Annotated in this window: 100 protein-coding genes (1 of these 100 running past the window's edge); 67 read left to right on the top strand and 33 right to left on the bottom strand. The window is 60.4% G+C overall.

Going from position 1 to position 115343, the window contains the following annotated elements; translation table 11 throughout:
* The 3 genes from SOP85_RS10365 to SOP85_RS10355 all read left to right on the top strand — a co-directional run.
* Positions 1-749 carry the 3' portion of an NAD(P)/FAD-dependent oxidoreductase gene (locus SOP85_RS10365; protein ID WP_323626893.1) on the top strand. It extends 658 nt beyond the left edge of the window, so the window shows 749 of its 1407 coding nt (coding positions 659-1407); the start codon falls outside the window, past its left edge; it ends in the stop codon at positions 747-749.
* A gap of 30 nt (positions 750-779) precedes the next feature.
* The gene (locus SOP85_RS10360) at positions 780-1121 is read left to right on the top strand and encodes a cupin domain-containing protein (protein ID WP_323607337.1); all 342 of its coding nucleotides are present in this window, start codon (positions 780-782) and stop codon (positions 1119-1121) included.
* Positions 1122-1184: 63 nt separating this feature from the next.
* Positions 1185-2270, top strand: a complete 1086-nt coding sequence (locus SOP85_RS10355) for a polyamine ABC transporter substrate-binding protein (protein WP_323626892.1) — start codon at positions 1185-1187, stop codon at positions 2268-2270.
* A gap of 62 nt (positions 2271-2332) precedes the next feature.
* Here SOP85_RS10355 and SOP85_RS10350 read toward each other — a convergent pair whose 3' ends face one another.
* Both SOP85_RS10350 and SOP85_RS10345 read right to left on the bottom strand, forming a co-directional pair.
* A complete protein-coding gene (locus tag SOP85_RS10350; protein WP_323626891.1) occupies positions 2333-2989 on the bottom strand; it encodes an MliC family protein in 657 nt (218 codons plus the stop codon).
* A gap of 98 nt (positions 2990-3087) precedes the next feature.
* Entirely contained in the window at positions 3088-3312 is a 225-nt protein-coding gene (locus SOP85_RS10345; protein WP_323626890.1) for a YgdI/YgdR family lipoprotein, read from the bottom strand.
* Positions 3313-3507: 195 nt separating this feature from the next.
* Between SOP85_RS10345 and SOP85_RS10340 the strand changes: the two genes are divergently transcribed.
* The 3 genes from SOP85_RS10340 to SOP85_RS10330 are packed head-to-tail and all read left to right on the top strand — an operon-like array spanning position 3508 to position 9411.
* Positions 3508-5175, top strand: a complete 1668-nt coding sequence (locus tag SOP85_RS10340; protein ID WP_323626889.1) for a VRR-NUC domain-containing protein — start codon at positions 3508-3510, stop codon at positions 5173-5175.
* On the top strand, positions 5172-7484 hold the full coding sequence (locus SOP85_RS10335) for an ATP-dependent DNA helicase (RefSeq protein WP_323626888.1): 2313 nt from the start codon (positions 5172-5174) through the stop codon (positions 7482-7484). The genes SOP85_RS10340 and SOP85_RS10335 overlap by 4 nt, the downstream gene beginning before the upstream one ends.
* A gap of 7 nt (positions 7485-7491) precedes the next feature.
* Positions 7492-9411: a hybrid sensor histidine kinase/response regulator gene (locus tag SOP85_RS10330; protein ID WP_323626887.1), complete on the top strand. Its 1920-nt coding sequence runs from the start codon at positions 7492-7494 to the stop codon at positions 9409-9411.
* A 114-nt stretch (positions 9412-9525) separates the two neighbouring features.
* Here SOP85_RS10330 and SOP85_RS10325 read toward each other — a convergent pair whose 3' ends face one another.
* From SOP85_RS10325 to SOP85_RS10310, 4 genes are all read right to left on the bottom strand, one after another.
* The gene (locus tag SOP85_RS10325) at positions 9526-10002 is read right to left on the bottom strand and encodes a hemerythrin domain-containing protein (RefSeq protein WP_274075783.1); all 477 of its coding nucleotides are present in this window, start codon (positions 10000-10002) and stop codon (positions 9526-9528) included.
* A 205-nt stretch (positions 10003-10207) separates the two neighbouring features.
* Positions 10208-11557, bottom strand: coding sequence for a cation:proton antiporter (locus SOP85_RS10320; protein ID WP_323626885.1), 1350 nt, complete (start codon positions 11555-11557; stop codon positions 10208-10210).
* A gap of 10 nt (positions 11558-11567) precedes the next feature.
* Positions 11568-12182 carry a Yip1 family protein gene (locus SOP85_RS10315; RefSeq protein WP_274075781.1) on the bottom strand — a complete coding sequence of 205 codons (615 nt, stop codon included), beginning with the start codon at positions 12180-12182 and terminating at the stop codon, positions 11568-11570.
* A 97-nt stretch (positions 12183-12279) separates the two neighbouring features.
* Entirely contained in the window at positions 12280-13137 is an 858-nt protein-coding gene (locus SOP85_RS10310; RefSeq protein ID WP_323626884.1) for an SDR family oxidoreductase, read from the bottom strand.
* A gap of 257 nt (positions 13138-13394) precedes the next feature.
* Between SOP85_RS10310 and SOP85_RS10305 the strand changes: the two genes are divergently transcribed.
* The 6 genes from SOP85_RS10305 to SOP85_RS10280 all read left to right on the top strand — a co-directional run bounded on the left by SOP85_RS10305 (position 13395) and on the right by SOP85_RS10280 (position 20499).
* On the top strand, positions 13395-14411 hold the full coding sequence (locus tag SOP85_RS10305) for an AraC family transcriptional regulator (RefSeq protein ID WP_323626883.1): 1017 nt from the start codon (positions 13395-13397) through the stop codon (positions 14409-14411).
* Between the two features lie 262 nt (positions 14412-14673).
* The gene (locus SOP85_RS10300; protein ID WP_323626882.1) at positions 14674-16338 is read left to right on the top strand and encodes an AMP-binding protein; all 1665 of its coding nucleotides are present in this window, start codon (positions 14674-14676) and stop codon (positions 16336-16338) included.
* 16 nt (positions 16339-16354) lie between these two features.
* Entirely contained in the window at positions 16355-17116 is a 762-nt protein-coding gene (locus SOP85_RS10295; protein ID WP_274075777.1) for an SDR family NAD(P)-dependent oxidoreductase, read from the top strand.
* 12 nt (positions 17117-17128) lie between these two features.
* Positions 17129-18322, top strand: a complete 1194-nt coding sequence (locus tag SOP85_RS10290; RefSeq protein WP_323626881.1) for an acetyl-CoA C-acyltransferase — start codon at positions 17129-17131, stop codon at positions 18320-18322.
* 155 nt (positions 18323-18477) lie between these two features.
* Positions 18478-19605, top strand: a complete 1128-nt coding sequence (locus SOP85_RS10285) for an acyl-CoA dehydrogenase (protein WP_323626880.1) — start codon at positions 18478-18480, stop codon at positions 19603-19605.
* Positions 19606-19725: 120 nt separating this feature from the next.
* Entirely contained in the window at positions 19726-20499 is a 774-nt protein-coding gene (locus SOP85_RS10280) for an enoyl-CoA hydratase (protein WP_323626878.1), read from the top strand.
* 123 nt (positions 20500-20622) lie between these two features.
* Here SOP85_RS10280 and SOP85_RS10275 read toward each other — a convergent pair whose 3' ends face one another.
* The 5 genes from SOP85_RS10275 to SOP85_RS10255 all read right to left on the bottom strand — a co-directional run bounded on the left by SOP85_RS10275 (position 20623) and on the right by SOP85_RS10255 (position 26729).
* The gene (locus SOP85_RS10275; protein WP_323626877.1) at positions 20623-21774 is read right to left on the bottom strand and encodes an acyl-CoA dehydrogenase family protein; all 1152 of its coding nucleotides are present in this window, start codon (positions 21772-21774) and stop codon (positions 20623-20625) included.
* A 3-nt stretch (positions 21775-21777) separates the two neighbouring features.
* On the bottom strand, positions 21778-22884 hold the full coding sequence (locus SOP85_RS10270) for an enoyl-CoA hydratase/isomerase family protein (RefSeq protein WP_323626876.1): 1107 nt from the start codon (positions 22882-22884) through the stop codon (positions 21778-21780).
* Between the two features lie 241 nt (positions 22885-23125).
* The gene (locus tag SOP85_RS10265; protein WP_323607320.1) at positions 23126-23833 is read right to left on the bottom strand and encodes an HPP family protein; all 708 of its coding nucleotides are present in this window, start codon (positions 23831-23833) and stop codon (positions 23126-23128) included.
* 158 nt (positions 23834-23991) lie between these two features.
* Entirely contained in the window at positions 23992-25170 is a 1179-nt protein-coding gene (locus SOP85_RS10260) for an MFS transporter (protein WP_323626875.1), read from the bottom strand.
* Positions 25171-25349: 179 nt separating this feature from the next.
* On the bottom strand, positions 25350-26729 hold the full coding sequence (locus SOP85_RS10255; protein WP_323626874.1) for a UDP-glucose dehydrogenase family protein: 1380 nt from the start codon (positions 26727-26729) through the stop codon (positions 25350-25352).
* A 46-nt stretch (positions 26730-26775) separates the two neighbouring features.
* On the opposite strand from SOP85_RS10255, the gene SOP85_RS10250 reads away from it, so the two are divergent.
* Both SOP85_RS10250 and SOP85_RS10245 read left to right on the top strand, forming a co-directional pair.
* Entirely contained in the window at positions 26776-26922 is a 147-nt protein-coding gene (locus SOP85_RS10250; RefSeq protein WP_323626873.1) for a hypothetical protein, read from the top strand.
* Positions 26915-27853, top strand: coding sequence for a site-specific integrase (locus SOP85_RS10245; RefSeq protein WP_442967901.1), 939 nt, complete (start codon positions 26915-26917; stop codon positions 27851-27853). Before SOP85_RS10250 ends, SOP85_RS10245 begins: the two co-directional genes overlap by 8 nt.
* A 24-nt stretch (positions 27854-27877) precedes the next feature.
* On the opposite strand, the gene SOP85_RS10240 is transcribed toward SOP85_RS10245, so the two are convergent.
* From SOP85_RS10240 to SOP85_RS10195, 10 genes are all read right to left on the bottom strand, one after another.
* Complete coding sequence (locus SOP85_RS10240) at positions 27878-28948, bottom strand: ABC transporter ATP-binding protein (RefSeq protein WP_274075768.1); 1071 nt, start codon at positions 28946-28948, stop codon at positions 27878-27880.
* Positions 28945-30543, bottom strand: coding sequence for an ABC transporter permease (locus tag SOP85_RS10235; RefSeq protein ID WP_323626872.1), 1599 nt, complete (start codon positions 30541-30543; stop codon positions 28945-28947). The genes SOP85_RS10240 and SOP85_RS10235 overlap by 4 nt, the downstream gene beginning before the upstream one ends.
* A gap of 3 nt (positions 30544-30546) precedes the next feature.
* Entirely contained in the window at positions 30547-31560 is a 1014-nt protein-coding gene (locus SOP85_RS10230) for an iron ABC transporter substrate-binding protein (protein ID WP_323626870.1), read from the bottom strand.
* A gap of 196 nt (positions 31561-31756) precedes the next feature.
* The gene (locus SOP85_RS10225; RefSeq protein WP_323626869.1) at positions 31757-32323 is read right to left on the bottom strand and encodes a PqiC family protein; all 567 of its coding nucleotides are present in this window, start codon (positions 32321-32323) and stop codon (positions 31757-31759) included.
* A gap of 17 nt (positions 32324-32340) precedes the next feature.
* Complete coding sequence (locus tag SOP85_RS10220) at positions 32341-33996, bottom strand: PqiB family protein (protein ID WP_323626868.1); 1656 nt, start codon at positions 33994-33996, stop codon at positions 32341-32343.
* Positions 33977-34633 (bottom strand): paraquat-inducible protein A, encoded by a 657-nt coding sequence (locus SOP85_RS10215; RefSeq protein ID WP_274075763.1) that lies wholly within the window; start codon positions 34631-34633, stop codon positions 33977-33979. The genes SOP85_RS10220 and SOP85_RS10215 overlap by 20 nt, the downstream gene beginning before the upstream one ends.
* The gene (locus tag SOP85_RS10210; RefSeq protein WP_323626866.1) at positions 34630-35226 is read right to left on the bottom strand and encodes a paraquat-inducible protein A; all 597 of its coding nucleotides are present in this window, start codon (positions 35224-35226) and stop codon (positions 34630-34632) included. Before SOP85_RS10210 ends, SOP85_RS10215 begins: the two co-directional genes overlap by 4 nt.
* 212 nt (positions 35227-35438) lie before the next feature.
* Positions 35439-36740: an NAD(P)/FAD-dependent oxidoreductase gene (locus SOP85_RS10205; protein WP_323626865.1), complete on the bottom strand. Its 1302-nt coding sequence runs from the start codon at positions 36738-36740 to the stop codon at positions 35439-35441.
* On the bottom strand, positions 36737-37825 hold the full coding sequence (locus tag SOP85_RS10200; protein WP_323626864.1) for a polyamine ABC transporter substrate-binding protein: 1089 nt from the start codon (positions 37823-37825) through the stop codon (positions 36737-36739). Before SOP85_RS10200 ends, SOP85_RS10205 begins: the two co-directional genes overlap by 4 nt.
* A gap of 172 nt (positions 37826-37997) precedes the next feature.
* Positions 37998-39356: a glutamine synthetase family protein gene (locus tag SOP85_RS10195; RefSeq protein ID WP_274075759.1), complete on the bottom strand. Its 1359-nt coding sequence runs from the start codon at positions 39354-39356 to the stop codon at positions 37998-38000.
* A gap of 160 nt (positions 39357-39516) precedes the next feature.
* Between SOP85_RS10195 and SOP85_RS10190 the strand changes: the two genes are divergently transcribed.
* The gene (locus SOP85_RS10190; RefSeq protein ID WP_323626862.1) at positions 39517-40449 is read left to right on the top strand and encodes a helix-turn-helix domain-containing protein; all 933 of its coding nucleotides are present in this window, start codon (positions 39517-39519) and stop codon (positions 40447-40449) included.
* On the opposite strand, the gene SOP85_RS10185 is transcribed toward SOP85_RS10190, so the two are convergent.
* Positions 40446-41042, bottom strand: a complete 597-nt coding sequence (locus SOP85_RS10185) for a cupin domain-containing protein (RefSeq protein WP_274075757.1) — start codon at positions 41040-41042, stop codon at positions 40446-40448. The two genes, SOP85_RS10190 and SOP85_RS10185, sit on opposite strands and share 4 nt — an antisense overlap.
* A gap of 166 nt (positions 41043-41208) precedes the next feature.
* Positions 41209-43170, bottom strand: coding sequence for an oxidoreductase (locus SOP85_RS10180; protein ID WP_323626861.1), 1962 nt, complete (start codon positions 43168-43170; stop codon positions 41209-41211).
* Positions 43171-43481: 311 nt separating this feature from the next.
* On the opposite strand from SOP85_RS10180, the gene SOP85_RS10175 reads away from it, so the two are divergent.
* Both SOP85_RS10175 and SOP85_RS10170 read left to right on the top strand, forming a co-directional pair.
* Positions 43482-44531: an ABC transporter substrate-binding protein gene (locus tag SOP85_RS10175; RefSeq protein WP_274075755.1), complete on the top strand. Its 1050-nt coding sequence runs from the start codon at positions 43482-43484 to the stop codon at positions 44529-44531.
* A gap of 77 nt (positions 44532-44608) precedes the next feature.
* Positions 44609-45400, top strand: a complete 792-nt coding sequence (locus tag SOP85_RS10170; RefSeq protein WP_274075754.1) for a class II aldolase/adducin family protein — start codon at positions 44609-44611, stop codon at positions 45398-45400.
* Positions 45401-45538: 138 nt separating this feature from the next.
* Here SOP85_RS10170 and SOP85_RS10165 read toward each other — a convergent pair whose 3' ends face one another.
* Entirely contained in the window at positions 45539-46120 is a 582-nt protein-coding gene (locus tag SOP85_RS10165) for a hypothetical protein (RefSeq protein ID WP_323626860.1), read from the bottom strand.
* Between the two features lie 154 nt (positions 46121-46274).
* Between SOP85_RS10165 and SOP85_RS10160 the strand changes: the two genes are divergently transcribed.
* The 31 genes from SOP85_RS10160 to SOP85_RS10010 all read left to right on the top strand — a co-directional run bounded on the left by SOP85_RS10160 (position 46275) and on the right by SOP85_RS10010 (position 81331).
* Entirely contained in the window at positions 46275-46922 is a 648-nt protein-coding gene (locus SOP85_RS10160; RefSeq protein ID WP_274075752.1) for a TetR family transcriptional regulator C-terminal domain-containing protein, read from the top strand.
* A gap of 74 nt (positions 46923-46996) precedes the next feature.
* Positions 46997-47713 carry a response regulator gene (locus SOP85_RS10155; RefSeq protein ID WP_323626859.1) on the top strand — a complete coding sequence of 239 codons (717 nt, stop codon included), beginning with the start codon at positions 46997-46999 and terminating at the stop codon, positions 47711-47713.
* 5 nt (positions 47714-47718) lie between these two features.
* Positions 47719-48492, top strand: a complete 774-nt coding sequence (locus SOP85_RS10150) for a substrate-binding periplasmic protein (RefSeq protein WP_323626857.1) — start codon at positions 47719-47721, stop codon at positions 48490-48492.
* Complete coding sequence (locus SOP85_RS10145; RefSeq protein ID WP_323626856.1) at positions 48489-50735, top strand: ATP-binding protein; 2247 nt, start codon at positions 48489-48491, stop codon at positions 50733-50735. The genes SOP85_RS10150 and SOP85_RS10145 overlap by 4 nt, the downstream gene beginning before the upstream one ends.
* A 207-nt stretch (positions 50736-50942) precedes the next feature.
* Positions 50943-52355, top strand: coding sequence for an amino acid permease (locus SOP85_RS10140; protein WP_323626855.1), 1413 nt, complete (start codon positions 50943-50945; stop codon positions 52353-52355).
* Between the two features lie 252 nt (positions 52356-52607).
* A complete protein-coding gene (locus tag SOP85_RS10135) occupies positions 52608-53099 on the top strand; it encodes a hypothetical protein (RefSeq protein WP_323626854.1) in 492 nt (163 codons plus the stop codon).
* A gap of 285 nt (positions 53100-53384) precedes the next feature.
* The gene (locus tag SOP85_RS10130; RefSeq protein WP_323626853.1) at positions 53385-54176 is read left to right on the top strand and encodes an enoyl-CoA hydratase/isomerase family protein; all 792 of its coding nucleotides are present in this window, start codon (positions 53385-53387) and stop codon (positions 54174-54176) included.
* Positions 54177-54219: 43 nt separating this feature from the next.
* On the top strand, positions 54220-55380 hold the full coding sequence (locus SOP85_RS10125; protein WP_274075746.1) for an acyl-CoA dehydrogenase family protein: 1161 nt from the start codon (positions 54220-54222) through the stop codon (positions 55378-55380).
* A gap of 18 nt (positions 55381-55398) precedes the next feature.
* The gene (locus SOP85_RS10120) at positions 55399-57498 is read left to right on the top strand and encodes an acetate--CoA ligase family protein (protein WP_323626852.1); all 2100 of its coding nucleotides are present in this window, start codon (positions 55399-55401) and stop codon (positions 57496-57498) included.
* A gap of 10 nt (positions 57499-57508) precedes the next feature.
* Positions 57509-59116, top strand: a complete 1608-nt coding sequence (locus SOP85_RS10115) for a 5-guanidino-2-oxopentanoate decarboxylase (protein ID WP_323626851.1) — start codon at positions 57509-57511, stop codon at positions 59114-59116.
* A gap of 28 nt (positions 59117-59144) precedes the next feature.
* The gene (locus tag SOP85_RS10110; RefSeq protein ID WP_323626849.1) at positions 59145-60335 is read left to right on the top strand and encodes a pyridoxal phosphate-dependent aminotransferase; all 1191 of its coding nucleotides are present in this window, start codon (positions 59145-59147) and stop codon (positions 60333-60335) included.
* A complete protein-coding gene (locus SOP85_RS10105; protein ID WP_323626848.1) occupies positions 60328-61743 on the top strand; it encodes an aldehyde dehydrogenase family protein in 1416 nt (471 codons plus the stop codon). The genes SOP85_RS10110 and SOP85_RS10105 overlap by 8 nt, the downstream gene beginning before the upstream one ends.
* A gap of 98 nt (positions 61744-61841) precedes the next feature.
* Positions 61842-63443: an ABC transporter substrate-binding protein gene (locus SOP85_RS10100; protein WP_323626847.1), complete on the top strand. Its 1602-nt coding sequence runs from the start codon at positions 61842-61844 to the stop codon at positions 63441-63443.
* A 151-nt stretch (positions 63444-63594) separates the two neighbouring features.
* The gene (locus SOP85_RS10095) at positions 63595-64554 is read left to right on the top strand and encodes an ABC transporter permease (protein ID WP_274075740.1); all 960 of its coding nucleotides are present in this window, start codon (positions 63595-63597) and stop codon (positions 64552-64554) included.
* Positions 64555-64557: 3 nt separating this feature from the next.
* Entirely contained in the window at positions 64558-65385 is an 828-nt protein-coding gene (locus SOP85_RS10090) for an ABC transporter permease (RefSeq protein ID WP_323626846.1), read from the top strand.
* 2 nt (positions 65386-65387) lie between these two features.
* Complete coding sequence (locus SOP85_RS10085; RefSeq protein ID WP_323626845.1) at positions 65388-67034, top strand: ABC transporter ATP-binding protein; 1647 nt, start codon at positions 65388-65390, stop codon at positions 67032-67034.
* Positions 67035-67043: 9 nt separating this feature from the next.
* Positions 67044-67754 (top strand): NAD(P)H-dependent oxidoreductase, encoded by a 711-nt coding sequence (locus SOP85_RS10080; protein ID WP_274075737.1) that lies wholly within the window; start codon positions 67044-67046, stop codon positions 67752-67754.
* Positions 67755-68228: 474 nt separating this feature from the next.
* Entirely contained in the window at positions 68229-69575 is a 1347-nt protein-coding gene (locus tag SOP85_RS10075; protein WP_323609014.1) for an outer membrane beta-barrel protein, read from the top strand.
* Between the two features lie 87 nt (positions 69576-69662).
* Complete coding sequence (locus tag SOP85_RS10070) at positions 69663-70973, top strand: ABC transporter substrate-binding protein (RefSeq protein ID WP_323626844.1); 1311 nt, start codon at positions 69663-69665, stop codon at positions 70971-70973.
* A 25-nt stretch (positions 70974-70998) separates the two neighbouring features.
* Entirely contained in the window at positions 70999-71724 is a 726-nt protein-coding gene (locus SOP85_RS10065; protein WP_323626843.1) for an ABC transporter ATP-binding protein, read from the top strand.
* Positions 71725-71727: 3 nt separating this feature from the next.
* Complete coding sequence (locus SOP85_RS10060) at positions 71728-72420, top strand: ABC transporter ATP-binding protein (RefSeq protein WP_323609011.1); 693 nt, start codon at positions 71728-71730, stop codon at positions 72418-72420.
* Positions 72421-72422: 2 nt separating this feature from the next.
* Complete coding sequence (locus tag SOP85_RS10055) at positions 72423-73286, top strand: branched-chain amino acid ABC transporter permease (RefSeq protein WP_323609010.1); 864 nt, start codon at positions 72423-72425, stop codon at positions 73284-73286.
* Positions 73286-74320 (top strand): branched-chain amino acid ABC transporter permease, encoded by a 1035-nt coding sequence (locus SOP85_RS10050; protein ID WP_323626842.1) that lies wholly within the window; start codon positions 73286-73288, stop codon positions 74318-74320. The genes SOP85_RS10055 and SOP85_RS10050 overlap by 1 nt, the downstream gene beginning before the upstream one ends.
* A gap of 97 nt (positions 74321-74417) precedes the next feature.
* Complete coding sequence (locus SOP85_RS10045; protein WP_008065642.1) at positions 74418-75347, top strand: LysR family transcriptional regulator; 930 nt, start codon at positions 74418-74420, stop codon at positions 75345-75347.
* A 219-nt stretch (positions 75348-75566) separates the two neighbouring features.
* Positions 75567-76061, top strand: a complete 495-nt coding sequence (locus tag SOP85_RS10040; RefSeq protein ID WP_323626841.1) for a hydroxyquinol 1,2-dioxygenase — start codon at positions 75567-75569, stop codon at positions 76059-76061.
* 44 nt (positions 76062-76105) lie between these two features.
* Positions 76106-77125: a hydroxyquinol 1,2-dioxygenase gene (locus SOP85_RS10035; protein WP_323609005.1), complete on the top strand. Its 1020-nt coding sequence runs from the start codon at positions 76106-76108 to the stop codon at positions 77123-77125.
* 90 nt (positions 77126-77215) lie between these two features.
* Complete coding sequence (locus SOP85_RS10030) at positions 77216-78679, top strand: aldehyde dehydrogenase family protein (protein WP_323626840.1); 1464 nt, start codon at positions 77216-77218, stop codon at positions 78677-78679.
* A gap of 8 nt (positions 78680-78687) precedes the next feature.
* Entirely contained in the window at positions 78688-79755 is a 1068-nt protein-coding gene (locus tag SOP85_RS10025) for a maleylacetate reductase (protein WP_323626839.1), read from the top strand.
* A gap of 38 nt (positions 79756-79793) precedes the next feature.
* Positions 79794-80666 (top strand): dioxygenase family protein, encoded by an 873-nt coding sequence (locus SOP85_RS10020; protein ID WP_323626838.1) that lies wholly within the window; start codon positions 79794-79796, stop codon positions 80664-80666.
* A 3-nt stretch (positions 80667-80669) separates the two neighbouring features.
* Complete coding sequence (locus SOP85_RS10015; RefSeq protein ID WP_323609001.1) at positions 80670-80981, top strand: YciI family protein; 312 nt, start codon at positions 80670-80672, stop codon at positions 80979-80981.
* Positions 80982-80983: 2 nt separating this feature from the next.
* Positions 80984-81331 carry a Rieske (2Fe-2S) protein gene (locus tag SOP85_RS10010; protein ID WP_323626837.1) on the top strand — a complete coding sequence of 116 codons (348 nt, stop codon included), beginning with the start codon at positions 80984-80986 and terminating at the stop codon, positions 81329-81331.
* Between the two features lie 478 nt (positions 81332-81809).
* On the opposite strand, the gene SOP85_RS10000 is transcribed toward SOP85_RS10010, so the two are convergent.
* From SOP85_RS10000 to SOP85_RS09990, 3 genes are read right to left on the bottom strand one after another with little or no spacing between them, the layout of a single operon-like run.
* On the bottom strand, positions 81810-84356 hold the full coding sequence (locus tag SOP85_RS10000; protein ID WP_323626835.1) for a hypothetical protein: 2547 nt from the start codon (positions 84354-84356) through the stop codon (positions 81810-81812).
* A 55-nt stretch (positions 84357-84411) separates the two neighbouring features.
* Positions 84412-85527 (bottom strand): condensation domain-containing protein, encoded by a 1116-nt coding sequence (locus SOP85_RS09995; protein ID WP_323626834.1) that lies wholly within the window; start codon positions 85525-85527, stop codon positions 84412-84414.
* Positions 85446-87515, bottom strand: coding sequence for a non-ribosomal peptide synthetase (locus tag SOP85_RS09990; protein ID WP_323626832.1), 2070 nt, complete (start codon positions 87513-87515; stop codon positions 85446-85448). Before SOP85_RS09990 ends, SOP85_RS09995 begins: the two co-directional genes overlap by 82 nt.
* Before the next feature lie 184 nt (positions 87516-87699).
* Here SOP85_RS09990 and SOP85_RS09985 point away from each other — a divergent pair, with 184 nt between their 5' ends.
* The 8 genes from SOP85_RS09985 (at position 87700) to SOP85_RS09950 (ending at position 97040) form a co-directional block, all read left to right on the top strand.
* A complete protein-coding gene (locus tag SOP85_RS09985) occupies positions 87700-89106 on the top strand; it encodes an MATE family efflux transporter (RefSeq protein WP_323626831.1) in 1407 nt (468 codons plus the stop codon).
* Positions 89103-90284 (top strand): 3-dehydroquinate synthase family protein, encoded by a 1182-nt coding sequence (locus SOP85_RS09980; protein ID WP_323626830.1) that lies wholly within the window; start codon positions 89103-89105, stop codon positions 90282-90284. Before SOP85_RS09985 ends, SOP85_RS09980 begins: the two co-directional genes overlap by 4 nt.
* Positions 90277-91077 (top strand): sugar phosphate isomerase/epimerase family protein, encoded by an 801-nt coding sequence (locus SOP85_RS09975; RefSeq protein WP_323626829.1) that lies wholly within the window; start codon positions 90277-90279, stop codon positions 91075-91077. Before SOP85_RS09980 ends, SOP85_RS09975 begins: the two co-directional genes overlap by 8 nt.
* A 19-nt stretch (positions 91078-91096) precedes the next feature.
* A complete protein-coding gene (locus SOP85_RS09970) occupies positions 91097-92449 on the top strand; it encodes an amidase family protein (RefSeq protein WP_323626828.1) in 1353 nt (450 codons plus the stop codon).
* A gap of 82 nt (positions 92450-92531) precedes the next feature.
* Entirely contained in the window at positions 92532-93251 is a 720-nt protein-coding gene (locus tag SOP85_RS09965) for a radical SAM/SPASM domain-containing protein (RefSeq protein WP_323626897.1), read from the top strand.
* Positions 93252-93296: 45 nt separating this feature from the next.
* Positions 93297-94619, top strand: coding sequence for a DegT/DnrJ/EryC1/StrS aminotransferase family protein (locus SOP85_RS09960; protein WP_323626826.1), 1323 nt, complete (start codon positions 93297-93299; stop codon positions 94617-94619).
* A 23-nt stretch (positions 94620-94642) separates the two neighbouring features.
* Complete coding sequence (locus SOP85_RS09955; RefSeq protein ID WP_323626825.1) at positions 94643-96331, top strand: FAD/NAD(P)-binding protein; 1689 nt, start codon at positions 94643-94645, stop codon at positions 96329-96331.
* Positions 96312-97040 (top strand): SDR family NAD(P)-dependent oxidoreductase, encoded by a 729-nt coding sequence (locus SOP85_RS09950; protein ID WP_323626824.1) that lies wholly within the window; start codon positions 96312-96314, stop codon positions 97038-97040. The genes SOP85_RS09955 and SOP85_RS09950 overlap by 20 nt, the downstream gene beginning before the upstream one ends.
* A gap of 136 nt (positions 97041-97176) precedes the next feature.
* On the opposite strand, the gene SOP85_RS09945 is transcribed toward SOP85_RS09950, so the two are convergent.
* Positions 97177-97878, bottom strand: coding sequence for a helix-turn-helix transcriptional regulator (locus SOP85_RS09945; RefSeq protein ID WP_323626823.1), 702 nt, complete (start codon positions 97876-97878; stop codon positions 97177-97179).
* Positions 97879-98213: 335 nt separating this feature from the next.
* Here SOP85_RS09945 and SOP85_RS09940 point away from each other — a divergent pair, with 335 nt between their 5' ends.
* The gene (locus tag SOP85_RS09940) at positions 98214-98666 is read left to right on the top strand and encodes a hypothetical protein (RefSeq protein ID WP_323626822.1); all 453 of its coding nucleotides are present in this window, start codon (positions 98214-98216) and stop codon (positions 98664-98666) included.
* On the opposite strand, the gene SOP85_RS09935 is transcribed toward SOP85_RS09940, so the two are convergent.
* From SOP85_RS09935 to SOP85_RS09925, 3 genes are read right to left on the bottom strand one after another with little or no spacing between them, the layout of a single operon-like run.
* Positions 98667-99701, bottom strand: a complete 1035-nt coding sequence (locus SOP85_RS09935; protein WP_323626821.1) for a DUF2955 domain-containing protein — start codon at positions 99699-99701, stop codon at positions 98667-98669. It abuts the gene before it with no gap.
* Entirely contained in the window at positions 99691-100812 is a 1122-nt protein-coding gene (locus tag SOP85_RS09930; protein ID WP_323626820.1) for an HlyD family secretion protein, read from the bottom strand. The genes SOP85_RS09935 and SOP85_RS09930 overlap by 11 nt, the downstream gene beginning before the upstream one ends.
* On the bottom strand, positions 100809-102362 hold the full coding sequence (locus tag SOP85_RS09925) for a TolC family protein (protein WP_323626819.1): 1554 nt from the start codon (positions 102360-102362) through the stop codon (positions 100809-100811). Before SOP85_RS09925 ends, SOP85_RS09930 begins: the two co-directional genes overlap by 4 nt.
* A gap of 237 nt (positions 102363-102599) precedes the next feature.
* Between SOP85_RS09925 and SOP85_RS09920 the strand changes: the two genes are divergently transcribed.
* The 8 genes from SOP85_RS09920 to SOP85_RS09885 all read left to right on the top strand — a co-directional run bounded on the left by SOP85_RS09920 (position 102600) and on the right by SOP85_RS09885 (position 111836).
* Positions 102600-104156, top strand: a complete 1557-nt coding sequence (locus SOP85_RS09920) for an aminotransferase class I/II-fold pyridoxal phosphate-dependent enzyme (RefSeq protein ID WP_323626818.1) — start codon at positions 102600-102602, stop codon at positions 104154-104156.
* Positions 104157-104182: 26 nt separating this feature from the next.
* The gene (locus SOP85_RS09915; protein ID WP_274075730.1) at positions 104183-104965 is read left to right on the top strand and encodes a transporter substrate-binding domain-containing protein; all 783 of its coding nucleotides are present in this window, start codon (positions 104183-104185) and stop codon (positions 104963-104965) included.
* 167 nt (positions 104966-105132) lie between these two features.
* Positions 105133-105846, top strand: a complete 714-nt coding sequence (locus SOP85_RS09910) for an ABC transporter permease (RefSeq protein ID WP_274075729.1) — start codon at positions 105133-105135, stop codon at positions 105844-105846.
* Positions 105847-105864: 18 nt separating this feature from the next.
* Positions 105865-106563: an ABC transporter permease gene (locus tag SOP85_RS09905; RefSeq protein WP_323608995.1), complete on the top strand. Its 699-nt coding sequence runs from the start codon at positions 105865-105867 to the stop codon at positions 106561-106563.
* Entirely contained in the window at positions 106563-107534 is a 972-nt protein-coding gene (locus tag SOP85_RS09900) for a DMT family transporter (protein WP_274075727.1), read from the top strand. The genes SOP85_RS09905 and SOP85_RS09900 overlap by 1 nt, the downstream gene beginning before the upstream one ends.
* 15 nt (positions 107535-107549) lie before the next feature.
* Positions 107550-108566, top strand: a complete 1017-nt coding sequence (locus SOP85_RS09895; protein WP_323626817.1) for a succinylglutamate desuccinylase/aspartoacylase domain-containing protein — start codon at positions 107550-107552, stop codon at positions 108564-108566.
* An 87-nt stretch (positions 108567-108653) separates the two neighbouring features.
* Positions 108654-110273 (top strand): mechanosensitive ion channel family protein, encoded by a 1620-nt coding sequence (locus tag SOP85_RS09890; RefSeq protein ID WP_323626816.1) that lies wholly within the window; start codon positions 108654-108656, stop codon positions 110271-110273.
* A 66-nt stretch (positions 110274-110339) separates the two neighbouring features.
* A complete protein-coding gene (locus SOP85_RS09885; RefSeq protein WP_414919259.1) occupies positions 110340-111836 on the top strand; it encodes a diguanylate cyclase domain-containing protein in 1497 nt (498 codons plus the stop codon).
* A 169-nt stretch (positions 111837-112005) separates the two neighbouring features.
* Here SOP85_RS09885 and SOP85_RS09880 read toward each other — a convergent pair whose 3' ends face one another.
* A complete protein-coding gene (locus tag SOP85_RS09880; protein WP_274075723.1) occupies positions 112006-112305 on the bottom strand; it encodes a hypothetical protein in 300 nt (99 codons plus the stop codon).
* A 200-nt stretch (positions 112306-112505) separates the two neighbouring features.
* On the opposite strand from SOP85_RS09880, the gene SOP85_RS09875 reads away from it, so the two are divergent.
* The gene (locus SOP85_RS09875) at positions 112506-113201 is read left to right on the top strand and encodes a tRNA (adenine(22)-N(1))-methyltransferase (protein ID WP_323626815.1); all 696 of its coding nucleotides are present in this window, start codon (positions 112506-112508) and stop codon (positions 113199-113201) included.
* Positions 113202-113203: 2 nt separating this feature from the next.
* Here the strand turns inward: SOP85_RS09875 and SOP85_RS09870 are convergent, their stop codons facing one another.
* Positions 113204-114022: a helix-turn-helix transcriptional regulator gene (locus SOP85_RS09870; RefSeq protein ID WP_323626895.1), complete on the bottom strand. Its 819-nt coding sequence runs from the start codon at positions 114020-114022 to the stop codon at positions 113204-113206.
* A 96-nt stretch (positions 114023-114118) separates the two neighbouring features.
* Between SOP85_RS09870 and SOP85_RS09865 the strand changes: the two genes are divergently transcribed.
* Entirely contained in the window at positions 114119-115075 is a 957-nt protein-coding gene (locus SOP85_RS09865) for a threonine dehydratase (protein WP_323608989.1), read from the top strand.
* The last annotated feature ends 268 nt before the right edge of the window (positions 115076-115343 follow it).

Here is a 115343-nt window from a genome sequence, read left to right as displayed (position 1 = left end):
GCAGCCTGCGAACGGCCCGGGCCTCGGTGCGCAGCCGCTGGGTGGTGCCGGCGGTCGAAGGCTATTCGGTGACCTTGCCGCCGTTGGGGCGTTACCAGTTACCGGTGCAAAGCCTGATCGTGGCCACCGAGCCATTGTCGGCCGCCACCTGGGACGAAATCGGCCTGAGTCGTGGCCAGGCTTTCAGCGAAAGCAGTCGCCAGGTCACCTACGGCCAACGCACGGCAGACAACCGGTTGATCTTCGGCGCCCGTGGCGGCTACCAGTTTGCCGGCAGGCTGCGCCATGACTTCGACCTGACGCACAGCGAAATCGAATTGCGCCGGTATCTGTTCGGCGAACTCTTCCCACAGCTGCGCAATGTGCAGATCACCCATGGCTGGGGCGGCAACCTGGGCATGTCGCGGCATTTCAAGCCACACATGCTGTGCGACCAGGCCAGCGGCATCGCCGTGTCCGGCGGTTATGGCGGGGAGGGCGTCGGCGCCAGCAACCTGGGCGGCAGGACCCTGGCCGACCTGATCCTGCAACGCGACACCGAGCGGGTCCGCCAGCCTTGGGTGTTAACCCGGGGTGGACTGAACGCACTCAAGGCCTGGGAGCCCGAACCCTGCCGCTGGCTCGGCTACAACGCGATCATCCGCAGTTTCGTCCATGAAGACCAGACCCTGGCCAACCCAACCAGCGCGCCCTGGCGGCGAAAGCTCGCCAGCGGGGTTGCAGGGTTCATGGAAGGTTTCATGCACTAAACAGCGTTTTCTTCACTGACAGGTACTCCCATGCGCATCACCCAATTCAAGAACACCGCCACCCTGCAACTGCAAGAGTCGAACCCGGTCGCCGTGCCTTTGGGCACGCCGGTGGCGGTGGCTTCGACCACCAGCGTCGAACGCGACGACGGCGTCGAGACCGGCGTCTGGGAATGCACCCCGGGACGCTGGCGGCGGCAGATCGTCGCCCAGGAATTCTGTCACTTCATCCAGGGGCGTTGCACCTTCACCCCGGACGAAGGTGAAACCCTGCACATCGAAGCGGGCGACGCCCTGATGTTGCCGGCCAACAGCCTCGGCGTCTGGGATATCGAGGAAACCGTGCGCAAGACGTACGTCCTGATTTTCTGAACGCAGGTCCCTTGATTGCCTGCCGAACTCCAACAACAAAAACAGCCCCACAGGAATCGACCCATGCCCCCAAAGTCACTAGTCCTGGCGCCGCTGATGCTGTGCGCTGCCATCAGCCAGGCGGCCGAGACCGTCAAGATCTACAACTGGTCGGACTACATCGCGCCGGACACCACGAAGAACTTCCAGAAAGAGACCGGCGTTGCCTTCACCTACGACGTCTACGACAGCAATGAAACCCTCGATGGCAAGTTGATGACCGGAAGGTCAGGGTACGACGTGGTGTTCCCGTCCAACCACTTCATGGCGCGGCAAATTGAAGGCGGCGCCCTGAAAAAGCTCGACAAGGCGCAGTTGCCCAACTGGAACAACCTCAACCCGGTGTTACTCAAGGCGTTGCAGGGCAACGATCCGGGGAACGAACACGGTTTCCCTTACCTGTGGGGCAGTACCGGCATTGGCTACAACATAGCCAAGGTCAAGGCGGTCCTTGGCGAAAACGCGCCTGTGGATTCCTGGGACCTGATCTTCAAACCCGAGAACATGCAGAAGCTGCAGAAGTGCGGCGTGGCGATCCTCGACAATGGCCCGGAACTACTCCCTGCGGCACTTAACTACCTGGGTCTGCCACACCACAGCAAAAACCCGGAAGACTACAAGAAAGCCGAAGCGCTGCTGCTCAAAGTGCGGCCTTATGTCAGCTATTTCCACTCGTCCAAGTACACCAGTGACCTTGCCAACGGTGATGTCTGCGTGGCGGTCGGTTTCTCCGGCGACATCCTGCAAGCGGAAAACCGCGCCAGGGAAGCCAACAACGGCATAGAGATCGGCTACGCGATTCCCAGGGAAGGCGCCGCCATCTGGTTCGATATGGTTGCCATGCCCGTGGACTCCCCGGATGAAAAGGCCGGTTACGCCTTCATGAACTACCTGCTGCGGCCAGACGTCATGGCCAGCATCAGTAACCATGTGCACTACGCCAACGGCAACGAACAGGCCGACAGCCTGATCGACCCGGACATCAAGAATGACACCAAGGTTTATCCGAGCCCGGACATGATGGGGAAACTGTTTGCGCTTGAGGCGATGCCGTTGAACATCGACCGCATTCGCACCCGGGTCTGGAACAAGATCCGCACTGGCAGCTGAAAACTGACCCTGGCCATCGGGACAGGACGTCCCGGTTGCCTTTTATTCAAGCGCGACGCAGATCAAGCTGCCGGATCGACCGTACAAGTCATTGCTCCAGCGCCCGGCATTTGTAAAAGGGTCTCACTGCCGTTTTGCCAGAAGCTGTAGTCGCCGCGGAAGTCCTTGCCCTTGTACTGGTTGCCGGAATAGTTCGACACCTGGTCAAGGATGACTGAGGCGTTCGCCCATTTCAGGTAGACGACGCCCGGCCCTGCATTGAAGAAGGTCGCGGTGAGCACCCCGTTGAATCCGGTGCAGCGATAGGCGACCGGGCCTTCAGTGAGTCTGCTGGGATCCTTGGTCCGCGCAATCGCCGAGCCTTGACGCAGCTGGTGCGCGCGCTCGGCATAGCTGCGGACCACGCACGCCTTGGCTTGTGCCCCGGCACACTGATTACGGGCGTGGACCCAGAACTGCTGATCAAGCTCGACTTTGTCCGGGGGCGGTACCGAATGTGCATCCGTGAGCGCCAGCAGATAAAGTCGTTGCAGCTCCCTGTCCATTTGCGCCAGTTGGCTATCGCGACAAATCAGCTTTTCAATGGGCTCCCTGGCCGAGGCGCAATCGAAGCTGGTGTTGAAGGTTCGCGCGGGCGCCGCGGCATTTGCACAAAGACTCGTGGAAGCCCAGGCGCCGACCGCGAGGAGGGAAGTCAAAAGTGGCGTGACCATTTTCATTTCGACACCATCATCCGGTCGCACTGGGTCTATCGCAGTGTAAGGCAGTGCTCGAAACCTGCCACACCAGCAGAGCAGAGCAAAAATGATTCGCGGACTCAGTCTTCCTCTCGAACCGTGGCCACTTCATCAGCCCTGACCTTCACCGTCGCCCCGGAAATATCCTCGAACTCGTAGAAGCCATCCTTGCTCTTGGTTTTCGGCATGTCCTTGGTCAGGTACTGGGTGCCGTTCTGCAGGGTAACCACCGTGGGTGTCGAGCAGCCAGCCAGGGCAAAAAAGGCTGCTACCGCCAGGGGAAAACCCAGAGTCTTGATGTTCATAGTCACCTCTCATTGTTCATTGAAACCGGACGGCTGCCGCAAGCGAGTGCAGCTCCATGGCGATTGGTGCGATGGAACGGCGGAAAGTTCGCTGCCCGGGATAAAAAACCCTTACAGCGCCGCCGCTTATCCTTTTCCGTTTGCATGGGGCAGGGCGTTACTGGTATCTGTATGCATAACCAGTGCTCGCTCTACATGGCCCTTTTTCCCGTGACTGCAAATCCTCTCGACGATCCGTTCTACTATCTCAACAACTTCATGCAAGTGCTTGATTGGCTTAAGCATCGCTATGCCGACGTGTTGAGCGACGAAGAGCATCGCTTCATTCGCGACTTCAATGGCTTGCCCCGCGAGTCCCGTGCGCTGCTGGTCAGGATGGTCATGCGCAAGGGCGTTCATTTCAGGGCCAGCAAGCTGTATTACGCCGAGATCGGTGACATCCCCAGCGCCGCCCAGCCATTGCTGGCGCTGGGTTGGCTCGACGACCGCCAGCCGTTACCGGTAGAGGCGTTGTTTGAAGTGTTGCTCAAGGCGGAAATACTGCAATGCCTGGGCAACGCGATTGTTAAACCCAAGGGTAAAAAGACCGACTGGCTGCCGGATTTGTGCGCGCAGTTTCCTCAAGCGCAGCCCTTCGACGACTGGTGTCCGGCGCTGAACGACCGCTTGTTCAGCCTGACCATCATGGGCCTGTGCGATCGCCTGCGCTTGATGTTTTTCGGTAATGTCTACCAGGACTGGTCCGAATTCGTCCTCGCGGACCTGGGTATCTTTACCTATGAAAAAGTGGAGTTTAGCGACGATTCCCGGGGCTTGCGCAGTCGTGAGGACGTCGATGCCTGCCTGTTCCTCTACCAGTGCCAGCAGCTGTTCGAGGCTGGCGAGGCGGTGGCCGACATCGCCCTGCAGATCAACGACCTGGCGCTGAGCAATCCCTGGCTGCAGAGGCGCCGCGACAAGCAGTTGTTCCAGATGGGCCAGGAGTGCGAGCGCGTCGGTGATTTCCCTGCCGCGTTGAGCCTGTACCGTGACTGCGCGTATCCCGGCGCGCGGGTGCGCATGATCCGGGTGCTGGAGCGTTGCGGCGAGTACCAGTTGGCCCTGGACCTGGCTTGTATGGCCGAACAGTCACCGCAAAACGCCGCGGAGCAGCAGCACCTGTTGCGTGTCCTGCCCAGGCTGCGGCGCAAGCTGGGCGGGCCGGCGGTCAAGCGTGTGGCTCCACGGGAGATGTTGCGCCTGGACCTGCAACTGAGCAGGATCGACCCTTTGTTGTCGGTCGAGGACCATGTACAGGCGCACCTGGGCGAAGAGTCGGCACCGGTTCATTACGTCGAAAACAGCCTGATCAACTCGCTGTTCGGCCTGCTGTGCTGGCCGGCGATTTTTGCCCCGCTGCCGGGGGCGTTTTTCCATCCGTTCCAGCGCGGTCCGGTGGACCTGTTGAGCGAAGACTTCCATGACCGTCGGGCCGAGTTGTTCCAGGCCTGCCTCGGCGAACTCGACGACGGGCGCTATCGTGCAACCATTCGCGCGCGTTATGCCGAAAAATGGGGGGTACAGTCGCCCTTCGTGTTCTGGGGCGCACTCAACGAGGCGTTGCTGGAGCAGGCGCTGGACTGTTTGCCGGCCGAGCACCTCAAGCACTGGTTCAACCGCTTGTTGCTCGACATCAAGGCCAATCGCGCGGGCATGCCGGACCTGATCCAGTTCTGGCCGCAGGAAAAAACCTACCGCATGATCGAAGTCAAGGGGCCGGGGGATCGCCTGCAGGATAACCAGCTGCGCTGGCTGGCGTTCTGTCATGAGCACCGGATGCCGATTGCCGTGTGTTATGTGCAATGGGCGGAGCAGGGCGCTTGAGCTACAGCATCGCGGTACGGGCGTTGTGTGAGTTCACCGCCAAGGTCGGAGACCTCGACTTGCGTTTCACCCCGTCGCCGACCGCGCTTGAAGGTATCGTCGGGCACCGCACGGTGGCGTCACGGCGCAGTGATGGCTACCAGAGTGAAGTCGCTCTCGAAGGTTCGTTTCAGGGCCTGACGGTCAGGGGCAGGGCGGATGGCTACGACCCCGGGCAAAACTGCCTGGAAGAGGTCAAGACCTACCGCGGCGACTTGAGCAAGCAACCGGCCAACCACCGTCAACTGCACTGGGCACAGGCTAAAATCTATGGCTGGCTGATGTGCCGCAAACTCGACCTGGCGCAGATCAACCTGGCGCTGGTGTATTTCGATATCGTCAGCGAAAAGGAAACCTGTCTGGTCGAGGCCTTCGACGCCGCCGAACTCGGGCAGTTCTTCGAACACCATTGTGGCCTGTTCCTGCACTGGGCCGAACAGGAAACGGTCCATCGCCAGGGGCGTAACCAGGCGGCACAACAGCTGGCGTTTCCCCATGCCGACTTTCGCCCGGGGCAGCGCCACCTCGCCGAATCGGTGTTCAAGGCCGTCAGCACCGGCCGCTGCCTGATGGCCCAGGCCCCCACGGGGATTGGCAAGACCATCGGCACCCTGTTTCCGCTGCTCAAGGCCCTGGCGCCGCAGCAACTGGACAAGGTGTTCTTTCTCACGGCGAAAACTCCTGGACGCAAGCTGGCCCTGGACGCCGCGCAGGCGATCCTGGCGCGCGCCGATGCGCCGCCCCTGCGAGTGCTGGAGATGATCGCCCGGGACAAGGCCTGTGAACACCCGGACAAGGCCTGCCACGGTGAATCCTGCCCGTTGGCCCAGGGCTTCTATGATCGCTTGCCGGCGGCGCGCCAGGCCGCCAGCGAGCTGAGCCTGCTGGACCAGAGCGCATTGCGCCAGGTCGCCCTTGAGCATGAGGTCTGCCCGTATTACCTGAGCCAGGAAATGGCCCGCTGGGCCGACGTGGTGGTAGCCGATTACAACTATTACTTCGATTTCAGTGCGCTGTTGTTTGGCCTGGCCCAGGCCAATACCTGGAAAGTCGCGGTGCTGGTCGACGAAGCCCACAACCTGGTGGAGCGCGGTCGGCAGATGTACAGCGCCAGCCTCGATCAATCGACCCTCGATAGCGTACGAAAAACCGCCCCCGAGGCTTTGAAAAAACCGCTGCAGCGGGTCAACCGCGAATGGAATGCCCTGCATAACCAGCAACTCGGTGCCTATCAGGCCTACGACAAGCCGCCGGAAAAACTGCTCCAGGCCTTGTCGTCGTGCAGCGCCAGCATCGGTGATTACCTGAACGATCATCCCCAGGGGCTGGACAGTGCATTACAGAGCTTCTACTTCGAGGTGCTGCAGTTCTGTCGGGTGGGCGAGCTGTTCGACCAGCAGTACCTGTTCGACATCAGCAAGCGCGACCTCGAACGCAAGCGCAACCTTTCGCAACTGTGCCTGCGCAATGTGGTGCCCGCCGGCTTCATCGGGCCGCGCCTGAGCGCTGCACGCAGCACCGTGCTGTTCTCGGCGACCCTCAGCCCTCGCCACTATTACGCCGATTTGCTGGGTACCCCGGCGAATACCGTGTGCATCGACGTCGAGTCACCCTTTCATGCCGATCAGTTGCACGTGCAGATCGTCAACCAGATCTCCACGCGCTTTGTTCATCGCCAGGCCTCCCTGGGGCCGATCGTCGAGTTGATCGCCCAGCAGTTCCGGCAGCGCCCCGGCAACTACCTGGCGTTCTTCAGCAGCTTCGATTACCTGCAGCAAGTGGCGCAGTTGCTGGCCGAGCGCTATCCCGCAATCAACCTGTGGTCACAGTCCCGGGGCATGGCGGAGGCGCAGCGCCAGGAATTCCTCGACCGCTTCACCGCCGAAAGCCAGGGTGTGGGCTTCGCGGTGCTGGGCGGGGCGTTTGGCGAAGGCATCGATTTGCCAGGCGCACGCTTGATCGGCGCGTTCATCGCCACCCTGGGGCTGGCGCAGTTCAACCCGGTCAACGAGCAATTCAAGCGACGCATGGCAGCCCTGTTCGGCGCAGGCTACGACTACACCTACCTGTACCCCGGCGTGCAAAAAGTGGTGCAAGCCGCCGGCAGGGTGATTCGTACCCAGCAGGACCAGGGCGTGGTGATGTTGATCGATGACCGGTTTGGCGAGAGCAAGGTCAAGCACTTGTTGCCGCGCTGGTGGTCAATTGCACCGGCGGCTGTTCAAATGGACGGTTTATCGCATACTTCAGAAAAACAGCAGTGGATGTGAGGGATCAATGAGCGAAGTTCGAACCCAGGCCGAGATCAACGAAGACCGGCGCCTGCGCCTGCTGATCGATGCAGTGGTGGACTATGCGATCTACATGATTGATCTCGATGGCATCATTACCAGCTGGAACGCAGGGGCCCGGCGTTTCAAGGGTTATGAGGAAGCGGAGATTCTCGGCCAGCATTTCTCGCGCTTCTACACCGATGAAGATCGTCGTGCCGGCTTGCCCCAGCGGGCGCTGGACACGGCCATCCGCGAGGGGCGTTTCGAAGGCGAAGGCTGGCGCGTGCGCAAGGACGGCACGCATTTCTGGTCCCACGTGGTGATCGATCCGATCTACGACCCGACGGGCACGCTCCTGGGGTTTGCCAAGATCACCCGTGACCTGACTGACCGCAAGATGGCCGAAGAGACCCTCAAGCAGAGCGAGCAACAGTTTCGGTTGCTGGTGCAGAGCGTCACCGACTATGCCATCTACATGCTTGCCCCGGATGGCCGTGTGACCAACTGGAACCTGGGGGCCCAGCGCATCAAGGGTTATTTGCCCGAAGAAGTCATCGGCCAGCATTTTTCCATGTTCTACACCCCCGAAGACCAGGCTGCCGGCTTGCCAGCTTGGGCACTGGAGATTGCGACGCGCGAGGGACGCTTCGAGAACAAGGGTTGGCGGGTACGCAAGGATGGCACGAGGTTCCTGGCCCATGTCGTGGTCGACCCGATCCGGGGAGACACCGGTACCTTGCTCGGGTTTGCCAAGATCACCCGCGACATCACCGAAGCGACCGAGGCGCAGCAGGCGCTCGAGCAAACCCGCGAAGCGCTGTTCCAGGCGCAGAAGATGCAAGCCATCGGCCAGCTCAGCGGCGGGATTGCCCACGACTTCAATAATCTGCTGACCGTCATTCTTGGCAATCTGGAAATTGTGCGTAAACGCCTGGCCGACGACCCGAAAATAGTTCGGTTACTCGACAATGCCACCCAGGGTGCGTTGCGCGGCGTCTCCCTGACCCAGCGCATGCTGGCCTTTGCCAGGAAACAGGAGCTCAAGTCCGAGCCTGTGGATCTCGCCGATCTGGTGCAAGGGATTTCGGGGCTGCTGCGCAGCTCTCTCGGGCCTTCGGTGGCATTGGAAACCCGTTTTCCAGCGCAGCTCGAGCCGGTCATGGCCGACGTCAATCAGCTCGAACTGGCGGTGCTGAACCTGGCCACCAACGCCCGCGATGCCATGCCCAATGGCGGCAGAATCGTCATCAGTGCCCGGGTCGAAAACATCCCTGTTCAAAATAGGTCTTTCCCGAAGGCGGGACGTTATGTGTGCCTGAGTGTCACTGACACCGGCGAGGGGATGGATGAAGCGACACTGGCCTCGGCGATGGATCCGTTTTTCACCACCAAAGGGCTTGGCAAGGGCACAGGACTGGGCTTGTCGATGGTCCATGGCTTCATCGAGCAATTGGGTGGGCGATTCATTTTGAAGAGCCAGAAAAACCAGGGCACTACCGCGGAGTTGTGGTTGCCAGTGGCCTCGGCAAACGCCGTGATGGCGCCCGTTATCGAAGAGCCGGCAGAGCCGGAAGTTCCTCGGTTGTGCATACTGGTGGTGGACGACGACAGCCTGGTGCTGACCAGCACCTGCCTGTTGCTTGAAGACCTCGGCCACCGCGTGATCACCGCGACGTCCGGTGTACAGGGCCTGGAGCAATTCGAGAACAATCCGGCCATCGATCTTGTCATCACCGACATGGCCATGCCGCACATGAGCGGCGCGCAGCTGGCGGATGCGATCCGAACGCTTAAACCCGATATGCCGATTATCCTGGCCACCGGTTATGCCGATCGGCTGGAAGGCTTTGCTTCCGGGCTGCCGCGATTATCCAAGCCGTTTACCCAGCTGAACCTGGTGGAGATCATCGCGACGGCCCTGTAGGAGCCCGGCTTGCCGGCGAAGGCGTCGCTGAACATGGCGTTGGCCTTAAGGACGCCTTCGCCGGCAAGCCGGGCTCCTACAGGTATGGGCTGCCGCCGTTACAACACACCATCATCAAGCAGCCATATGCGAAGCCGCCATTTCCTTTTTCAGGCGGGCCTTCAAAGCCTCCATTTTTTCCCCAAGCTCATCCAGAGTCGCTTTCCCCAGCAACTTTTTAGCTTGGGGAAACATCTCGGTCTCTTCCTCTTCAATGTGGTGTTCGAGCAATTCCTTGACCACTTTGACGCGACCGGCGAATTCGGGTGTAGACGGGTCGGTGACTTTCAGGTCCGGCAGCACCAGGGAATCCACGGTGCGGTGTTCTTCCTTGGCTTCGTAATACATGATGTCCTGCTCCTTGCCGCCGGCTTCCTTGTAGGCCGGGTACAGGATGTCTTCTTCCAGGCGGGTATGGATGGAGATTTCCATTTCCAGCTTTTGAAGGAGATCGGTGCGCTTTTTCAGGCCGCGCTCGGTGGACTCGCTCAGTTGGCTGAGGATGCCTTTTACGCGTTCATGGTCGGCTTTCAACAGGTCTATGGCGTTCATGGTCAGGTCTCTCAAGTTGAGGGCAGCGCGAACGGTTTGTACCGCAGGTCACTCATCGTTGTAGAGCATTTGTCGTGCCGCTTTAGCTGCCTCAATAAAGTGTTTTGAAATCAATGGATTATTCGCGCTAATGGCCAATTGGGGCCATGCATGCTGCATGAGGCCGGGCTTTGACTCATGCACTTCGCCACGGCAAAAGGATCCATCAGGCCGGCGGCGGCTTGTGCCGTTCATAGTGAGCGAGGATCGGTTGGGTACTGATCCCGTGAATCAGGATGCTCAGCGCCACCACCGAGAGCGTGAGGTCGGTGCACAGGGTCGCCATCGACGGCGCAAGGTCGTGGTTCAAGGCGTAGAACAGGTAATAGAAGCTGCCGATGCCGCGAATGCCGAACCAGCCGATCAACAGCCGTTGCTTGCCGTCCAGCAGATTGCCCCAAGGCGCCAACCCTACAATCAGCGGCCGGATCACGCAGAACAGCGCTAGCGCAATCGCCAGCGCGCGCCAGTCCCAATGACCCACCAGCACCACCCCGAGCAGCGTCACCAGAAACACCTCCATGGCCCGCTCGACCAGGCTGCCAAATGACAACATGTCGCCCATCATGATCCCGGCCGCCACCTGCGCGTCCTCCAGATTCGTCACATCGCCATGCACGGCGGCATCGGGTTCGACGTTCTGATGACCGACCACCGGCTGCACCAGGTGTTCGGCCGGCACCTGTGAATGCCCCATCGACTTGACTTCGGCCCGACGCAAGCCCAGGGCCGCCGCGAACACCGACAGGAATCCGTAGCCGTGCACCGCCTCGGCGGCGACATAGGCCAGGGCGATCAGGGCAAAGGTCAGGTAGTCGTTGGGCGACAGGGTGCTGTCGGCATTCCTGATGCGCATGGACAACGTCAGGCGCCCAATGACACGGCCCATGATGTAGCCGACCAGTAAGCCGGCAGGCACCGCCCACAGCAGCCGCTTGAGCGCCCAGTCATCGAGCCAGGCGGTCGAATCACCGCCGCCTTGCTGGATAAACAGCAACCCCAGGATCACGAAGGGAAACGCTATGCCATCGTTGAGCCCGGCCTCCCCGGACAGACCGAAGCGCACGGCGTCGTCGTCCTTGGCATCGTTGACCTGCACCAGCGAGGCCAGTACCGGGTCGGTAGGGGCCAGAATCGCGCCGACCAGCAGGGACGGCCCCCACGGCAGGTCGAAGGAGTAATGCAGCAATAGACAGACACCAATGATGGTCAGGACCATCACCGGTCCCGCGAGCCCGAAGGCCACGCGCCATTTGCGGTCCCTGAGGGGCAGGCGCAGCTTGAGTCCACAGACGAACAACGAAAAGAGCACCGCGACTTCCGTCAGGTGCTCCATCCAATAAGCGGCATCCTTGATGTCCAGCCTCAGCCAGCCCAGACCCGCCGGCCCGATGGCCACCCCGAGTGCCAGGCACACGGCCGAGGTGGTCACCGGCATCCAGCGCAGGAATGACGAGGTCAGTGCCAGCGTCAGCAGCACGGCGCCCAACACCGCGACCCAGACAATGAAGCTCATGGCCCGGGGGTCATTGAGTGACGGTAGCGCGCAAGTACTCCGGCGTCAGTACGTTGAACCACAGCAGGATCATGCTCACCAGAATGGTGACCAGGACCAGCAAGCCGACGCCCCAGACGCAAACGGCATTGAGCACGCCTTGCTCCTTGCGCTCGTGCATGAAGGTCGGCAATCCGACAAACAGCAGGAATGTCGAGTAAGCCGAAGCCGCCGCCAGCACCAGGATCGCCAGCCAGCGACTCGGGTACAGGCCGGCAATGCCCGCCAGGAAAAACGGCGTGACCGTGTAGGCGGCAAAACCGATGCACTGGTTGAGCGTCGGGCGTGAGTCGAAGGTGCGCGACATCCAGCGGATGAACACCCCCATGACGGCGACTCCAGCGAGCGTGCACAGATACAGCAAGGCGCACAGGTGCAGCGCGCTACGGTGGCTGAGGCGGACTGTTTCGTTTTCCGCCAGGCTCCAGCCGACGTAGGTGGTGCCAATGAACAGGCAGACGGCGGGGATCAAGGCCAGCAGGATCAAGTGGGCGAGGTAGTGGCGAGGATGCGCTTCTTCTTCCTTGCGAATATCCGTCCACGCGAAGTTCGGCTGAGTGAACAGTTTGACGATAGGTGCGGACATGATGACCTCCAGGTATCGAAAGGCCCGCCGGGGAGGGCCCATGAAGAGTGGAGCGCTGGAGGCCTCGGCAGGTTCCATTTTTAAGGTGCGCTGTGCATCACAGGATCGGTTTGCCCCCGGTTACCCCGAAACGCTGGCCGGTGATGTAGCTGCCTTCGTCCGAGGCCAGCAGCACGTAGATCGGCGCCACTTCCACCGGCTGACCCGGACGGCCGAGCGGGGTATTGGCGCCGAAATTCTGTACCGTATCCTCGGGCATGGTCGAGACGATCAGCGGCGTCCAGATCGGTCCCGGCGCCACGCTGTTGACCCGGATACCCTTTGGCCCGAGCATCTGCGCCAGGCCAGCGGTGAAGTTGGCGATCGCGCCCTTGGTCGTGGCATAGGCCAGCAGGGTGGGGTTGGGCATGTCGGAGTTGACCGAACTGGTGTTGATGATCGAGCTGCCGGGCTGCATGTGCTTGAGCGCCGCCTGGCAGATCCGGAAAATGGCGGTGATGTTGACGTCGAAGGTCATCACCCATTCTTCGTCGGAGATGTCCTCGAGGTTTTCGTGGGTCATCTGGAATGCCGCGTTGTTGACCAGGATGTCGATGCGGCCGAACCGCTCGACCGTTTTCTCCACCAGGGCCTGGCAATGCACCTTGTGCGCCAGGTCACCCGGCAGCAGCAGGCATTGGCGGCCGGCTTGTTCAACCCAGCGTGCGGTTTCCTCTGCATCTTCCTGCTCGTCGAGATAGGCAACGGCCACGTCGGCACCTTCACGGGCGAAGGCAATGGCCACCGCGCGGCCGATGCCGCTGTCGCCCCCGGTGATCAGGGCGATCTTGCCGTTCAGGCGACCGGAACCCTTGTAGCTCTGCTCACCGCAGTCCGGATAGGGATCCATTTTGCGTTGGGAGCCCGGGACGGGTTGCTGTTGTTTGGGGAAGGGTGGTTTTGGGTAGTCGTTCATCATCGATCTCCGGGTTCAAGGATGGGGGAGTCATAGGGTTGACCCTGGCCTTTTGTGCGGAGTTCGGTTGGATAATGTCCTGATGACGGGTGAAAACCTTGTAGGAGCTGGCTTGCCAGCGAAGGCGCCCGAAAAGACCAACGCAATGTTCAAGGACACCTTCGCCGGCAAGCCGGGCTCCTACAGGTATCTGCGCCGACCGGGCGGCTGCGCTAATATGCCCACCACTCAAACAAGAACAAGGCTCGCCTCGCGTAATGTCGGAAAAAGACACCATTTCCATTCAGCTGGTGCGTGAAGCGCTGCTGCAAAGTTGCGCCCCGGGCGCGGCCACCGATGAGGTGTTGGGCAAGGTCGGCATCGATCCGGCGTTGCTCGGCAGTAGTGACGCGCGGGTTCCCGCCAGCGCTTATGCGCGCCTGTGGCGCTTGCTGGCCCGGCGAGGGGATGACGAGTTCTTTGGCATGGACCCGCGCAAGCTCAAGTCCGGCAGCCTGGAGTTCCTCTGTCGCTGTGCCATGGTCCAGCCGAGCCTGGCGGCCGGGCTCGGCAGCGGCCTGGGTTTCCTGTCTTTGATGCTCGAGCGCATGCCCGCTGAGCTTGTGCATCAGCAAAGCCTGGCGGAAATCGTGTTGCTCGAAGACGACCATGAACCGCGCCGGGCCTTCACGTACTTCACCTATTGGATGATCGTGCACGGCGTGGCCTGTTGGCTGGCCGGACGGCGAATTCCGATCCTGGCGATCGAGCTGCGCTGTGCCCAGCCGGATTTCTGCGATGATTATCAGGTGATGTTCTCCGAGAACCTGCGCTTCGACCGACCGCGCACGCGGATGATCTTTTCCGCGGACTGCCTGGGTTTGCCGATCAAGCGCAGCGTCGAAGAGCTGCGGCGCTTCCTGGCCCATGCGCCGGCCAACATCCTGGTCAAGTACCGCGATCCGCAAAGCCTGGCCAGCCGGATCAAGCAGGACTTGCGGCAACTGCCCGCCGAGCACTGGCCGGAGACCGACACCCTGGCGCAACGCCTGTGCATGTCGGCCTCGACCCTGCGCCGGCGCCTGGCCGAGGAGGGGCAGACGTACCAGGGGCTCAAGGACAGCGTGCGCAAGGAGCTGGCCATCGCCTGGCTGGCCGAACCGGCCATCAGCTTCGCCGAAATCGCCACCCGCCTGGGGTTTGCCGACGCAAGCTCGTTCTACAAGGCGTTTCGCAAATGGTCGGGGTCCAATCCCGGGCATTACCGCAGTTTGATTCTCAACGAAGCCAGTTGATCTGGATTTCTGGTCGTATGGGCGGGCCTCTTCGCCTGTAGGAGCGAGCTTGCTCGCGATGGTCGTGAACGATGACCCTGGGAGCCTGATGCCCCGCGGTGTTCTCACGCCCATCGCGAGCAAGCTCGCTCCTGCAGCCTTGGCCAAACCAGTCAGACAACTTGATAACTTTGACCATTGCCCGACACCCCGCGCAGAGCGAGTATTTCCCTGTTGGTTACGGTTCCCCCCACCTAACAAAAAATACAGAGGGATTCTGGCAATGCGCGATTACTTGTCTGCCGTTTCACAGTTCCATTATCAGCACACCGTCGATGCCGCACTCGCCGGCAATCTGACCGCCCTCAACGCCTGCATCGAATGTTGCGACCGGCATGCGCTGCCGGGGCGTATCGCGCTGTTCTGGGAAGGCCGTGACGGCACCGGCGCGACCTACACCTTCAACGAGCTGCAGGACAAGGCCGCGCGTTTTGCCAACTTCCTGCTGGCCCAGGGCGTGAAGAAAGGCGACAAGGTCGCCGGACTCCTGCCTCGTAATATCGAATTGCTGATCACCGTGTTCGCCACCTGGCGCATCGGCGCGGTCTATCAACCCTTGTTTACCGCCTTCGGTCCCAAGGCCATCGAACATCGCCTGGGCAGTTCCGGGGCGAAAGTGGTGGTCACCGACGCGGTCAATCGCTCGAAACTGGCGGAAGTCGCCGACTGCCCGACCATCGTCACAGTCGCCGGCCCCAAAGGGCAGGGCATAGTCCGTGGGGACTACAGCTTCTGGGCCGAACTGGCCAACCACTCCAATGTCTGCGAACCGGTGCTGTTGACCGGCGAAGACCCGTTCCTGCTGATGTTCACCTCGGGTACCACCGGCCCTTCGAAAGCCCTGTCGGTGCCGCTCAAGGCCATCGTCGCCTTCCAGAGCTACACCCGTGACGCGGTGGACCTGCGCCCTGAGGACGCCTTCTGGAACTTGGCCGACCCGGGCTGGGCCTACGGCATCTATTTCGGCGTCACCGGCCCCCTGTCCATGGGCCACCCGATCACCTTCTACGATGGCCCGTTTACCCTGGAAAGCACCTGCCGGGTGATCAACAAATACGGGATCACCAACCTCACCGGCTCACCAACTGCGTATCGCCTGCTGATCGCCGGTGGCGACGAATTCGCCCGGTCGATCAAGGGCAAGCTGCGCATCGTCAGCAGCGCCGGCGAGCCGCTGAACCCGGAAGTGATCCGCTGGTTCGCCGACAATCTGGACGTGGTCATCCATGACCACTACGGCCAGACCGAGCTGGGCATGGTGCTGTGCAACCACCATGGCCTGGAGCACCCGATCCACATGGGCGCCGCCGGTTTTGCTTCGCCGGGCCACCGCATCGTGGTGCTGGACGACAATCACCAGGAACTGGGCGTTGGCCAACCGGGCATCCTGGCCATCGACCGCACCCAGTCGCCGATGTGCTGGTTCGCCGGCTACGAAGGCGCACCGACCAAGGCCTTTGTCGGCAATTACTACCTGAGCGGCGACACGGTCGAATGGAACCCGGACGGCAGCATCAGCTTCGTTGGCCGCAGTGACGATGTGATCACCACCTCCGGCTACCGCGTCGGCCCGTTCGATGTGGAAAGCGCACTGATCGAGCACCCGGCGGTGGTCGAAGCCGCGGTGATCGGCAAACCCGATCCGGAGCGAACCGAACTGGTCAAGGCCTTCGTCGTGCTCAGCGCGCAATACCGTGCCGCGCCAGAGTTGGCCGAAGAGCTGCGCCAACACGTGCGCAAGCGCCTGGCGGCTCACTCCTATCCCCGGGAAATAGAATTTGTCAGCGAGTTGCCGAAAACCCCAAGCGGCAAATTGCAGCGCTTTATCTTGCGCAACCAGGAAATCGCCAAGGCTCAAGAGGCCGCCGCGAAGAACGTTTCAGCTTGAATCGAAGGACACAATGATGCAGATCGAAAACAAGGTTTTTCTCGTCACCGGCGGTGCTTCCGGCCTCGGTGCGGCCACCGCTGAAATGCTGGTCGCAGCCGGCGCCAAGGTGATGCTGGTGGACATGAACGCCGAAGCCGTCGCGGCCCAGGCCCAGCGCCTGGGCGCGCAAAGCGTTGTCGCCGACATCAGCAACGAAGCGGCGGCAGAAGCGGCGGTGCAGGCGACGGTCAAGGCCTTTGGCGGCCTCAACGGGCTGGTCAACTGTGCCGGCATCGTGCGTGGCGAGAAGATCCTCGGCAAGAACGGTCCGCACGCGTTGGCAAGCTTCAGCCAGGTAATCAACGTCAACCTGATCGGCAGCTTCAACATGCTGCGCCTGGCGTCGGCGGCGATTGCCGAAACCGAAGCGGACGCCGATGGCGAGCGCGGCGTGATTATCAACACTGCCTCGGCGGCGGCCTATGACGGCCAGATCGGCCAGGCGGCCTACGCCGCGTCGAAAGGCGCCATCGTCAGCCTGACCTTGCCGGCCGCCCGTGAACTGGCGCGCTTCGGCATCCGCGTGATGACCATCGCCCCGGGCATTTTCGAAACGCCGATGATGGCCGGCATGACCCAGGAAGTGCGCGACTCCCTGGCCGCTGGCGTACCGTTTCCGCCACGCCTGGGCAAACCTGCCGAGTATGCCCGGCTGGTAAGGCATATCATTGAAAACAGCATGCTCAATGGCGAGGTGATCCGTCTCGACGGTGCCTTGCGCATGGCCGCCAAGTAAGGAGGATTTGTCATGACCCTTTCCAACGATCCGATTGTTATCGTCAGCGCCGTGCGCACCCCGATGGGTGGTTTCCAGGGCGAACTGAAAAGCCTCACCGCACCGCAACTCGGTGCCGCTGCGATCAAGGCCGCGGTGGAACGAGCCGGTGTAGCCAGCAATGGCGTCGACGAAGTGTTGTTCGGCTGCGTACTGCCGGCCGGCCAGGGCCAGGCCCCTGCACGTCAGGCGGCGCTCGGCGCCGGGCTGGATAAATCGACCCGTTGCACCACCCTCAACAAGATGTGCGGCTCGGGCATGGAAGCGGCCATCCTGGCCCACGACATGCTGGTGGCTGGCAGCGCCGAGGTGGTGGTTGCCGGTGGCATGGAAAGCATGTCCAACGCACCATACCTGCTGGACCGCGCCCGCAGCGGCTACCGCATGGGGCACGGCCGGGTACTGGATTCGATGTTCATCGATGGCCTGGAAGACGCCTACGACAAGGGGCGCCTGATGGGCACCTTCGCCGAAGACTGTGCCGAAACCAACGGCTTCAGTCGTGAGGCCCAGGATGCGTTCGCGGTGGCTTCGACCACCCGCGCCCAGCAGGCGATCAAGGACGGCAGCTTTAGGGACGAGATCGTGCCGTTGACCGTCACCGTCGGCAAAGAGCAGGTGACGATCAGCCATGACGAGCAGCCGCCAAAAGCCCGACTGGACAAGATCGCTTCGCTGAAACCGGCGTTCCGTGATGGCGGTACCGTGACGGCGGCCAACTCCAGTTCGATCTCCGACGGTGCGGCGGCACTGGTGCTGATGCGCCGTTCCGAGGCCGACAAGCGTGGCCTCAAGCCGCTGGCGGTGATCCATGGTCACGCGGCCTTCGCCGATACCCCGAGCCTGTTCCCGGTGGCACCGGTGGGCGCGATCGAAAAACTGATGAAGAAAACCGGTTGGTCGCTGAATGAAGTCGACCTGGTGGAAGTCAACGAAGCCTTCGCCGTGGTCAGCCTGGTGACCATGACCAAGCTGGAAATCCCCCACGAAAAACTCAACGTGCACGGCGGCGCGTGCGCTCTCGGCCACCCGATCGGGGCGTCCGGCGCGCGGATCCTCGTGACCCTGCTCTCGGCCCTGCGCCAGAAAGGCTTGAAGCGTGGCGTTGCAGCGATCTGCATCGGTGGCGGCGAAGCCACGGCGATGGCCGTGGAATGCCTGTATTAATGCAATCCATTGTGGGAGCGGGCTTGCTCGCGAAGGCGGTGTGTCATTCAACATTGATGTCGACTGGCACGGCCTCTTCGCGAGCAAGCCCGCTCCCACAGGTTCAGTGTTAAAACCAGGCATTTTGTATGAAGGCTTATTTTTAAGGATTCACCATGATCCCCAATGACGAACAACAGCAGATACGCGACGCGGCCCGGGACTTTGCCCAGGAACGCTTGAAACCCTTCGCCGCCGAATGGGACCGTGAACACCGCTTCCCCAAGGAAGCCATCGCCGAAATGGGCGAACTGGGCTTCTTCGGCATGCTGGTGCCGGAGCAGTGGGGCGGTTGCGAGACCGGTTACCTGGCCTACGCCATGGCCCTGGAAGAAATCGCCGCGGGCGACGGTGCCTGCTCGACCATCATGAGCGTGCACAACTCGGTCGGTTGCGTGCCGATCCTCAATTACGGCAATGCCGACCAGAAAGAGCGCTTCCTCAAGCCCCTGGCCAGTGGCGCCATGCTCGGTGCTTTCGCGCTGACCGAACCCCAGGCCGGTTCCGATGCCAGCGGCTTGAAAACCCGTGCCCGTTTGGACGGCGATCACTACGTACTCAACGGCTGCAAACAATTCATCACCTCGGGGCAGAACGCCGGGATCGTGATCGTGTTCGCCGTGACCGACCCGACTGCCGGCAAACGCGGCATCACCGCATTCATCGTGCCCACCGATTCGCCGGGCTACAAAGTTGCCCGGGTCGAGGACAAGCTCGGCCAGCACGCCTCGGACACCTGCCAGATTCTCTTCGAAGACGTGAAAGTGCCGGTGGCCAACCGTTTGGGCGAAGAGGGTGAAGGCTACAAGATCGCCCTGGCCAACCTCGAAGGCGGGCGCGTCGGCATTGCCTCGCAATCGGTGGGCATGGCCCGCGCCGCATTCGAAGCGGCCCGCGACTACGCCCGCGAGCGCGAGAGCTTCGGCAAGCCGATCATCGAGCACCAGGCCGTGGCGTTCCGCCTGGCGGACATGGCGACCCAGATCGCCGTTGCGCGGCAGATGGTGCATTACGCGGCGGCCTTGAGAGACAGCGGCAAGCCGGCGTTGGTGGAAGCCTCGATGGCCAAGCTGTTCGCCTCGGAAATGGCCGAGAAGGTATGCTCCTCGGCGCTGCAAACCCTTGGCGGTTACGGTTACCTGAACGACTTCCCGCTGGAGCGGATCTACCGCGACGTGCGGGTCTGCCAGATCTACGAAGGCACCAGCGATATTCAACGCATGGTCATTTCACGCAACCTCTAAAATGGAACCCCTGTAGGAGCTGCCGCAGGCTGCGATCTTTTGATCTTGATCGTTAAAATCAAAAGATCGCAGCCTGCGGCAGCTCCTACAGGGATCGAGTGCTTAGCAGGAGTCATTTACATGAGTTATGAAACGATTTTGCTGGAAACCCACGGCCGTGTGGGTCTGATTACTTTGAACCGCCCACAGGCGCTGAACGCGTTGAACGCGCAGATCGTCAGCGAACTGAACCAGGCCCTCGACGGCTTCGAGGCGGACTCGAACATCGGCTGCATCGTCCTGACCGGTTCGAAAAAGGCCTTTGCCGCCGGTGCCGACATCAAGGAAATGGCCGAGCTGACCTATCCGCAGATCTATATCGACGACCTGTTCAGCGACAGCGACCGCGTGGCCAACCGCCGCAAGCCGATCATCGCCGCCGTCAACGGTTTCGCCCTGGGCGGCGGCTGTGAACTGGCGCTGATGTGCGATTTCATCCTGGCTGGCGACAACGCCAGGTTCGGCCAACCGGAAATCAACCTCGGCGTGTTGCCGGGCATGGGCGGCACCCAGCGCCTGACCCGTGCCGTGGGCAAGGCCAAGGCCATGGAAATGTGCCTGAGCGGGCGCTTGATCGATGCCGTGGAAGCGGAACGTTGCGGCATCGTGGCGCGCATCGTGCCGAGCGATGAGTTGCTGGATGAAGCGCTGAAAGTCGCGGCGCTGATCGCTAAAAAGTCCCTGCCGATCGCGATGATGGTCAAGGAAAGCGTCAACCGGGCTTTTGAAGTGAGCCTGTCGGAAGGCGTGCGCTTTGAACGTCGGGTGTTCCATGCGGCGTTCGCGACGCAGGATCAGAAGGAAGGGATGGCGGCGTTTATTGCCAAGCGTGAGGCAGAGTTCCAGGGCAAGTGATGTAGCGTTATTGCGTGCCTCTTCGCTGGCAAGCCAGCTCCTACAGGTTTCGGTGTGTACATAATATGTGTGACCGACCGAGAACCCTGTAGGAGCTGGCTTGCCAGCGAAGCTTTTAAGGCTTCAGACCAGATAGTTCTTCAGTTCACGGGCAATCACCATCCGCTGAATCTCGCTCGACCCTTCATAGATCTGCGTGATCCGCGCATCCCGGTAATACTTCTCGACCGGGTAATCCTCCAGATACCCATACCCGCCATGAATCTGAATCGCTGAGGAGCAGACTTTCTCGGCCATTTCCGAGGCAAACAGCTTGGCCTGCGAAGCCTCCGACAGACACGGCTTGCCCGCCGTGCGCAGGCGAGCGGCGTGAAGGATCATCAACCGCGCGGCGTTCAACTGCATGTGCATGTCGGCCAGCAGGTTGGCGATGCTCTGGTGTTCATTGATGGTTTTGCCAAACTGCACACGATCACGGGAGTAGGCCAGCGCCGCTTCAAACGCCGCGCGAGCAATGCCCAGCGCCTGGGCGGCGATGCCGATGCGGCCGCCTTCGAGGTTGGACAGCGCGATGGCCAGGCCTTTTCCGCGCTCACCGAGCAGATTGGCCTCGGGGATGGTGCAGTTGTTCAGGGTGACCGCACAGGTATCGGAGGCGCGGATGCCCATCTTGTGTTCGGTGCGGTCGACGATGAAGCCAGAGGTGTCGGTTGGCACCAGGAACGCCGAGATACCGCGCTTGCCCAGGTCCGGGTCGGTCACCGCAAACACGATCGCCAGCTTGGCCCGCTTGCCATTGCTGACGAACTGCTTGGCGCCATTGATCACCCACTGGCCGTCGCGCAATTCGGCGCGGGTGCGCAAGTTGTGCGCTTCGGAGCCGGCTTGGGGTTCGGTCAGGCAGAAGCAACCGATGACCTGGCCGCTGGCCAGGTCCGCCAGCCAGGTCTGTTTCTGTTCTTCGCTGCCGTAGTTGAGCACCGGCCCGCAGCCCACAGAGTTGTGGATGCTCATGAACGCGCCGGTGGCGCCGTCGCCGGCCGAGATCTCTTCCACCGCCAGGGCATAAGCGACGTAGTCGACATAAGTGCCGCCCCATTCCTCGGGCACCACCATGCCCAGCAGGCCCAATTCACCCATCTTCGCCACCAGGGCGTCGTCGATCCAGCCGGCCTTTTCCCAAGCCTGGGCGTGGGGCGCGATTTCGCCACGGGCAAAGTCCCGGGCCATGTCGCGGATCATGACCTGTTCTTCGGTCAATTCGAGATCGTGCATGGTTCAGCTCCCGCTCTCATCGAAACCGTTGAAGAAGCTCGCCACGTGTTCGGCGTCCAGCGCCTGCAGGGTAGGCGGGTTCCAGCGCGGGTTCTTGTCTTTGTCGATCAGCAAGGCGCGCACGCCTTCGATCAGGTCGCCGCGCTCGAACCACTGGCGGTCCAGGTGCAGCTCAAGGGCAAAACACTGTTCAAGGCTCAGGTGCCGACCGCGCCGGAGCATTTCCAGGGTTACGCCCATGGCCAGGGGCGAGCGGGTCTGCAGCAGGTCGGCGGTGCTCAACGCCCACTCATGGCTGTCGGCGACCGTGACCTCGCGCAGTTGCTCCACAATACTCGGCACATCGGGCAAGGCGAAGAAGTGGTCGATAGCCGGGCGCAAGGCGGCCAGCGGTGCATCGGGCAACTGTTGCACGGCGAGTTTCGCCAGCAGGCCCTGAAGATCCTTCAGGGGCGTGTCACGCCATAGCAGTTGATCGAGTTTTTCATCCAGCGTGGCGAGTTTGCCGCTGTCCAGGTACCAGTCGGCCAGCCCGCAGTACAGCGCATCGGCCGCGCGGATCTGCACGCCGCTGACGCCCAGGTAGATCCCCAGTTCACCGGGGATGCGCGGCAGGAAGTAGCTGCCGCCCACATCCGGGAAATAACCGATGCCGACTTCAGGCATCGCCAGGCGACTTTTCTCGGTGACCACCCGCAGGTCGGCGCCTTGCACCAGGCCCATGCCGCCACCCAGGACAAAACCGTCCATCAAGGCCAGCACCGGTTTGCGGTAATGATGAATCGCGAGGTCGAGGGCGTATTCCTCGACGAAGAAATCTTCGTGCAGCGTATCGCCGCCCTTGAAGCTGTCGTACAGCGAGCGAATGTCGCCACCGGCACAAAAGGCTTTTTCGCCGGCACCGCGCAGCACCACCGCATGCACCTGTTCATCCTGTGCCCAGGCGTCCAGCTGACGCTGCAGGTTGCGCACCATCTCGAGGGTGATGGCGTTAAGGCCGGCGGGGCGGTTGAGGGTCAGGTGACCGATGTGGTTGCGAACCTCGGCCAGCACTTCGTTTTGCGTGGCATCCATTGACGAAGTCGCTGGAGAAGAAACCTGAGCAGTCATCACTAACTCCCTGCTTTTATTGTTCTTTATTAAGAAGCTCGCGCGCGAGCGATGCTGGATCGTACCAGTGCAAATTTGCCTTGTACAACCGGGATATGTGCAGGTGCTGTCTGCATTTTTGCAGCGGCTTTTGTAGGAGCGAGCTTGCTCGCGATGGTCGTGAACGATAACGCGTAAACCATTGGTGCAGCGGTGCCTTGATGTTTTTCGCGAGCAAGCTCGCTCCAACAGATAAGCCGATTCAGGCGCTACGGCTCAACACCTCACCAATACTGCGACGCCTGGCCTGCAACTCAGTGGCATGGATCAGCTGTTCAAGATCTTCGGGTGTGACGTCGATGAAGGCTTCCATTTGCGCCAGGGCCAATTTCAGATCCTGGGCGGTGATTGCCTGGCTGTCGATTGGAGGGTGGTCAGCCGGGACCACGGCGACCGGCTCGCTGGCCCGCTTGGGATATCGAATGCGCGTCAGGTTGTTATAGGCCAGGGCGCTGAGCAGCATGGTCGATGCGGCCAGCATCACCGGCCCCAGGGCTTTCCAGTCCATGGCAATGGTCGCCGGGTCCGCCAGGACCATTAGCAACGCCAGCGCCCCGGCCGGTGGATGCAGGCAGCGTAGCCAGCACATCAGGATCAGCGCCATGCCCGCCGCGAGGCAGGCGCTGCCCAGGGTCCGTCCGAGCACGTGGGCCACCAGCAGCGCGACCACTGCGGCGCTCAAGTAACCGCCGAGTATCGACCAGGGTTGCGCGAGCGCACCGGAAGATACCGCAAACAGCAACACCGCCGAGGCACCCAGCGGCCCGACCAGGTGCTGCGCCACTGGCATGCCGAATACCTGGGCGCACAGCCAGACGCTGAACATCGTCCCCAGCGCCATGCCGATGGCAGCACGACTCCATTCCGAAGGGCGGGTGTTGACGGCGGCGGGCAACCAGCGAGCAAGCATGATGAACAGGGTTCCTTTGAAAACCTGAGGAAAAAAAAAGGCTTGTCTGGGAAATCCAGAAAGCCCTTGAAGTCGTTCCAACTATTGGGGGAGGAACGACGACAGTGTGCCGATCATTGCCGATGATGACAAATTCATATTAATGAAGCTTCAGTTCATTATTTCTGATGTATCGCCACACGCCGTCCACTCATGAAACACAGGGACCCGCCCATGGCCGTCAGCGCGCTCAAGGCATAGAACATGGTTGGGGCCGGGGTGTGCATCAACAGGAAACCGCAGATCACCGGGCTCAGCGCGCCACCGAGGGCGGCCAGGTTCTGCGCGCCGTAGTAGCTGCCGCGCAGTTCTTCCGGGGCCAGGGTGTCGACGAAGAGGAATTCGGCCGGGTAGATGATCATTTCTCCGAGGGTGAAGATGAACATCGCCACGCACCAACTGACCATGCTGTCGGCCACGCTGAAGCCGATCAATCCGAGGATGAACAGACCGGTGCCGCCGGCAATCCAGAAGCGCAGTTGTTCACGGTTGAGGAACCGACCGATCTGGTACTGCAACAGGATCACGCTGATGGCGTTGCAGGCCAGCAGTGCCGCCATGATCTCCAAAGTGCGCCTGGAATCCTGGGTCACCAGCAGGTATTGCGACAGGTACAGGGTGAAACGCCCGTGCACCACGGTGCTGAGCAGGCAGCCGCAGGTGAACATGATCAGGGTGCGGTCGTTCTTCAGGGTGACCAGGGTCTTGAGGAAGCTCTGCGGTTGGCCGATGGTCGGTGCCTGCGCCGAATCCCTGGGGATGCCCAGCATCAGGAAGATGCTGGCGAAGGCGATACCGCCTGCGATCAGGAAGGGTGCGATCGGATAGACCCCGGCCATCACCACACCGAACATGGGGCCGGTGGCGTAGCCGATGTTGGTCAGGGTATAACGCAGCGAAAACGCCTTGGCGCGCTGGCCCACGGGCAGGTTTTCGCTCAGGATCGCCTTGGAGCCGATGAGGAACAACGCCGAGGCTGTTTCGGAAATGACCAGCGTCAGGGTGGCCAGGTAAAGGTTTTCGGCAAAGGCCAGCAACACGAAGCCGATGGCGCTGGAGAGCATCGTGAGGATCAGCAGCCGGCGTTTTTCCAGGCGGTCGATGACGTAGCCGCCGTACAGGGCGAGCAGGGTGGCGATGAACACCGCGATGCCCAGCAGCAGGCCGACGTCCTGTTGGTTGAGGCCCAGTTTGTCGCTTAGAAACAGGGTGAGCAGCGGACTGATGATGGCGCGGCTGACAACGATGGTCAGCGAAACGATCATCAGCCGGCGAACAACGAGCGAGTAGGTGGCCACGGTGGGGTAAATGTCCTTATTCAGATGGCAGCTTCCGTGCTTGCCATCCTCAGGCAGATGCGGGCTCACTTCAAGGCGAATTCACACTATCCCTGTAGGAGCTGCCGCAGGCTGCGATCCTTTGATTTTTTGAAAGCAAGATCAAGAGATCGCAGCCTGCGGCAGCTCCTACAGGGGGATTAGGCGACCACCTGCGCCGCAGGCCATTGCTGATACGGAATCGGCAACTTGCGTGACTCGCCGCGGCCCATCGGGAAGTACATGAAACCATTGCGCGCCAGGCGCTCGGCATCGTACAGGTTGCGGCCATCGAAGATCACCGGCGCATTGAGGCGCTGGCGGATCAGATCGAAATCCGGCGCCTTGAATTGTTGCCACTCGGTGCAGATGATCAGCGCGTCCGCACCGTTGAGCACCGATTCCGGCGTGCCCATGAGCATCAACCGGGTTTCATCGGGGTACAGCTGCTGGGTTTGCTGCATGGCTTCAGGGTCGAATGCCCGCACATTGGCACCGGCGGCCCATAACGACTCGAGCAACAGGCGGCTCGGTGCATTGCGCATGTCGTCGGTGTTGGGCTTGAAGGCCAGGCCCCAGACGGCGAAGGTCTTGCCCCGCAGCTCGCCTTTGTAGAAGGCCTTGAGGCGCTCGAACAGCTTGTGTTTCTGCCGCTGGTTGATGGCTTCCACCGCTTGCAGCAGGTCGCTGGAACAATGGGCCTGTTCGGCGCTGTGAATCAGGGCGCGCACGTCCTTGGGGAAGCAGGAGCCGCCATAACCGCAGCCGGGGTAGATGAAGTGGTAGCCGATGCGCGAGTCGGCGCCGATGCCCAGGCGCACCGATTCGATGTCGGCACCCAGGTGTTCGGCCAGCTCGGCGATCTGGTTGATGAAGCTGATCTTGGTCGCCAGCATGCAATTGGCGGCGTATTTGGTCAGCTCGGCACTGCGCAAATCCATGAACATGATGCGTTCATGGTTGCGGTTGAACGGCGCGTACAGGTCACGCATCACCTCACGCACTTCTTCGCGTTCACAGCCCACGACGATACGGTCCGGGCGCCGGCAATCGGCCACGGCCGAGCCTTCCTTGAGAAACTCGGGATTGGAGACGATATCGAACTGCAACAGGCGTCCGACCTTGATCAGGCACTTGTCGATATGCGCGCGCAGGGCATCGCCGGTGCCCACCGGCACCGTGGACTTCTCCACCAGGATCAGCGGTTGTTCACGGTGCCGTGCCACCGCTTCGCCCACCGCCATCACCTGGCTCAGGTCAGCCGAGCCATCGTCCCGGGACGGTGTGCCGACCGCGATGAACAGCACCTGGCCATGTTGCACCGCGAGTTTCTCATCGCTGGTGAACTGTAACCGTCGGGCATCCAGGCCTTCGCGTACCAGGCTGGCCAGCCCGGGTTCGAAAATGCTCACATGGCCCTGTTGCAGGCATTCGACCTTTTTCTCGTCGACGTCCATGCAGACCACGTCGTGGCCGACTTCTGCCAACACCGCCGCTTGCACCAGGCCTACATAACCGCTACCGAACACACTGATTCTCATGGTTTGCTCCTGCCCCGATCGAGTCCGGTCAAGGTTTAGCAATGCCATGTTTCAATTCGTCTATCGGCGTCACACCGGCCGTTGGTCGGCAGGGCATTTGACTTTCCCGGCCGTGACCGGCAGCGTAGCGGCCATTCCTGTCGCCATGGCGTTTTCTGTTTCCTCTTTATCCAAGGCCGTTTCGTTTGACTGACTTACCCGCAACTGATCCAAGTGCCCTCAGACCCAATCCGCTAACCCTGTATCTCGCACGACTGGCGCCCTCCAGCCAACTGACCATGCGTTATGTCCTGCAGGACGCCGCCGATCGCCTGGGCTTTGAAGAAATGAATGTCGAGGAGATCGCCTGGCACAACCTGCAACCCGAAGATGTCATCGCCCTGGTCGCCGCCTTGCGCACCGACGGTTATGCGCCCAACACGTCGTCGTTGTACGTCAATGCGGTGCGCGGGGTAATGAACGAAGCGTGGCGCATGAGCCTGATCAGCCAGGAGCACTTGTTGAAAATGCGCTCGGTCAAGGGCATCGCCGGTACGCGCCTGTCCCAGGGGCGCAACCTGCGGCGCTCATTGATCCAGGAACTGATGGAGGTTTGCGCCGCTGATCCTCGGCCACAGGGCAAGCGGGACGCCGCCGTTATCGCGATCCTGTACGGTTCGGGCATGCGCAAATCGGAATCGGTGAACCTCGACCTCAATCAGCTCGACTTCAATGAGCGCAGCCTGCGCGTCACCGCCAAGGGCAACAAGCAGTTGATCAAGTACGCCCCGGCCTGGGCGTTCGCCAAGCTCGATGCCTGGCTGGAACTGCGCCGCTCGATGCTCAAGGAAGGCGAAGAGGACGACCCGTTCCTGTTCAATCGTATCCGCCGTGGCAGTCACATCACCCGCGAGCGCATCACCAAGCACGCGATCTATTACATCGCCCGGCAGCGGGGCGCGCAGGTGGGGGTGAAAATCATGCCGCATGATTTTCGCCGCTCGTTCATCACCCGGGTGATCGAGGAACACGACCTGTCCATCGCGCAAAAACTGGCCCATCACAGCAACATCCAGACCACCGCCAACTACGATGTGCGCGACGACAACGCGCGCCGTCGTGCGGTGGATCGCTTCGATCTTTGACGGCCATGCAACAGGTTCGAGGGATCAGGGCTCGCTCAGCACATGCGCGTGGCCAATGGTCGAGACCTGCACGGCGCTGCCGGCAGGCGGTGCATACAGGCCGGAGCTGCGTACCAGCAATGATCGGCCTATGGGCTGATCGGCGGTGCGCGAATGCAACTCCACGGTCAAGGTGCAGGTGTTGCCGCTGAAATCCCGGTCGACCACCTTGGCACGACAGCCCGTGACACCGGTGGCGTCGGGCAGCACGCTGGTCAGTTGCAACTGTTCGGGCCGTAGCATGATCTGCGCCGAGTGGTTGTTGCGGTGATTGTTGACCGGTATCCGGCCCAGGTCGCAATGGGCCCAGCCAGCCTCGATCCGCGCTGGCATGACCACGGCGTCGCCGAGAAACAGCGCGGTCTGTTCGTCGTCGGGGTAGCGATAGAGGTCCAGCGGATGGCCTGACTGCACCAGCCGGCCGTGGCGCATCACCGCCAGTTGATCGGCGAAGGACAAGGCTTCGCTCTGGTCATGGGTGACCAGGATGGTGGTGACCCCCGCGTCGGCCAGCAGGCGCGCGACCATCTTGCGCATGACCGCGCGCAAGCCGGTATCGAGTGCCGAAAACGGCTCGTCCAGCAACATCAGCTGCGGCTGCTGCGCCAGCGCCCGTGCCAGCGCCACACGCTGCTGCTGGCCGCCGGACAATTCATGGGGCCAGCGCATCGCCATGTTCGCATCCAGTGCCACGCTGTCCATCAATTGCGCGACACGCTCGCGCTTTTCGCGGCCCTTGATCGACAGGCCGAAGCCGATGTTGTCGGCCACCGTCATGTGCGGGAACAAGGCGCCGTCCTGTGGGACGTAGCCAATCAAACGTTGGTGCGCCGGCACTTCATGGGTGCTGTCGACCAGGGTCTGGCCATTGAGCGACAGGCGGCCGGAGTCAGGAAACTCGAAGCCGGCAATCATCCGCAGCAAGGTGGTCTTGCCTGAGCCCGAGGGGCCGACAATGACCGTACGGCTGCCGCTGGGCACCGACAGGCTGACGTTATCCAGAGCTCGCTGGGAACCGTAGGCTTTGTTCAGTGAATGCAGTTCAAGAGTGTTCATCGGCCAGCCGTTTTTTTCGATTGGTGATACAGGAGCCCGGTCAACGGCAGCGACAACAGGATCATCAGCAGGGCATAGGGCGCCGCCGCGACATAGTCGATTTCGCTGGTCATGGCCCAGAACCCGGTCGCCAGGGTCCGTGTGCCATTGGGCGCGAGCAACAGGGTGGCGGTCAGTTCATTGGTGATCGCCAGGAACACCAGCGCCGCACCGGCAGCCGCACCCGGAGCGGCCAGGCGCAGGGTGATCAGCCATAACGCGCGGGCAGGGGAGCGGCCCAGGCTGCGGGCCATGTTTTCCAGCTCCACCGGTGCCTGAGCGATGCCGGCGCGCAGGCTCACCAGCGCCCGGGGCAGGAACATCAGCAGGTACGCCAGCAGCAAGGTGACGGTGGTCTGGTAGATCGGCCGGGCAAAATGAATGGTGACGGTCACCAGTGCCAGCGCAACGACGATGCCCGGCAATGAACTGGTGATGTAGTTGCAGCTTTCCAGCAGCCGCTGCAGGCGTCCGGGATGGCGGATCGACAGCCAGGCGATCGGAATGGCGGCGCAGGTGGTCAGGGCAGCCCCCGCCACGCCCAGCATCAGGGTCTGTTGCAGCGCCGGCAGCAGCTCGCCCAGGTTCCAGGCCTGCACGCCGCCGGCGATCAGCCAGCCGCCCAGGGTGATCAAGGGCACACCCAGCGCCAGGGCGCAGGTGGTGCTCTGCAACGCCAGTGCGAGCACCCTGGCCGGGGTTTTCAGGCCCACGATCCGTTGCTCACGGGCACTCCCGGAGCCCACGCGGGCGTAGCGCGCATGGCCCCGTGCGGCGGATTCCACGGTCAGCATCACCAGGCAGCACAGGGCGAGCACGCTGGCCAGCATGTGGGCGGCAGGCCCGTTGAAGGTGGATTTGAACTGATCGAAGATCGCGGTGGTGAAGGTGTCGAAGCGGATCATCGCGTACAGGCCATATTCGGCCAGCAGGTGCAGGCCGACCAGCAACGCGCCACCGCAAATGGCCAGGCGCAACTGCGGCAGCACCACGCGAAAAAACACCGCCCACGGCTTGAGCCCCAGCGATTCGGCGACATCTTCGATAGCCGGGTCGAGGCGCCGTAAGGTCGCGGCAATCGGCAGGTACAGGAACGGGAAGTAGGCAATCACCGACACCAGCACCCCGGCGAACAAGCCGTGAATCGGCGGCACCAGGCTGACCCAGGCATAACTGTGGACGAAGGCCGGCACCGCCAGGGGCGCCGTGGCCAGCAACGACCACCAGCGACGCCCCGGCAGATCCGTGCGCTCGGTCAGCCAGGCCAGTGTCACACCCAGCGCGATACAGAGGGGAATCGTCAGCACCACCAGCAACACGGTGTTGATCAACAACTCGCCCACCCGTGGCCGGAACACCAGGGTCACCACCGTGGACCAGCCGGTCTGCAGGGACACGCCGATGACGTAGGCAATAGGCAGCAGCGCCAGCAACGAAACCAGCACCGACAAACCGACCACCCACGCGCCACCGCGGCTCGCGAACACGCCGCGCGATCGTCTACGCAAATTGGCGGGTAGCGCTTGGGCGGTACCCGCGGGCAGGATTTCAGGCATCAATTAAAGCAGTCCTGCCTGAGTCATCAGCTCCACGGCTTTTTTACTGTCGAGTTTCGAGGCGTCGACGGATGGGGCGTCGAGCTGCTGCAAAGGCACCAGTTTAGGGTTGGATTCGGCGTTCTTGCCCACGGCGTATTCAAACGATTTGCCATCCTTGAGGATGGCCTGGCCGTCCTTGCCGGTGATCCACTTGAGGAACGCCTGGGCTTGTTCCTTGTGCTTGCTGGAGGCCAGGACGCCGCCTCCGGAAATGCTGACAAACGCCCCCGGATCCTTGTGCTTGAAGTAGTGCAGGGCGGTGTTCTTGCTGTTTTCGCCGGTCTTGGCCTGATCGACGAAGCTGTAATAGTGGTAGATCACGCCGCTGTCGATCTGCCCGGCATTCACCGCCTTGAGCACCGAACTGTTGCCCCGGTAGGCCGTGAAGTTGGTCTTCATCGCCTTGAGCCAGTCCAGGGTCGCGGCTTCGCCTTTCTGTTCGAGGATGGCGGCGACGATGGCCTGGAAGTCGGCACCACCGGGCGAGGCGCCCCAGCGGCCTTTCCACTCTGGCGCGGCGAGGTCCATGATCGACTTGGGCAACTTGTCCTGGGGCAGTTTGCTCGGGTTGTAGACGAACACCGTGGAACGCGCCGCGATCCCCACCCATTTGCCGTGGGCCGGGCGGTAGGCCGGGTCGACCTGCTCCAGGGTGGCCTTGTCCACGGGGGCAAACAAGCCTGCGCCGTCGACCAGGACCATCGCCGGGGAGTTTTCGGTGAGGAACACATCCGCCGGCGAGTCGGTCCCTTCCTGTACGATCTGGTTGCCCATTTCGGTGTCGTCGCCGTTGCGCATCGTCACCGGAATGCCGGTTTCCTGGGTAAACCCTTCGACCCAGGATTTGGTCAGGCTTTCGTGCTGGGCGTTGTAGACCACGATGCCGACGGTATCGGCGGCGTATACGTGACCTGCGCTCACCAGGGCGGTGACCAGCAAGGCTTTTTTGAGGAACGAAGGGATCGTGGACTTCATGCGGCGTCAGCTCCTGTTATTGTTGGTCTTGCAGGCTGATACGAGCGAATCGACAAAAGAAGGTCGTCAATTATTCTAGATCAATACGAATCATTTGCAGCCTGTGGGAGCGAGTTTGCTCGCGATGGTGTATCAGACACATTGATGTCGCCGGACACACCATCGCGAGCAAGCTCGCTCCCACAGGGGGATGGTGTTATGGGCTGGTACTTGCGGACGGACAACCTTTTTGCGTGGAGGCCGCTGCCTGGTTGATTAGCGCCGCCAGGCGCCTGACGTTGTTCTGCTGCGCCGCCACCAGCTCATCGATGGACGGTCCCGACGGTGTCTGCAGGGTGCTGCGGCAGGTGTCCATGAGGCTTTCACTGCCATTGTTGGTACGCAGGCGCCATTTCACGTCGAGCAACCCATACTGGCCGGGAATCGAATCAAAGCGCTGCACCTCCAGCCGCACCGATACCCTGCGTTGCGGATTGTTGTTGATCATCTGGTCGGTCAGGGCACTGCGCAACTCGTCCACCAGGCTGGCCCCCCACCATTCGGTTTCGAGGATCGCCATGCCGGTATTGCCCTCGCGCACGACGATCTGCGGGCGATCGACCTGGGGCGGTACGGTGAGCATTTCAATCTGGATACCGGCGGTACTGCGTGAATTGACCACCGGCTGGGCCGGGGTCAGGGTGTGAAACTGGATCGGATCGCTGCGACAGGCAGCGAGTAACGACAACGCCGCGACCAACGTGATTTTCAGCGGAAAAGCCATGAATGTTGCTCCTGTGGTCATTTGCTCGGCGGCCCTTGCATATCCATCGGCGCGGCATTATCCGGGCGTCCACGAATCAGCGATTCCGGATGCCGGCCAAGGTAATCCGCCAGGTCACGCAGCGAGCGCGAGGTGCGTCCGAGTTCGTCCAGGGTTTGTCCGAGTTTTTCCCGCTGCGGCGAGTCTTCGGCCAGAGTCGAGTTGGCCGATTGCAGGGTCTTGCTCACATCGGTCAAGGTGGTTGACACGCCAGGCAGGGTCTTGGCATTGAATTGCACCAGGCCTTTGCGCAGTTCGACGAGGTTGCTGTCCAGATTGGCAGCAATGCGCTCGACCGGCAGCTGGTTGATCTTGTTGACCATGGCTTCGAGTTTTTCCTGCAATTGTTCGAGGCTGCCTGGAACGGTCGGAATGCTGACTGGACGGGCGCTTTGATCAAATACGACTTTTTCCGCCTTAGGGTAGAAGTCCAGGGAAATGTACAGCTGGCCGGTCAGCAGGTTGCCGGTGCGAGCCTGGGCGCGCAGGCCGTTGTCGATAAAGGTACCGATTACGCGTACGGCGGCGGCTTCATCCTTGGGATCGTGATTGAGAGTCTGGAGCATCTTCGTGTGCGCTCGGCCCAGGCGCTGCGGATAAATCATGATGCCGACGTTGACCGGGAAGGTGCGTTTTTTCGCGTCGAAATCCAGATTGACCGACACCACCTTGCCGATTTCGATGCCGAGGAATTCCACCGGGGCATCGACCTTGAGGCCGCGCAAGGCCTGGTCGAAACGCAAGGTCATGAATTGTCCCTTGCCACTGGGCGGGGCGAGGGCCGTTTGCTGGTCCTGGAACAGTTCGTAGGCATATTCCTCCGGGGCCGGTTTGTCGTCGGGGCTGTATTCCGGCGCACGGAACGCAACGCCGCCCACCAGCAAGGACGACAGGGACTCGGTCTTGACCGCAAAACCATTGGCGCCGACGCTCACGTCAACACCGCTGGCGTTCCAGAATCGGGTGTTCTCGGTGACGTACTTGTCGTTGGGTGCGTGGATGAACAGTTCGATGTTCACCCCCTTGCCATCGGGGTCCAGCGCGTAGGCCACGACCTGGCCGACCGGAATCTTGCGGTAGTAGACCGGCGAGCCGATATCCAGTGAACCGAGGTCCTGGGTATGCAAGGTGAAGCGTTTGCCCGGTTCGCCATAGGTGATGGCAGGCGGGTTTTCCAGGCCTTCGAAGTTCTTCGCGCGGGCATTGTCCTGGCCGATATCGGCGCCGATGTAATCCCCTGACAACAGGGTATCGATTCCCGAAACCCCGCCAGCGCCGATCCTCGGCCGGACCACCCAGAACTGCGAGTCCTTGCGGGTAAAGCTTTCAGCCTGTTTCACCAGCTTGATCGTCGCATCGACGCTCTTCTGGTCGTTGCTCAACGCCACGTCCGACACATGGCCGATCACTACGTTGCGGTATTTCACCTCGGTCTTGTTGGCGGTCAGGCCGCTGCCGGTCTTGAACTTGACGGTAATGGTCGGCCCTTCCTGCAAGATGCTGTGGACCACCAGCGATATCCCTACCAGCACCGCGACAATCGGCACGATCCACACCATCGAAAAGCTGAAACGGCGGGTCTTGATCGGAGCCTGCCCCGGGACCAGCGGCCCGTCAGTGGCTTGTGACTTCATCCGTGACCTCCTCATTTTGTGGTTGTTGCCGCTCTTTATCCCAGATCAGTCGCGGATCGAAACTCATCGCCGCGAGCATGGTGAACACCACCACCAGACCAAAGAACAGGATGCCCGGGCGCGGTTCGATATCGGCCAGGGCCTGGAATTTCACCAGCGAGGCCACCAGGGCGACCACGATGACGTCCAGCATCGACCAATAACCGATAAGTTCGACGAACCGATACATTTGCGAGCGCTGCCTGAGCGCCCATTGACTGTCGCGTTGAACGGTCACCAGCAGCAGCGTCAGGGCGACGAACTTGACGCCCGGTACCGCAATACTGGCGATGAAAATGATCAGGGCAATGTCCCAGGCGCCGTGCTGCCAGAACTCGATCACGCCGCTCATGATCGTGCTGTCGGCACCGTCGCCGACCATCTTGGTGTTCATCACCGGCAACAGGTTGGCCGGCACATAAAACACCAGGGCGGTGATCATGTAAGCCCAGGTTCGGGTCAGTGAGTTGGTTTTACGCCGATGCAGAGGGGCACCGCAGCGCTCGCATTCGTGGGGATCACCGGTCATGTCGCAGGCCAGGCCGCAGCTGTGGCACAGGCACAGGTTGAGGTCGCGGGCAAAGGGAGGCATGGTCATACGAGGTCCCACAGTTCACGAATATCGCGACCGGCAATGCGGATCATCATCAGGCTGAGGACGGCCAGGGCGAACAGACCGATGCCGGGCAGCACATCCAGCAACCCGGCGAGCTTGATCACCGCAACCATCGCGCCCAGCAGGCAGACCTCCAGCATGCTCCAGGGCCGCAGGGTTTCCAGCCAGCGCATGCAGAAGCTGAAACCCGGCGCGCGCTGGTGCCTGAGGGCGAAGCCCAGCACCCAGATCAGCAGCAACAACTGAAAGATCGGTGCGATGATCATGGCGATCGCCGCCACCAGGGCAATGAAGGTGATGGGCCCCAGGCTCAGCGCCACCACCGAATCCCAAAGCGTTGCACTGTTTTTCAGGCCTTTGAGGCTGATGCTCATGACCGGATAGAAGTTGGCAAAAATCCACAGCATCAACGCGGCGAAAGTCAACGCCAGGCGTTGCTCCACGGTCAGGCCGTTATAACGCTGAAGCACGCCGCCGCAGCGGGTGCACAGGGTTTTCTGGTGTTTGGCGAGCGTCACTTTTTCGTACACGCTGTCGCAGTGCTCGCAGATGATCAGCTGATCAGTAATTGCCATGGGCCAGGCTCAACAGGAGGCAGGAAATTCAGAGCACCCCCTCAATATAGAAGTGACTCGCAATTGAGCAAATCGAAAGGCTAAACAGAGAGATGGGGAAGGACGTATCGTTGATACCCTGTAGGAGCTGCCGCAGGCTGCGATCTTTTGATTTTGCTTTCAAAAAAACAAGATCAAAAGATCGCAGCCTGCGGCAGCTCCTACAGGGGCGGTTAGCCGAGGAGTTCGCGCATGCGGTACCAGAGCATGCCCAGGGCCAGCAGCGGCGAACGCAGGGCGCGGCCACCAGGAAAGGTCATGTGCGGCACGGCACTGAATACGTCGAAGCCTTTGCTGTGACCGGCATGGATCGCTTCGCCCAACAATTTCGCGCACCAGTGGGTCACGTTGACGCCATGACCGGAGTAACCCTGGGCGTAGAACACGTTCGGGTATTGGCTCAGGCGCCCGACCTGGGGGAAGCGATTGGCGGTGATGCCGATCTTGCCACCCCATTGGTAGTCGATGCGCACATTCGCCAGTTGCGGGAACACCTTGAGCATCTGCGGGCGCATGTAGGCGCTGATATCCGCCGGATCACGCCCGGAATAATGGCAGGCTCCGCCGAACAGCAGGCGCCGGTCCGCCGAGAGTCGGTAGTAATCCAGGCCGACTTTCTGGTCGCACAGCGCCAGGTTGTGCGGGATCAACTGTGCGGCAAGCTCCGCCGACAAGGGTTCGGTGGCGATGATGTAGCTGCCCGCCGGGAGCACTTTTCCGCTGAGTTTCGGTTCAAGTTCTTCCAGATGCGCATTGCAGCCCAGGACCAGACTGCTGGCGCGTACCGTGCCACCTGCACAACGAATTTGAACAGTACTGCCATGGATCAACTCCAGTACCGGGCTTTGCTCGAAAATCCGCACACCAAGGGATAACGCGAGTTTCGCTTCGCCAAGCACCAGATTCAGCGGGTGCAGGTGCCCCGAACCCATGTCGACCAGGCCGCCGGCATACACGCCGGAATTCACCACCTGCTCACGGATCTGCGCAGATTCGACCAGACGGGTTTCATGGGCGTAACCGAATTCCTTGAGCGCAGCGTGTTCAGCCTGCAAGCCGGCGAACTGCGACGGGGTGTTGGCCAGCTCGCAGAAACCCCAGCGCAAGTCGCAATCGATGCTGTGTTCACGGATTCGATTGCCCACCAGTTGCACCGATTCAGTCCCGGCATGCTCCAGGTAGCGCACACCTTCAACCCCGACATGCTTGGCGAAACCGCTGACGTCATGGCCGATGCCGCGAATCAGCTGCCCGCCGTTGCGCCCGCTGGCACCCCAGCCGATCCGCCGGCCTTCCAGCAGGATCACCGAGAGCCCGCGTTGGGCCAGTTCGATGGCCGTGTTGACGCCGGTAAACCCGCCGCCAATCACGCAGACATCGGCCACCAGGTCTTCGGTCAGCGTGGGGTAGGGCACCATGCCATTGGCCGACGCGGCGTAATAGGAATGGGCATGTTCGTGGGTGTACTGGTTCATTGGTTGGACTTCACTTTGCTCCAGGAACGCGTCATCAAGCGCATGATCGACTGCGGCGGCGTGGTCGAGATGTACAGCTTGTCGAGCACTTCCTGCGGCGGGTAAACCTCAGGGTTGTTGACCAGTTCCGGATCCATGTATTGCTTGGCGGTCGGGTTCGGGTTGGCATAACCGACCGAGGCGCTGACCTTGGCGATCACTTGCGGGTCGAGCAGGTAATTGATGAAGGCGTGGGCTTCTTTCGGGTTGCCGGCGTCCGCCGGGATGGCCAGCAGGTCGAACCACAGGTTCGCGCCTTCCTTGGGAATGGCATAGGCGATGTTCACGTTGTTCTTGGCTTCCTTGGCGCGGTTGGCGGCCTGGAACACGTCACCGGAGTAACCGAACGCCACGCAGATGTCGCCGTTGGCCAGGTCCGAGACATACTTGGAGGAGTGGAAATAGGTGATGTACGGACGGATGCTCAGCAGCTTGGCTTCGGCCTTTTTGAAGTCTTCGGGATTCTCGCTGCGCGGGTCCATGCCCATGTAATTGAGCACCGCGGGGAACACTTCATCCGCCGAGTCCATCATCGATACGCCGCAGGCGCTCAGCTTCTTGATGTTTTCCGGTTCGAACAGCACGGCCCAGGAATCGATGTGGTCAATGCCCAGCACCTGCTTGACCTTGTCGACGTTGTAGCCGATGCCATTGGTACCCCACAGGTACGGCACCGAGTGCGCGTTACCTGGGTCGTTTTTTTCCAGCAGGGCCAGCAGTTTCGGGTCCAGGTTCTTGAAGTTCGGCAGTTGCTCGCGGTCGAGCTTGAGGAACGCGCCGGCCTTCACCTGGCGGGCGAGGAAGTGGTTGGACGGCACGACCACGTCATACCCGGTACGCCCGGCAAGCAGTTTGCCTTCCAGGGTTTCGTTGGAATCGAAAACGTCGTAGATCACCTTGATCCCGGTTTTGGCCTGGAAGTCGGCGAGGGTGGTCTCGCCGATGTAGTCGGTCCAGTTGTAGACACTGACCTGTGGCTGAGCCTGGGCAACGGCGCTGAACAACGCCGCCAGTGCGACCGGGACCATGGATTTCAATAGACGCATAACGATACCTTCTTGGAATTATTGGATTTTGCAGGCGTTGGCGTTCCCCTTGTGGGAGCGGGCTTGCTCGCGAAGGCGTCAGGTCAGTCACCCTTAATGTTGAATGACACACCGCTTTCGCGAGCAAGCCCGCTCCCACAGGGGGACGTGGACTCATGCAGGGAGATGGTTGTCAGACGCTCAGCAACAGGAACTCGCGCTCCCACGAACTGATCACGCGCTTGAAGTTCTCGTGCTCGGCACGCTTGACTGCGACATAGCCACGCACGAACTTGTCGCCCAGGTAGCGGCTCACGGTGTCGCATTCTTCCATCTGCGTCAGCGCGTCTTCGATGGTGATCGGCAACCGCAGGTTGCGCCGCTCATAAGCCCGACCCTGTACCGCGGCGCTCGGTTCAATGCGCTCGACCATGCCCAGGTACCCACACAGCAGGCTGGCGGCGATGGCCAGGTAAGGGTTGGCATCGGCCCCCGGCAAGCGGTTTTCCACGCGCATGGCATCGGGGCTCGAGGTCGGCACGCGCAGGCCGACGGTACGGTTTTCTTCGCCCCATTCGACGTTCACCGGTGCCGAAGTGTCCGGCAGGAAGCGGCGGAACGAGTTGACGTTCGGTGCGAACATCGGCAGCACTTTGGGGATGTACTTCTGCAAGCCACCGATGTGGTGCAGGAACAACTCGCTCATGTTGCCGTCGGCATCGGCAAAGATCGGCTGGCCGGTGGCGATGTCCACCACGCTCTGGTGAATGTGCATGGCGCTGCCCGGCTCATCGCCGACCGGCTTGGCCATGAAGGTCGCCGCGACGTTGTGCTTGAGCGCCGCCTCGCGCATGGTGCGCTTGAACACGGTGATCTGGTCGGCCAGGTCGAGGGCATCGCCATGGCGGAAGTTGATTTCCATCTGCGCCGGGCCGTCTTCGTGGATCAGCGTGTCGAGGTCCAGGCCCTGGAGTTCGCACCAGTCATAGACGTCTTCGAACAGCGGGTCGAATTCGTTGGCGGCGTCGATGGAGAACGACTGGCGACCGCTTTCGGCGCGACCGGATCGGCCCATCGGGGCCTTGAGTGGCAAGTCCGGGTCTTCGCAGCGCTGGGTCAGGTAAAACTCCATTTCCGGCGCGACGATCGGCCGCCAGCCTTTGTCGGTGTACAGCTGCAGGACTTTCTTGAGCACGTTGCGCGGCGACAATTCGATCGGGTTGCCGAACTTGTCAAAGGTGTCGTGAATCACGATGGCGGTCGGCTCGATCGCCCATGGCACCACGTACACCGCATCGGACACCGGCTTGCAGACCATGTCGATATCGGCAGGATCGAGCAGGTCGTAGTAGATGTCGTCGTCGACAAAGTCCCCGGTTACCGTTTGCAACAGCACACTTTCCGGCAGGCGCATGCCTCGCTCATGCAGGAACTTGTTGGTGGGTGCGATTTTGCCGCGTGCAATGCCGGTCAGGTCGCTGACGACGCACTCGACTTCGGTAATCTTGTGATCTTTCAGCCAAGTGAACAGCTGATCGAAAGGGGCATTCATAAAGACCTCGTTATTGGTTTTGTTAACGCGGGAGAAAGTCGATTCATCTGTAGGACGCTTCCCCTGTAGCGCGTTGACGTCTATCTTGGGCGAGGCTTACGGTTCCATCTATCCACTTTTAGCAACACAAAACGCACCAAAAGAGTGCGTAAGGTCACCCATGACAGCTTGCAATTCGTTACAGGTCCAAGCATTCAGTACCGTCGATGTCGCCGAGCAAATCCGCGCCACACCGGGCTGGGTCCAGCATTACCAACAGATGTCGCCGGGACATTTCGCAGGATTGGTGCGCTATCTGGATCTACAGGGCGTGGAGATCTACGAGGAACAGATGAACACCCGGGTCGAGCAGAATTTCAGCGCGCCACAAGGCTCGCTGGCGTTCTGCTTCGACCGCAGCGACAACGCGCTGTACGTGTTGAACGGTGAAAGCCGCAACATCTGGATCACCCCGGAGAACTACCAGGAAATCGCCGTGGTGTTCGGCCCGGACTTCGTCAAGCGCCATGGGCTGGACGTCGCGCGGCTGGAGGGGTTGTTCCTGGCGCCGCTAAACTCGCAGCAGAATGCCTTGTTCAGTCGCTGGCTCAGCGCAACCCTGACCCAGCTGTCGCAGACCTACGACCCGCCCAGCCGCGAAGCCTTGACCCAACAGTTGTTGGAGGACTGTCTGTTCATCCTCGACAACGCCTGCTTGCGCCTCGACCAGGGCGCCCTGCAGCGTCGGGCCGGGGAGCGGGCGATCATGCAGCGGGTAGGGGAATGGGCGGCGGACAGCCCGGAGGAGCAGCTCAACCTGCTGGAGTTGTCCCGGGTCGCCGGGGTTTCGCTGCGCCAGCTGCAACACGCGTTCAAGACCTACACCGGCATGGCGCCGACCCAGTGGCTGCGCCTGCGCCGCCTCAACAGTGCCCGCCGCGAACTGCTCAGCCGCACGCCGACGCAAACCACCGTGGCCGAAGTGGCCATGCACTGGTCGTTCTGGCATTTGGGACGGTTTTCCAGCAGCTATCGCGCGCTGTTCAAGGAACTGCCGAGCGACACCCTCAAGCGTGCATGTGTCGCTCAGGCAAGCGGGCGCGGCCGGCGTTAGAAGGTCGGCGGGGTGATCACCCAGATCACCACGGCATCCACCTCGCCGGGGTTACCGTAGCGGTGCGGCTCCTGGCTGGAGAAACTGAAACTGTCGCCTTCATTGAGCTGGAAGTAGCGCTCGCCGACCCACAACTCGAAGCTGCCCGACAGCAGGTAACCGGCTTCTTCGCCGTCGTGGCTGTAGCTTTGCTGGCTGTAGGTGCCGGGCGGGAAACGCGAGTGGAGCATTTCCAGCTGGCGGTTGACTTGCGGGGTCAACAGCTGATCGACGATGCCGTCTTCGTAATGCACGTTCAGGCGGCTGTGCTTGCGCACGACAATACCGTCGTCTTCAGGATCGGTGATCGCCTCGCTGGCGAAGAACCACTGGATAGTCACGCCGAGACTGCGGGCGATGTTGAACAGCGCCGGGATCGACGGATAGGCGAGGTTGCGTTCCAGCTGGCTGATGTAGCCGGCGGTCAGTTCGCTCTGTTGCGCCAGTTCCGCCAGGGTCATGCCCCGACGTTTGCGCAGGCCGCGGATGCGCGTGCCGAGGAAATGCGGTTCGGCGCTGCCTGATGCGGCCTGGGTCTTGCTGCTGTTGCTCATGGCGAATTCCAAACCGGGTAGAACATGAACCCTTGTAGGAGCTGGCTTGCCAGCGATGGACTCGATAACACCGCGATTATCCGGTAAGCACGCGTTATCGTTCACGACCATCGCTGGCAAGCCAGCTCCTACAAGGGTGTTTCAAAGCCCCGGAGTATAAACAGGCTTAAAGCTCCCACGCGACTTTCAAGCCTTCGTAAATCGCTTCTTCGGCGGTACGCGGCGCCAGGCAGTCGCCGATGCGGCGAAATTCCACCAGGCCTTGCAACTCTGCACCCAGGGTATCCACCGGTTGATGGCCCTGACACAGCACCAGCGTGTCGATATTTTCCAGCAACATCGGCTCGCCGCTGGCGGTGTGTTGCAGGTAGACCGTGTTGTCGTCGCAGCCGTACAACCGGGCGTAGGGGATGATGGGAATGGCGAGCTTGTGCAGCTCGCCAGCCAGTTGATCGCGCACGTACAGCGGCAGGTTCTCCCCGCAATGGGTACCGTTCACCGCCAGTTGCACCTGATGCCCGGCCCGGGTCAGGCGCTCGGCAATGCCGGGGCCGATCCAGTCGCAGCGCCAGTCGACCACCACCACGGAACGGCCGATCTGCACCTCTTCACGCAGCACTTGCCAGGCATCCACCACCTGCAATCCACCGCCGCGTTCGAAGGGCGGCCAATAGGGCTCGGCACCGGTGGCGACGATCACCATGTCCGGTTTTTCCTGCTCCACCAGGGCGCGGTCGACCCGGGTATTGCGCACCACACGCACCCCGGCCAGTTCCATTTCCCGCTGCAGGTTGGTGCTGGCGCCGCCGAACTCGCTACGCCGTGGCAGCAATTGCGCGAGCAACACCTGGCCGCCCAGTTGCGAACTGGCCTCGTACAATGTCACGTCATGCCCGCGCTGGGCGGCGACGGCGGCGGCCTTCATGCCAGCCGGGCCACCGCCGGCGATCATGATGCGTTTGCGTTTTGCAGTCGTTTGGCGCTGACCAAAAATCAGTTCACGGCCGGTTTCCGGGTGCTGGATGCAGGAGATCGGCAAGCCCTTGTGGAAGTGCCCGATGCACGCTTGATTGCAGGCAATGCAGGCGCGCACATCTTCGACGTGGCCGGTGTCGGTCTTGTTGGGCATCTGCGGGTCGCAGATCAGCGCCCGGGTCATGCCGCACACATCGGCCTGGCCCCGGGCCAGAATCAACTCGGCTTCCTGGGGTTGGTTGATGCGCCCGGTGACGAACAAGGGAATGTTCAAGCCAGCCTTGAAGGTGCCGGCCTCCTTGGCCAGGTACGCCGCTTCGATCGCCATCGGCGGCACGATGTGCACCGCACCACCGAGGGATGCCGAAGTACCCGCGACGATGTGCACGTAATCCAGCTGCCCTTGCAGCGATTGTACGGCGGTCAATGATTCGTCTTCGGTCAGCCCTTCAGGATCGCGCTCATCGGCGGAGATGCGCAGCCCGATGATGAATTGCTCATCAGTCGCCGCGCGCACGGCGGCAATGACTTCGCGCAGGAAACGCAAACGCTGTTCCAGCTCACCGTTGTAGCCATCGGTACGGCGGTTGACCCGCGGGTTGATGAATTGCGCCGGCAGGTAACCGTGACTGGCGACCACTTCCACGCCATCGATGCCGGCCTGGTGCAGGCGTCGGGCAGCAGCGGCATAACCGGCGACGATCTCGTCGATCATCGCCTGGTCCAGCGCCCGTGGCATCACCCGGAAACGCTCGTTGGGCACCGCCGACGCGGAGTAGGCCACCGCCAGCAGGCCATCGCTGGACTCCATGATTTCCCGCCCCGGATGGAACACTTGCGACAGCACCACCGTGCCATGGGTATGGCAGGTTTGCGCGAGTTTGCGGTAGCCCTCGATGCATTCATCGTCGGTGGCCATCAGCACATGGGAGGTGTAGCGCGCACTGTCATGCACCCCGGCCACTTGCAGCACGATCAGCCCGGCACCGCCTTCGGCACGCGCCTTGTGATAGGCAATCAGTTGCTCGTTGACCAGGTTGTCGGTGGGCATCGAGGTGTCGTGACCGCTGGACATGATGCGGTTTTTCAGGCGCTTGCCACGGATCTGCAAGGGTTCGAACAGGTGCGCGAAGGCAGGGGACGGGCTCGGCATGGTGCGGTTACTCCGGCGGCTGACCTGTAGGAGCAAGCTTGCTCGCGATGGACGTTAACGATGACGCGTGTTGTCTGGATAAACGCATCGCCCTCAAGTCCATCGCGAGCAAGCTCGCTCCTACAGAGGCATCAGGTTTTCGTTGTTGTTGTTTGGTCTATAGAAATTTACCTTCAGTAAAAAATCAACTTGTTTTTTTACTGGGCCTTGAGTAGTTTCGTCTCGAGCCCGCTCCTGGGGCGACCCTCACCAACAATAAAAAAGGGCCATGCCGACCTGCAGTCGCCTGGCACCTGCACGAGGAACCACTGATGAAATCGAATACGCTCAAGCACGGTTTTTATCCCTTGGCGTTGACCTTGGCCATGGGCCTGGGCAGCGCACAGGCAGCATCGGAGATGGTGGTGGTCGGTTACGGCGGCGCCGGACAAAAAGCCCAGGACGTGGCGTTCTTCCAGCCTTTTGCCGCCGTGGATCAGAGCAAGGTGATCCAGAGTGAATACAACGGCGAGATGGCGAAAATCAAAGTCATGGTCGACACCGGCAACGTCGACTGGGACGTGGTGCAGATCGAAGGCCCGGACCTGATGCGCGGTTGCGAGGAAGGCATGTACGAGCGGCTGGACTGGACCCGTCTAGGCCACGCCGACCAGTTGATCCCCGAGGCGGCGCAGGAATGCGGTTCCGCCGCGCTGGTGTGGAGCGTGGCCATTGCCTACGACACCGACAAACTGGCCCAGGCCCCGACCTCCTGGGCAGACTTCTGGGACGTGAAGAAAACCCCCGGCAAGCGTGGGCTGCGTAAACGCGCGGTGTACAACCTGGAGTTCGCCTTGCTGGCGGACGGGGTCAAGGTTGATGACGTCTACAAGGTGCTTGGCACCCCGCAGGGCGTGGACCGGGCATTCGCCAAACTCACTGAGCTCAAGCCTTACATCCAGTGGTGGGAGGCGGGCGCGCAACCGCCGCAATGGCTGACCGCTGGCGATGTGGTGATGACCTCGACCTACAGCGGGCGCATAGCCGACGCCGCGCAGAAAGGTAGCCACCTGGGTCTGGTCTGGCCCGGCAGCCTGTACGGCATGGACTACTGGGCGATCATCAAGGGCTCCCGGCACGTCGACCAGGCCAAGCGCTTCATCGCCTTCGCCAACCAGCCGGATGCCCAGGTGAAATACGTCGAGCAGATCCCCTACGGCCCGACCAACATCCAGGCCGCCGCGCGGCTCGATGACAAACTGGCGCAGTGGGTGCCCACGGCGCCGCAGAACCTCAAGGGCGCGTTGTCGATGAACGTCGAATTCTGGGTCGACCATGGCGAAGAACTGGAAGAGCGCTTCAACGCCTGGGCCAGCAAATAAGTCGTGAGGATGGCTGGACGTGTCGAAGCGTCCAGTCTTACTGTCTGCCCAGCCGAACTGCCTGGAGAACCCGCCCGATGAACAACATCGCCACACCCCTGACCGCTCCTGAGCGCAGCGCTACCGAACAGCGCCTGCGCGAAGAACTGGCGGCCTGTTATCGCCTGATTGCGCATTTTCGCATGACCGACCTGATCTTCACCCACATCTCGGTGCGTATTCCGGGACCTGAGCATCACTTCCTGATCAATCCCTACGGGCTGATGTTCGACGAAATCACCGCGTCCAACCTGGTCAAGATCGACCTCGATGGCCGCGCCGTCGAGCCGTCGCCGTACCCGGTGAACCCGGCCGGGTTCGTGATCCACAGCGCCATTCACGGCGCCCGGGAAGATGCGCAGTGCGTGCTGCACACCCACACCAAGTCCGGTTGTGCGGTGGCGGCGCTCAAGTGCGGGTTGTTGCCGGTGAACCAGATTTCCATGGAGTTCTATGGCCGGGTTGCCTACCACGACTACGAAGGCGTGGCGCTGGACATGAGTGAGCAGCAACGGTTGGTGGCGGACATGGGCGACAAGCCGGTATTGATGCTGCGTAACCATGGCCTGCTGACCGTGGGCGAAACCGTCAGCCAGGCATTTTTGCGCATGTATTACCTGGAAAAGGCCTGCGAAATCCAGCTGGCGGCGCAGGCGGCTGGCGAGGTGGTGTTGCCGCCGGCAGAGGTTTGTGCGCATACCGAGCGGCAGTTCAATGATCCGGGGCGGCCGCTTGAGGAGGGGGAGTTGAGCGATCCGGATGCGATGCAATTGGCTTGGGCGGCGTTGTTGAGGTTGCTGGAGCGGGTGGCGCCGGGGTATCGGGATTGATCTGAATGCTCGGTTGTACGGGCTGGCCTCATCGCTGGCAAGCCAGCTCCTACAGGGGTAATGGGTGTACGCAGAATCCGTGACCAACGCGTAACCTGTAGGAGCTGGCTTGCCAGCGATGGCGGCGGACTGCCAACTTCACAACCCTGGCCTGGCCCCAAGGCACGCGTGTTTCAACCCTTGATTGTCTTGCGGCAACGAAAATGTAGCGGTCAGTGGTTTCCCGCCTGTTTTCGCCGGGGCCAACGCAAGTTTCAGCGGTTGACCCCGCGAAGCATCACTCAGCCAATACTCCAGCTCTGGCGCTGGCATGTCCGTACTGATCGAAAACATGTTACCCACCTGGAAAGCCCCGCCAGCGGTCCAGCTGCCGGAAACCCGATGCTCTACGCTGGGACGTGTTCCCGTGGTGATCTGCAGGGGCCCATCGGCGGTTGCATCGGGACCTTCAAAGGGATCGCTGTCAAAACCCAGGGATGCCGGTGCGATCTGCAGGGTCAAGCGGGCTGTTTGGGAACAACTGATCTGCAACGTGGCATTGACGCGATAATCCCCATAGGCACCGTCCCCGAAGGTCCGTGCGGTGAGCAGGGCATTCTCGGCGAAGGGTTGTTCCAGCAACCACACCGGATGCGCCGGTTGGATCACCTCGATCCCGGCCGCGGCGAAGGGTGACAGGCACAGGGCAGCCAATGCGGTATTGCGAAGTGAGCAAATCATGAAGGTGTATTAAATGGCGAGGCGGACGGTGAGGGTAATACGCAATCTGATGTAGGAGCCAGGCTTGCCTGCGAAGAACGATTACACGATGTGGCAGCCAAACCGCCTCTTGCTGTACAGTCGTTCAACGATGGACAAACCAGGAGCGTCGCCCATGAACCAGGAAGCCCGTTTTTCTCGCATGGAACCGGAGTTGCGCAAAGCCAACCTGATCGAGGCGACGCTGGTGTGCCTCAAGCGCCATGGCTTCCAGGGCGCGTCGATCCGCAAGATTTCCGCCGAGGCGGGTGTGTCGGTGGGGCTGATCAGCCATCACTATTCGGGCAAGGACGAACTGGTGGCCGAGGCCTACATGGCGATCACCGGGCGCGTCATGACCCTGCTGCGCGATGCCATGGAGCAAGCGGCCCCCAATGCCCGCGAGCGCCTGTCGGCGTTTTTCCGCGGTTCGTTCTCCGCCGAATTGCTCGACCCGCAGCTGATTGACGCCTGGCTCGCCTTCTGGGGCGCGGTGAAAACCGCCGAGGCGATCAATCAGGCCCACGATCATTCCTATGGCGAGTACCGCGCGATCCTGGGCAAGGTGCTCAGGGAATTGGCGCAGGAGGAGGGCTGGGAGAATTTCGATGCCGATCTGGCCGCGATCAGCCTCAGCGCACTGCTCGATGGCCTGTGGCTGGAGTCCGGGCTCAACCCCGGGACCTTTACCCCCGAGCAGGGCATGCAGATTTGCGAGGCCTGGGTCGATGGTTTGCAGGCCGGCGGCCGCCAGCGTTTTTGCGTGCAGACGAGCAGCTGTTGATCACCCGTTCAGCAGTGGCTACTCTCTGCCGCTGATGCAGTCCCCCTAATAAGAAACAAGCAGGACACCCAGCAATGACTCCTCGGGTACTGATCGTCGATGACGATCCGCTGATTCGCGAACTGTTGCACGCCTACCTGTCCCAGGAAGGCTACGACGTGCATTGCGCCGCCACGGCGGAACTGGCCGAAACCTTCCTGGCCAGCCAGGCCGTCGACCTGGTCATGCTCGATATCCGCCTGCCGGGCAAGGACGGCCTGACCCTGACCCGCGAACTGCGGGTGCGCTCGGAAGTCGGGATCATCCTGATCACCGGTCGCAACGACGAAATTGACCGCATCGTCGGCCTCGAATGCGGCGCTGACGACTACGTGATCAAGCCCCTCAACCCGCGGGAACTGGTGTCCCGGGCAAAAAACCTGATTCGCCGGGTCCGCCATGCGCAAACGCCACAGCCGGTCGCCGCCGTCGCCAAACCGGTCAAGCAGTTCGCCGGCTGGGCACTGGACACCGACCGCCGACGCCTGATCGACCCGGCCGGCTGCGAGACCTTGCTGACCCACGGCGAATACCAGTTGCTCAGCGTGTTCTTGCGCAACAGCGGCCACACCCTCAGCCGCGACCAGTTGATGGACCAGATCCGCAACCGAGAATGGGTGCCCAACGACCGCTCGATCGACGTGCTGGTCGGGCGCCTGCGCCGCAAGTTGCACGACGATCCCGCCGAACCGCAGCTGATCATCACCATCCACGGCGCCGGGTACCTGTTCACTGCCAGCCTGGCGGCGTGACGGCAGTGAGGCGCTGGCTCTGGGTAGTGCTGGTGTTGTCGGCGGGCACGGTGCAGGCCGCGGAAAAAATCCGCTACTGCGATTACCCGGTGTATCCGCCGATTTCCTGGAGCGACGGCAAGCAGGTCCGCGGCCTGGCGCCGAGCGTGGTCAAGCAGTTGTTCGGCCAACTCGGCTACGAGGTCGAGGTCGTGGTGTTGGGCAACTGGAAGCGCTGCCTGCTGGACGCCGCCGAAGGCCGGGTCGATGTGGTGCTGGCCTACAGCACCGCGCAACGGGAACAGAGCATGCTGTTTTCCAGCGTACCGGTGCTGCGCGAAGAAGTGGCGTTGTTCATCAATCGCCAGCATCCGGTGAAGTTCGAACACCTGCAGGACCTGGCCCATTACCGTGGCGGCCTGCTGTTCGGTGAAAGCTACGGCTTGGCGTTCGATCGCATGGTCGCGCAGCACAACAACATCGAATGGGTCGCCAGCAGCCGGCAGAACTTCGGCAAGCTGATTCGCGGGCGCATCGATTTCATCACCCAGGAGCGCCGCACCGGCGAGCTGTACGTGGAAAACCTGCCCGGCGCCGAGGATATCGTCGCCTTGCCCAAGGCCCTGAGCGTGGACTACCTGCGGGTCGCCGTTTCCCGCCGCTCGCCACTGGCCGCACAGATGCCGCAGATCGATGCGCAGTTGCAGCGCATGGTCGATGCCGGTGATGTCGAGCGCCTGCTCAATGAAAGCGAAGTCACCTACCGCGACATGATCAATCTGCCGGCAGACGCGCAATGATTCGCGCGCGTCCGGGCGGACTGTTGCGGCGCCTGCTGCTGTTCATTCTGCTGTTCAGCCTGTGTTTTACCGTGCTGGCCAGCAGCGTGCAGCTGTACATCGAGTATCGCCGGGAAATGCGCGAGATCGACTCGCGCATGGAGCTGATCCGCGCCGGTTACCTGGCCAGCCTGGAGCGCAGCCTCTGGGATCTGGACGAGGAGCAGTTGAAGGTGCAGTTGCGCGGTCTGGTGGATTTCTCCGACGTCGCCAGGGTGCATTTGACCGGTGCCGATTTCGACCTGGTGCAAGGCAACCCCGCGCCTGCAGGGCCGTTGCGTATCGAGCGTTTTGCCCTGGATTACCAACCGCCTTCCGGCCCGTTGCGTCATCTCGGCGAACTGCAGGTCAGCACCGATTTGGGGGCGGTGTATCAACGCCTGTACGCCACCGGCCTGACCAACCTGTTGTGGATGGCGGTGTTTTTCTGCGGCCTGTCGGTGGCGCTGTCGGGCCTGTTCTATCGGCTGGTGACCCGCCACCTGAAAGTCATGGCCGAATTTGCCCGGCGCATTGCCGCCGGGCAATGGCACGAGCCGTTGCGCCTGGACAAGCGGCGCAGCGCGCAGAACGACGAGATCGACACCGTGGCCCATGCCCTCGACGACATGCGCAGGGCTATCCTCAGTGACATCGACCGCCGGGAAACCGACCGCCTGGCCCTGCAGGACAACCGCGATGAATTGCTACGAATGGTCGAGCGCCGCACCGCCAGCCTGATGCGCGCCAAGGACGAAGCCGAAGCGGCCAACCTCGCCAAGTCGCGGTTCCTGGCGACCATGAGCCACGAACTGCGCACGCCGCTCAACGGCATCCTGGGCATGGCCGAATTATTGCGTGGTGCCCGTCTCGAACCGCAGGACGGCAAGCGCCTGGATGCGCTGCACAAGGCTGGCGAGGGGCTGCTGACCATCCTCAACGAAGTGCTGTATTTCGCCAAGCTGGAGGAGGGGACCAGCCTGCCTGAACCGGTGAATTTCTCCATTCGCCAATTGCTCGACGAAGTCCTCACGCTGCTCGAACCCAAGGCGCTGGACAACGACACGGTCCTCAATTGCCGGGTCGATCAACGGGTCGCCGAACATCACCACGGCGCCGAGCAATACTTGCGGCAAGTGTTGAGCAACCTGTTGGCCAACGCGATCAAGTTCACTGAAGGCGGCGACGTCAGTGTCGAAGTGGCGTTGCTTGCGCCCGGACAACGCCTGCGGGTGAGTGTCACGGACAACGGCATTGGCATTGCCCCGGCGATGCAGGCGAAGATCTTCGAACGCTTCACCCAGGCCAGCGAAGAAGTCGCCCAGCGTTATGGGGGTACTGGATTGGGCCTGGCCATCTGTAAACATCTGGTTGAAAAGATCGGCGGCAACATCGGCGTCAGCAGCGAAGTCGGGCGCGGCAGTTGTTTCTGGTTCGAAGTGACGCTGCAGCCGGCGATCGCTGCTGTGAGTCCGGCGCCGACTCAGTTGGCGGGCCCGGCGCTGGACATCCTGGTGGTCGAGGACGTGGCGCTCAACCGCGAAGTCGCCGAGGGCCTGCTGCGACGGGACGGGCATCGAGTCTGGCTGGCTATCGATGCTGAACAGGCTTTGGTGCAATGCGCGGCGCGGACGTTCGACCTGATTTTGCTGGATGTGCACCTGCCGGGGATGAGTGGCGTCCAGTTGTGCCAACAGATCCGTAGCGACGACGGACCGAACCGGCAAACACGTATCTTTGCCCTGACCGCCAGCGTGCAACCGGCGCTGGTGCGCGGTTACCTGGATGCCGGCATGGATGGCATCCTGGCCAAACCCTTGAAGCTGGAAAACCTGCGACAGGTGCTGGCGGGGCAGGCCACTCCCGCCCCGTCGCCGGTAGACGATGAAGCGATGGACTGGCCCTTGCTGCAAACCCATCGCACCTTGCTCGGCGAACAGAAAGTACAGGGCCTGCTGGCCGTGCTGCGCGATTCGATCCTGCAACACCGTGAGGCACTGGGCGAAGCCATCGAAGCCGACGATTGCACCGAAGTTGCACAGCTTGCCCACCGTTTGGCCGGCAGCAGCGATTCCCTGGGGTTTCGGGCATTTGCCTCGGTATTACGCACATTGGAAGAGGCGGCGCTGGGCAATGATGAACCGACGATTCGAGCGCTGGTGCCCGCCGTCGAAGTACAACTGCAACGTTCACTGCATACCCTCAAAGGCCTGTTGCAGAGTTGACGTACATTTTTGTTACGACTTTCTACAACTTCGATCTTTACGTACAACGCGACCTTACATGGCTTTCCAATAATCGACGCAACCGCCGCAGCGCGGTCTTCGAAGCTTATTGGAGATAATAATAATGAATTGCCGTAAAGCTCCTTCCTCCCTGCGCCGTGACGAGCTGTCATGCGCTGTCCGTACCACCGACTCGAGGTGCCGGGCATGAGCGAATCCACTGATCGTAAAGGCATCCAACTGACCCGTGCCCTGAAAAGCCGGCACATTTTCATGCTGTCCCTGGGCGGCGTGATCGGCACCGGGCTGTTCATGGGTTCCGGGGTGACCATCAACCAGGGCGGGCCGGTGGGAGCGATCCTGGCGTACCTGGTTGCCGGTTTCCTGATGTACCTGGTGATGGTCTGCCTGGGCGAACTGTCGGTGCAGATGCCGGTGTCCGGTTCGTTCCAGACCCACGCCACCAAATTCATCGGCCCGGCCACCGGCTTCATGATTGGCTGGGTGTACTGGATGAGCTGGGCCACCACCGTTGGCCTGGAGTTCACCGCTGCCGGGATGCTGATGACCCGCTGGTTCCCGGCGGTGCCGATCTGGTACTGGTCGGCGCTGTTCGTGGTGGTGCTGTTCGGTATCAATGCCCTGGCGACCCGTGCCTTCGGTGAAGCGGAATACTGGTTCTCCGGGATCAAGGTCGCGGCGATTCTCGGGTTCATCGTGGTCGGCGTGCTGGTGATCTTCGGTGTGATGCCGCTGAGCAGTGGCGCACCGGCGCCGATGGCAACCAATCTGATCGGCGATTCGCTGTTCCCCAACGGCCTGTCTGCGGTGTTCGCGGTGATGATGACCGTGGTCTACGCCTTCCAGGGCTGCGAGATCATGGGTGTGGCGGCGGGTGAAACCGATCAGCCGGAAAAAAGCATTCCCCGTGCAGTGCGCAACGTGGTGTTCCGTGTACTGATCTTTTACGTGCTGGCTATTATCGTCTTGTCGGCGATCGTGCCGTGGCAGCAGGCGGGGCTGATGGAAAGCCCATTCGTGCAGGTGTTCGACATGGTCGGCATTCCCTACGCCGCCGACCTGATGAACTTCGTGATCCTCACGGCGATCCTGTCGGTGGGCAACTCCGGCCTGTATGCCTCGACGCGCATCCTGTGGGCCATGTCGAAAACCGGCATGGCGCCGAAAAGTCTTTCGCCACTAAGCAAGCGCGGCGTGCCGTTGCGCGCCTTGAGCATCACCCTGTGCTTTGCGCTGGTGTCGCTGATGACCAGTTTCGTCGCCGCCGACACCTTGTTCATGGTGCTGATGGCGGTGAGCGGGATGTCGGGCACCGTGACCTGGATTGTCATCGCACTGGCGCAGTACAAGTTCCGCAAGGCCTACCTGCGTGACGGCGGCCAACTCAGCGACCTGAAGTACCGCGCACCGTGGTTCCCGGTATTGCCGCTGATGTGCATCACGCTGTGCTGCTCGCTGTTCGTGTTCCTGGCACTGGATGAAACCCAGCGACCGTCGCTGTATTGGGGCTTTGGATTCATTGCGCTGTGTTATGGCGCGTACTTCCTGATCCATCGCAAGCGCGGGGCGGTGCTGGCGCCGAGCCTGCCGAGCGTTTAACCCGTTAACCCTGTGGGAGCGAGCTTGCTCGCGATGGCGGCATCAAGTTCAACATCATTGTTGACTGATCCACCGCTATCGCGCCCAAGCTCGCTCCCACCGTTGTCTTGAATCGATCGGCCATTGATCGGAACTGTCAGATCTGACAGTAGCCAGCCCGAGACCTCCGTTCCCTAATGAGGCGCAACTCGCAACTCGCAACTCGCAGCTCTGCGATTTGCGTTTCCCATCAGCCAGGAAGGAGCTTCTCCCATGTCCAGCAATTTGATCCTTAATGGAGACTTTGAAACCGGAGACTTTCAGCATTGGACTGTGACCGAGTCCGATGGAAAAGCAAGGGTGGTGCACTACAACGGTAGTCAAAAAGCCGAAATCAGGTTGGGCTTGAGGCAGACAGTCATGCTCGACACCGGCCGTTTCCCAACCGGTCCAGTGGCATTCAAGCTGTTGTTTCAGGCATCTGTGCCACAACTGCAACCTCAGAAGGCGCCACGGAATCAGCAAGCTGGCCCCTCCATTTTTTGCACGCTATTTGGATGGGGCCCCTCTTCACCGTTTCCTTACATAGTCCCCGTCCCCTTTTTTTTGGACAGCCCGCAAACAATATATGAGTACAAGCACACCATGAAGCCAGGTGTAGAGGAGGTGCAGTTGATCATTGCATTTCCATCTTCAACAGGTCCCGCAGCAGTGGGACCGATTTACCTCGACAAAGTGACATACACAGAGTCTGCGGCGAATTAACCCGCGGGCGAATCATTTTTGTGGGAGCAGGTTTTGCTCCCACAGTTGTTTAGGGGTGGTCGGAAAATCGGCGGTTTACCGCCTGTCACCAGTTGTTCGAAGTTGTAACAACCACTTCGATCAATCCTCTCGTTTTTTAAAAAAATCTAATTAAATCAACTAGCTAGCGCGATTATTCGTTTGTTACAGCCCATTTCCCTGCCGATTGCCGCCTTACTGAACACTCGTTTAGTATGGCCTCAAGTCGCATCACCTCAGACCAATCACAATAATTCGAGGACTCGCATGACTACTCATGATTCGCTGCTCAGTCAGGTCGAAGCCGGCGTCGCCTGGATCACCCTCAATCGCACCGCCCAGCGCAATGCGCTGGACATTCCGACCTTGAAAAACCTGCACGCCTTGCTCGACACCTTCAACGCCGATCCGGCGGTGCGCGTGGTGGTCTTGACCGGCAGCGGTCGCAGCTTCTGCGCCGGCGCCGACCTGGCGGAATGGGCCGAAGCCGAAGCCCGTGGCGCCCTGGAAACCTACGGCTGGACCGAAACCGCCCACGCCCTGATGACCCGCCTGCACAGCCTGGAAAAACCGACCATCGCCGCCATCAACGGCACCGCCGTCGGCGCGGGGATGGACCTGACCCTGTGCTGCGACCTGCGCATTGCCGGGCAATCGGCACGCTTCAAGGCCGGCTACACCAGCATGGCGTACTCGCCCGACGCCGGCGCCAGTTGGCACCTGCCACGGCTGATCGGCACCGAACAAGCCAAGCGACTGCTGTTCCTCGACGAGTTGTGGGGTGCCGACCGCGCCCTGGCCGCCGGGCTGGTCGGTGAAGTCTGCGCCGACGAGCAGCTGAAGAGCGTCGCCGGCGAACTCGCCGCACGCCTGGCCGCCGGGCCGACCTTTGCTTTCGCCCAGACCAAACTGCTCATGCGCGAAGGCGCCGAGCGCAGCTTGCCCGCGCAACTGCAAGCGGAACTGGCCGCCGGCCTGCTTTGTGGGCGCAGTGAAGACGGCAACGAAGCCCTGCGCGCCGCCACGGAAAAACGCCCGGCACGTTTTATCGGTCGCTAAATCTCGGCAAACCTCTCATTGCACACGAACAACAGGTAGCAGCATGAATTTCCAACTGACCCAAGAACAAGAAATGTTGGTGGACTCGGTACGCAGCTTCGTCGAGAAGGAACTGCTGCCCTATGAAACCGAGGTCGACCGCGCCGACGAAGTCTCCCCGCAGCTGGCGGCGCAGATCCGCGGCAAGGCGATCGCTGCCGGTTTCTATGCCTTCAACATGCCGGAGGAGGTGGGCGGTGGTGGCCTGGACTACCTGTCCCAGGCACTGATCGAACGTGAGCTTTCCAAGGTTTCCTGGGCGCTGCACGTTTTCGTTGCGCGGCCGTCGAAAATCCTCATGGCCTGCACCGGCGAGCAGATCAACGACTACCTGTTGCCGTGTATCCAGGGCGAGAAAATCGACTGCTTCGCGCTGACCGAACCGGGCGCCGGCTCCGACGCCAACGCGATCAAGACCCGCGCTGTGCGTGAGGGCGACGACTTCGTGCTCAACGGCAGCAAGCACTTCATCAGCCACGCCGGCCACGCCGATTTCGCCATTGTCTTCGCCGTCACCGACACCTACGAACACAACGGCCGCAAGCGCAACGCCGTGACCTCGTTCCTGGTCGACCGCAACACCCCGGGCATGACCATCCGCCGGGGTCCCAAGTGCGTGAGCAACCGCGGTTACCACACCTTCGAGATGTTCTTCGACGACTGCCGCGTGCCGGCCAATAAAGTGCTGGGCGAAGTCGGCAAGGGTTGGGACGTGGCCAACGCCTGGCTCACCGCCGGCCGGGTCATGGTCGCCGCCAACTGCGTGGGCCAGGCGCAACGGGCGCTGGACGTGTCGCTGCAATGGGCGGCGGATCGCAAACAGTTCGGCCAGGCCATCGGCAACTTCCAGGGCGTGTCGTTCAAGCTGGCCGACATGGCCACGCAGATTCGTGCTGCCGAGCTGCTGACCCTGCACACCGCCTGGAAAATGGACCAGGGCACCATGACCGACGGCGAGGCCGGCATGGCCAAGCTGTTCGCCAGCGAAGTGCTCGGTCGCGCGGCCGACGAGGCGGTGCAGATTTTTGGCGGCATGGGCCTGATGGACGAAAGTCCGGTGGAACGCATCTGGCGTAACGCGCGGATCGAGCGGGTCTGGGAAGGCACCTCGGAAATCCAGCGGCACATCATTTCCCGCGAACTGCTGCGGCCGCTGCTGCGCTGATCGGCCCGGAGAATTCCCATGTCCCAGACCATTCGTGACAACCTCAAGCGCATGCTCGCGCCCCGCCATGTGGCCTTTGTCGGCGGCCGCAGCATGGCCCGCGCGCTCAAACGCTGCGCCGAGGGCGGCTACCCAGGACAGATGTGGCTGGTCAACCCGCAGCACGACAGCCTCGAAGGCGTGCCGTGCGTGCGCAGCGTTGCCGACCTGCCGTGCGGGCCCGACGCGGTGTTCATTGCGACCAACCGTGACCTGACCTTGACCTGCGTCGCGGAGCTTGCCGCCATCGGCACCGGCGGCGCGATCTGCTACGCCTCGGGTTTCGCCGAGACCGGCGCCGAAGGCCAGGCCCTGCAACAGCAATTGCTCGAAGCCGCGGGCGACATGGCCTTGCTCGGCCCCAACTGCTACGGCCTGCTCGACTACCTGCACAGCAGCGCGCTGTGGCCGGTGGCCCATGGCGGCAAAGCGGTGGAGAAGGGCGTGGCGGTGCTGACCCAGAGCGGCAACTTCGCCTACAACCTGTCCATGAGCGACCGCTCGCTGCCGGTGGCCTACATGGCCTCGGTGGGCAACCAGGCGCAACTGGGCGTGGCCGAACTGATGGACGTGCTGCTCGACGAGCCGCGTGTCACCGCCATCGGCCTGCACCTGGAAGGCCTGAAGAACGTCCCGGGATTCGCCCGCGCCGCGCACAAGGCGCTGGAGAAAGGTATTCCGATCATTGCGCTGAAAACCGGCGTGTCGCAGATCGGCGCTGAACTGGCCCTCAGTCACACCAGTTCGCTGTCCGGTTCCGATGCGTTGTACGACGCGCTGTTCGATCGCCTCGGGGTGATTCGCGTCAGCGGCCCGGTGAGCTTCGTCGAAACCCTGAAAGCGGCGGCCTGCGGCAACCTGCCGGCGGGTAACAGCCTGATCGCGCTGGCCTGTTCCGGTGGCGATGCTGGTTTGATTGCCGACTACGCGGAACGCAATGAACTGGCTTTGCCCAAGCTCGATGCCGGGCAAGTCGGCGAACTGGCCGAGGTCCTGCCCAGCTACGCCAACCTGGTCAACCCGCTGGATTTCACCACGGCGATCTGGGGCGACGGCGAGGCGCTGAACCGCATGCTCGACAGCGCCCTGCGCACCGAAGCCGATGCGGCGATGCTGGTGCTCGACTATCCGGCGGAGTTTACCGGCGAGCGCAAGGAGTGCGACCTGCTGCTGGACCTGTACTGCAAGGCGCTGGTGCGGCATGGCAAAACCGGATTCGTCACCTCGGCATTCCCGGAACTGTTGCCGGCCCACGCCCGCGAGCAGCTGCATGCCCAAGGTGTGGCGGCATTGCAAGGCGTGGAAGACGGCTTGGCTGCCTGGGGCCGCATCGCCGGTTATCAGCGCAACCGCCAGGCGTTGCTGGCGCTCGGCGAATCGGCCCTGGTGCCGCTGTGTCCGCAGGCGCTGGAAGGCGAAGGCCATCTGCTCAATGAGTGGGACTCGAAACAGGCGTTGCGTGCGTTCGGTCTACCAACTCCCAATGGTGTATTGAGCAACCCGGACAACGCGCTGAACGATGCCCAGGCACTGGGTTATCCGCTGGTATTGAAAGCCGTGAGTGCACAGTTACCGCACAAAACCGAAGCCGGTGCCGTGGCCCTGAACCTCAAGGACAGCGCCGCCCTGAGCGCTGCCCTGGACAACATGCGGGCGAACATTGCCGCGTACGCGCCGGGCGTGCCCTTCGATCAAGTGCTGCTGGAGCCGATGGCCAAGCCACCGCTGGCCGAACTGATCGTCGGCATCAAGCGCGAAAACGATTTTGGCCTGGCGCTGGTGATTGGCGCGGGCGGGATTCTGGTGGAGTTGCTCAAGGACAGTCGCAGCCTGTTGCTGCCGACCACCGACGGCGCGATTCGCCAGGCCTTGCTGAGCCTGCGCAGCGCCCCGTTGCTGCAAGGTTTTCGCGGGCGCGAAGTGGCGGACCTGGACGCACAGGTGGCGGCGATCCGCGCCGTGGCCGACTACGCCTGCGAAAACGCCGCGCAGTTGCTGGAACTCGATGTGAACCCATTGTTGGTCGGCGCCCATGGCACGACCGCGGTCGATGCGTTGATTCGCATCGCTCATGCGTGAGGACCTGAACATGCAAGACAAAACCTTGACCGGTGGCCAGGCGCTGGTGCGTCTGCTGGCCAACTACGGTGTCGATACCGTGTTCGGCATTCCCGGCGTGCACACCCTTGAGCTTTATCGCGGCCTGCCCGGTAGCGGCATTCGCCACGTGCTGACCCGCCATGAACAGGGCGCCAGTTTCATGGCCGACGGCTATGCGCGCGTTAGCGGCAAGCCGGGTGTCTGCTTCGTCATCACCGGCCCCGGCGTGACCAACGCCGCCACCGGTATCGGCCAGGCCTATGCCGACTCGATTCCGATGCTGGTGATTTCCAGCGTCAACCACACCGCCAGCCTCGGCAAGGGCTGGGGCATCCTGCACGAGTGCCAGGACCAGCGCGCCATGACCGCGCCGATCACCGCGTTCTCCGCCGTCGCCTTGACCGCCGAAGACCTGCCGCAATTGATCGCCCGTGCCTATGCGGTGTTCGACAGCGAGCGTCCACGGCCGGTGCATATTTCGGTGCCGCTGGACGTGTTGTCGGCACCCGTGGCGCGAGACTGGAGCAATGACGTGGTGCGTCGTCCGGGGCGTGGCCCGGCGTCCGCCACTGCACTGGATCAAGCCGTGGCCAAGCTCAACGGCGCAAAACGTCCGATGATCATCGCCGGTGGTGGTGCCTTGAATGCGGCGAAAGAACTGAATGAACTCAGCACTCGACTGGCCGCGCCGCTGTTCACCAGCGTTGCCGGCAAGGGCCTGTTGCCACCCGACGCGTCGCTCAATGCCGGTTCGTCCCTGTGCGTAGAGCCGGGCTGGAACTTGATCGCCGAAGCCGACGTGGTGCTGGCGGTCGGCACCGAAATGGCCGATACCGATTACTGGCGCGAGCGCCTGCCGCTCAACGCTGAACTCCTGCGTGTGGATATCGATCCGCGCAAATTCAACGATTTCTACCCCTGTACGGTGGCGTTGCAGGGTGATGCCCAACAAACCCTCAGCGGTTTGCTGGAGCGTCTGCCAAACGATGTACGGGATGCCAGCGCAGCGGTTGCCTCGGTCGCCGCATTGCATGAAGCGGTCAAGGCCAGCCATGGCTCGTTGCAGTCGATTCATCAAGCCATCCTTGATCGCATCGCTGCCGAACTGCCGCAAGACGCCTTCATCAGTACCGACATGACCCAGCTGGCCTACACCGGCAACTACGCCTTCGTCAGCCAGGCCACCCGCAGCTGGTTGCACCCGACCGGTTACGGCACCTTGGGCTACGGCTTGCCGGCCGGTATCGGCGCCAAGTTCGGTGCACCGCAACGGCCAGGCCTGGTGCTGGTGGGCGATGGCGGTTTCCTCTACACCGCGCAGGAACTGGCCACCGCGGTCGAGGAGCTGGATAGCCCGCTGGTGGTGCTGCTGTGGAACAACGACGCCCTGGGGCAGATCCGCGACGACATGCTTGGCCTGGACATCGAGCCGATCGGCGTACTGCCGCGCAATCCGGATTTCGCCGCCCTTGGCCGCGCCTTCGGTTGCACCGTGACCCAGCCGCAGAACCTCGCCGAACTGCAAACCGACCTGCGCCTGGGCTTCAAGCGCAACGGCGTCACCCTGATCGAACTCAAGCACGCCTGCGTTCGCTGACGTTCAACTTTTTAGAGGGAGTAGGGCCATGCGCTTTTCCGATCTGACGCAACGAATCGCCGGTGACGGCGCCGCCGCCTGGGATATTCACTACCGCGCGCTGGCGTTGCGCGAGCAGGGCGAAGACATCCTGCTGCTGTCCGTGGGCGACCCGGATTTCGACACGCCACAACCCATCGTCCAGGGGGCGATCGATAGCCTGCTGGCCGGCAACACCCATTACGCTGATGTACGCGGCAAGCGCGCTTTGCGCGAAGCCATCGCCCGGCGTCATCAAAAGCGCAGCGGCCAGGCCGTTTCGGCCGATGAGGTCACGGTGCTGGCCGGGGCGCAATGCGCGTTGTTCTGCGTCGCCCAATGCGTGCTCAATCCCGGCGATGAAGTGATAGTCGCCGAGCCGATGTACGTCACTTACGAAGCAGTGTTCGGCGCATGCGGCGCCAAGGTCGTGCCGGTGCCGGTGCGTCCCGAGAACGGTTTCCGGGTACTGCCGGAAGACGTCGCCGCCCGCATCACCCCGCGTACCCGTGCACTGGCGCTGAACAGTCCGCACAACCCGTCGGGCGCGAGCCTGCCGCGCAGCACCTGGCAAGCCTTGGCGGAACTGTGCATCGCCCACGACCTGTGGCTGATTTCCGATGAGGTCTACAGCGAGCTGCTGTTCGAGGGCGAACACGTCAGCCCGGCGAGCCTGCCGGGCATGGCCGAGCGCACCGCGACCCTCAACAGCCTGTCGAAGTCCCACGCCATGACCGGTTGGCGCGTCGGTTGGGTGGTGGCGTCGCCGTCCCTGACCGCGCACCTGGAAAACCTCGCGCTGTGCATGCTCTACGGCTCGCCCGACTTCGTTCAGGACGCTGCCGTCGTAGCGCTGGAAAGCAACTTGCCGGAACTGGACGCCATGCGCGAAGCCTATCGCCAGCGCCGCGACCTGGTGTGTGAATCCCTGGCCGATTGCCCGGGCGTACGTGCCCTGAAGCCCGACGGCGGGATGTTCGTGATGGTCGATATCCGCGAAACCGGGCTCAGCGCCCAGGCATTTGCCGACCGTCTGCTCGATCGCCACGGTGTTTCGGTACTGGCCGGTGAAGCCTTCGGCCCGAGTGCGGCCGGGCACATTCGCCTCGGCCTGGTGGTCGGCGCCGGTCCGCTGCGCGATGCCTGTCAGCGCATCGCCCGTTGTGCCCATGAACTGATGGAGGCTCAGCTGCATGCTTAACCACAAGGCACTGTTTATCGATGGCCGCTGGATTACCCCTTCGGGCCAGGGCATCGCCGAGGTGATCAACCCGGCCACCGAAGAAGTCGCCGGCAGCGTGCCCCTTGGCGACGAACGCGATGTCGACAAAGCCGTGGCCGCCGCACGCAAGGCCTTTGGTCCATGGTCGCGCACGCCGTCGAGCGTGCGTGCCGGCTACATCCGCGCGCTGGCCGAACAACTGCGCGCCCGCGCCGATGAAATGGCCGCGGTGATCACCACTGAGCTGGGCATGCCGGTGCAATGGTGCCGCTCGGTGCAGGTGGACGGGCCGATCGTTGGCCTGGAGCAGTACGTCGAACTCGCCGGCCTGATGGACGAAGTGCGCGAAGTCGGCAACTCGCTGGTGATTCGCGAGGCGGTGGGCGTCTGCGCGTTCATCAATCCGTGGAATTACCCGCTGCACCAGTTGATCGGCAAACTCGCGCCGGCCCTGGCCGCCGGGTGCACGGTGGTGGTCAAGCCGAGTCAGGAAACGCCGCTGCACGCCTTCCTGCTGGCGCAGATGATCGAGGCCATCGGCCTGCCGGCCGGGGTGTTCAACCTGGTCAGCGGGCCCGGTTCGAAAGTTGGCGAAGCGTTGGCCAAACACCCCGGTGTGGACATGGTTTCGTTCACCGGCTCCACCGGCGCCGGGGTGCGGGTCGCGCAAGCGGCGGCGCCTTCGGTCAAGCGGGTGTGTCTGGAACTGGGCGGCAAGTCGCCGCTGCTGATCGCCGAGGACGCCGACCTGGCTGCCGCCGTGCGTTATGGCGTGCAGGACGTGATGATCAACTCCGGCCAGACCTGCACGGCGCTGACGCGCATGCTGCTGCCGGCCAGTCGGTATGCCGAGGCCGTCGAACTGGCGTTGGCAGAAACCTTGAGCCTGCGCATGGGCGATCCCCTCGACCCGCAAAGTTTCCTCGGCCCGATGTGTTCGGCCGGCCAGCGCCGTACCGTGCTCGATTACATCAAGGTCGGCCAACAGGAAGGCGCGCGGCTGCTGTGCGGCGGCGACTCGTCCGCGGCGTTCGAACGGGGTTATTACGTCAGCCCGACGCTGTTCGCCGATGTCGACAACCGCATGCGCATCGCCCAGGAAGAGATCTTCGGCCCGGTACTGTGCCTGATCCCCTATGCCGATGAGGTGCAGGCGATCCAGCTCGCCAACGACTCGCCGTTCGGCCTGTCCAGCGGCGTCTGGGCCGGCAGTGCCGAACGAGCCCTGCAATTGGGCCGGCAACTGCGGGCGGGCCAGTGCTTTGTCAATGGCGCGGCATTCAATTACCAGGCGCCTTTCGGCGGCTACAAACAATCCGGTAACGGACGTGAATGGGGGGAAGAGGGGCTCAACGAATTCGTCGAAGTGAAGGCGATCCAGGTGTGACTGTTGGCGATTCAAGGGTTATGCGCACCGGGCCTTGGCCCGGTGTCTTGCGTGGTGTTGAACCGGTATTCCATTAGTTTTTGATCAGGGGCAATGCAATGAGCGATAACAAAAACAAGATTACTCAAGCGAACCAGGAATTCAGTTTCCCGCGCAGAGACTTCCTGAAGTACAGCGCGGCAGCTGCGGCGGTGGCCGGAGCGTTCTCCATGGGCCTGCCGTTTGGCGCCATGGCTGCAGAGGCGACACCGAAACCCGGCGGCGTGCTGCGCCTGGGCCTGGCGGGTGCCAGCACCACCGACTCGAAAGACCCTGGCTCCTGGGTCGACACCTTCACCTTTGTCGGCTTCTCGGCGATCTATAACACCCTGACTGAAATCGCCGTAGACGGCTCGGCCATCCCAGAACTGGCTGAAAGCTGGACCTCGACCCCGGACGCACGCGTCTGGACCTTCAAGTTGCGCCAGGGTGTGACCTTCCACAACGGCAAGACCCTGACCGCCGACGATGTGGTCGCCTCGATCCAGCATCACCTCGGAGAAAAATCCAGCTCGGCGGCCAAGACCGTGTTGGGCGATGTGGCCAAGGTCAGCGCCAACGGCAGCGACAGCGTGGTGTTCGAGCTGCATTCGGGCAATGCCGACTTCACCTACGTGGTCGCCGATTACCATCTGGTGATCATGCCGAGCAAGGACGGCGTGCCGGACTGGCAAGCCGGCGTCGGCACCGGCGGTTATCGTCTCAAGGACTTCGAGCCGGGTGTGCGCATGACCCTGGAGCGCAGCCCGGATTACTGGAAAGCGGGACGGGCGCACTTTGCCGGCGCCGAACTGCTCGCCATCGGCGATGGCGCCGCGCGAATCAACGCGTTGGTCACGGGCCAGGTAGACGTGATCAACAAGGTCGACCTCAAGACCGTGGCGCTGCTCAAGCGCAACCCGAACCTGGTCATCGAAGAAACCAAGGGCGCCCAGCACTACACCTTCCCGATGCTCACCGACAGCCAGGTGTTCCAGAACAACGACGTGCGCCTGGCGATGAAGCACGCGATCAACCGTGAAACCCTGCTGGCGTCGGTGCTGTACGGCTATGGTCTGGTGGGCAACGATCACCCGATCCAGCCCGGCAGCCGCTTCATCAACACGGCGCTGGAGCAACGTACCTACGATCCGGACAAGGCGCGCTTTCACCTGAAGCAGGCCGGCCTGGATTCGCTCAAGGTCCGCCTGCAGGCCTCCGACGCGGCGTACAGCGGGGCTGTGGATGCCTCGGTGCTGTTCAAGGAGCAGGCCCGTGCGGCGGGGATCGACATCGACGTGGTGCGCGAGCCGGCCGACGGTTTCTTCTCCAACGTCTGGATGAAGCAACCCTTCACCACCTCGTTCTGGTACAGCAGCCTGACCGCCGACCGCATGTTCAGCATCGGCTACGCCAAGGGCGCGGCATGGAACGAAACCCATTGGGACAACCCGCGTTTCAACCAACTGCTCAACGCCGCCCGGGGCGAAATGAACGAGCCGCTGCGCCGCGAGATGTACAACGAAATGCAGGCGCTGTGCCGCGATGACGGCGGGGCGATCGTGCCGTTGTTCGCAAGCTCGGTGGCGGCGCGTTCGAACAAGGTGGCACACGGCGGACAGACCGCGCCTTACGGTGAGCTCGACGGTTTGCGCGTCATCGAGCGCTGGTGGCAGGCGTAATTCCAAGATCCCTGTAGGAGCTGGCTTGCCAGCGAAGGCGTCGGTACAGGCAACATTGATGTTGGATGACCTACCGCTTTCGCTGGCAAGCCAGCTCCTACAGGGGGAATTCGCAGAATTCGAAGACGTGCCCATTTCAAGGAACCGCACGATGAGAAGTATTTTCAAGCTATTAGGGCAGCGCCTGGCATTAGGCCTGTTATCGCTGTTCGCCGTTTCAGTCATCATCTTCCTCGCCGTCGGCCTGCTCCCGGGCGATATCGCCCAGGCCATGCTCGGCCAGTCCGCCACCCCGGAAACCGTGGCGGCCTACCGTGCGCAACTGGGCCTGGACCTACCGCCCCTGACCCGTTTCGGTCACTGGATCTGGCAATTGCTGCACGGTGACCTGGGCGTGTCGCTGGCCAACCAGCGGCCGATCGCCGATCTGGTCGGCAATCGCCTGGGCAACACCTTCAGCCTGGCCTTGCTGGCGGCCATGGTCTCGGTGCCGCTAGCGTTGTTGCTGGGGATGCTCGCGGCCTTGTATCGCAACAGCTGGTTCGACCGCCTGCTCAACACCTCGGCCCTGAGCGCGGTGTCGTTCCCCGAGTTCTTCGTCGCCTACATCCTGATCCTGGTGTTCGCGGTGAAGCTCAACTGGTTCCCGAGCATTTCCAATCTCTCGCCGAACGCCTCGCTGGGCGAGGTACTGGAGCGCTCGGTGCTGCCGGTGGCGACCCTGAGCCTGGTGGTGATCGCGCAGATGATGCGCATGACCCGCGCCTCGCTGATCAACCTGCTGGCCAGCCCCTACATCGAAATGGCCCGGCTCAAGGGCATCAGCCAGTCGCGGATCATTTTCCGCCATGCCTTGCCCAATGCGCTGGCACCGATCGTCAACGTGGTGGCGCTGAACCTGGCGTACCTGGTGGTCGGCGTGGTGGTGGTCGAGGTGGTGTTTGTCTATCCGGGCCTCGGCCAGTTGCTGGTGGACTCGGTGGCCAAGCGCGACATCCCGGTGGTGCAGGCCTGCAGCCTGATCTTTGCCGCGACCTACATCCTGCTCAATACCAGCGCCGACGTGCTGTCGATTGCCAGCAACCCACGTCTGATGCATCCAAAGGGGTAGACCATGAGCCAGCTTAAAACTTTGCTCCGGGCGCCGCTGAGTGCGCAGTTCGGCTTGCTGGTGATCGTTGTGTACATCCTGGTGGCGTTGTTTGCCCCGGTCCTCGCACCGTTTGGCGAAACCCAGGTGGTGGGCGAGGGCTTCGCACCGTGGGGTGGGCAGTTCCTGCTGGGCACCGATAACCTGGGACGCGACATGTTCAGCCGCCTGGTCTATGGCGCGCGCAACACCTTGGGCATCGCCTTCCTGACCACGGTGCTGGCGTTCCTGTTGGGCGGCACCTGCGGCCTGATTGCGGCGATCAAGGGCGGTGCGATCGACCAGGGGCTGTCGCGGGTGGTGGACATCCTGATGGCCATTCCACAACTGATCTTCGCCCTGCTGATTCTCAGTGTGGTCGGCACCAACGCGACGTCGCTGGTGCTGGTGATCGCGCTGCTGGATGCGACCCGGGTGTTTCGCCTGTCCCGGGCGGTAGCGATGAACGTGGTGGTGCAGGACTTCGTCGAGGCTGCGCGCCTGCGCGGTGAAGGCCTGTACTGGCTGGTGACCCGCGAGGTACTGCCGAATGCGGCGGCGCCGCTGATTGCCGAGTTCGGCCTGCGGTTCTGCTTCGTGTTCCTGTTCATCAGTGCGCTGTCGTTCCTCGGCCTGGGCATCCAACCGCCCACCGCCGACTGGGGCAGCATGGTGCGCGATAACGCGGTGCTGATCACCTTCGGCGACATCAGTCCCTTACTGCCTGCCCTGGCCGTGGCCTTGATCACGGTCAGCGTCAACTTCGTCGTCGACTGGATGCTGCACAAATCCAGCGGCCTCAAGGAATGCTGAACATGACGACCTCCAAACCCTTGCTGGAAATCCGCAACCTGCACATCGAAGGCCATTACGAGGACGCCTGGCATCCGCTGATCAAGGGCATCGACCTGACCCTGCAACGCGGTGAGGTGCTGGGGCTGATCGGCGAATCCGGGGCGGGCAAATCGACCCTCGGCCTGTCCGCCATGGGTTATACCCGCGACGGCTGCAAGATTACCGGCGGCACGGTGCATTTCGACGGCATCGACCTGCTCAAGGCCAAGCCCGAAGCCCTGCGCAAGTTGCGCGGTTTGCGCATCGCCTACGTCGCGCAAAGTGCCGCGGCTTCGTTCAATCCGGCTCACCGCCTGATCGACCAGCATGTGGAAACGGCGGTGAAAAACGGCGGCATCAGCAGCGAACAGGCCATGCGCGAGGCTGTGGAGTTGTATCGCGTGCTGCGCTTGCCCAACCCCGAACAGATCGGCCAGCGTTACCCGCACCAGGTCTCCGGCGGCCAGTTGCAACGGGTCATGACTGCCATGGCGATGGCCTGCCACCCGGACCTGATCATCTTCGACGAACCGACCACCGCCCTCGACGTCACGACCCAGATCGAGGTGCTGGCAGCGATTCGCGATGCTGTGAAGACCTACGGCAGCGCGGCGATCTACATCAGCCACGACCTCGCGGTGGTGGCGCAGATGGCCGACCGCATCATGGTGCTGCGCCATGGCAAGCTGGTGGAAGAGGCCGAGACCCGCAAGATGCTCGGTGACCCGCAGGAGGACTACACCAAGTCGCTGTGGGCGGTGCGCAGTTTCCGCACCGAACCCAAGGCGTTGCCACAGCAGGAGCAACCGCTTCTGGAATTGCGCAAGAGTTGCGCCAGTTACGGTCATCAACCGGTGCTGCACGACGTTTCCTTGAAGCTGTATCGTGGCCAGACCCTGGCGGTCATCGGCGAATCCGGCAGCGGCAAAAGCTCCACCGCGCGACTGATTACCGGCTTGCTGCCGCCCACTTACGGCGAGGTGCTGTATGACGGCCAACCGTTGCCAGCGGACTTCCGCCAACGCAGCAAGGAGCAACTGCGGCGCATCCAGATGATTTATCAGATCCCCGACACGGCGCTGAACCCACGCCAGCGCATCGTCGACATCATCGGTCGGCCGTTGACCTTCTATCTCGGGCTCAAGGGCAAGGCCATGCGTGCGCGGGTCGCCGAGCTGCTGGAAATGATCGAGCTTGATCCAGCAACCTTCATGGAGCGTCAGCCCCGTGAATTGTCCGGCGGGCAGAAACAGCGGATCTGCATTGCCCGGGCCCTGGCGGCCGATCCGCAGCTGATCATCTGCGACGAAGTCACCTCGGCCCTCGATCAGCTGGTGGCCGAAGGCGTGCTCAAGCTGCTCAACCGCATTCAGCAACAGCTCGGCGTGGCCTACCTGTTCATCACCCATGACGTCGCCACCGTGCGGGCGATCGCCGACGAAGTGCTGGTGATGCAACGGGGCAGGGTGGTGGATCATGGCTCGCGCAGTGCTATTTTCACCCCACCGCATCAGGACTACACCGGATTGCTGTTTTCCTCCGAACCGCAAATGGACCCCGACTGGCTCGACCGCTTGCTGGCCAGCCGTGCTACCCCGAATTCAAACCCTACGCTGGAAAAAGTCTAAGGAATCACCATGAAAGTACTGATTGTCCACGCTCACCCAGAGCCCCAATCGTTCACCGCCGCCTTGCGCGACCAGGCGATTGCCACCCTCCAAGCCCAGGGCCACGAAGTGCAGGTCAGCGACCTGTACAAGATGAACTGGAACCCGGTGGCCAGCGCCGATGACTTCTCCTCGCGGGAAAATCCCGAGTACTTGGTCTACGCCCTGGAACAACGCCTGGGGGTAAAAAGCCAGTCGCTGGCCGCGGACATCCAGGCGGAACTGGACAAGCTGCTGTGGGCCGACCTGCTGATCCTCAACTTCCCGATCTTCTGGTTCTCCACCCCGGCGATACTCAAGGGCTGGATTGACCGGGTACTGGTATCCGGGATTTGCTATGGCGGCAAGCGTTTCTATGATCAGGGCGGGCTCGCCGGCAAAAAAGCGTTGGTCACAGTGACCTTGGGTGGCCGTGAACACATGTTCGGTGAAGAGGCGATCCATGGTCCGTTGGAGGACATGCTGCGGCCGATCCTGCGCGGGACGTTGGCCTATGTTGGCTTCGACGTGCTGGAACCATTCGTGGCCTGGCATGTGCCGTACATCAGCGACGAGGCGCGCCAGCAATTCCTTGCCGATTACGACCAGCGCCTGCAACAACTGAGCGACGACCAGCCCCTGGTGTTTCCGAAACTGTCGCAGTTCGACGAACAGCTGTATCCGCTGCCGTCGAAAGCCTGATCAGCGCCACAATACCTGTAGGAGCAAGCTTGCTCGCGATGAGGCCATCAGCTTCACCATCTGAGCTGACTGACCCGCCGCCATCGCCAGCTGGCTCCCACAGTTTGATCTCCAGCGCACACCAATTCTGCGGCCACCCCAGATCCCCTGTGGGAGCCAGCCTGCTGGCGATGAGGCCATCAGCTTCACCACCTGAGTTGACTGACCCGACGCCATCGCCAGCAGGCTGGCTCCTACAGTTCGGTTGCGTTGGGTTCAAATCCCCGCAGCATTGTTCTGAATACGCAAACACTGAAGTCGCCGAGAATGGAATTGTTGGTGCAGTGGCGGGCTTGTAGCCTCCATTACGCCGAACACCACGATCCGCCAACGACCGGGTGGAGCTCCAGCTAGGGCTCATCAAGACGTCATACCTTGCTTTCGGCCTTACGCCCCTTCGGGGGGTTGGCTCCTATAAAAATAAGGAAGGCAGGTATGAGTATTCGTGCATGGGTCTGCGCAGCGACCCTGTTCGCGCCCGTTCCGGGTGGCGGCGTTTTGTTTCCCGCGACAGCCTTGGCGGCGGACGATCCGATGGGTTCGTTGGTACGCGGTGTGTTCGGTGACAGCCTTGAGCGCGAGCATGGCATCAAGATCTATGGCTGGGGCCAGGTCGGAGCGATCTACAACAACAACGGCACGGATGACGTCAGCAAGCAGAGCTTCTTCAATACCGACGAAGGCGTGAATCTCAATCAGTTCGCCCTTGCCGTGGAGAAGAAACCCAAGAGCAACGTGGTCGGTCGCGTCGGACCGTTTCCCGGGCCGATGCCGCAAGAGGCGGACTGGGGTTTCAACGTCACGGCGCTGTATGGCAAGGACGCACGCTTCTTCAAGACCTACGGCTGGGACGAAGATCTCAGCGTCAACCGCGATAACAAGGCCGAGGACGAAGCCTTCACATTCGCTCAAGCGTACGTCGACTTCTACTTCCCGGTGCTGGGCGGTTCGGACCTGATGATCGGGATCTTCCACACTCCGCTGGAAAACGAAATCGGCTTCGCCTTGCCGTCGCCTGCGCCGACCGACTTCTACTCGCACACCTATTCGTTCATGCACGGTCCAGCCAAACATGCCGGCGCGCTGTATTCGTTCAAACTGCCCTCGGAGCCGGGGCAAAGCATGCTGGGTTTCGAGCTCGGTGTGGTGCAAGGCTGGAACAACCTGCAGGACCCCAACCACGACCCGGACGTGATCGCCAACGTACGCTGGCGTTCGGCGGACTTCGGCACCTGGATAGACTGGGAAAACATCTACGGCAACGGCGCCGGCGACAGCTTCGCCGAATGCAGTTGTGGTTCGCCGCTGCCGGCCGGGACCAAGGATGACGACTACAAGCGCCTGGCGTCTTACTTGACCTTGTCGCAGGTGCTCGACCCGAACAACCGCGTGGCGCTGGAGCTGAATTACGGCACACAGGAGCAGGGCGCCTTCGCCGGGTTCGCCAACAAAGACGATGCAACCTGGTACGGCACCGACATTAACTGGTATCACAAAATCAGCGAAACCCTGATGTGGAACAGTCGCGCCGAATGGTTCTACACCGACGCCCCGGTGCACGTGATGATGGCCAACATCGACCCGGACACCGGGATTCCCGATCCGACCTGGGGCAGTTTCTACGGCGTTACCACCAACCTGGCGTGGACGCCGACACCGAATGTGCGCCTGCGTCCGGAACTGCGCTACGACATCCATTCCGGCCCCGGTCGCGATGCCTACGCCGATGGGGAAAAGGACTCGCAAGTGGTGGCGTCCTTCGACGTCAGCTTCTTCTTCTAAACCGACTCTTTCGCTTGACCCTGACCCCTGCGTGATGGCTCTGCCCCCACGCTGCGACCCTGTTCGTCCGGGCTTTTGGAGTTCTACATGACAGACAACAACGATAAAAACCTGTTTGGCCGCGACTTTTCCCGCCGTGCTTTCCTGCGCAGCACCGGTATTGCCGCCGGTGGTGTGGCCTTGGCCAGTATGCCGTTCAACTTCGCCATCGGCAGTGAGCGGGTGATCAAGCTCGGCTACGTCAGCCCGCAGACCGGTCCGCTGGCACCGTTTGCCGCCGCCGACAACTACATCATCGAATCGCTCAAGCAAGTGTTGAAGAACACGGTCAATGTGGGCGGCAAGGCGTACCGGTTGGAAGTTATCGTCAAGGACAGCCAGTCCAACCCCAACCGTGCGGCGGAGGTGGCGAGCGAGCTGATCCTGTCCGATCAGGTCGACTTGATGCTGGTGTCGTCAACCCCGGAAACCACCAATCCCGTGTCCGATCAATGCGAAATCAACGAGATTCCGTGTATTTCCACGGTGGCGCCATGGCAGCCGTGGTTTTTCACCCGGGGTGGCAAGCCGGATCAGGGCTTCGAGTGGACCTACCACTTTTTCTGGGGCCTTGAAGATGTGATCGGCGCCTACAGTTCGATGTGGGGCGCGATGCCGTCGAACAAAGTGGTCGGCGGCCTGTTTCCCAATGATGGCGACGGCAATGCCTGGGGCGACCAGAAGCTCGGCTTCCCACCGGTGCTGGCGCAAAAGGGTTTCCAACTGGTTGATCCCGGTCGCTTCCAGAGCCTGACCGACGACTTCTCGGCGCAGATCGCCGCGTTCAAAAAAGCTGATGTCGAGATAATCACCGGGGTGGTGATTCCACCGGACCTCAGCACCTTCTGGACCCAGGCACGCCAGCAGGGTTTCAAGCCCAAAGCGGTCTCGGTGGGCAAGGCGTTGCTGTTTCCCACCGCGGTCGATGCGCTGGGCAAGGCCGGCAACAACCTGTCGACGGAAATCTGGTGGAGCCCGACGCACCCGTTCAGCTCTTCATTGACCGGTGCCAGTGCCGGACAACTGGCCCAAGGGTTCACCCAGGCCACCGGCAAACAATGGACGCAACCGCTGGGCTTCGTGCATGCATTGTTCGAACTGGCGGTGGACATCCTCAAGCGCACCGAGGAAGTCGGTAACGCACATGCCGTTCGTGATGCCTTGCTCAAGACCAATCTCAATACCGTGGTCGGGCCGATCAACTGGAACGGCGGGCCGGTGAAGAACGTCGCCAAGACGCCGCTGGTCAGCGGCCAATGGCGCCTGGGCAACGACAACAAATACGACCTGATCGTGACCAGCAATGCCACTGCGCCGGCGATCCCGCTGGGCGGCGAGATGCAGGCCATTACGTATTGATCGCGGTAAAAGCAACGGGTGCACCATGCAACAACCACTTCTGCAAATGACCGATGTGCACAAAAGCTACGGCTCGGTGAAGGTCACGGACGCCATGGACCTGACCCTGCAACCGGGAGAAGCCCTGGGCATCATCGGCCCCAACGGCGCGGGTAAAAGCACGCTGTTCAACCTGATCGCCGGTGGCGTGGCAGCCGATAAGGGCACGATCCATTTCGAAGGCCGCAACGTCACCCGCGTACCGGTGTTCAAGCGTTGCCAACAGGGCATTGGCCGTTCCCACCAGATCCCGCACCCGTTCGTGAAAATGACCGTGTTCGAGAACCTGCTGGTGGGTGCGACCTTTGGCGCGCAGTTGCGTGACAAGGAGGCTAGCCAATGGTGCGCGCAAACGCTGGAACTGACGGGCTTGATGCGCAAGGCCAACGTGCTGGCCGGTTCGCTGACACTGCTGGACCGCAAACGCCTGGAAATGGCCCGCGCCTTGTCGACGCAGCCACGCCTGTTGTTGCTGGATGAAATCGCTGGCGGCCTGACCGAACCGGAATGCCTGGCACTGGTGGAAACCATCCAGGGCATCCACAAATCCGGGGTCGCCATTATCTGGATCGAGCACATCGTGCATGCCTTGCTCGCGGTGGTCAGTCGCCTGACCGTGATCAACTTCGGCGCCAAACTGGCCGAAGGCGAGCCGCGCAGCGTGATGGCCGACCCTCGGGTCCAGGAGATCTACATGGGTATCGGGAGTTGACGCATGCTGACCATTGAAAAACTCTGCGCCGGCTACGGCGACTTTCAAGCGCTGTTCGACATCAGCCTGACCCTGGAGCAGGGGGAAACCGTGGCGATCATCGGTTCCAACGGCGCCGGCAAATCGACGTTCCTGCGCTCGCTGGCGGGGCTGATCAAAAACCAGCCCGGCGCCATCACCTTCAAGGGGCAGGCCATTGGTGACATGGCGGCCAATCAGGTGCTGGAGCGCGGCATTGCCCTGGTGCCGGAAGGACGCAAGCTGTTCCCGTCGCTGAGCGTCGAAGAAAACCTGTTGATCGGCGCCTACAGCAAACGCCCGGGACCGTGGACGCTGAAGCGCATCTATCAGCTGTTCCCGGTGCTGGAAAAATTGCGCAAGCGTCCAGGCACAGCGTTGTCCGGCGGTCAGCAGCAAATGGTCGCTATCGGCCGGGGCTTGATGGCCAACCCGCACTTGCTGTTGTGCGACGAGATCAGCCTGGGCCTGGCGCCGACCACGATCAAGGACATCTACGCCGCGCTGCCGTCGATCAAGGCCGACGGCACCACGGTGATTCTCGTCGAGCAGGACATCAATCAGGCATTGAGTGTCTGCGATCGCTTCTATTGCTTCCAGGAAGGGCGCGTGTCCCTGACCGGGCGCCCAGGGGATGCGGACAAAGCGCAAATCAAAGCCGCGTATTTCGGGATCTAGATATGGAATGGCTCAATACTTTGCTGCAAGGCATGTTGCTCGGCGGACTGTACGCGATGTTCGCGGTGGGGCTGTCGTTGATGTTCGGCATCATGCGCCTGGTCAATATCGCCCACGGTGACTTCATCGTTCTCGCGTCGTACCTGGCGCTGGTGGTGGTCAACCATCTGGGCTTCAGCCCGCTGGCGAGCCTGCTGATCGTGGTGCCGCTGATGTTCTGTTTCGGTTATCTGCTGCAACGGCTGTTGCTCAACCGCACCCTGGGCACGGACATCCTGCCGCCCCTGCTGGTGACCTTTGGCTTGTCGATCATCGTGCAGAACCTGCTGCTGGAATTTTTCAGCGCCGACAGCCAGAAACTGTCCCAGGGCGAACTGGAAGTCGCCAGTGTCGGTTTCGGCAGCCTGAGCGTGGGCGTCATGCCGCTGATCGTGTTTGGCAGTGCCTTGCTGATCATTGGCGGCCTGCAATTGCTGTTCTACAAAACCGCACTGGGCCGGGCGTTCCGGGCCACCTCCGATGACCAGCACACCGCACGGCTGATGGGCGTCAACAACGCGCATATCTTCGGTCTGGCCATGGCGCTGGCGATGGCGGTGGTGTCTATTGCCGGGGTGTTCCTGGCGATCCGTACCAGTTTCGACCCGACGGTGGGCCCGGCGCGGCTGTTATACGGTTTCGAAGCGGTGATCATCGGCGGGTTGGGCAGCTTGTGGGGCACCCTGGCCGGCGGGGTGATTCTCGGTGTGGCCCAGGCCGTGGGCGCCAAAATCGATCCGGGCTGGCAGATCCTTGCCGGTCACCTGGTGTTTCTGCTGATCCTGGTCGTGCGTCCGCGTGGCCTGTTTCCACGGAGTGTCGACTGATGAATGCCTTGAATAATCCGGCGCTGGCCTGGCGCGTGCAACGCACCACCACCAGCAGCACGATTGGTTTGTCCTTGCTGGGGCTGTGTGTGCTGGTGCTGTTCAGTGCGCCACTTTGGGCGGATCGCGCCAGCCTGCGTCTGGTGGTGGAGTTCGCGTATTACGTGGCGCTGGCGCAGATGTGGAACCTGTTGGCGGGTTACGCCGGCATGGTCTCGGTCGGGCAGCAGGCGTTCGTCGGCTTGGGGGGCTATCTATTGTTCATGCTCGCCAGCCAGTTCGGTGTTCCGCCATTGTTCGCGGTTTTGCTCTCCGGGGTACTGGTGGCGCTGCTGGCGATTCCCACGGCGCTGATCGTGTTTCGCCTGCGTGGTGCCTATTTCGCCATTGGCACTTGGGTGGTAGCTGAAGTGTTTCGCCTGGGGCTGGCGCAGATGAGCAGTCTTGGCGGCGGCTCGGGGCAAAGTCTGCCGGCGGCGATCGTGCGGCAGATCGGCAATGACCGGGACGGTCGCGAGACGCTGATCTACTTCACCGCACTGGCAATTGCGATTGCCGCCATGGCGGTGGTGTTCTTCCTGCTGCGTTCGCGACAGGGGTTGGCACTGGCGTCGATCCGCGATTCCGAGCCGGCATCCGGCAGCCTTGGGGTCGATACGTTCCGCACCAAGCTGATGGTGTACGTGCTGGCCGCTGGTTGTACGGGGGTGGTCGGCGCGCTGATCTTCCTGCAAAAACTGCGGATTTCCCCGGACGCCGCGTTCAACCTGCAGGACTGGACCGCGGTGGTGATTTTCATTGTGATCATCGGCGGCATCGGCACTCTGGAAGGGCCTTTGATCGGCACGCTGATCTATTTTGCGTTGCGCGGATGCCTGGCGCAGTACGGCGCGGTGTACATGATTATTCTCGGGGTGGTTGCGGTGGTGATGATGCTCAAGGCTCCGCAAGGAGTGTGGGGATTGATCAGCGAACGCCTGGGCTGGCAGGTTTTCCCGATGCAGCGACGGTTGACCGTGCAATCCCGGCCATAGCGTGCAGTCCGGAGTGTGGAGTGCGAGGTACCGACAGGCTAACCTCGCTGTTCCTATAAGAACAATTTCTGTAGGCATTCTCCAGGAACCATGCCCCATGGATCGTTTACTCAGTGTCGAAGCCTTCGTGCGGGTTGCCGAAACCGGCAACTTCGCCAGGGCGGCCCAGCAGCTGGGCGTGACCCGTTCGGTCATCACCCATCGCATCCAGCAGCTGGAGCAGTTCATCAATGCGCCGCTGTTCCATCGCAGCACCCGCCATGTACGGCTCTCCGAAGTGGGGGAGACGTACTACAAGGAGTGCGCGGACATGGTCGCGAGTTTCAACTCGCTGACCGAGCACATGCGCGAACTGCGCGCCAAACCCACCGGCAAGCTGCGGGTGCAGATGCTGCCCGGTTTTGCCATCGGCCATTTTGGCCGCATGCTGGCCGAGTTCACGCGGCTTTACCCGGACATTGAAGTAGACGTCATCGTCAACGACCGGGTGGTGGACCCGATCGAAGAAGGCTTTGATGTGGCGTTCCAGATGTTCCCGCCGATGGCGGAAACCCTGATCGAGCGCAAATTGTTCAGCGTTCGCCGCTTGTTCTGCATGTCCCCCGATTACGCCAGCGAGTTCGGCGTGCCGACCCATCCCCAGGAACTGCTGCAACACAAGATCGCCCTGTATGAGGGTTATCCGTCGCGCAACCGCTGGCTGTTCAACCGCGAAGACGAGCAGGTGGAACTGAGCCTGCCGGGTCAGGTGCGCTCAAACTCGGTGCATCTGTTGCGTGATTACGCCCAGACTGGCGTGTGTATTGTCTGCTTGCCGACGCTGGTGGCCAGTGACGACCTGCTCAGCGGGCGGCTGATTCCGGTGCTGCCCGAATACGCGTTGTCCTCCTTCAATTTCTCCGCGGTGTATCCCGCCACCCAACGCCGGGCCTTGAAAGTCCGTACGTTGATCGACTTCCTGGTGGAGAACTTCGGCGATGAGCCATGCTGGGACAAGCCCTTGCTCGAACGCGGCTGGGTGCGCTGATCAACCCCCGGCCCCTGTAGGAGCTGTCTCGTGCAACGAGGCTGCGATCTTTCGATTTTATAAAAACAAGATCAAAAGATCACAGCCTGCGGCAGCTCCTAAAAAGACACAGTGTTTGCGTTTCGCGAACACTGTTGTCGCTGACTCTCTAATTGTTCCCGCAAGGCCTCAGACGTACTGTTGCCTCACTGTTACTACAACAACAAAACGGTGAAAACCATGAGTAGCGCGGCAATCGAAACGGTCTTCGGCTCGCTGGACAAGTACATCAAGGGCTCGGTTGAAATCATCAGCGGCCAGGCCAGTCACTACGCCTTTTCCAACGTGTTCGAAGTGGCGGAACAATCCCGGCCTTATGAAAAGGTCGTGGTGGGTCTCAACCTCGGCTACGTCATCGAAACCCTGCGCGCGGAAGGCCAGTCGCCCTGGTACACCGCTGCGCACGACGAATTCGCCATCGTCATGGACGGTGAAGTGCGGGTGGATTTCCTCAAGCTCGATGCGCCATTGATGGCAGGCGAGGGCACTCAACTGGCCGGTGATGTGCCGGCGGGCAAACCCATGGGTTACGTCCTGCTCAAGCGCGGCCATCAGTGCCTGCTGCCGGTGGGCACGGCCTATCGCTTCGAAGCCAGTCGCCCGGGCGTGATCCTGCAGCAGACGATCAAGGGCCCGTTGTCGGTCGAGAAGTGGGCCGACATCTGCCTGAAGTGATCTGCCCAGCCGACCCCGCCAACAAAAACAAGAGGAACTCTGTCATGGCCATGCTTGAAACCGCAGCCCTTACCCCACTGTTTGCCGATGAAGACGTCCAGGCCAGCGCCGCCGACGTCGTCACCGGCTACCGCGCTTTCAAACTCGGCGCCTTCGAGCTGTCGCGCGACGAGTATTTCGCCCGTATCACCTGGCCCGCCAAAGGTCAGACCCGTTCCCATCTGATTCCGGTCGATGCCTTCTTGCGAGCCTTGATGCGCGACGTGGCCTGGGGCTTTTTCTACGGTTGGGTCAACTTCGACCACGTCATCGGCACCCGCAACTACTACGGCAAGGTCGACCTGTACGCCGGCACCTTCAATGGAACGCTCAAGGCGGCAGGGGTCAACTACACCGAAAACTTCGAGACGCCGCTGATCATGGCGACGTTCAAGGCGATCCTGCGCGACTGGACCAACGCCACCTTCGACCCGTTCGCCGCCCCGGAAGAAACCGGCAGCGCCTTCGGTCGCAAGAACGGCAACAACATCGAAGCCATCGAACGCTTTCGCATCGCCACCAAACGCATGCCCGGCCTGCCGGATGACTCGCCGCTGCGCAACGATCTGCCGGTCAACCGCCAGTTCATCGACGTGCCCCAGGACGAGCCGGAAATCCACGCCGCCGAAGGTTTCGAAGGCCAGCTGCATGCCTTCAACCTGCACAAGTACCTGTCGCGCTCCGACGTGACCTGGAACCCCTCGGTGACCTCGGTGTGCAAGGCCAGCCTGTTCTGCCCGACCACCGAAGAATTCATCCTGCCGGTGTTCCATGGCAATGACCGGATCGAGTGGTTCCTGCAGCTGTCGGACGAGATCATCTGGGATGTCGGCGACAAGGACGACGGCAACCCCCGTGCGCGCATCACCATGCGGGCCGGCGACATCTGCGCCATGCCCGCCGACATTCGCCACCAGGGCTATTCGACCAAGCGCTCGATGCTGCTGGTCTGGGAAAACGCCACGCCGAACCTGCCGCAACGCTACGAAAGCGGCGAGCTCAAGCCGTACCCGATCGAGTTCTAAGAACTCCGGTCTTGCCCGGCATCGTGTCGGGCCACGCACTCAGCTATCCAGTCAGACACCGCGCCTAAGGCGCGGTGTGAGGAAACCCTTATGCAAAATCAGCTCTATATCGACGGCCGCTTCGTTGATGCGCTCGCCGGCGGCACCATCGACGTCGTGTCGCCCCATGACGGCTCGTTAATCACCCGCATCGCCGCCGCCGAAGCCGCCGACGTCGACCTCGCGGTGGCCGCCGCCAAACGCGCGTTCCCGGCGTGGTCGGCGCTAGGCGCTGCCGAGCGTGGACGCCTGTTGCTGAAACTGGCGGACAGGATCGAGGAATGCAGCGAAGAACTGGCGCAGCTGGAATCCCTCAACACCGGGCACCCGATCCGCGATTCCCGTGGCCTGGATGTACCGCGCACTGCTGCGTGCTTCCGCTACTTCGGCGGCATGGCCGACAAGATCGAAGGCACGGTGATTCCGGTCGAAGCCGGGTTCCTCAATTACGTGCAGCGCAAGCCGATTGGCGTGGTCGGGCAGATCGTGCCGTGGAACTTTCCGCTGATGTTCACCAGCTGGAAGATGGGCCCGGCGCTGGCGGCGGGGAACACCGTCGTCATCAAGCCCTCGGAAATCACACCGCTGTCGACCTTGCGCATTGTCGAGTTGATGACCGAGGTCGGCTTCCCCAAAGGCGTGGTCAACGTCGTGCCGGGCTACGGCCATACCGCGGGCCAGGCGTTGGCGGAACACCTCGACGTCGGCAAGATTGCCTTTACCGGCTCGACCGCGACCGGTCGGCGCATTGTCGAAGCCTCCAAAGGCAACCTCAAGCGCATTCAGTTGGAGCTGGGCGGCAAGGGGGCGAACATTGTGTTTGCAGACGCCAATCTGGAAGCGGCGGTCAACGGCGCTGCCTGGGCGATCTTCCACAACCAGGGCCAGGCCTGCATCGCCGGTTCGCGGCTGATTCTGCACAAAGACATCGCGGACCAGTTCCTCGAGCGTTTCATCGCCCTGGCCAGGTCGATTCGCCTGGGCGACCCGATGGACCCGGACACCGAAATGGGCCCTCTGACTTCGGCCCTGCACCGCGACCGTGTCATGGCGTACATCGACATCGCCATCGAACAGGGCGGCAAGGTTCTCGCTGGCGGCAAGGCACCGGACGACCCGGCGCTGGCCAAGGGCTTTTATGTCGAGCCGACCGTGGTCGAGGCCAAGCCCGGTGATCGCGTGTGCCAGGAAGAAGTCTTCGGCCCGTTCGTTACCGTGGTGCGCTTCAGCACCGACGAAGAAGCACTGGCCATCGCCAACAGCACCGAGTACGGACTGGGCAGTGGCTTGTGGACACAGAACCTGAGCCGTGCGCACAAGATGGCCGACGCCATCCATGCCGGCATGTGCTGGATCAACTGCTACAAACGCGTCAGCCCGGGCAGCCCGTTCGGCGGCGTCGGCCAGTCCGGTTATGGCCGGGAAATGGGTTTCGAAGCGATCCACGACTACACCGAAGCACGCTCGGTATGGGTCAACGTCGACGCAAAAATCCCGCCACATTTCAAGCGTTGAGGCCGGCCATGAATCCTTTTGTCTACCAAAGCCTGCCGACCCGTGTGGTGTTCGGCTGGGGCAAGCTCTCGGCGCTGGCTGAAGAAATCGAACGGCTGGGAGCCCGTCGGGCGCTGATCCTCACCACGCCGGAACAGCACGGCCTGGGCGAGCGCGTCGCGGCGTTGCTCGGTGATCGCGCCGCGGGTGTTTATCCGCATGCGGTGATGCACGTGCCGCTGGAAGTGGCGCAAGCGGCACGCGTCGAAGCGGCGCGCCTGGATGCCGATTGCTGCGTGGCCATTGGCGGTGGGTCGACCATTGGCCTGGGCAAGGCGATTGCCATGGATTCGGGGTTGCCGATCGTGGCAGTACCGACCACTTACGCAGGTTCGGAGATGACGCCGATCTACGGGCTGACCGAAAATCGCCTGAAGAAAACCGGACGCGACCCTCGGGTCCTGCCGAAAACCGTGATCTACGACCCGCAATTGACCCTGACCCTGCCGGCGCAGATCTCCGCCTGTTCGGGCATGAACGCCATGGCCCACGCGGTGGAGGCGCTGTACGCCGAGGACGCCAATCCGATCGTCGGTTTCATGGCCGAGGAGTCCATCCGCTCGCTGGCCCAGGCCTTGCCCGGCGTGGTCAATGATCCCAACGATCCTCACGCTCGCAGCCAAGCCTTGTATGGCGCCTGGCTGGCGGGCATTTGCCTGGGCTCGGTGGGCATGGCCTTGCACCACAAGCTCTGCCACACCCTGGGCGGCACCTTCAATCTGCCCCACGCCCAGGCCCACGCCATCGTGCTGCCCCATGCCGCGCATTACAACCGCGAAGCGGCCGCCGAGCCGTTGCAACGCGCCGCGCGCGCCCTGGGTGGTAGCTCGGCCAGTGAGGTGGGTGCATTGTTGTATGCACTCAACCAGAAGCTGGGCATTCCATTGGCACTGGTGGACATCGGCCTACCGCCAAACGGTCCGGCCGAGGCTGCAAAAATTGCCTGTGCCAGCCCTTATTACAATCCACGGCCGTTTGAACAAGGCCCGATCGAAGCACTGCTGACCCGCGCATTGAATGGCCAGGCGCCAGCCTGACCCCAGCAGCGCAGCCAGCCCATGTCGGAACAAGAACAATGACCGATCAAGACAAAGTGGTAGAAAAACTTATTTCCGAGCAGGCCGTGAACAGCTTCGCCGACGCCCCGGATGCCCGCTACAAACAGATCATGCAAAGCCTGGTCCGGCACCTGCACGCATTTGTCAGCGAGGTCGAACTGACCGAACAGGAGTGGTTCGAGGGCATTCGCTTCCTGACTGCAACCGGCCAAAAATGCGATGGCCTGGTGCGTCAGGAATTCATTCTGTTGTCGGATACCCTGGGTGTATCGATGCTGGTCGACGCGATCAATCATCGACACAGCGCAACCGCCACCGAAACCACGGTGTTCGGGCCGTTCTACATCGAAGGCATGCCCGAGCGCGCATTCGGCGAAAACATGGCCTTCACCCCGGGCGAGACGGCGCTGGTGCGCGGTCGGGTGGTCGACACCCAGGGCAATGCCTTGGCCGGTGCGGTGCTGGACGTGTGGCAGACCGCCGAAAACGGCATGTATTCGGGCCAGGACAGCGAACAGCCGTTCGGCAACCTGCGCGGTCGTTATCGTACCGACGCTGACGGCTGCTTTGCGATTCGCACCATTGTCCCGGTGGCCTACCCGATCCCCACCGATGGCCCGGTTGGACGCATGCTCGATGCCGCTAATCGGCATGCCTGGCGACCGGCGCACCTGCATTTCATGGTCGAGGTGCCGGGGTATCGCAAACTGGTGACCCACCTCTTCAATCACGACGATCCGTACTTGGGGTCCGACGCGGTGTTCGGCGTGAAGCAGTCGTTGCAAGTGATCTATGAAGACCGCACCGCTCACGATGAAGTGTCCGCACGCCTGGGTATGCCATTGCCGTTCAAGCGTGCGTGTTATGAATTCGTCATGGAAGCCGGGTGAAGCATGGGCCAGTTTTTTGCGGTATTCGCCACCGACCACCCGGATTCCCTGGCCTTGCGCCAGCGCCTGCGGCCCAGCCACCAGGCGCATCTGCGGGCGACCGATACCCACCGGGTGGTGGTACGCCTGGGCGGTCCGACCCTCGATGATGTCGGCGCGGCGATGAACGGCACGCTGCTGGTGATCGAAGCCGGCAGCCTGGCGGAGGTGGAAGCCTTCATCGAGGACGATCCCTACGTCCAGGCCGGGCTTTTCGCGAGCATCCAGATACGCCCCTGGCACTGGAGCCTCGGCAACCCGGAACTGCGTGGCTGACCATGACCCTCATCACCTTGTGCCAACGGGAAGACATCGCCGACGGCGGCGCCCTGGGCCTGCCGCATCATCAACAGCTGCATCCCGCCGGCCTGGTTGCGGTGCGCCAGGGCGAGCAGGTGTGGGTGTACATCAACCGCTGCCCGCATTTTTCCGTGCCGCTGGACTATCGCCCGCAGGAGTTCTGCACCTATCGCGGCAAGGTGCTGATGTGCGCGCATCACAGCGCGATGTTTCGCTTCGAAGACGGGCACTGCATCGATGGACCATGCAAAGGCGCCAGGCTTGAGCCTGTACCGGTGCGCTGGGTGGAAAACAGCCTGGTCATGGAGGTCCCGGAGGAGGGGTGATCTACAATTTTTCACAATGCCGAGCGCAAAAAACTACCTCGGTGGGTGGGTTGGTTGCTGGCACGATGCGACGGTTTTCCTTCAGCCAATCAAACATGTGCTCAATGAAGTTTTGCTGCTGGTACCTGGAGCGATCAAATAGTATTGCTAAGTTCGGCCTCGTCTTGCGCTTTATTCTGAGCAACGGGCGCGTTACCGGTTGCATCCGGTAATGCGTCCGTTGCGGCGGATTTCATTAAATATGACTGCAACCAAATCCAATGCTGCGTCAGGGCGTTCGTACCGTTTGACCATCGTGGGCTCCTACCTTTGATGGACGCGGCCTCAACTAAGTCCCGACGATGGGGAGCGAATAAAATTTCAGTGGACTTAGTCCAGAACGTAACAGCCCACACCTTTACTGCCTGTCGAGTCCGATCTGATTAATCGTATAACCGTGTCTAGAAGAGCTTGCTGTGAGAAGTGTGGCGGGTGCTTTTCAGCGGGGGTTACGCCATAGTGGATAGACAGAAGAAAGATTTATTTTTGTAGTGTAATAGTTATAAAGATGAAAGGGTCGATCCAAGACGATTGGGTCCAGATGCGCAGTCCGCTTTGCTAGAGCGGCACGCATCTCTGGGCGATTGGAGTTAGAGTTCCAAAGGCCATTTTGTTCAGCCACACAAACCAGAGAAAAATCGTTTTCGATCGCAAGATCCTTTGCGCAGGCAATGACACAATTCAGCAGCTCATCGACCAAACAAGCGGTCGCATAGTTTTTTATCGGGTTTATGCCGCGAATAAGCAGCGCTTTTTCATTGTGGATGTATACGGTGTGTAACTGTACATTGCCTATGACTCTCCCTAAATGCTCACTGAATACATTCAAATGAAAGTGATCAGCTCTTTTGAAGAGCTCCAGATTAGTATCGGTGCAAATTCCGGTCGTCGACTTTGCAAAAAAAGAAGCTGCATTTTTAGATAAGTAAATACGGATGTAATCATGGATTTGCCGCCGTTGACCGATAATGTAGCGATAGCAATGCAGGTGTGGATTAAATTCCAAGTTGAATTTCCTGAATCCTGCGCGCTCTATGTGGGCGCAATGGTCTTGCAATTCAGACAGCGCGTGTTTCAACTCGCTAATACCCGCGGTGACTGGTCTGAAGAGCGTGTAAATAATCTCGGCGAGTGGCAAGCTCTCGTGGTCACCGGCAATTTCGTCATCATCCATATCGAAGCTATTTTCTGATAGTGGAGAAAAAACAGGGCTGTTGCCGAGTATCCGCTGACTGAACTGCAGATTGCTGATGCGTAGCGAATTGATGAGTGGGGTGATGTCTTCGCAACCTAAACAGAGAGACATCCAATAAGGCGTGGTAAGACCGTGCTTCACGGCACTTTCGAGTTTCTTTGGTTCTGCGATTGCGGCGTTTATGCTGGCGGGCTCCATCGCGGCTAGAGTGGTAAGTAACGTCGCAAGCTCGGTTGGAGTTCTGGCGATCACGTTGCGCAAAAGTGTGCGAAGGCGTCCCAGCGTATCTTTGTCACGTATGCGGTCCAGTAACAACTCCAAGGCGTCAATCGCGGAGGGATGGATAAACACCAATTGGCGAATATCGGTGAGTATCCGTTTATTGACAAACGTGAACACCAGGCGGTCTCGGTTTGTGTCGCTCTGCAGTAATAATTTGGCCGAAGGGTTGCCCAGCACCGTCCACAGCAGTTGGAACAACGCGATGGGGCAAACAGCACTGCTGGAGTCCCCATGTAGCTGGGCCTGGAGCGAGAGAAATCGATGCGCCATGGCCGGATCAATTCCGTAGTGATGCAGGGCAGGTTCCATGTAATGCAGTGCTGCCTGGGAGGAGAGTCGGGCCGCATCAAAGTCTTTTGCTGGGTTGAACGCCTGTAAGGATCGTTCGACCAATAGCATCTGATGCTCAGACTCCAGCTTTGAATAAGCTTCGTAAGCTGTACCGTTTTCAGTGTCCATGTCTGCCAGGACCTGCTGTGCGGGTGGCTTGAGCTGCTTAGCGGCTTTGATTGCATCCAGCTCTTCTTTGAGCGGCCCCAGAGCCAAACTCATGGCAGTAGCGATACTGCCCGACGCTTCTTGCGCGCCTCGCAGGCACCGACGTATTGCAATCCGTTTGCCATTATTCGTGCTGATAAGGGGCAGTGTGGCTGTCGACCCGGTGTAACTGCTGGCTATTCGAAGCGACGGAAAGGTATGAAGAATCAAGTCTTGCCAGCGAGCCGCTGCCTCATCCGGTTCCCAATGAATATCAGGCGCGAGCAGCTCGATAATATGTCCAATGATGGCGGTCAGTAAGTCCTCATGCGCGTGGAGACCAGGTTCATGATGAGCAATCACGATATGCAGCAAGTCGGGCAGGGCGCCTGCTCCCTCGACAAAAAAATAAAATCGCTGCGTGCCATGCATCAACTGTTCGGTCGTGTAAGCGCTGAACAGGGGAGAACTGAAAAAGCAGTTATCGCTTAGAGCCGTTAACTCACGTACTCGTTGCTGCTCATGGAAGTCCGTCGACAACGGAGCCTGAAGCTGCACAAAGCCTTGCTGCTCAAGGTGAAGCCTGACCAACGATATGAGTTGGCTAGCCTGATGATGGCGATGCCTGAGGGATTGCCGACTTTTTGCATCCTTCTCCGTCAAGAGATCAATCTTTTGCGATTGAAGAATGATGGAGAATTGCTGGAGAACGACCTCGTATTTATTCGGATCTATTCGCGGGCTGGCTGGACGCTCATGGGCATCCGGCCTTGATCTTAACAGGCCGCTCACCGAGACGATGTCTCCCTGGCGAATCTCGGCCGTGGCGTTTCTGAGTGTCGAATCCAGAACAATGACCTGCAACGAAAAATATTGGCTGGCCACTCGCAGGAACGTGAGGCCCCCCAGTTGCCGGACAGCCTCGCAGCGGCCACTGAATTTCACTATCTTCTCTACAAGCTCAGGCAGTTCATCTAAATGCAGAAGTAACGATGTATCACTGTTTTCAGGTGTTTGAGTGAGCTGGTCCATCACAATGACAGTCTCCTGTAAAGAGTGTGCCTTAACACTGCACCACTACTTGCTATCACTTCCCGATGGCAAGTAACTCATTCAATGCCTGCTTGAAGCTGACCAACAGGGCTTCCACGCAATCGTCAGGAATGGCGTCGCGATAGTAGGAAAGACTACCGACCAATCCGCTTTCGGTACGTAGTGTGTTAAGCGAAACATCGGTCTTAATCCCGCTCGACGGAACCCCGATACCGTGGAGCTGTGATGTGCCTAATTGGCGCTGCCGTGAAGGATAGTTATGGTGGTTATACCAATAGGGAAATCGGGAGCCGTAAGCGACATCGCGGGGCGAACAGTTGGCCTCAAAAATATGCGGCGGCAGCATGGCGTGACCATAGGCATCCAACACACAATGATTGACCTGCTCCAGCAGACGCAGAGAAGGAGACCAATCAGAAAGCCGGGGTCGAATCACCATGGGGTGAACAAAATACCCCACTACCGGCTCCAGGGCCGCGTCGGTCCGGTTGGCTACCGGAGAGCGTACGTAAAGGTCGGTCATGCCTGTGTTTCTGGCGAGAGAAACCAAGAACGCAGTGAGGATAACGGTATAAAGGCTGAAGCCCGTTCGGCTGCACAATTGCGCGATTGCGGGGTATTGCGCATCCAGGTTGAGCGGTAGAACGGCACTGCGATAGGTAAATTGCTGGGGCCGCTGAATAGCGCCGCGCAATGGAAAGGGTTCGGGCAGCTGTTTCAGTGTCTCTTGCCAAAAAACGCTATGTTTATCCAGCAGGTTTTCAGCTAAACGTTGATGTTGGGCATCGGTATAATCTGCGTATTGCAGGCAGTATTTGGCTTCGTCAGGCACGCCGGTAGCGAGTAACGACTGATAGTGCGCGCAAAGCTGGTCCACCAGAATCGCACCTGACCAACCATCAAATGCAATGTGATGGGCGGTGATGATCAGCACGTCATCCGTCCCTTGGCATTCAAGGTAGGTTGCCCGAATCAACAGTGGATGTCTCAGGTCAAAAGCGGTCGATGATTCTTCAACGATCAGATCGGCCACGGTTCGGCTGATATTGCTATCAAGCGCCAGGTTTATCAGGTGAAAAGGCAACGGAAACTCATCAAAGGCGTGTTGTAAACGACGCCACTGGCCGTGTGAGTTGAATCGAAACTGCAACGTAACGCCGGTTGCTGTTCAAGTACGGCGCCGAAGGCTTCGCGAACCCTGGCCACTGAACACTCGCCTCGAATGTAAAACGCCATCACCACATTTTCCAGATAGGCTGGGGTTTCGGGGGGCTTCTCAAGGATTTCGCGTTGGGCTAGTCCGGGTGTATCTTCACTTTCGCGCTTGCGCCATGCATGGGCGTCCAGCAATAGGCTGTTTTCACCACACTGGCGTGCGCTGCCGTTGAGCAACTCCGCCTGCTGAGCCAGTATCGGATGGTCGAAAATATCTTTGGGGGTAAGGTCAACATTGAAGAGGTTGGCAATTCTGCCAAGCAGCATCATCACCGAAAGGGAAGTCGCGCCACATTCAAAAAAATGGCTGTCGGCCGAGATCGCCTGATGGCTGAGGATTTCCTTCCAGATAGCTTGTAATCGATCCAATGTCGAAGCGTCGCCGGCGACTGACGGCGTGATGACACTGGGATTTGCATTCATCTCACGCAGCGCGTTGTGATTGACCTTGCCGTTAGGCAAAAGAGGCAGATTGGCAAGCGAATACAGCTGGCTGGGGTGCATATAGGCGGGGAGTTGGGCTGAGACTGCCTGTTTGATCCTTTGCTCAAGCAAGTGAGTCTCAACATTGGCCTCAACTACGTAACACGCACAAATCTGTTTTTCTCCGCTGGCGAGGATGTCGAGATAGACGGCGGCGCAATGCACTCCAGGTGTTTGTTGGACGACTTGCTCAATGGCCAATAGCTCGACTCTGTGCCCATTCACCTTGTGCTGGCTGTCTCGCCGGCCCAAGAAGGAGAGTTCTCCCGAGGCTGAAACAATCCCGATATCCCCTGTTTTATAGATCCGTACTGGCTTTCCATCGACGTTGAGCGTTGAAAAACGCAGCGCGTTCTCGCTAGGCGTATTCACATACCCTATCGCTACGCCTGGACCAGCGATCGCTATTTCGCCCTCTTGCTCCTGTTTGACGGGAGCACCGTGTTCATCCAGCAAATAAACTTGCATTCCGCGAATGGGTTTACCAATGGGCGGAGGCAAATCTCTGCCGCCACCCTGTTCCACGCGCCAAAAAGTCACGTCAATGGTCGTCTCGGTAGGCCCATAGAGATTGACCAGCTGACTTCGAGTCTTTGAAAAGAACTGATCGACCAACTCCCAGGTTAATGACTCGCCGCCGCAAAATACCAAGCGGCAGGGCATATGCTCGAATTGCCTTAATCGCACTAATTCACGTAACAGTGTAGGAACAAATTGCGCAATCGATATGTGCTCTTGTTGCAGTGTCAACAGTATGCCAAGCGGATGTTTAGCATAAGCCGTAGGGAGGATGACCGTACAGGCGCCAGCCGCCAGCCCAGTCCATAGCTCCCATACAGACGCGTCAAAAGCGATAGAGGTTCGTTGCAATAGAACGTCAGCTTCGGTAACGCCAAATTCATCTATAAACCATTGAGTATGATTCAATAGCCCATCGTGGCTTATTAGCACGCCTTTAGGTTCGCCTGTCGAGCCAGACGTATAAATGCAGTAAGCCGGCGTCTCCTTATTTGGCAGATTCGAACTTTTCCGTTGATAGCAACTATTGATAATGTCTTGCGGATTTATGATCCCCTCAGAAAATTGCTGAGGAATAGATACAGGGGCGTCGCAAAAAATATGCTCTATCTTGGCGTTATTCAACAAGCTCTGGATTCTTTCCTCGGGGTATTCGATGTCTATTGGAAGATAGGCACTGCCATGCTTCATGATTCCCAGGCAGACGCTTACCAGTTGGACTGTTCTCTCCATGGCAACAGCGATAATGCCGTGGCTTACGGCACCCTTTTGCTCCAGATACGCAGCCACTCGATCTGATTGTTCGTTCAGTTGTCGATAGGTTAACCGCTGTGCCCCGCATTTAACGGCGACGCGATCAGGGGAAGCGCTTACGTGGTATAGGATCATGTTTATAATACTGTCGTAAGTACAATTGTTCATATCAAACTTTTCCCTCGGCAGGCAGATGAACGATGGCTCGCAGTTATCCTGCTGACTGCAAAATCAATGTGCAACTACTAAATTTGGTAGTTGCACGCCTCCACACAGGTACTATTCTGCTGTCCATTCGCACTGCAGCAAGGCACTCCTGCGTAGCGCAGTAATGTCGTTAGAGTGAAAGGCTATGTTTGCTGATTATATAAAGGTCGCAAAGAGTATTTCGCGCATGTCAATTCCCATCGGGGTGGGAATCGTTATTCAATCCCTATATCTGGTTATTGATTTATTCTTTGTCAGTCGGTTGGGCGCTGATGCTATAGCAGGGGTCACCTCAACAGCCACCGCTGCTTTGCTTACCGGCATGCTTGGCCAACTACTGGGGATAGGTGTTGTGTCCTTGATTGGACAGGCGTTGGGGGCGGGGAAGTATGCACAGGCGCGTATATTTTTTATTCATGCAGGGCTGATGGCTATCGCCTGCAGCATATGTGTTGTCGTTGTGGGCTATATGGGCGGCGGGCGCGCCTTGTCAGTGTTAGCCTCGGGTGAGGCCGCACAAGAGATGGGCGAATCCTATTTATATGGCTATATGCCTGGATTAGCGCTGCAAATTATTATCACCGTGGGAACGTTCGGGCTGCGTGCAGCTGGCGAGCCCTATGGGCCGTTGGTTGCTCAATGTATTTCCGTTCCAATCAACTTGGTTTTGGCGCCGGTACTGATCTTCGGTGTACCGGGTGTCCCGGGGCATGGCACGTTGGGCGCTGGATTGGCTACAACCCTGGCAACCTCGGTTACAGCGGCGATTATCCTATATAGAGCCGTTGATTGTTATCGTCATTTTGCACAACCGAGAATAACGTTTCGCTGGGAAAGCATTATCGCACGACGAATCATCACAGTCGGCCTGCCAGCAGGATTGGAAACGTTTGTGATTTATGTGTACACCGGACTGATGTATTGGGCAGCTGCAAAACTGGGCGCGCAAGTGCAGGCGGCAGTCGGGATTGGGTTAATGTTAATCCAAGCACTTTTTATCCCGTCCGTTTCGGTTGCTTATGGATGCGTCCCAATAGCTGCGTACTATTTTGGCGCCAACGACATTGGAAAAGTCAAAAAAATATATGCTGTTTCGTTGGCGATGGTAGTGAGTACTATGCTGTGCTTGACGGCAGGGTGCTTTTTGTGGGGAAGCTCCATGGTGTCTTTTTTTTCCAACGACAGCCAAGTAGAAGGTAAGGCCGCCTACTTCCTGGTATGCATGTCGTTGAACTTTGTGACGTCAGGCCTAATACATATCAATGGCTCAATATTGCAGGCGTCTGGGCGAACGATCTGGTCGCTGCTGGCAATTTGTACTCGCTTGGCAACATTTGTCATCCCTCTGTTATTCCTGGTCAACCTGAACAAAATCACCCTTCAATGGTTATGCTTGCTCTCGAACTTTGCATTTTTATCTCAGGCGATAGTTAGCATTTATGCGGTGAACCTTGTCATAAAGCGACTTATGCAGATTACACCAGAGCCTGTAGCCGCTGCTTCGCTGGGATTTGATACTTTGTTAATGAACAAAGAGGGACGTGAATCATGAGCAGCTTAATGGGTTTTTCTAACAGGTGGCATTCAGCATCTGAGCTAAAACAGAGCGATCATCGCTACGCAATCCGTACCACTCTATTAAGAGAGTACAAAATTTTGCTTTCTGACAATATATTTTCAGAGAACTCTGATTTGCTGGAATCTACCGTCGACACCGGCTCTGCCATGGTCATTTACACCCCGACCGTAAATGCTCTATATGGAGAAGCGATTCGCAGAAAGTTCTCTCTGTTGAAAGGAGGCGAGCGTGTCAATTTTTTTGAGCTTGCCGTAACCGAGGAAAATAAAGAAATTGAGATGTCGCTGGAAGTGTGTCGCCTGGCGAAGGAAGTCAACTTGCCAAGAAATGGCCAGATTATTGCCGTCGGTGGCGGCGTATGTCTGGACATTGTCGGGTTTGCAGCATCGATATACAGGCGCGGTGTAAAGTGCATAAAGGTTCCGACCACATTCATTGGCATGATTGATGCTGCGGTCGGCATAAAGAACGGAATTAACTATGAGGGTAAAAAAAGTGTCCTGGGGTCATTTTACCCGGCGGAGTATACCTTTGTTTGCCCTTGTTTTTTAAAGACCCTCGCCGTAGAGCATTTAAGATCCGGATTTGCGGAAGCGATCAAGATAGCGGTCATCAAGGATGCGGTACTTTTCAGGCAACTGGTCAACGTCTCGGCTCATATAAATGAGGAGAAGCTCCAAGGCGCAATCGGCTGGGAGATTATTGACCGCTCTGTGGCTGGCATGCTGACGGAATTGTCTGAGAATTTGTATGAGCTTGATAGTTATCAGCGGTATGTTGATTTTGGTCATACCTTTAGCCCTCACATTGAATCGGCGACGAACTATAAAGTGAGTCATGGTGAAGCCGTGGCTATCGATATTGCCTTATCTGCCGTCATCAGTGCCCAACGCAATCTGCTGGCGTGGGATACCTGCCATGTCATTGTTAATACGCTGAAAAGTGCAGGCTTGAGAGTGACCGTCCCCGGAGAGGTCGAGACTGCAGCCCTGTATGAATCCTTGGTGGCGATTGTTGCGCATCGTGCCGGAGCGCTGAACCTGGTTATCCCTGTAACGATTGGCACGGTTGCTTATATTGAACACTGGCGTGAGCTTTCTTGTGGGCAGTTACAGCAGGCGGTTACTTACCTGGAATCCTACGATGACTAATGTCGGTTGCGCGGCCTGGAGCTTGCCCGAATCCGGCCTGCCTGGCACGTTGCCTGACGGAATGATGATGCACGTGGGCATCCAGACGCTCACCCAAATGCGTATGTTGAGGGAGTGCCGTGTCGCCAATGAGCAACAACTACGTCAATGTCTGGGGTGTAGCGATAGTCGTCAAAAAATCAGTGCCATAGGATTGAACCTAGTTGAGGATTTTGGCCTGAATAGTTATGCCGGGAAAAAATTCAGAACTGAATTTTTTCAATTCTGCCTACATGTTGTCCACGCAGCAGAGTTTTTGGATGTACCCGTCGTGTATATCCCAAGCTTCAATAAAAATGAAATAGTGGGGGCTGATGACCTTGCCGAAACGGCAACGTTCTTCAAAGAATTATGTCAGGCGGCGCAACGACACCCGGTCTTGATTGCCAGTGAAAACAGTTTGTCGGCGGAAAAACAGTTAGCGCTGGTGTGTCAGGTTGGCGAACCCAGTTTCAGAGTACTTCTGGATATCTTTAATCCACTTCGCTGGGGCCACTCAGTTGAAGAGATTATTTCTTCAGTTCATCCCTACTTACTCTCCCAAGTCCATGTAAAGGATGGTGTGTTGCCCGGTTATGATAATGCCCTCCTGGGGCAGGGCGAAGGAAATGTTGCTGCCATTATTGAACGAATAGAGCAACTGGGATTTTGTGAAGCCTACATCCTTGAAAATGACTACTCCAAACTTTCAATGGAGGGGATGAACGCCGATATCGCTTTTCTGTGCTCATGTATTTCCGGTACGCAAGGGTAAATATCAGAGGATATAGCAAATGTTTAGCAAGAAAAATCTGCGCCAAACGTTGGAGCAATCGGCGTCAATCAGAATGGGTGCATCGCATCCGTTTTGTAAAGAGATCGACTGGGCGGACAACTATCACGTCTTTGTCAATCGGATACCTGTTGGGCCGGAAAGTGATTTTCCTGTTCATGCAGCGTTGAAACGTTGGGGCGGAGTACTGTCCGGCATAAATTATATTGTCAAGGATAGCATTGACGTGGCTGGGTTCCCGACAACTAACGGTACTCTAGCCCTGAACAGCAATTACCCGTCAGTTGATAATTCATTGGTTGCCCGCTTGAGATCCCTGGGTGCCATGTGTATCGGCAAAGCTAATCTGGATGAAATGAGTTATGGCTGGTCATCCGATAACCCCTACTTCGGGCGCGTGGTCAATCCTGCTTACCCTCATCACTCGCCGGGTGGCAGCAGCGGCGGATGCGCGGCAGGAGTAGCGGGCGGTGCTGCCTATTTCGCCGTCGGCGAAGATACAGTGGGTTCTTTACGTATTCCGGCGGCGTTCTGTGGCGTTTCTGCTTATCGAGCACCTCACCCAGGGTTTGCCACAAATGGAGTTTGTCCGCTGACGTCTTCCGGTTACGATCAGTTAGGGCTGATCGCCAACACCCTTGACGATATTTCGTTGTTGGACAGTCTCATCCATGAGTACGAAGAACTGCCCGCCGTAGAGCCTATCAATTTGCATATTGCTGTTGCGGCAAACTTTTCTCTGGCGGCATTGATGCCGAGTATTGAAGAGAGCATGTACGAGGCAATATTTAAACTTTCCGCAGCAGGTGCCCATATTGTCATGCAAGAGGTGCCTGCTTCATTCGAATTGGCTGCCCATGCATTAGCAACGATCGTCAACCATGAGTTGTTAACAGCGTTTAATCGTTATCTCGGTTCTCGATCACAGGGGCCTGCGACACTGGAAGATCTACTTCAAAATCGTGATACCTCGGCAGCCAATAAAATCAAGGCTCTGGCTTTTCCACCAGGCAGACCAAGCTTACCCGTGTATGAACGCGCTCAGGCGGTCGCGGGGAAAATAAAGCAAGACGTTGTGGATTATTTCAAAACAAGTAAGTGCCAAGTGCTAATACATCCCACTGTGGGAATAACAGCGCCTGCGATAAATCATCGAAATGAATTTTCAACTGATCAGTTGGTGCTGGCCCGCCATGTTTCGGTTGCCACTTGCGCTAAAACTGTCGCAATGAATTTCTCCGTGATGGGCCCAGACGCGTTACCGGTCGGTATTGAAATGTTGTGCTCCCCGGCTATTGATCATCAGCATGTATTGGCGATTTGTCGCACTATCGAAACCATCGTCAAAGGATGAGGCATCTCCAGGGTCGTAGTAAATCCTGTCATTTAAACATTGCGAGGCAAGGTTTATGAAGCTTTTGAATGTTGAAATTTAAATCAATTCTCGGTGCAATCGAAAGTGCAACTATTGTCCCGTGTCGATTATGCCTCTCCCTCATGTGCCCCGATTAATTCAGGAGAATGTGCTGTCGTCGTTTATTTTTCGGCTGGAGGCAATAGACTTCGATGGGAGAATCTCATTTCATTTTTATAATGAGCCGTTAATACATCCGGGTTTGGAAGATATTGTCAGGCGTATTTTACAGGCGGTGCCAAAATGCCGCCCTGTACTGTTTACAAACGGTGATTTGCTTACTCAGCAGCGGTATGACTCGCTGGTCGATGCCGGCATGCAAATGATAGTTATCACTTCCCACAGCGGAAAATCACACCCACCCAGGCCCAAACAAGTTGTCCAGTTCTCTGACGATCTGGTGCTGACCAATCGTGGCGGAAAAATGATGGAGCTGCCCAAAGCCACGGAACTGGACATCTCTCAACGGTGTTTTGCCCCTACCGAAATATTGATCGTCACGATCACTGGAGATGTTGTTCTGTGTTACGAGGACGCTTATCGAAGCCATGTCATGGGCAATATATGCGACCAGTCCATTGCCGAGATTTGGAACAGTGATAACTACTCGCGTATTCGAGGAGAGTTGGAAATCGGCAATCGAAAAGGTGCGTGCGAGATGTGCACAAACTGTACCAATCGTGCCCATACCACACCGGGTAAGTCCGATCGCTCCGAACCCTTTTGGGATCTGATTTCTTGAACCATTTCTTTTATCCAAACCACAACCTGTCATCAGGAAACAGTCATGAATATTCATACTACTGATACGACAACTTCAATTGGCTCCAACACACCTGTGACAACGCAGGCTTGGCCAAAATGGCCTTCCCACGACAGCGGTACTCTGAAAGTGATTACAGAGGTGCTGGAATCGACACGGTGGACGATAAGTGGAGCTTATAGCGGCCAGGAGGCCTATGAGAGACGATTTGCAAGGGCTTTTGCCGAGTACTGCGGCACTCGATATTGCACGCCTGTCACTAGCGGAACCTCTGCGCTGACGATTTCCCTGCTGGCATTGGGCGTAGGGGCGGGCGACGAAGTATTGGTCCCTGGCCTGACCTGGGTTGCCTGCGCGTCCGCTACCTGCAGCGTGGGCGCAGTCCCGGTGCTGGTTGATATTGATCCCGAGTCCATGGCGATGTCACCGCAAGCGGCCGAATCACGGATTAACGCGAAAACAAAGGCGATCTTACTTGTACATCCCTACTGCCGAACGGCGGACATCGACGCGTTCCTGGACATTTGCGAGCGTTACACAATCCCGCTGATTGAGGATTGCTCGCAGGCTCACGGGGCAATGTGGCGTGGCCGTAAGGTAGGGGCATTTGGTGCCCTGGGATGTTTCAGCATGCAACAAGCCAAGGTGCTGACCTCAGGAGAGGGGGGAGCCGTTGTGACATCGGATCCCGTACTGGCGCAGAAGCTTGAGCAACTGAGGGCTGACGGCCGGCTGTTTTCGGGGGCGCCTGGAGTGAGACGTTTGGAACTGGTAGAGCGAGGAACGGTTCAAGGGCAGAATTTTTGCCTCACGGAATTTCAATCCGCCATATTGCTCGACCGGCTGCAGCACCTGGATCGGCAGAATGCGCAGCGTGAAGAGTGCGCAGAGACCTTGCAGGCGTTGTTCGAAGGAGAGGGGGACTTCGTCACCTTCTTGCGACGTGATCCACGTAATACACGGTGTACCTATTACAACCTGGTAATGAAAGTAGGGCTCGAAAAGTACTTTCCTGGATGCACGATAGACGCCTTGGCCCAGGCAATGACCGAAGAGTTGAATGTTCAAGTCAGCCCGCTTTATCAACCGATGAATAAGTTCACGTTGTACAACCCACTGTCGAGCCCAAGAATAAAGAACTTTAGCAATAAGGGCGATTTCGAGCCGACGCGTTATCAACTACCCCAAGCTGACTCAGCAAGGCGTCATCACATCACGCTGCCAAACTGGGTTTTGCTGGGAGGCGCCGACGCGGCGCAAACCATTGCCCAGGCCTTGAGAACATTGGTTGCTCAGCCGCGTAAGGTCCTCTCCGCTCGCCAGGCACCGACATCCGACGCGTTTTAACGTCACTCATAAGGTCACATGCCATGAAAGCCGTGAGTATCACCATTATCGGACTGGGTCCTCGAGGGCTTTGCGTGCTGGAGCGTATTTTGTCGCTGGCCGCGCAACAGCCTGAGCAACAGGTACAGATCGTTGTCGTTAATAAAGGCATGCCGGGGCGGGGCGTTCATGGGCAGTCCCTCTCCGACAGGTTTCTTCTGAATACTGTGGCAGGCTTATTGACCCTGATCCCCGGGGGTGAATTTCAGCCATCATTGCTCAAAGGCACGTTTGCGGATTTCTTGCCCTGGCTGAAGCAAAATGGGATCGCGGCGGATGCCGGCTCTTACGTGCCCAGACGCCTGTTTGGGGCTTACTGCCATGAGCTGTATCTGCACTTGTTGGAACGTTGTCCGCTGAATTGCCAAGTGGAATATATCGAAGACGAGGCTATCGATATACAACAGGCCGGGCGGAAAGAAGTCACCTGTTTGCTTACGCGGCGCAAGATTGTCAGTGACCATGTAGTGGTTGCTATCGGTCATATGTTTCCAGTGGCCAACAGCCAAGAAATGATCGCTGATATCTACACCGCTGAACTCAGTAGCCTGAACATCCCTGCAGGCAGCACTGTCGGGATACAAGGTTTTGGTTTGACGGCCATGGATGCTATCGCTGAATTGACCCGGGGTAGGGGAGGTGTTTTTTCCGATGGCGTCTATAAGCCGTCAGGTAACGAGCCAAATATCATCCTTTTCTCTCGTAGCGGACTGCCCTCACGGGCACGTCCTGTCGATGATGGTCGCGCTGCCTTTGCTCCGACGCTCCACTTCAATGAGCAAGCCGCAATGGCGTTGCGCAAGCAGCGGGGGCAGGCAGCTATCAACTTCATGACGGAAATTTATCCGCTGCTCGCCCAGGATGTTGCACAAGCCATGCTGGACCGGGAGGTGCCGACGCAGGCCTCCATGGAGTTGATGAATGGCTTGCTTTGGCCTGAGATGTCACAAAAAAACAGCGAGGAATACAGTGCTTCGGTCGTTGAATTCGTAAAACAAGATCTGTATGAGGCTCATTTGGGGCTATCAGGAAGTGCCATGAAACGTGCAGTTGAAGTCTTGATGAGCGCAAGGGATTCCATCAGGACCGTTGTGAATTACGGGGGACTGACGCCATCCTCCCATAGTTGGTTCTACAACCACTTTGCTTCAGCAATTAATCGCACTGCAATCGGTCCGCAGCATGACCGCCATGAAGAGTTGTTAATGTTGCTCCATGCGGGGATTGTTTCAACGCCACTCGGTCCCGCCCCCGAATTGCAATGGGCGCCAAAGAGGCGATGCTGGAATGTGAAGTCAACCGTATTTGACACCCCAGTATCTTTTGATCTCAATCACCTTCTGCAAGGCTATACCTCTCAACCGACGTTGAAGAAAAACACCTCTGTGTTACTGGGCGCACTGGTTGACGGAGGGCGAATTCATGCTCGTTATATTGATTGGCTCGCGACACCAGGGTTCGCCGTGAATGCTGAATCAAAGGCCGTGTCGACGCATGGTGTAGTACAAGAACATTTGTTCATTACAGGGGTCATGAGCGAGGGCAGCACCTACTACAACTGGTATGTCCCTACGATAAACGGAAAATCCACACCTTTCGTTGAAGCGCAGAGAATCGCTTCTGCTGTATTAGAGTATGACAAGGAGACGTCCGATGAGGTCTCTGGAGAGTAAAACAGCATGGGTGACGGGCGCCAGCTATGGCATTGGTCGGGCTATTGCTGACGCGCTCAGGGAGGCAGGATATGCAGTTGTTACCTTGCAGCGGGGTGGCGGAGATGTTGCCTGCGATCTTTATAAAACAAAGAAGATAGAGCAGGTTTGGCAAGCGGCTGAAAAAATCAAAGGTATGCCCGATCTGCTCGTTTTAAATGCAGGAGCCTGTGTTGATGATGAGTTCATAAACACTCATTTACCCGGACTGCAGGCGATCTTTGCGCTTAATGTATTCAGCCCTCTCTTATTGGCACGGCTGGCTATACGCCGGTGGCAGGAGGAACAAAGGGCAGGACATATCGTTTTCATCGGTTCACAGGCAGCTTTGCCCGGTGCAAAGCAGACAGGCAACTCCCTATACACTGCCGCCAAAGGTGCATTGCACGCCATCATCGGTCCCTTGGCTTGGGAGTGTGGCCAGACGATCAGGATAAACTGCATCGCTCCTGGGGATGTCATGACACCCGGAGAAGAAAAGAGCCTGAAAACAAGATCGAACAAAACGGGTACTGATGTGAAGGAGTTGATCGCCTTGGCAGCAAAAAATAGCGCACTCAATCGCTGGGTAAAGCCAGAAGAGATTGCGCAGGCGGTGATTTTTCTTGAACATTGCACTGCAATGACTGGGACGATAATGAACCTGAGTGCCGGTGCAACCATCCATTGATATTCTGGATTACAGTGATTTTAAATCTGGAGTCACCGAATTGATTTTATAGTAGCTATAAGGCTATGTACTCATGGTATTGCCTTAATCACACTGAAGCTATGTTCATTTTTACATAAACTTCAGCTTGCGCGTCTCATATGTAGCCTTTGACTATTGCATGGGCAATGGCCTGAGCTCTGTTGGTTGTACCCAACTTCTTTTGTATTGTTTTATGGTGGAAGTTTATCGAGTCTTGCGAAAGCCCGAGGATTGTTGCGATTTCCTCTGAAGTTTTCCCATCTGCACCCCAGAGTAGTATTTCTCTCTCTCTTGGTGATAAAACTGCTTTTTGTGGAATAGGTTTATTGTGCAAGAAAAGCTTATTATACATTTCTTCTGTCATGATTTTTGTTAGTGTGCGTGAGATTTTTAGTTCGAGGCTTTCAATTTCATGATTTGCTCTTGCTAAAAGAAAATTCTCTCGTACACCTTCTGCTCTTTGAGTTGATTGAGTCATGAAGAAAATCGAATCATTTAGATTTATCGTATGTTTTACTTTTTGATTTGGTGTTTGGCTAAGGCTTGCTAAGTGTTCTGGGCTGACTTGAAATTGCCCTATAGTTCTCTGATGGATATTTCTCGTAAAAATGCATGATGTATCAAGGGGATAATTGCCATAAGTATACGTTTTTGGGTTTGAAAAAGGGGTCGGATGCTGAATACGGTAGGAGAAATACTCAAAATTCATTTTTTTTATCACTTCAAGGCATGTGATCCATAAGTCTTCGATTGTTTCGCTGCCACGGATAACGGTGCGTATGTGGTTTTTTAGGGAAAGTAGATCGGTACTGTTCATAATGGTCCCCTTAGCAACTTAATTGTTCGTAAGCTGGGGCTACTATTCACGACTGTAGAGAAATTGTTAAGTCAGATTCGTCCTGCTTTTTCATTCCGTTTTCCATTTGCCGGGAGAGATAAATCCTACAGAATACGTGCTCGATTCAACTGTCTGGTTGGATAATGTAGGAGTTAGTCGATGCGCGTAACAATATGGCGGTTCTCCTTCAGCCACCCGAACGAGCGCTTGACTCCCCCAAACCTCGAATTCCTTAATCCCCCGAACTGGAGCAGTTAGGCGAGGAGGGCTGAACTACACTCTTTCGGGTGAATCACGCCCATCAGGAGATCATCATGAAAAGGTTGTCACCCATCGGCCTGTGCGTCGCACTGTCGTTATTCAGTGCCCAGGGATGGACCCAGACGGTAGTACCGCTGAAGGGCCAGACTTCGCAACAGACTCAACTGGACATCAACGAATGCAACAGCATCGCCGCCAGCAGTGCATCGACCACGTCGACACCGTCGGGCGGACGGTTGAAGGGCGCCGCGGTGGGCGCTGCGGCCGGTGCGGCCGGGGCCCAGGTGCGCGGGCGTCAGCATGACGAGTTTTATGATCGAGTCGATGACGATAACAAGCAGGACTACCGACAGGACCGCGCCAAGCAAACGGCGGCGGCAGGTGTTGTGGTCGGCGGTTCGCGCCAGCGCCAGGAGCGCCGGGAGCAGGAGAAAACCAACGCCGCGACCACTTCGACGGCGTATACCAGTTGCTTGCAGGGCAAGGGGTATCAGGTTAATCCATGATCAAACTGGATCTGTAGAGGCGAGGCTGGTGTTTTGCCGCTGATCCAGCAAATACACCATCAGGCAGGCATACAGCGTCACGGCGATGAACAGCCCCATGCGCACCGCAAAAGCGGTGTAGACGTCCTTGCCCGCCAGGCTGTCCTGCACCGATTGCCCGAGCAGGATAATCAGGGTGACCAAGGTGTTGAGCCAGAAGCCCGGGCTAAACCGCCCCGGGCTCAGGCCATAGAGCTTGCGCGCCAGGATCAGGGCGAACAGCAGCATCCACAGGAAGAACATCCACAGGTGCACAAAGACCGTCAGTGCGCTCCAGAACGCAATGGCCAACAGGCCGCCCAGCAAGGTCGAGCCAATCAGCTCGCGGGCGGCGTCACGGGCGTTGGTGGTGGAGCTCTGCTGGCCCAGGCTCACGGCCTTGAGCACGATCGGCATGTAGCTGGCGGGGTCGATCAGGGCCAGCAGAAACGTCGGCATTACGATCAGGGTTGCGCGCAACGCCACCCGGTCGACGTTTTCGGTGGATAGAGCCGGGGCGGGTGGGGGCGTCGGGGTATTGGCCGGTTCGGGGAACAGCCAGTGACTCACCCTGCCGATCAGGACCGCCAGGAGCAAGCCGCTGGTCAGCGCCTTGATCACCGTCGCCGCCAGGCCGAAGTCGGCGACTCCGGCTGCGGGGATCATGGTCAGGCCGATCACCAGGAATGTCACCACCAGGTTGTTGCCGCCCCGTTGGCCGTATCTAAAGACCGCCAGCAGGCCTAGGCCGATCAGCAGCACGCCGCTGAAGGCGTAATAACGCAGCAGGGGGATCAGCAGCAGGCCGATGCCGGTGGTCAGCATGGCGGTCAGCGCCAGCACCAGGGTGGCCTTGAACGGCAACGGGCGATTGATGCTGACCAGCAACAATGCCCCCAGCACCGGTGCCAGGAACGGGATCGGCATCCCCAGGCCAAAACTCACTGCCAGGCACAGCGCAGTGCCACAGGCCAGGCGCAGCGCGCGCTGCACCCTCGGCGAACGCTTAGTAGGCATACGACAGCCAGCTCATCAGCCACAGAAACAACCGGCCCAGTGGATTGAGCACGTTGCCTTCGGAAGGGAAGGCCATGACTTCGGCCTGGCCACCGGAGCGGATCGCGCGGTTGTCCTTGAGCATCGACAAGGATTCGGCCGAGAACTCGATGATCACCGGAAAACGCTGGGCGGGGCGCAGCCAATCACGGCTGTTCTGCACCGTCGGCAGGCTGCCGGGCGCAGCCGGGGTGCCCACGCTGACCCCGTAGCCGACGCTGCGCACGCGGCCCTGGAACACTTCGCCGGGCAGCGCATCGAGGGCAATGGACACCGGGGTCTCGGGCCTGACCAGGGCGAGGTTGTTCTCGGTCATGTCGGCGCTGATCCAGACATCGTGGATTGCAATCAGGGTCATGACCGGGTTGCCGGCCGCGGCGAACTGGCCGACGTCGGTGCGCAGGTCGGTGATCAACCCGGCCGAACGGGCGCGGATCTGCGTGTTGGACAGATCCAGTTCGGCTTTCGACAGGGCAGTGGCGGCGCTGCGCAGCAGGGCGTTGTCCTCCTCTTTGCCACCTTCCTGCTCCTTCGCACGCTGGACTTCAGCGCGGGCAGCGGCGACCTGGCTGGTGGCCGCTTCGCGGGCGGCGCGGGAAACCTCCAGCAGGCGCACGGAAACGGTCCCGGGGTCTTCACGGTACAAGCCTTCCAACCGCTGGTTATCCTGTTTTGCCTTGAGTTCGTTGGCTTGTGCCGCGCGCAGACTGGCTTGGGCCGAGGCGATACCGGCGGTGCTGGCACCGATCTGCCGGCGGGTGGATTCCAAGTCGGCACGCGCACGGTCAACGGCGATCTGGTAGGGCTGCGGGTCCACCTCGAAAATCACCTCGCCAGCCTTCACGTCCTGGTTATTGCGCACATTGACGCGGATCACCCGGCCGGCGACTTCCGCCGCCACCGGAATCACGAACGCGCCCACCCGTGCCTGCTGGGTATACGGTGTGAAACGGTCAGCCAACAGGTACAAGGCCAGGCTGACAACGATCAACAACAAAACCCACTTGATGCCTTTTTTCGCTGGATCGGCGGCAGGCTGCGCTGGCTGAGGGGAGGGCGCGGCTTCAGTCATGGTTTTTTCACCTGAGTGGGCAAGGGGGAGGCAGGCTGCTCAGCCGGTGGATCGTTGAGCAGGTCGCCCCAGTCAGTCCGTTGTTCCATTTGCTGGCGCGTGGCGGCATCGACCCTGGGCTGGGCGCTGTACCAACCGCCGCCCAACGCCTTGTACAGGGCAATCACATTGCTCACCGCATCGCCACGGCTGACCAGGTAATTGTCTTGCAGTTCGAGCAGCGCGCGCTGGGCGTCCAGCACCCGCTGGAAGTCCGAGTAACCTTCGCGGTACAGCGTGTTGGCCAGCGCCAACGAACGTTGTGCGGCGCTTTCGGCCTCGCGCAGGATGCGTTCGCGTTGCAGCGAGCGGGTCAGGCCGTTGGCGGCGTCATCCGCTTCGCGTGCAGCCTGGCGCACCTTGTCGCGATAGGCTTCGATCAACTGCTGCAAGCGCGCATCCTGCACGCGTATGTTGTTGGCGATGCGGCCATAGTCGAACACGTTCCAGCGCAGGCTCGGCCCGCCAATCAGGTCGAGGCTGCGGGAGGTTGCGCTCAAGGAGTCGGTGGACCAGACGATGCTTCCCAGCAACGTCAGGGCCGGGTAGTAATCGGTTTCGGCCACCCCGACCAGCGCAGACTGCGCCGCGACATTCAGCTCGGCGGCGCGCACATCGGGCCGGCGCAGCAGCAGGTTGGCCGGCACATCCTGCAGCACGGCGCGATCCACCAGCGGGATCAACCGGGTGTTGTCGACCACCAGTGGCAGCGCACCGGGTGCCTGGCCGATCAACACGGCTAACGCATTGCGGGTGCGATGGAGCTGATCTTCCAGAAGGGGGATAGTGCTCAACGTGCCCAGGTATTGGGTCTTGGCTTGTTGCAGGTCGAGTTCGGCGGTCTGGCCGCTGTTGAATAGTTTTTCGGTGATCTCGTAGTTGCGATGTTGCTGCTTGGCGTTTGCATTGGCGACGCGCAGGCGCGCCTCGGTGGTGCGCAGGAAAAAATAGCTGTCGGCGACTTGCGCCCGCAGCAGGACCAGCACGTCGTCGTAGTTGGCTTCAGACGCGAAATAGCTGGCATCGGCGGCTTCGATGGCACGGGCGAAGCGACCCCAGAAGTCCAGCTCCCAACCGACATCGAACCCGGCGCTGTGTTGCCATAAATGGCTGTCCACCGGGTTATCCCCGCCGGACTGATGACGGTCGATGTACACGCTGTCAGCGGCGATCTGTTGCAGCTGCGGGTAGCGCCCGCTCTCGGCGATGCCCAATTGTGCGCGGGCTTCCATCACCCGCAGGCCGGCGATCTTCAGGCTGGAGTTGTGCGCGTCCGACTCGGCAATCAGGCGGTCGAGCACCGGGTCGGCGAAGATCTGCCACCACTGGCGGATGTCCGGGTACTGCGCGCGTTGACTGGCATGTTCAAGGGCCGGGGTGTTCCAGTGGTCGACCCATGGTTCGCCGGGCGGCTGGAAGTCCGGACCCAGCCGAACGCACCCGCCAAGGACCGCTACCCCAAGCAGCAGCAGTCGACCATGCCGCATCCGTGTGGATGTACCTGATTGCATTGGGTGTTTTCCAACCAAAGGACATCACAGCAGCATAGCCGTCCGTAAGCCTTCTGCATGGCCTGGAGCGCCGGTACGCAAAAACGTCGCGACTGTCGCAAAAACGACCTGTTTACGCTGAACGCGAACCCTCGACAGTTTTCTGTTGAACGAGTGTTCAGCTTGGACTATGTTCGTTCCACCTTCTTCCCGGCTGGTTGCGGGCTTGCGTTTCTTCATATTGAACGAGGCACTGGCATGCGGTTTTCACCCTTTGTTGAGCGGACGCCCGGTGTTGGCACCGCGGATTTTCCCGCCGCCGATTTCATCACCGAGGCCGCTCTTGATGTGCCTGCTGAAGGTGACACATACAACAGCGAATTTACCGACCGACTTGCCTTGCGCGAAGCGCTTGCCGACCACTATGGCAAGCAGCTCAATCGAGAGCCGAAGACCGCGAGCGTGATCACGCTGGACGGGGCGCAGAACGCCTTGTTTGTCACGTCGATGTGCCTGCTGGCCGCAGGTGACGAGGTGATTGTCCTCGATCCGATGGTCCTGACCTGTGAGGCGTCGCTCAAGGCCTGCGGCGTCAAGCTGGTGCAGGTGGCGATCTCGGCGGATGCCACAGCGCTGGCCAAGGCGATTACCCCGCGGACCCGGGCAATTTACCTGTCCGGCCCGAAGCGCAACCCTGAAGCCTTGCAAGCCATCGCCGGACTCGCCATCGCCCATGACCTGTGGGTGGTGATCGACGAGGTCCATGACGAACTGACGCTGCAGCACCCGCATCTGAGTCTCGCGGCAGCGCCGGGCATGGCCGAGCGTTGCGTGGTGATCGGCAGCCTGGCGAAATCCCACCCGATGGCCGATTGGGCCATGGCCTGGATCGTCGCTGATCCCGCCCTGGTCGCGCATGCCGAGTCCCTGGTATTGGCCAAGGCCTCCCAGCGTATCCGCGATTTTGTCCAGGCGTTGCAAGCGCCAGCACCCAAGCCTGTGATCAGCCGCGTGTCGAGCGAACCGGTCAGGGAGCCGGTCACTGCGCGAACCATGATCGAAGTCGACCGCCTGCACAAACGTTTTGGCAACATCGAGGTGCTCAAGGGCGTGTCCCTGACAGCCCGCGAAGGCGAGGTAATCTCGCTGATCGGCGCCAGCGGCTCGGGCAAAAGCACCTTGCTGCGCTGCATCAACATGCTCGAAGTGCCGGACCAGGGGCGCATCCTGGTGGACGGCGAAAGCATTCACCTGAACCACACCCGCCCCGGCGCACCGCTGGTGGCTGACGCCAAACAGCTGGTGCGCATCCGCTCGAGCCTGGGCATGGTGTTCCAGAATTTCAACCTCTGGCCCCATCGCACGGTGCTGGAAAACCTCATCGAAGCGCCGACCCAGGTCCTTCGTGAGAGCAAGGCGGAGGCCACCGAACGTGCCGAAGCCTTGCTCGATCGGGTGGGCCTTGCGGCCAAGCGCAACGAATACCCGGCGTTTCTCTCCGGGGGACAGCAACAACGGGTGGCCATCGCCCGGGCCCTGGCCATGCGGCCCAAGGTCATGCTGTTCGATGAACCCACCTCGGCACTCGACCCGGAACTGGTCGGGGAAGTGCTGCGGGTGATCCGCTCTCTCGCCGAAGAAGGTCGGACCATGATCCTGGTAACCCATGAAATGGCCTTCGCCCGCGATGTCTCGTCCAAAGTCGCCTTTCTGCATCAAGGGCTGATCGAGGAAACCGGTTCGCCGGACGAAGTGTTCGTACACCCACGCAGCGAGCGTTGCCGGCAATTCGTCAACGCTCATCAAACTCGCTAACACCAATAAAAAGACGGGAAAACACCATGGGAAATCGACGTTTTGCACACTGGTTGACCGGCGCCGGCTGTTTGCTGCTGGCCGCCATGAGTTCGGCACAAGCCCAGCCGATCCGCTTCGCGGTCGCCGCCGAACCCTATCCGCCGTACACCGAGAAACAGGCCAACGGCGAGTGGAAGGGCTTTGAAGTGGACCTGATCCACAAGCTGTGCAGCGAAATGAAAGCCGAGTGCGAGATCAAGGAAGTGGCGTGGGACGGGATCATTCCGTCGCTGCTGGCGAAGAAGATCGACGTGATCTTTTCCTCGATGTCGGTGACCCAGGAGCGGGAAAAACAGATCGCCTTCAGCAAGGCGTACTACGACTCGGTCATCGCCGTGGTCGGGCCCAAGGACGCTTCGGTGAAGAAGTACCCGGACGACCTCAAGGGCAAGACCATCGGTGTGCAGAACTCCACGGTCAGCGCCAGCTACCTGAAGACCTACTACGAAAAAATCGCCGACGTGAAGTACTACGACACCCAGGACTCGGCCAACGCCGACCTGATCGCCGGGCGCCTCGACCTGATGATGGCCGACGGCACCGCCATGGCCGCCTTCGTCAAGACCCCCGACGCCAAGGACCTGGCCTACCTCGGCGCCGTGCCGTACGACCCGATCTTCGGCAAGGGCGTGGGTGCCGGCCTGCGCAAGGATGACACCGAGCTCAAGGCCAAACTCGACAAGGCCATCCAGGAACTGCTGGCGAGCAAGGACTATGACGATCTGTCCCAGAGCTACTTCGGCACGAGCGTGAAGCCGGCGTTCTGACCTGGAATAGAAGCTCTGGCGGAACACATATCCCCTGTGGGAGCGGGCTTGCTCGCGAAGGCGGATTGGCATTCAACAATGATGTCGACTGACACACCGCCTTCGCGAGCAAGCCCGCTCCCACAGGGGGCAAGTGGCGCCTTCGAGGTCACTGACTGGAGACTCAAATGCCAGCAATGTTCGATTTGATCAGTTTCAGCGAGCAGGGATGGGGCACGGCGCTGCTCAAGGGCCTGTGGATGACCCTGCAGATCTCCGCCGGGGCCTTCGTGGTCGGGCTGGCCATCGGCCTGGTGGTGGCCTGTCTCAAGTTGGGTGGGCCTAGACCCGTTGCAGCGCTGGCTCGCGGCTACACGACCTTGTTCCGCGCGGTGCCGGAGCTGTTGCTGATCCTGTTGCTGTACTACGTCGGCTCCATGCTGCTCAACTCGCTGATGGCAACCCTGGGTTACGACGCGGTGAATGTCAGCGGGCCGCTGGCGGCGATCGTGGTGCTGGGCCTGGTGCAGGGCGCCTACGCGTCAGAGATTTTCCGGGCGGCGATCCAGGCCATTCCCTTCGGCCAGATCGAAGCGGCGAAAGCCTTCGGCCTGCACGGTTTCGGCCTGTTCCGGCGCGTCACGCTGCCGATCATGGCGCCCTACGCGATGGCGGGGATGGCCAACCTGTGGATCAATCTGATCAAGGACAGCGCCCTGATCAGCGTGGTCGGCACCAACGAGCTGTTGTACACCGCCCGGCAAGGGGCGGGTTCGACGCGTCATTACCTGTTGTTCTACCTCACGGCCGCGGCGCTGTACTACGCGGTGACGCTGGCGTCCAACTACCTGTCGGGACGGCTCGAGCGACGCATTCGTCGCTGGATGCCTCTTGCTGACTAAATCGGCAGAGAGAATGAAATGATTCCAGCGTGGATAGTTGAATACGCGTCGCTGCTGGTCCGAGGGCTGCAGACGACCCTTTTGATCCTGGTGATTTCCAGTGTGTTCGGTTTTGTCCTGGCGGTGCTGGTGGCGCTGGCGCGGATCTCGAAGAACAAGGTCATCGCCAAGCTCAGCCTGTTCTACACCAGCGTGACCCGCGGCACCCCCTTGCTGATCCAGATCTACATTTTCTACTACGGCCTGGGCAGCCTGTTTGCGCAGTTCCCGCTGATTCGCGGCAGTTTCCTCTGGCCATACCTGCGTGACGGCTACTGGTACATCGTGTTCGCCCTGGTGGTGTCGGTGGGGGCCTATGTCGGCGAAGTGATCCGCGGTGGCCTGCTGGCGGTGCCCAAAGGCGAAATGGAAGCGGCTTCGGCGTTTGGCATGACCCCGCGCCAGACCCTGTTGCGGGTGCGCTTGCCCCGGGCACTGCGCCTGCTGTTGCCGACGCTGGCCGGGGAAACCGTGATGCTGCTCAAATCCACGGCCCTGGCCTCGACCATTGCCGTGATCGATCTGTTGGGCGCGGCCAACGTGGTGCGCGCGCAAACCCTGCAAGTGTATGAGCCGTTGCTGCTGGTGGCCGGTGTCTACGTGTGCCTGACGTTCCTGATCGAGGCGCTGTTCGCCTTCTTCGAGCGCCGTGGCACCCCGGTTCGCAGGTCCGCCTGATGAAAAGCACGCCAATGGTTGACCGCTCCTTGCAAGGGATTGGCCTGTGCACCCTGGGCTACGCGTTCCTGTCCTTGCAGGACGCCGGCATCAAGTGGCTGGTGGCCGATTATTCGGTGTTCACCATCCTGTTCTGGCGCGCCCTGGTGGTGGTGCTCGCCTGTTTGCTGATCGGCCGTCTGCAACTGGTGCGGCGTGCCTGGCGCTCGTCCAGCCGGCGACTGCTGGTGGTGCGTGGCCTGCTGTCGATCGCGGCCTGGCTGCTGTACTACACGGCGGCCCGCGACCTGACCCTGGCGGAGATGACCACCCTGTATTTCTCGGCGCCAATCATGGTCACGGTGCTGGCGACGGCGATTCTCAAGGAACGGGTCAACGGTTGGCAGTGGTTCACCCTGATCATCGGGTTTATCGGGGTGGTGATCGCCTGTCGCCCGAGCAACATGGCCGATCCGCTGCCCATCGTCCTGACGCTGCTGGCGGCGATGTGCTGGGCGTTCACCTATATCCAGTTGCGCCAGGTCGATGAGCAGACCTCGGTGCTGGAGCAGATGCTGATCACCAATGTGGTGTTTGTGATCTGCATGGCGCTGGCGTTGCCCTGGACCCATACACCGGCACCGGTTCCAGCCTGGCTGGGCATGCTCGGCGCCGGCCTGATGGGCGGCATCGGCCAGTTCCTGCTGTTCGCCAGTTTCCAGCGCGCCACCGCGACCGTGCTGGCGCCGTTCGAGTACACCGGGCTGATCTGGGCCTTCCTGCTGTCGAGCCTGATCTGGGGCACGCTGATGGATGTGTCGTTGATGATCGGCGCCGGGTTGATCGCAGTCAGCGGCACCCTGGCGATGATTTTCGGTCGGCACCCGTCGCAGGACGTCGTCGGCGCCGAATGTTCCGTGTCGCAACCCCTTTATCCCGAAGCGGACGAGATCAAACCCGATGGCGGACGGACGGGTGTCGCGGATCAATGACAGGAGGACAAACGGATGGCACAGGATATTTCGTTCAGCGTTCGCAACAACAATGGCGATCCGGTGCAGGTCGGAGTCTGGCGCTTCGAGGGTTCCAAAGGTGGACCGAAGGTGCACTTGCAGGCCGGGGTGCATGCCGATGAAATCGCCGGCATGCTGGTGCTGCATCTGTTGATGCAACGCCTTGAAGCGGCTGAGTCGCAAGGCCGGCTCAAGGGCAGCGTGACGGTGGTGCCACAGGCCAACCCGCTGGGCATCGGCCAGTTTCGCCAGGGGCGGATTCTTGGGCGCTATCACGATGCGACCGGGCATAACTTCAACCGGGGTTTCGATCAGTCGGCCGCGATGCAGCGACCTTCTACAGCCGTCCAGGCGTGGCAACAGAAACTGGTGCAACTGGCGGCGCCGGCGGATGTGGTGCTGGACCTGCACACCGATGACGAGGCGCTGCCCTACCTTTATATGCACCGCAGTTTCTGGCCCCGTGGCCGTGAACTGGCGGCGGCGCTGCGCATGGACGTGGCGATCATCTGGGATGACGGCGACGATGGCTCCTTCGAGGAAACCATCATTGCCCCGTGGCTGCGCGAGGGCACGACCGCGCAACGCATGGCCGCGACCCTGGAGCTGCGCGGGCAGGGCGACGTCAGCGACCGTTTCGCCGAACAGGATGCCCAGGGGCTTTACGCCTGGCTCTGCGCTTATGGGGTGATCGACGAAGGGGCGGCGCCCGCCGACTGGCCGGTCGAGGCGGTGGAGATGGGCCACATGGAGACCGTTCTTGCGCCGCAGCCCGGGGTGCTGATCTTCGAGAAGGAGCTGGGCGATCTGGTCGAGCAAGGTCAGCGCTTCGCACGCATCCTGCGCCGCCCCGGCGATCCGTCCTCCGAAGTGGTGCTGTATGCCGAGCAGACCGGGCGACTGGTCACACGCTATCGCGATCGCCTGATCGCCCAGGGCATGGGGGTGGCGAAGTTCACCGGCAGCCGCCCGTCGCGCAACTGGAGCGGTGGGTTACTCGACCCCAACTGAGTGGCGCCTATCTGACAACCGCTCATCGCTGGACTACGCTGCGATACGTACCCTTGTCCAGAACCTGTGACGTAAGGAAACCGATGCATGCGGAGCAGGCTCCTCACCCCATTGATCGTCATGTTCGCGATGTGTTGGTCGGTACTGCTGTGGGCCGAGGATGCGGCGAAACCGCTGGATCCTGCACCTACGCCAGCGGAACTGAAGATCGCCAATCGCAGCATCATGGTGTTTCGCGGCGCGCTGCTGGGTGAAACGCCGCAGACCCGGGTCAAGCGGGCCAGGACAGCGATCAACGAAGCACTGGATGACGCGGACGACCTGCGGGTCACCCTCGATGCCATCCAGGACAGCTACCTGGTGCTGCTGGGCGCCAAGCGCGCTTTTATCGTGTCCCCAAAGGATGTCGATGCCAGCGAGTTCGAATCGGTCAGGCAGGCGGCAGAAAGTGCCGCCGACAAGCTGCGCCAGGTGGTGGCGGAAACCGGGGAAGCCCGCAGCCTGCATCTGATTTTCCGGTCACTGGCGGGCGCAGCGATTGCCACCGGTATTTATGTCGCCTTGCTCTGGGGCATGGCCTACCTGCGCCGCCGCTTGCTGAAGAAACTGCCGGACCTGATGCGCCGGCACACCCAGGCCCTGAAAGTCGGGCGGGTGCAGGTGATCGATGCCAACTACCTGTATCCGCTGGTCAGCCGCTTGCTGGGGTTACTGCGCTGGCTGGTCGTGCTGTTGCTGACTTATGAATGGCTGGGTTTTGTCCTGTCGCGGTTTCCCTACACCAGGCCCTGGGGTGAAAGCCTCAACAACTACCTGCTGGAAGTCGCGGGTTACTTGTTCGAGGGTATCGTCGGCGCCATACCGGGACTGGGCGTGGCCCTGGCAATCTTCTTCATAGCCCGGGGCACCACGGCCTTTGCCCGACGGATCCTGCGGCGCATGGCCACGCCCGGCACCTTCAGCTGGTTGAACCAGGAGACCTTGCAACCGACCCAACGCCTGACGTCGCTGGCCATCTGGCTGTTCGCCCTGGCGATGGCCTATCCCTACCTGCCGGGCGCCGGCACCGATGCGTTTAAAGGCTTGTCGGTGCTGATCGGCCTGATGATTTCCCTGGGCGCTACCAGCGTGGTCGGGCAGGCGGCGGCCGGTTTGATCCTGACCTACACCCGCACCTTGCGCCCCGGCGAGTTCGTGCGCATTGGCGAATACGAAGGCACGGTGACTGAACTGGGCATGTTCACCACGCGCATTCGTACCGGCCTGGGGGAGGTGCTGACGCTGCCCAATTCAATGATCACCGCCACCGTCACCAAGAACTATTCGCGCACCGTGCAAGGCCCGGGTTACGTGGTCGACACTGTGGTGACCATCGGCTACGACACGCCGTGGCGCCAGGTCGAAGCGATGCTGCTGGAAGCGGCCCGGCGCACCCCCGGCGTCCTCACTGATCCACCGGCGCAGGTGTTCCAGACGGCCCTGTCGGATTTCTATCCCGAATACCGCCTCGTGGCCCAGGCCATCCCCAGCCAGCCACGCCCGCGCGCGGTGTTGTTGAGCATGTTGCACGCCAATATCCAGGATGTGTTCAATGAGTACGAGGTGCAGATCATGTCGCCGCACTATCTGGGCGACCCGGACTTTGAGAAGCGGGTGCCCAGGGACCAGTGGTATGCCGCCCCTGCGCAGAAAGAAGGGCAGCGCTGAGGTGGGCCGCGAGTGACCAGACGCCACCGTGCTTTCGCCGGTTTCATTCTCCTGGCCGTAGGCCTCATGGGCATGTCTGCGCTGTTGTTGCTCAAGTCCGAGACGCAACGGCGGGAAACGCGTTTTTCCGAATACGTGCAGAACATTTCCGGCATCGTGCGCAATCAGCTCGACACCAACGAAGCGGTACTGGCCGGGTTTTCCGCTTTTCTCCAGGCGGTCGACCAGAGCGACACCGAAGCGGCGGCGCGTTATGCCGCCGCGGTGATGTCGGCGTACCCGCATCTGTACATGCTCGAAGCGGCACGCGCGGTGCCGGTGGCCGAGCAGGCAGCCTTCGAAGCGCTGCTGCGGCGCACCTGGCGACCGGACTTCACCCTCAAGGATTTTCCCACCCTGACTCGGCAACCCGCCCGGCACCAGGCCTTTCTGCGCGAGACCTGGCCGGTGCTGTTCATGTACCCGGTGCTGTCGGAGGCCAATGCGATCTACGGCGTCAGGCTGGAAACCGTCGGTTATCTGTCCCATGCGCTGGCCCGCACCTACAACAATCCCAAGCCGGTGGTCTCGCCGGTGTTCTCCATGTACGAGGGCGGCGATGCGTTCATTCTGATGCAATCGGTCAACCGGCCTGAACGAGTGCGCGAAAGCTCCCGACCGAATTTCTTCGGCAGCACCATGGTCGCCTTGCTGTTGATCAGGACCGGCTCGCTGCTGGATGCTGTGATTCATGCCAACGTCGACTCGCGGGTGCACATCCGCGCAGTGCTGCAGACCGCCGCCGGCACGGAAAGCCATGTCTTCGCCACGGGGACCTCGGATGCCGGATTGATCGATGGTTTTTTCCTGCCCCTGCTTGAAGAACGGGTGGAGATTCACAGTGCCTCGCAGCCGATGACGTTGCTGTTCGAGCGTCAGTTGCGCCTGGCCGACGTCCTGACCGGGCAAGCCTTGGCACTCCTGGCGATACTGGGTGCGGCGTTCGTGCTGATCCCGCTGCTGCTGATCCGGCATTTCAAGGCGCTCGAGCGGGCAGACGCCGAGCACCAGCGCTCGGCTTACCTGGCCACCCATGATGTGCTCACCGATCTGCCCAACCGCTACCTGTTTGCCGAACGCTTCGAGCAGGCGCTGTCCCGCTGGAAGGGCGACCGGGTGCCGTTTGCGGTGCTGTTGATCGATCTGGATCATTTCAAGGACATCAATGACCGCTACGGCCATGAGGTCGGCGATCAGGTCTTGCGCGCGCTGGCCAGTCGCATGCTGGGGGCCACGCGTACGGGGGACACGGTTGCCCGCTATGGGGGCGATGAGTTCGTGGTGCTGGTCACCGACCTGGCCGACCCGGATATGGCCGAGGTCAAGGCTTCGAAGATGTTCGAGGCGATTGGTCAGTCAATCGTTACCAGTGCGGGGGAGATTTCACTCTCGTGCAGTATCGGCATTGCCCTGTGTCCGTTGCATGGGCAGACGCTCGACACCTTGCTCAAGGCGGCTGACCAGGCGATGTATGGGGTCAAGCAACTGGGACGAAAGGGCATTGCCGTGACCAGGGCCCTGTAAGTGCTGGCTTGCCAGCGAAGGCGGCCTCCCACGGGTGCACCCCGGTCAAGCTGTAGGAGCTGGCTTGCCAGCAATGGTCGTCAACGATGACGCGAACTGTCTGAATGACTGCGTTGTCCAGACGTTTTTCGCGAGCAAGCTCGCTCCTACAGGAGCGAACGCCGCCAGATCAATGCCTGCACTCCGACAACACCACCTGGCAGGTACGGGGTGTGCCACCCGACCGGCCGGCATAACGTATGCAGTTATTCAAGGATTTCTGCCGCGCGATGCTCAAGGTGTTGCCCCAGGCGAGACCACCCTCGCCGGCAGTGGGCAGTGCCTTGGCATAGCAGCTTGAGCCCATGTTCGAGGCCGAGTAGCGGGCCGTGGAGGACTTGCCTGAACATCCCGCCGTCAGCACCAGGTTGATGGCGATAAGGGAGGGCAGGACCCATGACATGCATTGGCTCGCGGTGATTGCGGTCATCCCGTTTCCCCTGGATCAGGCGGCTGGAAACCTGTGGTGTGCCTGATCAGTCTAGACGGCCGGGGCCCCGGCGGGCGTGCGGCCGATCAACAGTCATGGCGCCCTTGTCGCATGGATTTGAAATGCACGGCATTACCCGACAGAATCGCCTCCGTTTCGGCCAAAGGTGCCGGACGTTCGCGGTGAAAAAGGGGCTGCAGTTGAACGAACAGACATTGTCCATGCGCCTGGAGCGCGTGGCGGCGCATGTGCCCGTCGGGGCGCGCCTGGCAGATATCGGTTCGGATCACGGCTACCTGCCTGTGGCGTTGATGCGCCGTGGTGTCATCGCAGCGGCGGTGGCCGGCGAGGTGGCGTTGACGCCGTTCCACGCGGCCGAACGCACCGTGCGCGAGAGTGGCCAGGCGCAACGGATCACCGTACGCCTGGCCAATGGCTTGGCCGCGATCGAGCCGGGAGACGGGATCACGGCGATCACCCTGTGCGGCATGGGTGGCGAGACGATCCGCGACATCCTCGACAGCGGCAAGGCACACCTGAGCGGCCAGGAACGCCTGATCCTGCAACCCAATGGCGGCGAACAGCCCCTGCGGCAATGGCTGATGGACAATGGCTATCGCATCCTCTGCGAGGAAGTGCTGCGGGAAAATTGCTTCGACTACGAAATCATCGTCGCCGAGCGTACCGGACCGGTGGTGTATAGCGCCGAGGAGCTGTACTTCGGCCCGCTGCAGATACAGGCCCGCAGCCCGGCGTTCCTGGTCAAGTGGCAGCGAATGCTGCGCGTGAAGCAAAAGACCCTGAGCCATTTCGGCCGGGCGCGGCAGGCGGTGCCTGAGGACAAGGTACAGGAGATTGCACGGCAGGCCCGGTGGATCACCGAGCTGCTGGCTTGAGCCTAGTACCGCGTGCTTTCACGCAACTGCGCCGGACTCACGCCAAGGCGCTGCTTGAAAGCGGTCGTCATGTGCGCCTGGGAGTTGAAACCGCAGGCGTGGGCGATCTCCGCCAGCCGCGCGGTTGAGTCGCGCATCAGGGTCCGCGCCTTGGCGAGGCGGCGGTCGATCAGGTAACTGTGGGGGCTTCTACCCGTCGCGGTCTTGAAGGCCCGCATGAAATAGCCTTCGGACAATCCGAGCAACTGCGCCATCGCCTGTACACCCAGCGGACCGCCGAGGCCGGCGTCGATGAATTCATCGAGCAAGCGCATGCGGCTGGCGGTTATCGAGCCCTGCAGCGGTGCCGATAGCGCGTCGTCACCCTGGACCCGCTCAGCCAATGCGAGGGCCCACGCTTCCCAATCGTCCGCCACTCTGGGATGCAACAGTGCGCCGCGCATGCGCAGGGCGAGGGCGGTCGCTTGCGGATCGATGCGATTGTTGAAGGCACGATGCCCCGGCAGCGCCAAACCGTCGGTGCGCAGCACCCGCAGGTACTCACCGCCCGTGGGGGATTCGGACAACACATCACACCCCTCGGGGACAAACGCCAGGCCGTTGGGCATCGCGACGAAGGGCAACACCCGATCGCTGCCGATGGCGTGCAGGCCTTGCTGGCTGTCGAAAGCGAAGCCAATTGCCGACTGGGTCGCGACATAGCGGGTCGCGTAGGCGCTGCCGGGGAGCAATTCGATCGCCCATGGCCCGGCCTCGATGCGGCGCACCGGTTCAGACGGCAAGGGTGGTTGCTGGCGGTTGTGACGGTTCATGAACACCATAGTAGAGAAAAGAGGCCGCAAAAGTCAGGTCGGTTTTCTGAAAGCCGGCCAGTGGCGCCCGTGTCTACACTGGGCAACACCTCAGGGAGACGCCTCATGTACAGACTGACTCGCGACGATATCGAACAAGCTGCCGGCCTGGTCTACCAGGTAATGCCTGCCACCGCGCAGTACGCCTGGCCCTTGCTGGCCGAGCGGTTGGGTTGCACGGTGTGGGTCAAGCACGAAAACCACACGCCTACCGGTGCCTTCAAGGTGCGCGGTGGCATCACCTTCATGCACTGGCTAAAGCGCACCCATCCCGAGGCGCAGGGCATTGTCACCGCTACCCGCGGCAACCATGGCCAGAGCCTGGCGCTGGCGGCGACCGCACTGGGTTTACGCTCGCTGATTGTCGTGCCGCAGGGAAACTCACTGGAGAAGAACAATGCCATGCGCGGCTTTGGCGGTGAAGTGGTCGAGTATGGCCGCGATTTCGATGAGGCCCGGGAAGAGGCCGCCCGCCTGGCGAGCGCCCATGGTCTCTACCTGGTGCCGCCGTTCCACACCGAGCTGGTCAAAGGCGTGGCCACCTATGCGCTTGAGCTGTTCAAGGCCGCGCCGGACCTGGATACCGTCTACGTGCCGATTGGCTGTGGCTCGGGCATCTGCGCGGTCATCGCCGCCCGCGATGCGCTGGGCCTGAAAACCGAGGTGGTGGGCGTGGTTTCAAGTGAAGCGGCGGCCGCGAAGTTGTCGTTTGAAGCGGGTGCAATATGCGAAACCGCGTCAGCCGACACCTTTGCCGACGGCCTGGCCGTGCGCAAGCCCATTGCTGAAGCCTTTGCCGTCTACGCGCGAGGTGCGGCGCGGATCGTGTCGGTCACAGACGCGCAGATTGCCGAGGCCATGCGCGTGTATTACACCGACACCCACAATCTCGCCGAAGGAGCAGGCGCGGCGGCCCTGGCAGCGCTTATACAGGAGCGTGAAACGATGGGGGGCAAAAGGGTGGGTGTGATTCTGTCCGGGGGAAATATCGACAGATCGGTGTATGCGCGAGTGATTGGGTGACGGCAATTGGCGTCGTACACAAATGCCATGCCTGGCACATCCCCTGTATGGGGCGTCCTACTGCCATCGCCGGCAGGCTGGCTCCCACAATTGGTCGGCGTCGTTCACAAATTTCGTGCTTGGCGAAGATCTCGGGTCTGACGAAGATCCCCTGTAGGAGCTGGCTTGCCAGCGAAAGCGGTCTGACATCCAACATCGATGTCGACTGACCCGGCGCCTTCGCTGGCAAGCCAGCTCCTACAGTTGATCGGCGTTGTACGCAAATGCC

Source organism: Pseudomonas sp. YuFO20, assembly GCF_035064975.1.
Classification (GTDB): domain Bacteria; phylum Pseudomonadota; class Gammaproteobacteria; order Pseudomonadales; family Pseudomonadaceae; genus Aquipseudomonas; species Aquipseudomonas putida_AE.
The sequence above is the reverse complement of the archived record's forward strand: the minus strand, read 5'-3'. Positions and strand labels throughout refer to the sequence as shown.

Bases quoted from the DNA above. Each gene is read 5' to 3' on its own strand.
- SOP85_RS10015 (WP_323609001.1), top strand. From the start codon at position 80,670: ATGGGCCAGTTTTTTGCGGTATTCGCCACCGACCACCCGGATTCCCTG.
- SOP85_RS10355 (WP_323626892.1), top strand. From the start codon at position 1,185: ATGCCCCCAAAGTCACTAGTCCTGGCGCCGCTGATGCTGTGCGCTGCC.
- SOP85_RS10215 (WP_274075763.1), bottom strand. From the start codon at position 34,633: ATGACCATGCCTCCCTTTGCCCGCGACCTCAACCTGTGCCTGTGCCAC.
- SOP85_RS09955 (WP_323626825.1), top strand. From the start codon at position 94,643: ATGAAAGCCGTGAGTATCACCATTATCGGACTGGGTCCTCGAGGGCTT.
- SOP85_RS10060 (WP_323609011.1), top strand. From the start codon at position 71,728: ATGCTGACCATTGAAAAACTCTGCGCCGGCTACGGCGACTTTCAAGCG.
- SOP85_RS10200 (WP_323626864.1), bottom strand. From the start codon at position 37,825: ATGCGTCTATTGAAATCCATGGTCCCGGTCGCACTGGCGGCGTTGTTC.
- SOP85_RS10280 (WP_323626878.1), top strand. From the start codon at position 19,726: ATGAGTTATGAAACGATTTTGCTGGAAACCCACGGCCGTGTGGGTCTG.
- SOP85_RS10160 (WP_274075752.1), top strand. From the start codon at position 46,275: ATGAACCAGGAAGCCCGTTTTTCTCGCATGGAACCGGAGTTGCGCAAA.
- SOP85_RS10070 (WP_323626844.1), top strand. From the start codon at position 69,663: ATGACAGACAACAACGATAAAAACCTGTTTGGCCGCGACTTTTCCCGC.
- SOP85_RS10205 (WP_323626865.1), bottom strand. From the start codon at position 36,740: ATGAACCAGTACACCCACGAACATGCCCATTCCTATTACGCCGCGTCG.
- SOP85_RS10130 (WP_323626853.1), top strand. From the start codon at position 53,385: ATGACTACTCATGATTCGCTGCTCAGTCAGGTCGAAGCCGGCGTCGCC.
- SOP85_RS10275 (WP_323626877.1), bottom strand. From the start codon at position 21,774: ATGCACGATCTCGAATTGACCGAAGAACAGGTCATGATCCGCGACATG.
- SOP85_RS10095 (WP_274075740.1), top strand. From the start codon at position 63,595: ATGAGAAGTATTTTCAAGCTATTAGGGCAGCGCCTGGCATTAGGCCTG.
- SOP85_RS10195 (WP_274075759.1), bottom strand. From the start codon at position 39,356: ATGAATGCCCCTTTCGATCAGCTGTTCACTTGGCTGAAAGATCACAAG.
- SOP85_RS10285 (WP_323626880.1), top strand. From the start codon at position 18,478: ATGATCCCCAATGACGAACAACAGCAGATACGCGACGCGGCCCGGGAC.
- SOP85_RS10050 (WP_323626842.1), top strand. From the start codon at position 73,286: ATGAATGCCTTGAATAATCCGGCGCTGGCCTGGCGCGTGCAACGCACC.
- SOP85_RS10065 (WP_323626843.1), top strand. From the start codon at position 70,999: ATGCAACAACCACTTCTGCAAATGACCGATGTGCACAAAAGCTACGGC.
- SOP85_RS09985 (WP_323626831.1), top strand. From the start codon at position 87,700: ATGTTTGCTGATTATATAAAGGTCGCAAAGAGTATTTCGCGCATGTCA.
- SOP85_RS10230 (WP_323626870.1), bottom strand. From the start codon at position 31,560: ATGAAGTCCACGATCCCTTCGTTCCTCAAAAAAGCCTTGCTGGTCACC.
- SOP85_RS10090 (WP_323626846.1), top strand. From the start codon at position 64,558: ATGAGCCAGCTTAAAACTTTGCTCCGGGCGCCGCTGAGTGCGCAGTTC.
- SOP85_RS10360 (WP_323607337.1), top strand. From the start codon at position 780: ATGCGCATCACCCAATTCAAGAACACCGCCACCCTGCAACTGCAAGAG.
- SOP85_RS10075 (WP_323609014.1), top strand. From the start codon at position 68,229: ATGAGTATTCGTGCATGGGTCTGCGCAGCGACCCTGTTCGCGCCCGTT.
- SOP85_RS10145 (WP_323626856.1), top strand. From the start codon at position 48,489: ATGATTCGCGCGCGTCCGGGCGGACTGTTGCGGCGCCTGCTGCTGTTC.
- SOP85_RS09925 (WP_323626819.1), bottom strand. From the start codon at position 102,362: ATGCAATCAGGTACATCCACACGGATGCGGCATGGTCGACTGCTGCTG.
- SOP85_RS09960 (WP_323626826.1), top strand. From the start codon at position 93,297: ATGAATATTCATACTACTGATACGACAACTTCAATTGGCTCCAACACA.
- SOP85_RS09970 (WP_323626828.1), top strand. From the start codon at position 91,097: ATGTTTAGCAAGAAAAATCTGCGCCAAACGTTGGAGCAATCGGCGTCA.
- SOP85_RS10085 (WP_323626845.1), top strand. From the start codon at position 65,388: ATGACGACCTCCAAACCCTTGCTGGAAATCCGCAACCTGCACATCGAA.
- SOP85_RS10315 (WP_274075781.1), bottom strand. From the start codon at position 12,182: ATGTCCGCACCTATCGTCAAACTGTTCACTCAGCCGAACTTCGCGTGG.
- SOP85_RS10350 (WP_323626891.1), bottom strand. From the start codon at position 2,989: ATGAAAATGGTCACGCCACTTTTGACTTCCCTCCTCGCGGTCGGCGCC.
- SOP85_RS09910 (WP_274075729.1), top strand. From the start codon at position 105,133: ATGCCAGCAATGTTCGATTTGATCAGTTTCAGCGAGCAGGGATGGGGC.
- SOP85_RS09900 (WP_274075727.1), top strand. From the start codon at position 106,563: ATGAAAAGCACGCCAATGGTTGACCGCTCCTTGCAAGGGATTGGCCTG.
- SOP85_RS10025 (WP_323626839.1), top strand. From the start codon at position 78,688: ATGAATCCTTTTGTCTACCAAAGCCTGCCGACCCGTGTGGTGTTCGGC.
- SOP85_RS10100 (WP_323626847.1), top strand. From the start codon at position 61,842: ATGAGCGATAACAAAAACAAGATTACTCAAGCGAACCAGGAATTCAGT.
- SOP85_RS10345 (WP_323626890.1), bottom strand. From the start codon at position 3,312: ATGAACATCAAGACTCTGGGTTTTCCCCTGGCGGTAGCAGCCTTTTTT.
- SOP85_RS10330 (WP_323626887.1), top strand. From the start codon at position 7,492: ATGAGCGAAGTTCGAACCCAGGCCGAGATCAACGAAGACCGGCGCCTG.
- SOP85_RS10000 (WP_323626835.1), bottom strand. From the start codon at position 84,356: ATGGACCAGCTCACTCAAACACCTGAAAACAGTGATACATCGTTACTT.
- SOP85_RS10320 (WP_323626885.1), bottom strand. From the start codon at position 11,557: ATGAGCTTCATTGTCTGGGTCGCGGTGTTGGGCGCCGTGCTGCTGACG.
- SOP85_RS10295 (WP_274075777.1), top strand. From the start codon at position 16,355: ATGCAGATCGAAAACAAGGTTTTTCTCGTCACCGGCGGTGCTTCCGGC.
- SOP85_RS10220 (WP_323626868.1), bottom strand. From the start codon at position 33,996: ATGAAGTCACAAGCCACTGACGGGCCGCTGGTCCCGGGGCAGGCTCCG.
- SOP85_RS10225 (WP_323626869.1), bottom strand. From the start codon at position 32,323: ATGGCTTTTCCGCTGAAAATCACGTTGGTCGCGGCGTTGTCGTTACTC.
- SOP85_RS10300 (WP_323626882.1), top strand. From the start codon at position 14,674: ATGCGCGATTACTTGTCTGCCGTTTCACAGTTCCATTATCAGCACACC.
- SOP85_RS09870 (WP_323626895.1), bottom strand. From the start codon at position 114,022: ATGGTGTTCATGAACCGTCACAACCGCCAGCAACCACCCTTGCCGTCT.
- SOP85_RS10040 (WP_323626841.1), top strand. From the start codon at position 75,567: ATGAGTAGCGCGGCAATCGAAACGGTCTTCGGCTCGCTGGACAAGTAC.
- SOP85_RS09865 (WP_323608989.1), top strand. From the start codon at position 114,119: ATGTACAGACTGACTCGCGACGATATCGAACAAGCTGCCGGCCTGGTC.
- SOP85_RS10020 (WP_323626838.1), top strand. From the start codon at position 79,794: ATGACCGATCAAGACAAAGTGGTAGAAAAACTTATTTCCGAGCAGGCC.
- SOP85_RS10030 (WP_323626840.1), top strand. From the start codon at position 77,216: ATGCAAAATCAGCTCTATATCGACGGCCGCTTCGTTGATGCGCTCGCC.
- SOP85_RS09885 (WP_414919259.1), top strand. From the start codon at position 110,340: ATGGGCATGTCTGCGCTGTTGTTGCTCAAGTCCGAGACGCAACGGCGG.
- SOP85_RS10310 (WP_323626884.1), bottom strand. From the start codon at position 13,137: ATGAACGACTACCCAAAACCACCCTTCCCCAAACAACAGCAACCCGTC.
- SOP85_RS09935 (WP_323626821.1), bottom strand. From the start codon at position 99,701: ATGCCTACTAAGCGTTCGCCGAGGGTGCAGCGCGCGCTGCGCCTGGCC.
- SOP85_RS10080 (WP_274075737.1), top strand. From the start codon at position 67,044: ATGAAAGTACTGATTGTCCACGCTCACCCAGAGCCCCAATCGTTCACC.
- SOP85_RS09905 (WP_323608995.1), top strand. From the start codon at position 105,865: ATGATTCCAGCGTGGATAGTTGAATACGCGTCGCTGCTGGTCCGAGGG.
- SOP85_RS10190 (WP_323626862.1), top strand. From the start codon at position 39,517: ATGACAGCTTGCAATTCGTTACAGGTCCAAGCATTCAGTACCGTCGAT.
- SOP85_RS10165 (WP_323626860.1), bottom strand. From the start codon at position 46,120: ATGATTTGCTCACTTCGCAATACCGCATTGGCTGCCCTGTGCCTGTCA.
- SOP85_RS10010 (WP_323626837.1), top strand. From the start codon at position 80,984: ATGACCCTCATCACCTTGTGCCAACGGGAAGACATCGCCGACGGCGGC.
- SOP85_RS10185 (WP_274075757.1), bottom strand. From the start codon at position 41,042: ATGAGCAACAGCAGCAAGACCCAGGCCGCATCAGGCAGCGCCGAACCG.
- SOP85_RS10115 (WP_323626851.1), top strand. From the start codon at position 57,509: ATGCAAGACAAAACCTTGACCGGTGGCCAGGCGCTGGTGCGTCTGCTG.
- SOP85_RS10055 (WP_323609010.1), top strand. From the start codon at position 72,423: ATGGAATGGCTCAATACTTTGCTGCAAGGCATGTTGCTCGGCGGACTG.
- SOP85_RS09880 (WP_274075723.1), bottom strand. From the start codon at position 112,305: ATGACCGCAATCACCGCGAGCCAATGCATGTCATGGGTCCTGCCCTCC.
- SOP85_RS10255 (WP_323626874.1), bottom strand. From the start codon at position 26,729: ATGAGAATCAGTGTGTTCGGTAGCGGTTATGTAGGCCTGGTGCAAGCG.
- SOP85_RS09980 (WP_323626830.1), top strand. From the start codon at position 89,103: ATGAGCAGCTTAATGGGTTTTTCTAACAGGTGGCATTCAGCATCTGAG.
- SOP85_RS09950 (WP_323626824.1), top strand. From the start codon at position 96,312: ATGAGGTCTCTGGAGAGTAAAACAGCATGGGTGACGGGCGCCAGCTAT.
- SOP85_RS10305 (WP_323626883.1), top strand. From the start codon at position 13,395: ATGTCGGAAAAAGACACCATTTCCATTCAGCTGGTGCGTGAAGCGCTG.
- SOP85_RS10325 (WP_274075783.1), bottom strand. From the start codon at position 10,002: ATGAACGCCATAGACCTGTTGAAAGCCGACCATGAACGCGTAAAAGGC.
- SOP85_RS09945 (WP_323626823.1), bottom strand. From the start codon at position 97,878: ATGAACAGTACCGATCTACTTTCCCTAAAAAACCACATACGCACCGTT.
- SOP85_RS10210 (WP_323626866.1), bottom strand. From the start codon at position 35,226: ATGGCAATTACTGATCAGCTGATCATCTGCGAGCACTGCGACAGCGTG.
- SOP85_RS10270 (WP_323626876.1), bottom strand. From the start codon at position 22,884: ATGACTGCTCAGGTTTCTTCTCCAGCGACTTCGTCAATGGATGCCACG.
- SOP85_RS10120 (WP_323626852.1), top strand. From the start codon at position 55,399: ATGTCCCAGACCATTCGTGACAACCTCAAGCGCATGCTCGCGCCCCGC.
- SOP85_RS10175 (WP_274075755.1), top strand. From the start codon at position 43,482: ATGAAATCGAATACGCTCAAGCACGGTTTTTATCCCTTGGCGTTGACC.
- SOP85_RS10155 (WP_323626859.1), top strand. From the start codon at position 46,997: ATGACTCCTCGGGTACTGATCGTCGATGACGATCCGCTGATTCGCGAA.
- SOP85_RS09990 (WP_323626832.1), bottom strand. From the start codon at position 87,515: ATGAACAATTGTACTTACGACAGTATTATAAACATGATCCTATACCAC.
- SOP85_RS10235 (WP_323626872.1), bottom strand. From the start codon at position 30,543: ATGCCTGAAATCCTGCCCGCGGGTACCGCCCAAGCGCTACCCGCCAAT.
- SOP85_RS10170 (WP_274075754.1), top strand. From the start codon at position 44,609: ATGAACAACATCGCCACACCCCTGACCGCTCCTGAGCGCAGCGCTACC.
- SOP85_RS09895 (WP_323626817.1), top strand. From the start codon at position 107,550: ATGGCACAGGATATTTCGTTCAGCGTTCGCAACAACAATGGCGATCCG.
- SOP85_RS09920 (WP_323626818.1), top strand. From the start codon at position 102,600: ATGCGGTTTTCACCCTTTGTTGAGCGGACGCCCGGTGTTGGCACCGCG.
- SOP85_RS10290 (WP_323626881.1), top strand. From the start codon at position 17,129: ATGACCCTTTCCAACGATCCGATTGTTATCGTCAGCGCCGTGCGCACC.
- SOP85_RS09915 (WP_274075730.1), top strand. From the start codon at position 104,183: ATGGGAAATCGACGTTTTGCACACTGGTTGACCGGCGCCGGCTGTTTG.
- SOP85_RS10045 (WP_008065642.1), top strand. From the start codon at position 74,418: ATGGATCGTTTACTCAGTGTCGAAGCCTTCGTGCGGGTTGCCGAAACC.
- SOP85_RS09930 (WP_323626820.1), bottom strand. From the start codon at position 100,812: ATGACTGAAGCCGCGCCCTCCCCTCAGCCAGCGCAGCCTGCCGCCGAT.
- SOP85_RS09890 (WP_323626816.1), top strand. From the start codon at position 108,654: ATGCGGAGCAGGCTCCTCACCCCATTGATCGTCATGTTCGCGATGTGT.
- SOP85_RS10265 (WP_323607320.1), bottom strand. From the start codon at position 23,833: ATGCTTGCTCGCTGGTTGCCCGCCGCCGTCAACACCCGCCCTTCGGAA.
- SOP85_RS10035 (WP_323609005.1), top strand. From the start codon at position 76,106: ATGGCCATGCTTGAAACCGCAGCCCTTACCCCACTGTTTGCCGATGAA.
- SOP85_RS10180 (WP_323626861.1), bottom strand. From the start codon at position 43,170: ATGCCGAGCCCGTCCCCTGCCTTCGCGCACCTGTTCGAACCCTTGCAG.
- SOP85_RS10140 (WP_323626855.1), top strand. From the start codon at position 50,943: ATGAGCGAATCCACTGATCGTAAAGGCATCCAACTGACCCGTGCCCTG.
- SOP85_RS10125 (WP_274075746.1), top strand. From the start codon at position 54,220: ATGAATTTCCAACTGACCCAAGAACAAGAAATGTTGGTGGACTCGGTA.
- SOP85_RS10340 (WP_323626889.1), top strand. From the start codon at position 3,508: ATGGCCCTTTTTCCCGTGACTGCAAATCCTCTCGACGATCCGTTCTAC.
- SOP85_RS09940 (WP_323626822.1), top strand. From the start codon at position 98,214: ATGAAAAGGTTGTCACCCATCGGCCTGTGCGTCGCACTGTCGTTATTC.
- SOP85_RS10250 (WP_323626873.1), top strand. From the start codon at position 26,776: ATGTTTCAATTCGTCTATCGGCGTCACACCGGCCGTTGGTCGGCAGGG.
- SOP85_RS10110 (WP_323626849.1), top strand. From the start codon at position 59,145: ATGCGCTTTTCCGATCTGACGCAACGAATCGCCGGTGACGGCGCCGCC.
- SOP85_RS10240 (WP_274075768.1), bottom strand. From the start codon at position 28,948: ATGAACACTCTTGAACTGCATTCACTGAACAAAGCCTACGGTTCCCAG.
- SOP85_RS10105 (WP_323626848.1), top strand. From the start codon at position 60,328: ATGCTTAACCACAAGGCACTGTTTATCGATGGCCGCTGGATTACCCCT.
- SOP85_RS10135 (WP_323626854.1), top strand. From the start codon at position 52,608: ATGTCCAGCAATTTGATCCTTAATGGAGACTTTGAAACCGGAGACTTT.
- SOP85_RS09975 (WP_323626829.1), top strand. From the start codon at position 90,277: ATGACTAATGTCGGTTGCGCGGCCTGGAGCTTGCCCGAATCCGGCCTG.